General features: G+C 37.9%; 126 protein-coding genes, 1 pseudogene and 1 riboswitch (2 of these 128 cut by a window edge). Of the genes and pseudogenes, 92 read left to right on the forward strand and 35 right to left on the reverse strand.

All coding sequences use genetic code 11. From position 1 onward, the window contains the following. Positions 1-228, reverse strand: partial view of a hypothetical protein gene (locus tag LIS78_RS10480; protein WP_209151548.1) — the 5' portion only. 18 nt of this gene lie to the left of the window's left edge; only the first 228 of its 246 coding nucleotides appear in the window; its start codon is at positions 226-228; the stop codon falls past the left edge of the window. A 103-nt stretch (positions 229-331) separates the two neighbouring features. Between LIS78_RS10480 and LIS78_RS10485 the strand changes: the two genes are divergently transcribed. Continuing rightward, a complete protein-coding gene (locus LIS78_RS10485; RefSeq protein ID WP_209151549.1) occupies positions 332-1,036 on the forward strand; it encodes a hypothetical protein in 705 nt (234 codons plus the stop codon). A gap of 214 nt (positions 1,037-1,250) precedes the next feature. Here LIS78_RS10485 and metA read toward each other — a convergent pair whose 3' ends face one another. Next, entirely contained in the window at positions 1,251-2,162 is a 912-nt protein-coding gene (metA, locus tag LIS78_RS10490) for a homoserine O-acetyltransferase MetA (protein ID WP_013056685.1), read from the reverse strand. A gap of 351 nt (positions 2,163-2,513) precedes the next feature. Between metA and LIS78_RS10495 the strand changes: the two genes are divergently transcribed. The 7 genes from LIS78_RS10495 to LIS78_RS10525 all read left to right on the forward strand — a co-directional run bounded on the left by LIS78_RS10495 (position 2,514) and on the right by LIS78_RS10525 (position 9,518). Continuing rightward, positions 2,514-4,202, forward strand: coding sequence for a formate--tetrahydrofolate ligase (locus tag LIS78_RS10495; RefSeq protein ID WP_195780308.1), 1,689 nt, complete (start codon positions 2,514-2,516; stop codon positions 4,200-4,202). 142 nt (positions 4,203-4,344) lie between these two features. Then, positions 4,345-4,557 (forward strand): hypothetical protein, encoded by a 213-nt coding sequence (locus tag LIS78_RS10500; RefSeq protein ID WP_195780307.1) that lies wholly within the window; start codon positions 4,345-4,347, stop codon positions 4,555-4,557. Positions 4,558-4,616: 59 nt separating this feature from the next. After that, entirely contained in the window at positions 4,617-5,135 is a 519-nt protein-coding gene (locus LIS78_RS10505; RefSeq protein ID WP_195780306.1) for a hypothetical protein, read from the forward strand. 61 nt (positions 5,136-5,196) lie between these two features. Continuing rightward, entirely contained in the window at positions 5,197-5,673 is a 477-nt protein-coding gene (locus tag LIS78_RS10510) for a glutathione peroxidase (protein ID WP_252285135.1), read from the forward strand. Positions 5,674-5,797: 124 nt separating this feature from the next. Then, positions 5,798-6,451 (forward strand): HD domain-containing protein, encoded by a 654-nt coding sequence (locus tag LIS78_RS10515; RefSeq protein ID WP_195780305.1) that lies wholly within the window; start codon positions 5,798-5,800, stop codon positions 6,449-6,451. Then, on the forward strand, positions 6,432-8,330 hold the full coding sequence (locus LIS78_RS10520; protein WP_209151551.1) for an ABC-F family ATP-binding cassette domain-containing protein: 1,899 nt from the start codon (positions 6,432-6,434) through the stop codon (positions 8,328-8,330). Before LIS78_RS10515 ends, LIS78_RS10520 begins: the two co-directional genes overlap by 20 nt. Positions 8,331-8,393: 63 nt before the next feature. Then, on the forward strand, positions 8,394-9,518 hold the full coding sequence (locus LIS78_RS10525) for a conserved virulence factor C family protein (protein ID WP_209151552.1): 1,125 nt from the start codon (positions 8,394-8,396) through the stop codon (positions 9,516-9,518). 30 nt (positions 9,519-9,548) lie between these two features. On the opposite strand, the gene LIS78_RS10530 is transcribed toward LIS78_RS10525, so the two are convergent. After that, entirely contained in the window at positions 9,549-10,433 is an 885-nt protein-coding gene (locus tag LIS78_RS10530; RefSeq protein WP_209151553.1) for a polysaccharide deacetylase family protein, read from the reverse strand. 241 nt (positions 10,434-10,674) lie between these two features. Here LIS78_RS10530 and LIS78_RS10535 point away from each other — a divergent pair, with 241 nt between their 5' ends. The 14 genes from LIS78_RS10535 (at position 10,675) to rarD (ending at position 21,609) form a co-directional block, all read left to right on the forward strand. Continuing rightward, complete coding sequence (locus LIS78_RS10535) at positions 10,675-11,112, forward strand: BrxA/BrxB family bacilliredoxin (RefSeq protein ID WP_013056693.1); 438 nt, start codon at positions 10,675-10,677, stop codon at positions 11,110-11,112. A gap of 134 nt (positions 11,113-11,246) precedes the next feature. Then, on the forward strand, positions 11,247-12,026 hold the full coding sequence (locus LIS78_RS10540) for a class I SAM-dependent methyltransferase (RefSeq protein ID WP_195783277.1): 780 nt from the start codon (positions 11,247-11,249) through the stop codon (positions 12,024-12,026). A 380-nt stretch (positions 12,027-12,406) separates the two neighbouring features. Beyond that, entirely contained in the window at positions 12,407-13,009 is a 603-nt protein-coding gene (locus LIS78_RS10545; RefSeq protein WP_025752035.1) for a YpjP family protein, read from the forward strand. A 188-nt stretch (positions 13,010-13,197) separates the two neighbouring features. After that, complete coding sequence (locus LIS78_RS10550) at positions 13,198-13,512, forward strand: thioredoxin family protein (RefSeq protein ID WP_013056696.1); 315 nt, start codon at positions 13,198-13,200, stop codon at positions 13,510-13,512. A gap of 90 nt (positions 13,513-13,602) precedes the next feature. Next, a riboswitch (cobalamin riboswitch) is annotated at positions 13,603-13,735 on the forward strand. A 259-nt stretch (positions 13,736-13,994) separates the two neighbouring features. Further along, a complete protein-coding gene (locus LIS78_RS10555) occupies positions 13,995-14,954 on the forward strand; it encodes an ABC transporter substrate-binding protein (protein WP_209151554.1) in 960 nt (319 codons plus the stop codon). A 61-nt stretch (positions 14,955-15,015) separates the two neighbouring features. Further along, complete coding sequence (locus LIS78_RS10560) at positions 15,016-15,651, forward strand: adenosylcobinamide amidohydrolase (RefSeq protein WP_491723624.1); 636 nt, start codon at positions 15,016-15,018, stop codon at positions 15,649-15,651. A gap of 4 nt (positions 15,652-15,655) precedes the next feature. Then, positions 15,656-16,642, forward strand: coding sequence for an adenosylcobinamide-phosphate synthase CbiB (gene cbiB / locus LIS78_RS10565; RefSeq protein ID WP_195780299.1), 987 nt, complete (start codon positions 15,656-15,658; stop codon positions 16,640-16,642). Next, a complete protein-coding gene (gene cobD, locus LIS78_RS10570; RefSeq protein ID WP_195780298.1) occupies positions 16,617-17,696 on the forward strand; it encodes a threonine-phosphate decarboxylase CobD in 1,080 nt (359 codons plus the stop codon). Before cbiB ends, cobD begins: the two co-directional genes overlap by 26 nt. Beyond that, positions 17,693-18,253 (forward strand): bifunctional adenosylcobinamide kinase/adenosylcobinamide-phosphate guanylyltransferase, encoded by a 561-nt coding sequence (locus LIS78_RS10575; RefSeq protein ID WP_209151555.1) that lies wholly within the window; start codon positions 17,693-17,695, stop codon positions 18,251-18,253. The genes cobD and LIS78_RS10575 overlap by 4 nt, the downstream gene beginning before the upstream one ends. Then, positions 18,250-19,023, forward strand: coding sequence for an adenosylcobinamide-GDP ribazoletransferase (gene cobS / locus LIS78_RS10580; RefSeq protein WP_209151556.1), 774 nt, complete (start codon positions 18,250-18,252; stop codon positions 19,021-19,023). The genes LIS78_RS10575 and cobS overlap by 4 nt, the downstream gene beginning before the upstream one ends. Then, positions 18,981-19,595 (forward strand): histidine phosphatase family protein, encoded by a 615-nt coding sequence (locus tag LIS78_RS10585; protein ID WP_209151557.1) that lies wholly within the window; start codon positions 18,981-18,983, stop codon positions 19,593-19,595. The genes cobS and LIS78_RS10585 overlap by 43 nt, the downstream gene beginning before the upstream one ends. Further along, complete coding sequence (locus tag LIS78_RS10590) at positions 19,547-19,972, forward strand: bifunctional adenosylcobinamide kinase/adenosylcobinamide-phosphate guanylyltransferase (RefSeq protein WP_209151558.1); 426 nt, start codon at positions 19,547-19,549, stop codon at positions 19,970-19,972. The genes LIS78_RS10585 and LIS78_RS10590 overlap by 49 nt, the downstream gene beginning before the upstream one ends. Beyond that, the gene (locus LIS78_RS10595; protein ID WP_195780293.1) at positions 19,969-20,541 is read left to right on the forward strand and encodes a cob(I)yrinic acid a,c-diamide adenosyltransferase; all 573 of its coding nucleotides are present in this window, start codon (positions 19,969-19,971) and stop codon (positions 20,539-20,541) included. Before LIS78_RS10590 ends, LIS78_RS10595 begins: the two co-directional genes overlap by 4 nt. A gap of 141 nt (positions 20,542-20,682) precedes the next feature. Then, positions 20,683-21,609, forward strand: a complete 927-nt coding sequence (rarD, locus tag LIS78_RS10600) for an EamA family transporter RarD (protein ID WP_209151559.1) — start codon at positions 20,683-20,685, stop codon at positions 21,607-21,609. 91 nt (positions 21,610-21,700) lie between these two features. Here rarD and LIS78_RS10605 read toward each other — a convergent pair whose 3' ends face one another. Beyond that, positions 21,701-22,027 carry a MerR family transcriptional regulator gene (locus LIS78_RS10605; RefSeq protein WP_013082852.1) on the reverse strand — a complete coding sequence of 109 codons (327 nt, stop codon included), beginning with the start codon at positions 22,025-22,027 and terminating at the stop codon, positions 21,701-21,703. Positions 22,028-22,324: 297 nt separating this feature from the next. On the opposite strand from LIS78_RS10605, the gene LIS78_RS10610 reads away from it, so the two are divergent. Next, positions 22,325-22,483 carry a hypothetical protein gene (locus tag LIS78_RS10610; RefSeq protein ID WP_013056708.1) on the forward strand — a complete coding sequence of 53 codons (159 nt, stop codon included), beginning with the start codon at positions 22,325-22,327 and terminating at the stop codon, positions 22,481-22,483. Between the two features lie 32 nt (positions 22,484-22,515). Here the strand turns inward: LIS78_RS10610 and LIS78_RS10615 are convergent, their stop codons facing one another. Then, entirely contained in the window at positions 22,516-23,436 is a 921-nt protein-coding gene (locus LIS78_RS10615) for a CobW family GTP-binding protein (RefSeq protein WP_195780292.1), read from the reverse strand. 252 nt (positions 23,437-23,688) lie between these two features. On the opposite strand from LIS78_RS10615, the gene panE reads away from it, so the two are divergent. Further along, positions 23,689-24,618 carry a 2-dehydropantoate 2-reductase gene (panE, locus tag LIS78_RS10620; protein WP_209151560.1) on the forward strand — a complete coding sequence of 310 codons (930 nt, stop codon included), beginning with the start codon at positions 23,689-23,691 and terminating at the stop codon, positions 24,616-24,618. Continuing rightward, on the forward strand, positions 24,618-25,418 hold the full coding sequence (locus LIS78_RS10625) for a GIY-YIG nuclease family protein (RefSeq protein ID WP_195780290.1): 801 nt from the start codon (positions 24,618-24,620) through the stop codon (positions 25,416-25,418). Before panE ends, LIS78_RS10625 begins: the two co-directional genes overlap by 1 nt. A gap of 50 nt (positions 25,419-25,468) precedes the next feature. Here LIS78_RS10625 and LIS78_RS10630 read toward each other — a convergent pair whose 3' ends face one another. After that, positions 25,469-25,780, reverse strand: coding sequence for a hypothetical protein (locus tag LIS78_RS10630; RefSeq protein WP_016763842.1), 312 nt, complete (start codon positions 25,778-25,780; stop codon positions 25,469-25,471). Between the two features lie 243 nt (positions 25,781-26,023). On the opposite strand from LIS78_RS10630, the gene LIS78_RS10635 reads away from it, so the two are divergent. Genes LIS78_RS10635 through proC form a run of 4 tightly spaced genes read left to right on the forward strand, consistent with a single transcriptional unit; the run spans position 26,024 to position 28,798 of the window. After that, positions 26,024-26,911, forward strand: coding sequence for a 5'-3' exonuclease (locus LIS78_RS10635; RefSeq protein ID WP_195780289.1), 888 nt, complete (start codon positions 26,024-26,026; stop codon positions 26,909-26,911). Between the two features lie 46 nt (positions 26,912-26,957). Beyond that, positions 26,958-27,305, forward strand: coding sequence for a YojF family protein (locus LIS78_RS10640; protein ID WP_013056714.1), 348 nt, complete (start codon positions 26,958-26,960; stop codon positions 27,303-27,305). A gap of 23 nt (positions 27,306-27,328) precedes the next feature. After that, on the forward strand, positions 27,329-27,991 hold the full coding sequence (gene bshB2 / locus LIS78_RS10645; RefSeq protein ID WP_013056715.1) for a bacillithiol biosynthesis deacetylase BshB2: 663 nt from the start codon (positions 27,329-27,331) through the stop codon (positions 27,989-27,991). Positions 27,992-27,994: 3 nt separating this feature from the next. Continuing rightward, entirely contained in the window at positions 27,995-28,798 is an 804-nt protein-coding gene (proC, locus tag LIS78_RS10650) for a pyrroline-5-carboxylate reductase (protein ID WP_195780288.1), read from the forward strand. Positions 28,799-28,958: 160 nt separating this feature from the next. On the opposite strand, the gene LIS78_RS10655 is transcribed toward proC, so the two are convergent. Continuing rightward, complete coding sequence (locus tag LIS78_RS10655) at positions 28,959-29,357, reverse strand: thiol-disulfide oxidoreductase DCC family protein (protein ID WP_121944948.1); 399 nt, start codon at positions 29,355-29,357, stop codon at positions 28,959-28,961. A gap of 133 nt (positions 29,358-29,490) precedes the next feature. Here LIS78_RS10655 and LIS78_RS10660 point away from each other — a divergent pair, with 133 nt between their 5' ends. Next, a complete protein-coding gene (locus LIS78_RS10660; RefSeq protein WP_252285136.1) occupies positions 29,491-29,739 on the forward strand; it encodes an anti-sigma factor in 249 nt (82 codons plus the stop codon). Between the two features lie 42 nt (positions 29,740-29,781). On the opposite strand, the gene LIS78_RS10665 is transcribed toward LIS78_RS10660, so the two are convergent. Next, complete coding sequence (locus LIS78_RS10665; RefSeq protein WP_209151563.1) at positions 29,782-30,216, reverse strand: Hsp20/alpha crystallin family protein; 435 nt, start codon at positions 30,214-30,216, stop codon at positions 29,782-29,784. 229 nt (positions 30,217-30,445) lie between these two features. Here LIS78_RS10665 and LIS78_RS10670 point away from each other — a divergent pair, with 229 nt between their 5' ends. Further along, entirely contained in the window at positions 30,446-30,826 is a 381-nt protein-coding gene (locus LIS78_RS10670; RefSeq protein ID WP_013056721.1) for a replication termination protein, read from the forward strand. Positions 30,827-31,200: 374 nt separating this feature from the next. Beyond that, positions 31,201-31,479 (forward strand): AbrB/MazE/SpoVT family DNA-binding domain-containing protein, encoded by a 279-nt coding sequence (locus LIS78_RS10675; RefSeq protein ID WP_025752053.1) that lies wholly within the window; start codon positions 31,201-31,203, stop codon positions 31,477-31,479. An 86-nt stretch (positions 31,480-31,565) separates the two neighbouring features. On the opposite strand, the gene LIS78_RS10680 is transcribed toward LIS78_RS10675, so the two are convergent. Then, complete coding sequence (locus LIS78_RS10680; protein ID WP_195780286.1) at positions 31,566-32,939, reverse strand: MATE family efflux transporter; 1,374 nt, start codon at positions 32,937-32,939, stop codon at positions 31,566-31,568. Positions 32,940-33,159: 220 nt separating this feature from the next. Between LIS78_RS10680 and LIS78_RS10685 the strand changes: the two genes are divergently transcribed. Next, entirely contained in the window at positions 33,160-33,912 is a 753-nt protein-coding gene (locus LIS78_RS10685; protein WP_195780285.1) for an SDR family NAD(P)-dependent oxidoreductase, read from the forward strand. 31 nt (positions 33,913-33,943) lie between these two features. Here the strand turns inward: LIS78_RS10685 and LIS78_RS10690 are convergent, their stop codons facing one another. After that, positions 33,944-35,455 (reverse strand): phytoene desaturase family protein, encoded by a 1,512-nt coding sequence (locus LIS78_RS10690; RefSeq protein ID WP_195780284.1) that lies wholly within the window; start codon positions 35,453-35,455, stop codon positions 33,944-33,946. Positions 35,456-35,591: 136 nt separating this feature from the next. Here LIS78_RS10690 and LIS78_RS10695 point away from each other — a divergent pair, with 136 nt between their 5' ends. After that, the gene (locus LIS78_RS10695; protein ID WP_195780283.1) at positions 35,592-36,695 is read left to right on the forward strand and encodes a glycosyltransferase family 2 protein; all 1,104 of its coding nucleotides are present in this window, start codon (positions 35,592-35,594) and stop codon (positions 36,693-36,695) included. After that, positions 36,638-37,156 (forward strand): glycosyl-4,4'-diaponeurosporenoate acyltransferase CrtO family protein, encoded by a 519-nt coding sequence (locus LIS78_RS10700; protein ID WP_252285137.1) that lies wholly within the window; start codon positions 36,638-36,640, stop codon positions 37,154-37,156. The genes LIS78_RS10695 and LIS78_RS10700 overlap by 58 nt, the downstream gene beginning before the upstream one ends. Here LIS78_RS10700 and LIS78_RS10705 read toward each other — a convergent pair. Then, complete coding sequence (locus tag LIS78_RS10705) at positions 37,153-37,605, reverse strand: hypothetical protein (protein WP_013056728.1); 453 nt, start codon at positions 37,603-37,605, stop codon at positions 37,153-37,155. The two genes, LIS78_RS10700 and LIS78_RS10705, sit on opposite strands and share 4 nt — an antisense overlap. A gap of 668 nt (positions 37,606-38,273) precedes the next feature. Between LIS78_RS10705 and ltaS the strand changes: the two genes are divergently transcribed. The 3 genes from ltaS (at position 38,274) to LIS78_RS10720 (ending at position 42,192) form a co-directional block, all read left to right on the forward strand. Further along, positions 38,274-40,211, forward strand: coding sequence for a lipoteichoic acid synthase (gene ltaS / locus LIS78_RS10710; RefSeq protein WP_195780282.1), 1,938 nt, complete (start codon positions 38,274-38,276; stop codon positions 40,209-40,211). Between the two features lie 166 nt (positions 40,212-40,377). Further along, the gene (locus LIS78_RS10715; RefSeq protein WP_195780281.1) at positions 40,378-41,022 is read left to right on the forward strand and encodes a 5-bromo-4-chloroindolyl phosphate hydrolysis family protein; all 645 of its coding nucleotides are present in this window, start codon (positions 40,378-40,380) and stop codon (positions 41,020-41,022) included. A gap of 24 nt (positions 41,023-41,046) precedes the next feature. Further along, positions 41,047-42,192 (forward strand): toxic anion resistance protein, encoded by a 1,146-nt coding sequence (locus tag LIS78_RS10720; protein ID WP_195780280.1) that lies wholly within the window; start codon positions 41,047-41,049, stop codon positions 42,190-42,192. Between the two features lie 46 nt (positions 42,193-42,238). Here LIS78_RS10720 and LIS78_RS10725 read toward each other — a convergent pair whose 3' ends face one another. Both LIS78_RS10725 and LIS78_RS10730 read right to left on the reverse strand, forming a co-directional pair. Beyond that, positions 42,239-42,814 carry a DUF8580 domain-containing lipoprotein gene (locus tag LIS78_RS10725; protein ID WP_252285139.1) on the reverse strand — a complete coding sequence of 192 codons (576 nt, stop codon included), beginning with the start codon at positions 42,812-42,814 and terminating at the stop codon, positions 42,239-42,241. 21 nt (positions 42,815-42,835) lie between these two features. Then, positions 42,836-43,345, reverse strand: coding sequence for a hypothetical protein (locus LIS78_RS10730; protein WP_252285140.1), 510 nt, complete (start codon positions 43,343-43,345; stop codon positions 42,836-42,838). Between the two features lie 135 nt (positions 43,346-43,480). Here LIS78_RS10730 and LIS78_RS10735 point away from each other — a divergent pair, with 135 nt between their 5' ends. Together LIS78_RS10735 and LIS78_RS10740 are read left to right on the forward strand one after the other, a co-directional pair. Beyond that, positions 43,481-43,624 (forward strand): hypothetical protein, encoded by a 144-nt coding sequence (locus LIS78_RS10735; RefSeq protein WP_195780277.1) that lies wholly within the window; start codon positions 43,481-43,483, stop codon positions 43,622-43,624. Beyond that, a complete protein-coding gene (locus tag LIS78_RS10740) occupies positions 43,625-44,392 on the forward strand; it encodes a polysaccharide deacetylase family protein (protein WP_252285141.1) in 768 nt (255 codons plus the stop codon). It abuts the gene before it with no gap. Between the two features lie 39 nt (positions 44,393-44,431). On the opposite strand, the gene LIS78_RS10745 is transcribed toward LIS78_RS10740, so the two are convergent. Beyond that, entirely contained in the window at positions 44,432-45,910 is a 1,479-nt protein-coding gene (locus LIS78_RS10745; protein ID WP_195780275.1) for a potassium/proton antiporter, read from the reverse strand. A 163-nt stretch (positions 45,911-46,073) separates the two neighbouring features. Beyond that, on the reverse strand, positions 46,074-47,450 hold the full coding sequence (locus LIS78_RS10750; RefSeq protein WP_209151568.1) for a M28 family peptidase: 1,377 nt from the start codon (positions 47,448-47,450) through the stop codon (positions 46,074-46,076). A gap of 327 nt (positions 47,451-47,777) precedes the next feature. Between LIS78_RS10750 and LIS78_RS10755 the strand changes: the two genes are divergently transcribed. From LIS78_RS10755 to LIS78_RS10785, 7 genes are all read left to right on the forward strand, one after another. Continuing rightward, a complete protein-coding gene (locus LIS78_RS10755; protein WP_229754439.1) occupies positions 47,778-49,058 on the forward strand; it encodes an ATP-binding protein in 1,281 nt (426 codons plus the stop codon). A 104-nt stretch (positions 49,059-49,162) separates the two neighbouring features. Further along, positions 49,163-49,531, forward strand: coding sequence for a hypothetical protein (locus LIS78_RS10760; RefSeq protein WP_252285142.1), 369 nt, complete (start codon positions 49,163-49,165; stop codon positions 49,529-49,531). A gap of 253 nt (positions 49,532-49,784) precedes the next feature. Continuing rightward, entirely contained in the window at positions 49,785-51,179 is a 1,395-nt protein-coding gene (locus LIS78_RS10765; protein ID WP_252285144.1) for an L-cystine transporter, read from the forward strand. 175 nt (positions 51,180-51,354) lie between these two features. Continuing rightward, positions 51,355-54,240 (forward strand): type I pullulanase, encoded by a 2,886-nt coding sequence (gene pulA, locus LIS78_RS10770; protein ID WP_350495075.1) that lies wholly within the window; start codon positions 51,355-51,357, stop codon positions 54,238-54,240. A 128-nt stretch (positions 54,241-54,368) separates the two neighbouring features. Further along, a complete protein-coding gene (locus tag LIS78_RS10775; protein ID WP_195783274.1) occupies positions 54,369-55,862 on the forward strand; it encodes an aldehyde dehydrogenase family protein in 1,494 nt (497 codons plus the stop codon). A gap of 107 nt (positions 55,863-55,969) precedes the next feature. Next, positions 55,970-57,256, forward strand: a complete 1,287-nt coding sequence (locus LIS78_RS10780; RefSeq protein WP_252285337.1) for a cytochrome P450 — start codon at positions 55,970-55,972, stop codon at positions 57,254-57,256. Positions 57,257-57,375: 119 nt separating this feature from the next. Next, a complete protein-coding gene (locus tag LIS78_RS10785) occupies positions 57,376-58,035 on the forward strand; it encodes a serine/threonine-protein kinase (RefSeq protein WP_195780270.1) in 660 nt (219 codons plus the stop codon). 13 nt (positions 58,036-58,048) lie between these two features. Here the strand turns inward: LIS78_RS10785 and LIS78_RS10790 are convergent, their stop codons facing one another. Beyond that, complete coding sequence (locus LIS78_RS10790) at positions 58,049-58,327, reverse strand: hypothetical protein (RefSeq protein WP_014460422.1); 279 nt, start codon at positions 58,325-58,327, stop codon at positions 58,049-58,051. 140 nt (positions 58,328-58,467) lie between these two features. Between LIS78_RS10790 and LIS78_RS10795 the strand changes: the two genes are divergently transcribed. The 3 genes from LIS78_RS10795 (at position 58,468) to motB (ending at position 60,361) form a co-directional block, all read left to right on the forward strand. Then, the gene (locus LIS78_RS10795) at positions 58,468-58,611 is read left to right on the forward strand and encodes a hypothetical protein (protein ID WP_014460421.1); all 144 of its coding nucleotides are present in this window, start codon (positions 58,468-58,470) and stop codon (positions 58,609-58,611) included. Positions 58,612-58,740: 129 nt separating this feature from the next. Continuing rightward, positions 58,741-59,535 carry a flagellar motor stator protein MotA gene (gene motA, locus LIS78_RS10800; protein ID WP_013056745.1) on the forward strand — a complete coding sequence of 265 codons (795 nt, stop codon included), beginning with the start codon at positions 58,741-58,743 and terminating at the stop codon, positions 59,533-59,535. Continuing rightward, complete coding sequence (gene motB / locus LIS78_RS10805) at positions 59,528-60,361, forward strand: flagellar motor protein MotB (protein ID WP_252285145.1); 834 nt, start codon at positions 59,528-59,530, stop codon at positions 60,359-60,361. The genes motA and motB overlap by 8 nt, the downstream gene beginning before the upstream one ends. Positions 60,362-60,395: 34 nt before the next feature. Here motB and LIS78_RS10810 read toward each other — a convergent pair whose 3' ends face one another. Further along, positions 60,396-60,728 (reverse strand): hypothetical protein, encoded by a 333-nt coding sequence (locus LIS78_RS10810; protein ID WP_013056747.1) that lies wholly within the window; start codon positions 60,726-60,728, stop codon positions 60,396-60,398. 200 nt (positions 60,729-60,928) lie between these two features. Here LIS78_RS10810 and LIS78_RS10815 point away from each other — a divergent pair, with 200 nt between their 5' ends. Together LIS78_RS10815 and LIS78_RS10820 are read left to right on the forward strand one after the other, a co-directional pair. Next, on the forward strand, positions 60,929-61,882 hold the full coding sequence (locus LIS78_RS10815; protein WP_195780268.1) for an NAD(P)/FAD-dependent oxidoreductase: 954 nt from the start codon (positions 60,929-60,931) through the stop codon (positions 61,880-61,882). A gap of 19 nt (positions 61,883-61,901) precedes the next feature. Next, entirely contained in the window at positions 61,902-62,597 is a 696-nt protein-coding gene (locus LIS78_RS10820; protein WP_195780267.1) for a YqjF family protein, read from the forward strand. 3 nt (positions 62,598-62,600) lie between these two features. Here the strand turns inward: LIS78_RS10820 and msrA are convergent, their stop codons facing one another. Next, on the reverse strand, positions 62,601-63,506 hold the full coding sequence (msrA, locus tag LIS78_RS10825) for a peptide-methionine (S)-S-oxide reductase MsrA (RefSeq protein ID WP_195780266.1): 906 nt from the start codon (positions 63,504-63,506) through the stop codon (positions 62,601-62,603). 323 nt (positions 63,507-63,829) lie between these two features. Here msrA and nhaC point away from each other — a divergent pair, with 323 nt between their 5' ends. Next, positions 63,830-65,236: a Na+/H+ antiporter NhaC gene (gene nhaC / locus LIS78_RS10830; protein WP_209151569.1), complete on the forward strand. Its 1,407-nt coding sequence runs from the start codon at positions 63,830-63,832 to the stop codon at positions 65,234-65,236. A 154-nt stretch (positions 65,237-65,390) separates the two neighbouring features. Here nhaC and LIS78_RS10835 read toward each other — a convergent pair whose 3' ends face one another. Then, positions 65,391-66,044, reverse strand: coding sequence for a GntR family transcriptional regulator (locus tag LIS78_RS10835; RefSeq protein ID WP_195780264.1), 654 nt, complete (start codon positions 66,042-66,044; stop codon positions 65,391-65,393). A gap of 361 nt (positions 66,045-66,405) precedes the next feature. On the opposite strand from LIS78_RS10835, the gene LIS78_RS10840 reads away from it, so the two are divergent. The 9 genes from LIS78_RS10840 (at position 66,406) to LIS78_RS10880 (ending at position 76,380) form a co-directional block, all read left to right on the forward strand. After that, positions 66,406-67,818 (forward strand): amino acid permease, encoded by a 1,413-nt coding sequence (locus LIS78_RS10840; RefSeq protein ID WP_025752074.1) that lies wholly within the window; start codon positions 66,406-66,408, stop codon positions 67,816-67,818. Between the two features lie 296 nt (positions 67,819-68,114). Then, a complete protein-coding gene (locus tag LIS78_RS10845) occupies positions 68,115-69,116 on the forward strand; it encodes an acyltransferase family protein (RefSeq protein ID WP_195780263.1) in 1,002 nt (333 codons plus the stop codon). A gap of 25 nt (positions 69,117-69,141) precedes the next feature. Beyond that, positions 69,142-70,017, forward strand: coding sequence for a peptidylprolyl isomerase (locus LIS78_RS10850; protein ID WP_251396424.1), 876 nt, complete (start codon positions 69,142-69,144; stop codon positions 70,015-70,017). Between the two features lie 30 nt (positions 70,018-70,047). Next, positions 70,048-70,206 (forward strand): hypothetical protein, encoded by a 159-nt coding sequence (locus tag LIS78_RS10855; protein ID WP_155017217.1) that lies wholly within the window; start codon positions 70,048-70,050, stop codon positions 70,204-70,206. A gap of 178 nt (positions 70,207-70,384) precedes the next feature. After that, complete coding sequence (locus LIS78_RS10860; protein ID WP_252285146.1) at positions 70,385-71,059, forward strand: response regulator transcription factor; 675 nt, start codon at positions 70,385-70,387, stop codon at positions 71,057-71,059. Next, positions 71,049-72,476 carry a sensor histidine kinase gene (locus LIS78_RS10865; protein ID WP_195780261.1) on the forward strand — a complete coding sequence of 476 codons (1,428 nt, stop codon included), beginning with the start codon at positions 71,049-71,051 and terminating at the stop codon, positions 72,474-72,476. Before LIS78_RS10860 ends, LIS78_RS10865 begins: the two co-directional genes overlap by 11 nt. A 130-nt stretch (positions 72,477-72,606) precedes the next feature. After that, the gene (locus LIS78_RS10870; RefSeq protein WP_252285147.1) at positions 72,607-72,780 is read left to right on the forward strand and encodes a hypothetical protein; all 174 of its coding nucleotides are present in this window, start codon (positions 72,607-72,609) and stop codon (positions 72,778-72,780) included. Positions 72,781-72,996: 216 nt separating this feature from the next. Further along, positions 72,997-74,361, forward strand: a complete 1,365-nt coding sequence (locus LIS78_RS10875; protein ID WP_252285148.1) for an allantoinase — start codon at positions 72,997-72,999, stop codon at positions 74,359-74,361. A 528-nt stretch (positions 74,362-74,889) separates the two neighbouring features. Continuing rightward, on the forward strand, positions 74,890-76,380 hold the full coding sequence (locus LIS78_RS10880) for a peptide MFS transporter (protein WP_209151570.1): 1,491 nt from the start codon (positions 74,890-74,892) through the stop codon (positions 76,378-76,380). 27 nt (positions 76,381-76,407) lie between these two features. Here LIS78_RS10880 and LIS78_RS10885 read toward each other — a convergent pair whose 3' ends face one another. Continuing rightward, positions 76,408-76,812, reverse strand: a complete 405-nt coding sequence (locus LIS78_RS10885; protein ID WP_013056760.1) for a hypothetical protein — start codon at positions 76,810-76,812, stop codon at positions 76,408-76,410. Between the two features lie 497 nt (positions 76,813-77,309). On the opposite strand from LIS78_RS10885, the gene LIS78_RS10890 reads away from it, so the two are divergent. Together LIS78_RS10890 and LIS78_RS10895 are read left to right on the forward strand one after the other, a co-directional pair. After that, positions 77,310-79,019 carry an NAD-dependent malic enzyme gene (locus LIS78_RS10890; protein ID WP_195780257.1) on the forward strand — a complete coding sequence of 570 codons (1,710 nt, stop codon included), beginning with the start codon at positions 77,310-77,312 and terminating at the stop codon, positions 79,017-79,019. A gap of 143 nt (positions 79,020-79,162) precedes the next feature. After that, on the forward strand, positions 79,163-80,506 hold the full coding sequence (locus LIS78_RS10895) for a 2-hydroxycarboxylate transporter family protein (protein ID WP_195780256.1): 1,344 nt from the start codon (positions 79,163-79,165) through the stop codon (positions 80,504-80,506). Between the two features lie 48 nt (positions 80,507-80,554). Here LIS78_RS10895 and LIS78_RS10900 read toward each other — a convergent pair whose 3' ends face one another. The 3 genes from LIS78_RS10900 to LIS78_RS10905 form a co-directional block, all read right to left on the reverse strand. Continuing rightward, positions 80,555-81,376, reverse strand: a complete 822-nt coding sequence (locus LIS78_RS10900; protein ID WP_013082899.1) for a Cof-type HAD-IIB family hydrolase — start codon at positions 81,374-81,376, stop codon at positions 80,555-80,557. A 215-nt stretch (positions 81,377-81,591) separates the two neighbouring features. Then, positions 81,592-81,726, reverse strand: a complete 135-nt coding sequence (locus LIS78_RS31340) for a hypothetical protein (protein ID WP_286676954.1) — start codon at positions 81,724-81,726, stop codon at positions 81,592-81,594. Between the two features lie 131 nt (positions 81,727-81,857). After that, the gene (locus tag LIS78_RS10905; protein WP_195780255.1) at positions 81,858-82,883 is read right to left on the reverse strand and encodes an LLM class flavin-dependent oxidoreductase; all 1,026 of its coding nucleotides are present in this window, start codon (positions 82,881-82,883) and stop codon (positions 81,858-81,860) included. Between the two features lie 327 nt (positions 82,884-83,210). Between LIS78_RS10905 and LIS78_RS10910 the strand changes: the two genes are divergently transcribed. From LIS78_RS10910 to LIS78_RS10965, 13 genes are all read left to right on the forward strand, one after another. Further along, positions 83,211-83,741, forward strand: coding sequence for a hypothetical protein (locus LIS78_RS10910; protein ID WP_195780254.1), 531 nt, complete (start codon positions 83,211-83,213; stop codon positions 83,739-83,741). A gap of 10 nt (positions 83,742-83,751) precedes the next feature. After that, a complete protein-coding gene (locus LIS78_RS10915) occupies positions 83,752-84,276 on the forward strand; it encodes a GNAT family N-acetyltransferase (RefSeq protein WP_195780253.1) in 525 nt (174 codons plus the stop codon). 26 nt (positions 84,277-84,302) lie between these two features. Continuing rightward, a complete protein-coding gene (locus tag LIS78_RS10920) occupies positions 84,303-84,569 on the forward strand; it encodes a glutaredoxin family protein (protein WP_043982088.1) in 267 nt (88 codons plus the stop codon). Between the two features lie 69 nt (positions 84,570-84,638). Next, positions 84,639-85,460 carry an amino acid ABC transporter substrate-binding protein gene (locus tag LIS78_RS10925; RefSeq protein ID WP_195780252.1) on the forward strand — a complete coding sequence of 274 codons (822 nt, stop codon included), beginning with the start codon at positions 84,639-84,641 and terminating at the stop codon, positions 85,458-85,460. Positions 85,461-85,534: 74 nt separating this feature from the next. Next, on the forward strand, positions 85,535-86,233 hold the full coding sequence (locus tag LIS78_RS10930; protein ID WP_252285149.1) for an amino acid ABC transporter permease: 699 nt from the start codon (positions 85,535-85,537) through the stop codon (positions 86,231-86,233). Between the two features lie 27 nt (positions 86,234-86,260). Further along, positions 86,261-86,971 (forward strand): amino acid ABC transporter permease, encoded by a 711-nt coding sequence (locus LIS78_RS10935; protein ID WP_195780251.1) that lies wholly within the window; start codon positions 86,261-86,263, stop codon positions 86,969-86,971. Next, a complete protein-coding gene (locus LIS78_RS10940; RefSeq protein ID WP_195780250.1) occupies positions 86,968-87,741 on the forward strand; it encodes an amino acid ABC transporter ATP-binding protein in 774 nt (257 codons plus the stop codon). Before LIS78_RS10935 ends, LIS78_RS10940 begins: the two co-directional genes overlap by 4 nt. Positions 87,742-87,906: 165 nt before the next feature. Beyond that, positions 87,907-88,629 carry a riboflavin kinase gene (locus LIS78_RS10945; protein ID WP_195780249.1) on the forward strand — a complete coding sequence of 241 codons (723 nt, stop codon included), beginning with the start codon at positions 87,907-87,909 and terminating at the stop codon, positions 88,627-88,629. Position 88,630: 1 nt separating this feature from the next. Then, complete coding sequence (locus LIS78_RS10950) at positions 88,631-89,953, forward strand: LLM class flavin-dependent oxidoreductase (RefSeq protein WP_252285150.1); 1,323 nt, start codon at positions 88,631-88,633, stop codon at positions 89,951-89,953. A gap of 136 nt (positions 89,954-90,089) precedes the next feature. Then, positions 90,090-90,221, forward strand: a complete 132-nt coding sequence (locus LIS78_RS31345) for a hypothetical protein (protein WP_286676955.1) — start codon at positions 90,090-90,092, stop codon at positions 90,219-90,221. 177 nt (positions 90,222-90,398) lie between these two features. Continuing rightward, entirely contained in the window at positions 90,399-90,935 is a 537-nt protein-coding gene (locus tag LIS78_RS10955; protein WP_252285151.1) for a hypothetical protein, read from the forward strand. Positions 90,936-91,031: 96 nt separating this feature from the next. Continuing rightward, positions 91,032-92,030, forward strand: a complete 999-nt coding sequence (locus LIS78_RS10960; RefSeq protein ID WP_195780246.1) for an N-acetylmuramoyl-L-alanine amidase family protein — start codon at positions 91,032-91,034, stop codon at positions 92,028-92,030. A 99-nt stretch (positions 92,031-92,129) separates the two neighbouring features. Beyond that, the gene (locus LIS78_RS10965; protein WP_025752091.1) at positions 92,130-92,309 is read left to right on the forward strand and encodes a DUF8096 family protein; all 180 of its coding nucleotides are present in this window, start codon (positions 92,130-92,132) and stop codon (positions 92,307-92,309) included. A gap of 56 nt (positions 92,310-92,365) precedes the next feature. Here LIS78_RS10965 and LIS78_RS10970 read toward each other — a convergent pair whose 3' ends face one another. Together LIS78_RS10970 and LIS78_RS31590 are read right to left on the reverse strand one after the other, a co-directional pair. Then, complete coding sequence (locus LIS78_RS10970; RefSeq protein WP_013056777.1) at positions 92,366-92,746, reverse strand: plasmid mobilization protein; 381 nt, start codon at positions 92,744-92,746, stop codon at positions 92,366-92,368. Positions 92,747-92,894: 148 nt separating this feature from the next. Then, positions 92,895-92,954, reverse strand: a pseudogene (locus LIS78_RS31590) (hypothetical protein); the annotation flags it as partial. Between the two features lie 264 nt (positions 92,955-93,218). Here LIS78_RS31590 and LIS78_RS10975 point away from each other — a divergent pair. Together LIS78_RS10975 and LIS78_RS10980 are read left to right on the forward strand one after the other, a co-directional pair. Beyond that, positions 93,219-95,081 (forward strand): N-acetylmuramoyl-L-alanine amidase, encoded by a 1,863-nt coding sequence (locus LIS78_RS10975; protein WP_252285153.1) that lies wholly within the window; start codon positions 93,219-93,221, stop codon positions 95,079-95,081. 156 nt (positions 95,082-95,237) lie between these two features. Next, the gene (locus LIS78_RS10980; RefSeq protein WP_195780244.1) at positions 95,238-96,140 is read left to right on the forward strand and encodes a GNAT family N-acetyltransferase; all 903 of its coding nucleotides are present in this window, start codon (positions 95,238-95,240) and stop codon (positions 96,138-96,140) included. A gap of 20 nt (positions 96,141-96,160) precedes the next feature. On the opposite strand, the gene LIS78_RS10985 is transcribed toward LIS78_RS10980, so the two are convergent. Then, a complete protein-coding gene (locus LIS78_RS10985) occupies positions 96,161-96,703 on the reverse strand; it encodes a DUF4825 domain-containing protein (RefSeq protein WP_252285154.1) in 543 nt (180 codons plus the stop codon). An 83-nt stretch (positions 96,704-96,786) separates the two neighbouring features. Next, positions 96,787-97,518: a ZIP family metal transporter gene (locus LIS78_RS10990; RefSeq protein ID WP_209151573.1), complete on the reverse strand. Its 732-nt coding sequence runs from the start codon at positions 97,516-97,518 to the stop codon at positions 96,787-96,789. Between the two features lie 284 nt (positions 97,519-97,802). On the opposite strand from LIS78_RS10990, the gene LIS78_RS10995 reads away from it, so the two are divergent. After that, positions 97,803-99,014 carry a cytochrome P450 gene (locus LIS78_RS10995; protein WP_195780241.1) on the forward strand — a complete coding sequence of 404 codons (1,212 nt, stop codon included), beginning with the start codon at positions 97,803-97,805 and terminating at the stop codon, positions 99,012-99,014. A 29-nt stretch (positions 99,015-99,043) separates the two neighbouring features. On the opposite strand, the gene LIS78_RS11000 is transcribed toward LIS78_RS10995, so the two are convergent. Next, positions 99,044-99,622: an LOG family protein gene (locus LIS78_RS11000; RefSeq protein ID WP_057273072.1), complete on the reverse strand. Its 579-nt coding sequence runs from the start codon at positions 99,620-99,622 to the stop codon at positions 99,044-99,046. A gap of 309 nt (positions 99,623-99,931) precedes the next feature. Between LIS78_RS11000 and LIS78_RS11005 the strand changes: the two genes are divergently transcribed. The 3 genes from LIS78_RS11005 (at position 99,932) to LIS78_RS11015 (ending at position 103,263) form a co-directional block, all read left to right on the forward strand. Then, complete coding sequence (locus LIS78_RS11005) at positions 99,932-101,263, forward strand: NAD-dependent malic enzyme (protein ID WP_252285155.1); 1,332 nt, start codon at positions 99,932-99,934, stop codon at positions 101,261-101,263. 142 nt (positions 101,264-101,405) lie between these two features. Next, positions 101,406-101,888 carry a PH domain-containing protein gene (locus LIS78_RS11010; RefSeq protein ID WP_013056785.1) on the forward strand — a complete coding sequence of 161 codons (483 nt, stop codon included), beginning with the start codon at positions 101,406-101,408 and terminating at the stop codon, positions 101,886-101,888. After that, positions 101,881-103,263, forward strand: a complete 1,383-nt coding sequence (locus LIS78_RS11015; RefSeq protein WP_229754437.1) for a PH domain-containing protein — start codon at positions 101,881-101,883, stop codon at positions 103,261-103,263. The genes LIS78_RS11010 and LIS78_RS11015 overlap by 8 nt, the downstream gene beginning before the upstream one ends. A gap of 31 nt (positions 103,264-103,294) precedes the next feature. Here the strand turns inward: LIS78_RS11015 and dsdA are convergent, their stop codons facing one another. Further along, positions 103,295-104,653 carry a D-serine ammonia-lyase gene (dsdA, locus tag LIS78_RS11020; protein ID WP_252285156.1) on the reverse strand — a complete coding sequence of 453 codons (1,359 nt, stop codon included), beginning with the start codon at positions 104,651-104,653 and terminating at the stop codon, positions 103,295-103,297. Between the two features lie 163 nt (positions 104,654-104,816). Between dsdA and LIS78_RS11025 the strand changes: the two genes are divergently transcribed. Continuing rightward, positions 104,817-105,026 carry a cysteine-rich CWC family protein gene (locus LIS78_RS11025; protein ID WP_195780237.1) on the forward strand — a complete coding sequence of 70 codons (210 nt, stop codon included), beginning with the start codon at positions 104,817-104,819 and terminating at the stop codon, positions 105,024-105,026. A 1-nt stretch (position 105,027) separates the two neighbouring features. Beyond that, complete coding sequence (locus LIS78_RS11030; protein WP_252285157.1) at positions 105,028-105,966, forward strand: carbohydrate kinase family protein; 939 nt, start codon at positions 105,028-105,030, stop codon at positions 105,964-105,966. Between the two features lie 24 nt (positions 105,967-105,990). Here LIS78_RS11030 and cyoE read toward each other — a convergent pair whose 3' ends face one another. Beyond that, positions 105,991-106,908, reverse strand: coding sequence for a heme o synthase (gene cyoE, locus LIS78_RS11035; RefSeq protein ID WP_013056789.1), 918 nt, complete (start codon positions 106,906-106,908; stop codon positions 105,991-105,993). Positions 106,909-107,299: 391 nt separating this feature from the next. Between cyoE and LIS78_RS11040 the strand changes: the two genes are divergently transcribed. From LIS78_RS11040 to LIS78_RS11055, 4 genes are all read left to right on the forward strand, one after another. Next, entirely contained in the window at positions 107,300-107,914 is a 615-nt protein-coding gene (locus tag LIS78_RS11040; protein ID WP_229754436.1) for a poly-gamma-glutamate hydrolase family protein, read from the forward strand. A 95-nt stretch (positions 107,915-108,009) separates the two neighbouring features. Beyond that, on the forward strand, positions 108,010-108,186 hold the full coding sequence (locus LIS78_RS11045; protein WP_013056791.1) for a hypothetical protein: 177 nt from the start codon (positions 108,010-108,012) through the stop codon (positions 108,184-108,186). 64 nt (positions 108,187-108,250) lie between these two features. Next, complete coding sequence (locus tag LIS78_RS11050) at positions 108,251-108,859, forward strand: methyltransferase (RefSeq protein ID WP_195780234.1); 609 nt, start codon at positions 108,251-108,253, stop codon at positions 108,857-108,859. A gap of 524 nt (positions 108,860-109,383) precedes the next feature. After that, positions 109,384-109,818 (forward strand): MerR family transcriptional regulator, encoded by a 435-nt coding sequence (locus LIS78_RS11055; RefSeq protein ID WP_195780233.1) that lies wholly within the window; start codon positions 109,384-109,386, stop codon positions 109,816-109,818. 60 nt (positions 109,819-109,878) lie between these two features. Here the strand turns inward: LIS78_RS11055 and LIS78_RS11060 are convergent, their stop codons facing one another. The 3 genes from LIS78_RS11060 to LIS78_RS11070 all read right to left on the reverse strand — a co-directional run bounded on the left by LIS78_RS11060 (position 109,879) and on the right by LIS78_RS11070 (position 110,817). Beyond that, positions 109,879-110,091: a hypothetical protein gene (locus tag LIS78_RS11060; protein WP_013056795.1), complete on the reverse strand. Its 213-nt coding sequence runs from the start codon at positions 110,089-110,091 to the stop codon at positions 109,879-109,881. Positions 110,092-110,220: 129 nt separating this feature from the next. After that, positions 110,221-110,367, reverse strand: a complete 147-nt coding sequence (locus LIS78_RS11065) for a hypothetical protein (protein WP_013056796.1) — start codon at positions 110,365-110,367, stop codon at positions 110,221-110,223. Positions 110,368-110,508: 141 nt separating this feature from the next. Next, entirely contained in the window at positions 110,509-110,817 is a 309-nt protein-coding gene (locus LIS78_RS11070) for a flagellar hook-associated protein FlgK (protein ID WP_013056797.1), read from the reverse strand. A gap of 220 nt (positions 110,818-111,037) precedes the next feature. Between LIS78_RS11070 and LIS78_RS11075 the strand changes: the two genes are divergently transcribed. Further along, positions 111,038-111,397: a hypothetical protein gene (locus LIS78_RS11075; protein ID WP_057243992.1), complete on the forward strand. Its 360-nt coding sequence runs from the start codon at positions 111,038-111,040 to the stop codon at positions 111,395-111,397. Between the two features lie 77 nt (positions 111,398-111,474). Further along, positions 111,475-111,654, forward strand: a complete 180-nt coding sequence (locus LIS78_RS11080) for an H-type small acid-soluble spore protein (RefSeq protein ID WP_013056799.1) — start codon at positions 111,475-111,477, stop codon at positions 111,652-111,654. A 71-nt stretch (positions 111,655-111,725) separates the two neighbouring features. On the opposite strand, the gene LIS78_RS11085 is transcribed toward LIS78_RS11080, so the two are convergent. Both LIS78_RS11085 and gltC read right to left on the reverse strand, forming a co-directional pair. Further along, positions 111,726-112,796: a DUF3900 domain-containing protein gene (locus LIS78_RS11085; protein ID WP_252285158.1), complete on the reverse strand. Its 1,071-nt coding sequence runs from the start codon at positions 112,794-112,796 to the stop codon at positions 111,726-111,728. 160 nt (positions 112,797-112,956) lie between these two features. Then, complete coding sequence (gene gltC, locus LIS78_RS11090) at positions 112,957-113,859, reverse strand: glutamate biosynthesis transcriptional regulator GltC (protein WP_195780231.1); 903 nt, start codon at positions 113,857-113,859, stop codon at positions 112,957-112,959. Positions 113,860-113,993: 134 nt separating this feature from the next. Between gltC and gltB the strand changes: the two genes are divergently transcribed. Then, positions 113,994-115,343 carry the 5' portion of a glutamate synthase large subunit gene (gene gltB, locus LIS78_RS11095; protein ID WP_252285159.1) on the forward strand. The gene runs 3,204 nt beyond the window's last position, so only the first 1,350 of its 4,554 coding nucleotides appear in the window; the start codon lies at positions 113,994-113,996; the stop codon falls past the right edge of the window.

The following is a 115,343-nucleotide window of genomic DNA, read 5'->3' on the forward strand; positions in this document are numbered from 1 at the left end:
CTGCTCAAAAGAATCATTTACATCATCTTCACCAAGAACAAGGTGTGTGTTATAGGATATTTGATTATCATCTCCCGAAACTGTGCCGAAACCTGAATTACAGCTGCTGATTGTAGTTTCCCAATTTTGTTGAACATTTTTTCCTATAAAAACTCCCGCGTTGTTTTTAACCGCATTTACGGTGAGATCATCAAAAATGATTTGAGGAGAACTGAGATCTATTTTCATAATTCCTCCCTATACATATGAGACATTAATAAAAATTATCTAATACACTATTATATGTTGTAGATGGGCTAAAAGTGTTAAATCAAATAAGGGGTCAAACTCTATGGATGAAAAGGTGCTGAATATACTCCAAAATATTGAAAAAAGGCTCACAAGTTTAGAAAAAAACGTAAATGAACTTTCCGATAAAACAGTACATTCTCTGCATTTAGATATAAGGAACGTTCAAACACTAAACTTGGACGAACTATCTTATTATTTAGAACATATTGATGTAAAGGAACTCAGTGGAACGTTGAATATTGGTAATACTTTTCCTTCGCAAACGAATCAATATCAAGAGCCGAGAAAGAAAGGAAAAACAACAACAAATGGCTCTAAGGGCAATCAAAAATCGGGTAGCCAAAATAATAAAGCAAAAGATAAAGAAAAGGGTCCTTCTGAAATTTCAGTTAAAATTAATGAAAGAAGCGTTCCTTACAGACTAATCCATACGGAAGAAATGAGGGAGCCTAATCAAGCTCTACAGTCAACTTTTAGCATAGGGGACATTCATATTGGCACAATTGAAGATGCTTCAGCTGTGAATTTTGGAAATAACTTTCCGACCAATTTCAGAAGTCATAAAAAAGTGAATCAAGGGTTTGGAAATATCTTAGGTAATCAAAATGATATTCACGACATCTTATCCTCTTTGGAGGAAAAAGATTCCTCAGAAATATACAATGAAAGCAAAGATGAAAAGCCGCCTGAATGGCTGGACACGATGATAGAAGAACAAAAGAAAGAAGATAAAAAGGGAGAATAAGCAATAATCTAAAAATGTTCGATTTCAAAAGCAATATGGTTGATGCTAAATTTCTAAAAGAAAGCTTTCCTTACGGATTAAAGAAGAGTGAACAATAGAAAACCTGCTGCTCTAAACGAGCAGCAGGTTTTCTATTTTATTTCTCGGCTGCTGCAGTTTCAACATGAAAAAGAGCATGCGTAATTTAATTTAAAACTGGGACAGATCGGTTCTTTCATTCCCATAGATATGGAGTCTCTTGGTAAACATAATAGTTTAACCAATTCATAAACAGCAGGTTGGCATGAGAACGCCAAGTTTTTAAAGGGTTTTTGTCAGGATCATTGTTTGGGAAATAGTGTTCCGGAAGCTTTGGTTCTAGCCCTTTTTCTGTATCTCGAAGAAATTCTTCTTGCAGTGTTTGAACGTCGTACTCTGGGTGACCTGTAACGAAAACAAACTTTTCGTCTTTAGACATAGCCATATAAACACCAGCTTCTTCAGAGTAGGAAAGAAGCTCAAGGTCAGGATGATTTTTTACTTCATTCATGTCTACATCAGTGTGACGGGAATGAGGGGAATAAAAGACATCATCAAATCCTCGCAGCAGCTTAATTGGTTCTTCACTGGATACAACATGCGTAAATACACCGGTGCATTTATCTGAAAGAGGTCGCTTGTCAATGCCGAAGTGGTGATAAAGTCCGGCTTGGGCTCCCCAACAGATATGAAGAGTTGATGTTACATTTGTTTTGCACCAATCCATAATTTCTTGAAGCTCTTTCCAGTAGTTTACTTCTTCAAAGGGTATATGTTCGACAGGTGCTCCTGTAATAATCATTCCATCATATTTCCGCTCTTTAATTTGTTCAAACGTTTTATAAAACTGATCTAGGTGATTTTTACTCGTCGTTTTTGCTTTATGGCTTGCCGTGTACAGAAGTGTAATATGCACTTGCAGCGGTGAGTTCCCGAGTAAACGTAATAATTGAGTTTCAGCTTTTTCTTTTTCCGGCATTAAGTTTAGGATAACAATATTAAGCGGGCGAATCTCTTGGTTAACCGCGCGCACGTCGTCCATGATAAAAATTCTCTCTTTTTCTAAAATTTCTTTTGCCGGAAGATCACGTGGAATATTAATAGGCAATAAAATTCCTCCTATTCGATTTCGAAGTAATGACGCGTATAAATGTTCTTTCTCACGTGAAGATGAGGTTCAACATTTATGTACAATATACTATTATAGGAATATACAGAATATTAAGCAATTGAATTTTGAAAAAAAAGAGCATTAATATGCGTAATGGCCAAAGTGAAATGGTACAATAAGGTTGAACTGGAGCGTTGCTATGCTTTTTTAGCTTGAATGAAACTCAGTAAAATTTATAGCGCAGTCGTTCCTGTATTTATTAAACTTCATATCTCCCCCAGAAAATGGATTTTATCTTTTTTTGATGAAGTGTTTAAAAAGAATTCTCACCAGAAAAGGGGTTTTTATATGACAACTAAGAAGCAAATAAAAAGTGATTTGCAAATTGCACAAGAAGCAACCATTAAACCGATTAAAGAGATTGCCGAACAGCTAGATATTTTAGAAACCGAGCTAGAGCCGTACGGACACTATAAAGCCAAGCTTTCTTTGTCCGTTATGGAACGTTTACACACAAAAAAAGATGGAAAAGTGATTTTAGTTACGGCTATTAATCCAACTCCAGCGGGAGAAGGAAAGTCGACAGTGACGGTTGGCTTAGCTCAGGCATTACATAGATTAGGTAAAAAAGCGATTGTCGCCATGCGCGAACCATCTCTTGGTCCAGTAATGGGAATTAAAGGAGGTGCCGCTGGAGGCGGCTATGCTCAGGTGCTTCCGATGGAGGATATTAATTTACACTTTACTGGAGACCTGCATGCCATCACAACAGCTAACAACGCGCTGGCAGCTATTTTAGACAACCATATACATCAAGGCAATGAACTGCGCATTGATACACGTAAAATCACGTGGAAACGAGTGGTTGATTTAAACGACCGCGCGTTGCGTCAAGTTGTCATTGGATTAGGTGGTCCAATGCAAAGTGTTCCTCGAGAAGATGGATTTGATATTACGGTTGCATCAGAAATTATGGCTATTTTCTGCTTAGCGTCAGATTTACAAGACTTAAAGCGTCGCTTAGCTTCTATTGTTGTAGCTTACAATATGGACAATGAGCCTGTAACGGTTGCGGACTTAGGTGCACAAGGAGCGCTTACTCTTCTTTTAAAAGATGCGATTAAGCCAAACCTTGTACAGACGTTGGAGCATACTCCAGCCCTCATTCACGGAGGTCCTTTTGCTAATATCGCCCACGGCTGCAATAGTGTTATTGCAACAAAAATGGCCGCAAAACTAGGCGACTATGTAGTGACAGAAGCCGGATTCGGAGCAGATTTAGGAGCAGAAAAATTCCTAAATATTAAAGCTCGTATGGCAGATATTAAACCAGAAACGGTGGTTATTGTTGCTACAATTCGCGCTTTGAAAATGCATGGAGGCGTTCCTAAAGAGCGGTTAAATGAGGAAAACATTGAGGCCTTAGAAGCAGGAATTGAAAATCTTGAAAAACATATTGAAACGATTCAAGCATTCGGCGTTCCTTATGTTGTAGCCGTGAACCGTTTTGTAACGGACTCAAAAGGTGAAGTAGAAGCGCTTATGAATTGGTGTGCTTCAAAGAATGTTCCAGTTGCTTTAACAGAAGTATGGGAAAAAGGTGGAGAAGGGGGCGTCATGCTTGCAGAAAAAATTCTTGAAGTCATGAACGAGACAGAAAGTCAGTTTTCTCCTCTTTACGATGTGTCAGCTTCGATTCCAGAAAAAGTAGAAGCTATTGCTAAAACCGTATACGGAGCACAAGGCGTAGATTTTGCTCCAAAAGCGTTAAAGCAAATACAGCAATTTGAAGCAAACGGTTGGGATCACCTGCCGATCTGTATGGCCAAAACGCAGTATTCGTTAAGTGATGATCAGACGAAGCTTGGGCGACCAACTGATTTTAAGATTACGGTAAGGGAATTCCGTCCTTCACTCGGCGCTGGTTTTCTCGTTGCGCTAACAGGTTCAATTATGACAATGCCTGGACTTCCAAAAAAACCTGCTGCGCTCAATATGGATATTGACAAGAATGGACATGCACTAGGGATTTTTTAAGAGAAGAGGCTAGGGTAAGAGTATTTTAGTTGAAGGAAAATCCGAACGATGAAGCAAGATTCTTGATGAAGAATCAAACTCGTTCGGATTTTTTCATAGTTATGGTAAAAATAAGTTTCATGGGTGTAGTGGCTTCTAGCTGTTGATTGAAGGGCAAGGCGAAGACTCCTGCGAGAAAAGGCTCACCGACCGCCCGCGGAAAGCGAAGTCTTGCACGGAAATCAACAGCGGTGCCACAAGCAATCCATACTCGATCATTTATCCCATTTGTTCGTCTGTAGATTGGATGGACTTAGTTGTGTCTCAATCTCTTTCTTGCCATATAAAACAAAATAACAGGTATGTTATGAATTAATTTGGCAAGAAAGAAGAAGAGCTGACTGTTCGTATTTTATAAAAAAGGAAGTAGTTGAAATGTTTGATCCAATTGTATTTGATAATTTAAAAGTTGTTGTAGAAGGAGAGATCTATGATCTTGACTTATCTGGGCAAGTATCTGTTACGAACCGCGAAGATTTTGTAGACTTAGCTCAGTTTACTCGAACGTACCGCATTTCTTTTCAACAGCATTTTTGCTGTACCGCGTCGCTAACTTTATCAACCGACTTAGACAACATTCATGCCGAATTAATGCCTTCCCGTGTAGAAAAACCAGGGTGTACAGTTTATATTCATTTTCAGCTAAAAAAACAAAAACCGTTTGAAGAAGCTGAGTTTCAAAACATACAGGAAATGTGTGAGAGGATCTGGGGAACAACAAGAGTTGTTAAGCAGCGTATTACTCATGAAGTCGGAGGAAGCGAATATGAAAACAATATTGAGGTAACCTTTAACCGATTTATTTACGAAGACCAAGTAGGAGATTTAATCGAGATGATTGATTACATGCTGCAAACGACTGATCAGCTAAAGGTTCTTTACGACAAATCATAAGAGCGTTTCAGTTGTACTTCCGAAATAAAGTGAATTACAATAGGGAAAAGGAGGCGTTTTGATGAGCGTGTATGAATACTCTGCAAAAACAATTAAAGACGAAGACGTATCGCTATCTAACTATCAAGGTGACGTGCTGTTGATTGTGAATACAGCTAGCAAATGCGGCTTCACCCCTCAATATAAAGATTTGCAGGCGCTGTACGAAGAAGAAAAAGAAAACGGCCTAACGGTTCTAGGTTTTCCTTGTAATCAGTTCGGTGGTCAAGAGCCAGGAAGTTCAAATGATATTGAACAATTTTGCGAGTTAAACTATGGCGTTTCGTTTCCGATGTTTGCAAAAGTAGATGTAAAAGGGGAGCATGCACACCCGTTATTTACATACTTAACAGAACAAGCACCGGGTCTACTAGGTTCCAAAGGGATAAAGTGGAATTTCACAAAGTTTTTAGTGAATCGTCAAGGTGAAGTCGTGAAGCGATATGCACCTCAAACTGCACCAAAAGATACTCAAAAAGATATAAAAGAATTGCTGTAAAAGCAGGTGGATCTCCATCTGTTTTTTATTTTTCAGCGAGGGTTTTCAAAGGGTGATCAGCTGTCAGTGAGACGAGCGCCTTACTTTGTGCTAAAATAATGGTGGATATAATTGAGGTGAGCAAATGAATAAAATAGTGGAAACGGAAAAGTGGGTTCAAGCAAAGCTTGCGCATGACACGACTGGTCATGACTGGCAGCATATCGATCGCGTGCGTCGAAATGCAGTGCTTCTATATAAAAAAGAAGGCGGCAATCGGGAAGTTATCGAACTAGCCGCGCTTTTACACGATGTTGTAGATGATAAGCTAGTGGAAGATGTTGAAAAGGCGTACGAAGAAGTGTGGGAGTGGCTGAAGAGTCAGCAGGTAGAAGAAGAGAACTGCAAGCATATTGTTCACATTTTACAAACGATGTCATTTAAAGGCGGAAACCGTCCGGCTATGGCTACGCTTGAAGGTCAAGTTGTTCAAGATGCAGATCGTTTAGATGCGATCGGTGCAATTGGTATCGCACGTACGTTTATGTATGCAGGTGCTAAAGGCACGGCTTTGTATGATGAAAACATTGCTGTACGAAGTGAGATGACGGAAGAAGAATACAGACACGGGAAATCAACGGCTATTGCACATTTTTATGAAAAGTTATTAAAGCTCACTGCGTTAATGAATACTCAAACAGCACGGTCTCTAGCGCAAGAGCGACATACATATATGAAAGAATTTTTAGTTCAATTTAAGAAAGAGTGGAATTATCATTATGAAAATGCTGACTGTTGAAAACTTAACAAAAACATATGGAGAAAAAGAGCTGTTTCATCAACTAACATTTACCATTACAGAAAATGAGCGAATCGGCTTAATCGGTGTAAATGGAACAGGGAAATCAACGCTTCTTAAAATTATCGCAGGTTTAGAGCTCGGAGACGAAGGCGATATTGTTCATGCTAAAGACTACAGCGTGACATATTTACCGCAGCATCCGGATTTTGATGAAGACTTAACAGTTTTGGAGCAAGTTTTCAGCGGAGATACGCCTCTTCTTAACTTATTAAAAAACTATGAGCTAGCTCTGTATGCGTTAGAGCAAGACTCTGCAAACGAAAAAAAACAGCAAACATTGTATGATTTACAGCAGAAAATGGATGCGATGAACGCGTGGGAAGCCAATTCTAACGCACAGTCGATTCTAACGAAGCTGGGGATTTCAAATATGAGTGCAAAAATCGGTGAGCTTTCAGGTGGACAGAAAAAGCGCGTCTCCATTGCGCAAAGCCTAATTCAAACACCTGATTTATTGATCTTAGATGAGCCGACTAACCACTTAGATTATGAGACCGTTAAATGGCTCGAAGAATATTTATCCAAATATCAAGGAGCCGTGCTGCTTGTTACTCATGATCGCTATTTCTTGGATGCTGTTACAAACCGAATTTTTGAATTAGACGGTGGGAATTTATATAGCTATAAAGGAAACTATGCTGCTTTTCTAGAAGGAAAAGCGATTCGAGAAGAGCAGGAAAAAGCAACTCAAGCAAAATTAAGCAACTTATATCGCAATGAATTGGCTTGGATTCGCAGAGGAGCAAAAGCGCGTACGACTAAGCAAAAAGCGCGTATTCAGCGATTTGATGAATTAGAGGGGAAAATCGATTCCTCTGAAAAAGAATCACTGGATTTAAGTTTAGCAGGCAGCCGCCTTGGGAAAAAAGTGTTTGAATTAAAAGATGTGTCTAAGACGTATGAAAATAAAATCATTCTTTCAGACTTTACGCACATCGTGAAAAAACAAGATCGAATTGGAATTGTCGGAAAAAACGGAAGCGGAAAGTCTACACTTCTGAATATGATTGCAGGACGCATTGAGCCGGATAGCGGTGAAATTGACAGAGGACAAACGGTTAAAGTTGCTTACTATACCCAAGAAAGCGATGATATGGACTTGAATCAACGCATGCTTGATTATATTAAAGAATCCGCAGAAGTTGTGCATACGACGGATGGAAAAATGATCTCTGCATCGCAAATGCTTGAGAGATTTCTATTTCCTTCACATACGCACGGAACACCGATTCAAAAGTTGTCCGGAGGAGAGCGCCGTCGTTTATACTTGTTAAAATTATTGATGACATCGCCGAATGTATTGCTTCTAGATGAGCCGACTAATGACTTGGATACTCAAACGCTAACGGTGCTTGAAGACTATCTCGAAGAATTTCCAGGTGTTGTTATCACCGTATCGCATGATCGCTATTTCTTGGATAAAGTAGCAGATTACTTACTAGTCTTTGAAGGAGAAGGAAACATTTCGATTTATTTTGGCGCTTATACAGATCAATTGGAAGAAGCGATGAAGAAGAAGCAGGCAATGGCTCAGCAGGCTAAAGTGAAAGAAGAAAAGCCAAAACAGCCGGAGAAAATAAAAAAGCGTCGCTTAACGTATAAAGAACAAAAAGAATGGGAAGAAATCGAAGATAATATTGCAGCAAAAGAAGAAGAAATTGAACGGTTAACAAGTGAAATTGAACAGGTGGGCAGCGATTATACAAAAGCGCATAACCTATCGTTAGAACAAGAAAAAGCAAATGAAGAATTAAGTGCACTGCTTGATCGCTGGGCAGAGCTTTCAGAGCTGATTGAAGAAATTGAAAACGCGTAAACAAGTCGTTAGACGGAGTATAAGCCACATGCTACAATTTTAATGAGAGGAGTACGATACGACATGAACATTAAATCAATTGAGCCAACGCCAAGTCCGAATACAATGAAAATTAATTTAGACGAAGTGTTATCAGGCGGAAAAAGCAATAACTATACGGAAAAAAATGCTGAAGCAGCCCCTGAAGTTGTTCAAGACATCTTGAAAGTAGAAGGGGTAAAAGGAGTCTACCACGTAGCGGACTTCTTAGCAGTAGAACGAAATGCCAAATATGACTGGAAGCAAATTTTGCCGCAAGTTCGTGCAGCGTTTGGTGAAGATTTGCAAAGCAACAGTGAACAGCACAAAATGAATGAGCATTTTGGTGAGGTCAATGTGTCAGTTCAAATGTTCAAAAATGTACCGATGCAAGTCAAGCTAACGGACGGAAATGAAGAAAAGCGCTTTGGTCTGCCCGAACGATTCGTAAAAGCGGTAGCAGAACTTCAACGTTTTTCAGATAATGTGGTATTAGAACGGAAATGGAAAGAACAAGGCGTTCGTTATGGAGAGTTAGCGGCTATCGGAGACGAAGTTGTAGAAGAGTTAGCAGCGGCATATCCACAAGAAAGATTAACTCGCCTTGTGGCTAATGCACAAGAAGAAAAAGAAGGCGGAAAAGTTGTACAGCCGCGTAAAACCTATAAAGTTACAGAAGAAATGCTAGAAGACAAAGATTGGTCAGTGCGCTATGCCCATTTAGAACAAATGGATCCAACAGAAGCAGATTTAGACGTTTTAAATAAAGCGCTTGATGATGAAAAAGCATCTATTCGCCGCTTAGCTACGGTCTACTTAGGAATGATTGAATCAAAGGCGGTACTGCCTTATTTATACAAAGCATTAAAAGATAAATCAGTCACTGTGCGCCGTACTGCTGGAGACTGCATGTCAGATTTAGGTTTTGAAGAAGGTATTCCGGCAATGTGTGAAGCTCTTGGTGATAAAAACAAGCTTGTGCGCTGGCGTGCAGCTATGTATTTATACGAAGTAGGGGACGAGACGGCTCTTCCTGCATTAAAAGCAGCAGAGAATGATAAAGAATTTGAGGTAGATTTACAAATCAAGCTAGCAATTGAACGTATCGAAGGCGGAGAAGAAGCAAAAGGTTCTGTTTGGAAACAAATGACAGAAAGCAGAAAAGCATAAAAAAAAGATCATTCACTTGAATGATCTTTTTTACGACTGTTTTGCAGCGGGAGTGGGAAACTGCATAGGCTGCATGGTGTTATCAATTTTAATAGGCTGATAGCCCGACTGCTTTAAGTAAGTCAAAATAGCAGGAAGGGATTGTGCCGTAAAGGATTTATCATGAAATAAAATGACTGGTGTTCTTCCATTGGAGTTAACCCCTTGAATATGAGGTTCAAGGCCCTGAATAATTCTAGGTGCAGAACGAAGTGCCCAGTCTTCACTGTCTACATTCCAGTCCCATAATTTAAAGTGGCTTAGCAACTCTGTACGGTGGGGCTCTTTTAAATAAGGAACGCTGCCGTAAGGAACGCGGATTAACTTACTGTCAACACCGGTTACTTTTTTAACTGTAGCTTGACACTCCTGCATTTCTTTTAACGCGGCGCCGTCTTCACTATACATGACATGAATATCATGAGAGACGCCGTGACAGCCGATGGCATGTCCTTCCTGTGCTACTTTTTTAGCAATTTCAGGGTGAGCGTCAATTTGATACTTTAACATAAAGAAAGTTGCTTTTACGTTATATTGACGCAAAGCATCTAAAATATGGAGAGTATCAGGCGTTGGGCCATCGTCAAACGTAAGGTAAACAGGCTGTGTAAGAGCTTGATTTTGATCGTTTAACGTATTCGCTACATACATATTATGGTGAAGTGTATTAAGCAGCTTCTCAGGTTGTGCTGAAGATGCAGCTTCTTTCAGCGGCAATGCAGTAGATGCTAAGATTTGCTGAGATGCAGCGGATTCACTTCCTTTGGCTTCTGTAATAAAAAACAAAGAAGCGACGATCACTAACACTAAAGACAAAAATGCATAAAATCGTTTGTTTGGCTTAAATCGTTGGTTCGGTTTAAATCGCTGGTTCAATTTGAAAATCCTTTCTACTAAACTACTATTTACTACTATAGTACAAAAAATGGAATATTAATAGTAAAAATCGACATTTTTATGGAAAAAAATTAGATGATATGACCCGGTTTTAATCTTTTTTTGTCAAATGGAAAAGGAGAATGGGACAACGATAAGGATTTGAAAGGTGAGTAGCTAGATTTTTCCTGGCTTTTATAGTATGCTTTTAGCGTGAATGATTGTTAGGAGGAATGTTAATATGTCAATGGCATATGAAGAATATATGCGTCAGTTAGTTAAACCAATGCGTCAAGAATTAACTCAAGCTGGTTATGAAGAATTAACAACAGAGGAAGCCGTAGTTGATTTTATGGAAAACGTAGAAGGAACAACTTTTGTTGTCGTTAATTCAGTTTGTGGATGCGCTGCTGGTTTAGCACGTCCTGCAGCAACGCAAGCGTACTTACAGTCTGAGCAAAAACCAGATCAAGTGGTAACTGTTTTTGCCGGTCAAGATAAGGAAGCAACAGCTAAAATGCGTGAATATTTTGGGGACATTGAGCCTTCATCACCGTCTATGGCGCTTTTAAAAGGAAAAGAAGTCGTTCATTTTATTCCTCGACATGAAATTGAAGGTCAGCCGTTAGAGGTTATTTTTGAAAACATTTTAAATGGCTTTAAGCAGCACTGTTCATAAAATGTCCTGCTTTTGTCACATCTAGTATATAGATTTTTAGAGAAAAATCGCATATACTTTATAAGAAAAAGGATGTCTATCGGCATCCTTTTTCTTTATGTAAATAGCCAAACAGTGTAGGGGGAGTTATGAAAGTGATTGTTACGACTGCTGGTCGAACAAATGAACAGATGATTGTAAAAGCCAAACAAGTAGCCGCTGATTTAAGTATACCTTTTGTAGTAAGAGAGAAGAAATCCGTTGCAGATCTTCAGAATCTTCAAGCTGCAGACGTGCTGGTTGTCGGTAAGAATAGAGTAGAGTTGCACGTTCAAAACGAAGAGGAACCTATTTTTTTTCATCCAAATTCCGCTATGTTTAGAGTGAAGAGATGGCTGCGTGGAGAACGTGATCCGTTTATTGAAGCTGCTAGTTTGGAAAAAGGAATGAGCGTGCTTGACTGTACACTTGGTCTTGCATCGGATAGTATGATGGCGAGCGCAGCGGTAGGGAAAAGCGGAAAAGTTGTCGGACTAGAAGGCAACCGCTATGTAGCTTATTTAGTCAAACAAGGACTTTTAAATTGGGAAAGTGACGTACAAGAGTTGAACGATGCAATGAAGCGTATAAACGTGGTTCATCAAAATTTTGAATCGTTTTTGGCGTGTTGTGAAGATAATTCTTTTGATGTTGTCTACTTTGATCCTATGTTTCAAGAGCAAATTGATGAATCGAATGGAATTAACGGTATTAAAGCAATAGCACTGTATACTACGCTGACGCCAATGGCTATACAAGAAGCAAAAAGAGTAGCCAAACAAAAGATCGTGCTAAAAGATCATTGGAAAAGCAGTCGTTTTGAAGAACATGGATTTACCGTACAAAAACGAAAAACATCAAAATTTCATTACGGTACAATTGATATACAAAAATAAACAAAAAAGTAAAACGAATCATGATCATTGAAAAGACTTCCAAAACCTTTTAGGAATTAAAAAGTTTTGGAAGTTTTTTTTATGAATTTCATCTAAAGTTCATAAAAGTATGATATATTTTTGAACATAAAAATACTTTTGTGTTTAAGCATCCAGCGAAAAAGGAATATCTTGTATAGGTTTCCGCTCGGTGTGATAACCTCAAACAGAAGGAGGAAGGTGCTAACTAAAAAGTCTTCGAATGCCCGTAGACAGCATAAATGAATAAGCAAATATAGGTAAAAAATTAATAAGTATGTTACAATACCTAGTGAGTTAGGATAATGAATTTTACGATATGAAAAGACCATATGGGAAAAGATGAGAAAGGAAAGATACGAATGCCTAGATGGATAAAAAGAATGCTAGTTGTATTTATTACAGTATTTACATTTGGGCTTGTCACTCCACCAGAATATTTATACGTTGATGATGCAAAAGCGGACAAGCAACATAAAGCAGGGTATGTAAGAGAAACAACTCCTGTCACAGCTGTTATAGAAGATATTCATTTGCCATATGAAGAACCAAAATATGAAGACGTTTCATCATTTGTTACGTATGCAATGGAATCAGCTGAAAAACAGTCAGTGGAAAAATTCGGAACGAAAATTGGGCCTGTCATTGAAGATGAATTTCGTCAAGCAGTGTTACCTAAAATTGAAGAAGTGCTGACCGACATTGGCACTGAACGTGAACAGTCAATTCAGAATCTCGAGATAAGCGAGCACCCTGCTGCTGGCTACGGTGAAAAGATTTTCCATGTATATGACCGGGAAACCGGTCAGGACTTAATACGGTTTCATGTACGGCGTGAAAATCCTCCAAAAGATGGATACTGGTTTAATTTTCACTATCATGCGGCTGCAGATAATTTTCAAAAGCATTATGATTTAGGGAAAATTTATTGGAACCGAAACATGCCGCCTAAATGGTTTAGCTGATAATAGACACAACATTCTACGATTTCGAAATGTTAGCTTTTTTAAGCTAGCATTTTTTTACGTCTAAAACCGTTATGGTCTAAATAAGCTGAAACATTAGCACAATGATAAAAAAATCGTTTATAATGAAGTCAGACTTCTTACCGTAGAATAGTGAGAAGGAACGAATAGATGCTGGAGGTAACACAATGAAACAATTTACGGAAGAAAAACAATTTCGCGAACAAATTAAGAACGAAACACTAAGCGTTGGGATTTTTACGACAACGTGGTGTCCTGATTGCAAACGTTTGGATATGTTCATTGATGAAATCGTTGACGAAAATACAGATAAAGCATGGTTTAAAATTGACAAGGATGAGTTTGAAGAACTTTCTGCTGAAAACAATGTAATGGGCATTCCTTCTCTTCTTGTATATAAAAACGGTGAAAAAATTGCACACCTGCACAGCGCAAATGCTAAAACGCCTGAAGCGGTCCGTGAATTTTTAGCAACTCTTTAATTCCCTAAGCTGCGAGAGCATTCTCGCAGCTTTTTTTGTGAGAATGGCTATTTCCATTTTTCGATGAGTGGGGTATACTAGGACAAGTGAATAATCGTAAAGCAATAAGGTCTCAATTTAAAGATTGAGTGAAAAGGGAAGTCTGGTGAAAAACCAGCGCGGTCCCGCCACTGTAAGCGCTTTGTGCGTAAGTCAGGAGACCTGCCTTATTGTTAGCTGTGAAACCTTCGAGGAAGGGTGAAGCAGGGTAATGAACATACATATCAAGTATAGTGAACGGATTCTTTTCCTGCTTATCTTGACGTTACCTGCTTTGCTTTCAATTGAAAGTAAAGCTTTTTTATTTTGAAGCTGCCGGCGAGCAGTATACATAGTCAAAGCGAAAAAAACGGGATAGCGCTGCTTTTTGCATGATCATTTGCTTTTTCTTTAACGTGGAGGTTTCGTATTCACAATGAACAATATATAGGGGGAGTATTTAGATGAAAAAATGGCTTTCGTATTCCATTATTGCACTGTTGGTCATCGTACTTGCTGCATGCGGTGCAGGCAGCCAAAGCAACAGTGATAAAAAAACGAAGCAAGATACAGCACAAACGTCACAAGCTGCATTTCCAGTCAAGGTAAAAGACGCGCGTGATAAAGAAATTACGTTGAAAAAACAGCCTAAGAAAATTGTTTCATTAATGCCAAGTAATACGGAGATTGTATATGCCCTTGGCCTTGAAAAAGAATTAGTCGGTGTCACGAGCAACGATGATTATCCTAAAAGCGTAAAGAAAAAAGCGCAGGTGGGAGATATGAACGTTAATGCAGAAAAAGTTATTGCTTTAAATCCTGATTTAGTGTTGGCACACGCTTCAAGTATGGGCGTTTCGGATGAAGTATTTAAACAAATTGAAAGTGCGGGTATTCCGGTATTTGTTGTAAAAGATTCAACAACGTTTGATACGGTTTATGATTCTATTACGCAAATCGGTAAATTAACGGGTAAAACAAAAGAAGCTAATCAAACAATTAAAGACATGAAAGAAAAAGTAGCTTCAATTGAGAAAAAAGCAAACACGATTTCAAAAGAAGATCGTAAAAAAGTATGGATAGAAGTATCAGGAGCTCCTGAGATTTATACAACAGGGAAAGGTACGTTCATGAACGAAATGCTTACTATGATCGGTGCTGATAACGTAGCGGCTAATGAAAAGGGTTGGGTTAAGTTTTCTGAAGAGCAAGTTGTTAAGTTAAACCCTGACGTTATTATCGCAACGTATGATGCAGACAAAAATGAGATTATGAAGCGTCCCGCTTGGAGCAGCATGACTGCTGTAAAAGAGGGTAACATCGAGAAGGTTGATCAAAACAAAATCAACCGCTTAGGACCTCGTATTGTAGATGGCTTAGAGGACTTAGCAAAAGCAGTATACCCTGAGGTGTACAATAAATAAAAAGAGGGACCATATTCCAGTTCGAATTGAAAAGGGGATTGGTCCCTTTTCACATCTTAAAATTGAAGAACGGCCTGAGCTTTTAATCATGAAAACCGAGACTTCTTATAAAACATACAGCTCAGGGGTTTTAGGAACAGGCATTACGGAAACGGACACCTTTTACAATCGATTTGTTCACAAAGACTATTATTCAGATACTCCTTCTTTGGAGTATGAGCAATATTTGATGAAAGAAAATGTGCGCCATGAGCAAATCGTAGGGTTAATGACAGCCGTTTGGTTAAAAGAAAGAGCGGTTTACTGTTATGAAGGCTACGGAGTAAGAGTAGCTTCCGTGATAACGGCTGGAGTAGGAAACGCAGTAGATATTACAGCTGACGAAGCTGTCCCGTTCTATTCCTCTCCCGGTACAATTAATATGTTTTTTTTCGTGGAAGGTACGCTTACGGATGCTGCGTTTTTACAGCTTTTTATTGCGGCCACAGAAGCCAAAACAAAAACGCTGTCACAGCTGGGTGTCATAGATCCAGCTACAAAGACGATTGCTACGGGAACATCTACGGACAGCATCTCAGTTGCAGCGTCTCAGCAAGGACCATTATATGAATATGCAGGCTCTATGACCGCTTTAGGTCAAGCGGTAGCCAAGCTGGTGAAAATAAGCTTAGAGCAGGGACTTAAGGGAAAGAGGTGAAGAAATGAGTATTACACAAGCGATAATTGCACACATGACGGCCATGACGATTGCTTTACTAATTGACCGAATCATAGGCGACCCTGAAAATTGGCCGCATCCCGTTCGCTGGTTTGGAAAGTGGATTTATTGGATGGATTCTAGATTAAATAAAGGTGCAGGAAAACGATTCAAAGGATTGCTTCTTGTGATAAGTATGGTTGTGCTCGCAGGAGTTGTTCCTTTCTTATTCCTCCATGCTTTGTACGGAGTTCATTTTATAGCAGGTGTTTTAGTAGAGGGCGTAATGATTGCGACTACTATATCCACTCGTTCTTTAAGCGAAGCTGCTTATAAGGTGCAAAAGCCGCTTCAGCTAGGAGATATGGAGAAAGCTAGATATGAAGTAAGCATGATTGTGGGACGAGATACAGATCGTTTGTCAGAAGGAGAAATTGCCAGGGCGACGGTAGAGACCGTGGCTGAAAATACAAGTGATGGTATTACAGCTCCGCTTTTTTATGCATTTATAGGAGGAGGAGCCCTAGCCTTTTTTTACCGAGCTATTAACACATGTGATTCAATGGTTGGGTACAAAAATGACCGCTACTTTCTGTTCGGCTACTTTAGTGCAAAAACCGATGACGTATTAAACTATATTCCAAGTCGGTTAACTGCAGTAGTAATGACGGCTGTTAATGTAGCAAAAAGCCAGTATTCTTTTTGGCATGTAACGAGTTTGATTAAGCGTGATGCTAAGAAGCATCCAAGTCCAAATAGCGGATACGGGGAAAGCGCAGTGGCTGCTCTTTTAGGTATTCAACTCGGCGGGCTTAATACATATAAAGGCATAGAATCTAATCGTGCAAAAATGGGCGAACCACTCATTCCCCTGCAAGCCGGTCATATTGAACAAGCTGTTTTCATTATGAAAAGGACGGTCTATGCTACGTGGTTATTATATCTTTTGTTAGGAGGAGTTATTAGTGCTATTACCTACACATGGAGCTAATCCTAATGTCTTTTTAAAAGCAATAGGGGCCGAAAATTTGTCGCATATAAAAGACTTTAGCGTGAACACAAATCCTTTAGGGGCTCCCCTTGTGCTCCACGAAAAGTGGAACGAATTCAAGGATGCAGCGTTTAGTTATCCTGATCCTCAAGTAACAGAACTGAAAAATAAACTTGCAGCTCATCATCATGTTTCAGCTGCTCAAGTGCTGCCTACAAATGGCGCCGCTGAAGCGTTTTTCCTTATTGCTTCGTTATTTTCAGGAGAGAAAGCAGGGATTGTACAGCCGACTTTCGTTGAATATGAACAGGCAAGTAAAGCTTATGGATGTGAAGTGACATACGTTCCTTTAGCTGAAGAAAATGGCTGGAGCTGGGATATAGAGTTGATTATGAGCATTCTTCCGAACATAAAAGTACTTTGGATTTGCCACCCAAATAATCCAACGGGCGTTATGTATAGTCATGAGGAATGGATGAAAGTAGTAAAAGCTGCTGCTCATCATGGTACATACTTAATGATTGATGAGGCATTTATTGATTTTGTCGAACATCAGCCTTCATTTGATTCTCTTATTCTGGATTATGAGCATATCATTGTTGTGCGTTCTATGACAAAGATGTTTAATATTGCCGGACTTCGTCTTGGCTATATTTTGGCAAATGAAAAAATCATTAGCAAGATGTCTAAAAAGCAGCCTCCTTGGAGTGTAAATGGATTGTCGCAGCAAGTAGGAATGATATGTGTGGATGAAAAAGATTTTGTAAAAAAAACCGTATATTATATTAAACAAGAACGGGAACGGATCTTGAGTCAACTAAAGGAATGGGGGCTTTTGGTTTCTCCTTCTCAAACAAACTATTATCTTTGCAGCGTTCCGTCTTCTATTAAAACGCGCGAATGGCTTGTCTATTTAGCAAGCCATGGCGTGGTAGCTCGTCATACTGAAAACTTCCCATTTTTAAATGGACGCTATATCCGTTTGGCTGTGAAAACGAAAGAAGAAAATGACTATTTACTTAAAGTAATCAAACAAGGACTCGATGAAATATGATCATCTTTATTAGCGGAGGCGTTCGAAGCGGAAAATCACGTGCAGCGGAGAACATGGTTCAAACTTTTTGTACAAAGCGCGCTGTTTATATTGCCACAAGCCGGCAAACAGATAAGGAAATGCGAAAACGCATCCAGCTTCATCAAAAAGAGCGCCAAGCAGCGAACACGCCTTGGGTAACGATCGAACAGTCTGTAGATTTACAACAAATTCTTCCAAATCTTCAAAGTGATGATGCTATACTTTTGGATTGTGTCACGAACTGGCTTGCCAATGAGCTTTTTTTAACAGAAAAAAGGTGGCAAACAAAAGAAGGCAAACAAGAGGTTTTTCGTCATATGATAAAAGCGCTCGATAAGCTGTTTGCGCAGTCTCAGACGGTCGTGCTAGTATCTAATGAACTGTTTGAAGCGGGGGTATTAGAGGAGCCCACATATAGCTATATGAAGATGTTAGGAAAATTACATCAGTATATTGTAGAAAAAGCAGATGTGGCTATTTGTGTAGAAGCGGGAATTTATCGTTTTAATAAAGGAAAGGAATGTGTAGATATATGAAAGAATGGATAGCCATACTACGAATTTCTCTCCAGTTTTTTACGATCTTACCACTGGCTAAAACCGTTCAATGGACTGAAAGAAGAACGGCACGCTCACTTTTTGTGCTGCCTTGGATTGGTATGTTACTAGGCTTGATGTTTTATAGCTTTTTACAGCTGCTTCAATCTTCACCTATCACTACGATTGTTGATAGTATTTTAGTTTTGCTTTTATCGCTTGTCTTAACGGGTGGCCTTCATTTAGACGGCTGGATGGACGTAAGTGATGCCTATTTTTCTCATCAGTCAAAGGAAAAAAAACTGCAGATTTTAAGTGATCCGCACGTTGGGTCTTTTGCTATTCTTTCTCTTATGGTTCTGCTGCTGCTGCGTTTTAGTGCGATCTATGAATTAGCGTCTCTTTCTTCTTTATCAATTTGGGCATGTTTAATTGTTTTTACGCTTCCAAGAATTGGAGCAGCCTTTTTATTGATGAGAGATAAGCCCGCTAAAGATACGGGTCTTGCTGCTTATTTTCAAAAAGGAGTCACCAAACGGTCTATTTATGGATTTATCATCATGAGCCTATTCTTAGTTGCTATTTTCGCTGTTTTTATGGACAATAAATTCATTATCCTTTTCTTTGCCGGTTTTTTATGGCTCTGGATACGATTTTATCGTTCGCAGTTTGGTGGCGTAACAGGAGATGTTATAGGGGCAACCATTGAAGGAGGAGAAACGTTTCTATGGATAATTCTTTGGTTATCACATGTATTCGTCACGGCATGACGCTTGAAAATCAACAGAAAAAATATATAGGGTGGAGTGATCCGCCTTTAAGTATAGAAGGGAAAAATGAATTAAAAGAGCTTTTTCTAGAACCTCAGCTTGTTATTTCCAGTGACTTAAAAAGAGCGCTAGAAACAAGCTCAATTGTTTTTCCTAAATCTAAGGTGGTTAAAAGTGAGAATTGGCGTGAGCTGCATTTTGGAGATTGGGAAGAGAAGACGTATGAAGATTTAAAAAACATACGGGCGTATAGAAAATGGATTGACCACTGGACAGAACACACGCCTCCGAATGGTGAAAGCTTCTCAAGCTTTTCAAACCGAGTTTGGGAAGCGTGGGAAGAAGCAATCGATTTGGCGGCCAGTCAGCAATTGCGTCACATTGCTATTGTTTCACACGGCGGACCACTGCGTTTAATTGCATCCCATTTTAAACAGACAGCGTCGCTTTGGGATGTTTCTTTTTCTTATGGAGAAGGTTTCTCAGTAACGTGTACATATAAACAGGCAAAGGAGAGAAGAGCATGCATTTCGTATTCGGCGGTGCATTTACCGGCAAAAGAAAATGGGTGAAGCAGCATTATGCCAGTGAGTCGGTAAAATGGTATTGTTTGTATGAAGACCCTGTTTTACCAGCGTTTGAGTTCGAAGAAAGTTACATTGTGCTAGAAGGATTTGAGCACTATGTTAAGGAATTAATACATAGCGAGCTGGAGTCTCCGCACCTTGTTATTAAAAAGTTAATACAGAAGTGGAGAGACAGCGGTGTATGGGAACAGTTAATAGTGATTGGAACTGAAGTCGGCAAAGGGATTGTTCCTTTAGATCCAATAGAGCGGCAGTGGAGAGATGAATGCGGGTATGCGTATCAGCATTTAGCGGCACATGCCCAGAAAGTAGATCATATTTGGTACGGAATTGCTAATCGATTGAAGGAGGAAATACAATGAACATTTACACAAAAACAGGGGACAAAGGGCAGACAAGCTTAATTGGAGGAAGAGTAAATAAAGATGATATTCGAGTGGAAGCATACGGTACGATTGATGAGCTAAATGGCTTTGTAGGTCAAGCGATTTATCAGCTGAATGAAACAACATTAAAAGATGTAAAAGAAGAGCTAATTACGATTCAACATGAGCTTTTTGACTGTGGAAGTGATTTAGCATTTGCAAAAGATGATCATCCGTACAAAGTAACAAATGACATGATATCAGTACTTGAAAAGCGCATTGATGTCTATATGTCAGAGGCGCCGGCCATTGAGCGTTTTATTTTACCTGGAGGCACACCTGCAGCGACAACGCTTCATATTTGCCGCACGATTACACGCCGCGCAGAACGGCTTGTTGTTGGCGTGCAGCGTGAGTATAAAATTAATGTGGCGGTGCTTCAGTATTTAAATCGTTTATCCGATTATTTTTTTGCTGCGGCTCGAATCGCTAACGCGCGAGAAAATGTACAAGATGTAGAGTATATTCGCAGTGCCAAAGTATTTAAACAGCCTAAAAAATCCTAAAAAATAAGGTATAAAAAACGGTCGAGCTAAAAGCGATCGTTTTTTTATGAGCTATTTCGATAGGCAAAATAAAGCTATAAAAAAGAGGCAAATGCATCTATAATGATAAGAGACAGAGAGATAAAGAAAAGAGGTTGAGAAATGAGTCAAGATTCTAAACGAGCAGGTATTGTTTATACAGCCAGCGCTTACGTTATGTGGGGGCTTTTTCCGCTTTACTGGAAGCTTCTTGGCGAGGTGAATGCGAATGAAATACTCGCTCACCGTGTCATATGGTCATTTGTTTTTATGCTTTTACTTTTGCTTGTGACAAAGCAAATGAGTTCTTTAAAGAAGACGCTTGGTTTATTATTTCGTAATACGAAACAAGCGGTCATTTTATTTGTGGCTTCAGTGCTGATCAGCATCAACTGGTTCGTTTACATTTGGGCGGTTAACCATAATCATATTATTGAAACAAGTTTAGGTTACTACATCAATCCGCTCGTTAGTATTTTGCTTGGTATAGTCGTTTTAAAAGAGAAGCTTAATTTTTGGCAGGGTGCTTCTGTTGGATTGGCTGCTATAGGTGTTATCGTTATGACAGTTACATACGGGCATATCCCATGGGTATCATTAAGCTTAGCGTTTAGCTTTGGTTTGTACGGTCTTGTAAAAAAGACTATTCAATTAGAAGCAAAAGTAGGATTAACGATTGAAACGATGATGGTTGCACCTATTGCAGTTATTTATTTTATTTTTCTTTTAGTGAAAGGATCTTCAAGTTTTTCCCTTCAGTCGCTTGATCTGAGTGCTCTTTTAATTGGAGGCGGTGTTGCTACGGCTATGCCACTATTGTATTTCGCTAAAGGAGCCCCGCTTATTCCGCTGTCGATGGTCGGTTTTTTACAGTACATTGCTCCTACCATGACGCTTTTATTAGGGGTATTCGTGTATCACGAACCGTTTTCTAGCGTGGAGATGATTGCCTTTTTGTTCATTTGGGGCGGATCGGTTATGTTCATTTTATCTAAAACTAAGTTCATGAGTTCTCATCAGCCGAAATTCTTTAAAGGGCGCTCAGCTTAACGAACAAAAAAGCGGATATCTTTAGATATGCGCTTTTTTGTCTGCCGTAAAGAAATAAAAACGGAGACGGGAAAGTCACCGTATGTATACTCTATAGCTTCCGCTTGAAATGAGCGTTCAACTGACCTTGAAGCATTTGGTTTTTTACTTCTTTCATTTTTCTCGCTTCATCTTTTTTAGCCAGTTCTGTGCGTATTTCACTCGTTTGAACTCCTTCTTCTATGCGATCGGCAATATCCATTAATCGTTCGACGTCTGAAAACGAATATTTCCGGATACCCGTATTGGTTCGGTCCGGAAAGAGCAGGCTTCTTTTCTCATAGTAGCGAATTTGCCTTTCTGATAAACCGGTTAATTCTTTTACAATCCCAATAGACATGACTTTTTTATCTCGATATGACGCTTCATTCGTAGACAATCTCCCTCACCCCTGAGTACGTAGTAGTATGTTATTATTATAAAGGAAAAAAATACAAAAAATTATAACATGTAATACATTCTAACATATATATGTTATATTTTTGAATTTATATGTGAGAAAAAGTGACATAAATAATGAAATAGGGAAAAGAGTCCTATAAACTAATGATTAACTCGATCCCAAGTGGTTAACCATACAGGATAAAGCCTTGTGGTTAATCACTTGCTTTCAAAATGATGAATAGAAAATAAATGTGAGAATATACATAAATTCTAAAAGGGAAGGGCGTTTTACATGGCTGTGCAACAATTGAAAAAAGAAGAGATTATTGAGCTGGCAAAAGAAATTATTGAACTCGATTTGAAAAGAGATGAAAAATTTGAAGAATTGACAGAGTTAGCCGGAAATCGTGCATATGAAATTTTGCGCAGAGTACAAAATGCCTGTTTATAAGTAATAAAAAAATCCCGCCTAGAGCGGGGTTTTTAATTGGATTGCTGTTCAAGATTAAATAATTCTTGTTTCATCTTAGCGTGGTCGAGGTTTTCCCCTATAAAGACAAGAGTAGTGGGCAGCTTCATCATTTCTTTCATATATAGAGGCATGCCGTATGAATATTGAAACGAATACGTATCATTCGAATGAGTAAAGCGTATATAGCCTTTAATGCGATAAATGGTATCTGGCATTTGGCGCAGCCAATTTTCAAATAATTCAAGATCCACTTTTTTTGTAAACTCATATACAAATGTTTTCAAATGAAGATGATCTTCAACATGAGCCTTATGGTGCGGCTGTTTTTGAGACAGCTGAGCTTTTTGAATCACGTCAAGCTTCACGCGGGAAAATGTCGTTAATAATGTTATTGCCCTAGCGTTAATTGATTGAACCTCAAAAAGCAGGGAAGACTTTTCTGACTCAGACAGCATGTCCGTTTTGTTTAATAAAATTACATCCCCATGTTTTACTTGTTCTTGAAGAAGTTTTTGAAGTTGAATGCTTAAGGACCCACGTTCTTTCCACCTTGTTGCATCGAGTGTGGTGATAATACTTTTAATCGTGACTTGATGCGCAAAAAGAGGAGACATACAGGCATCCAACACTTCAATTGGATGTGCAACTCCGGTTGTTTCTATATAGATAGCATCCAATGTGTTCTCCTGTAGAAGTGAATGAAGCTGAGTTTCAAATTGACCTTGAATAGTACAGCACACGCAGCCGTTTAGCAATTCTTTTAACGGCGTGTCTTTTTCTACTTCATTTGAGTCAATCGAAACTTGGCCAAGCTCATTCATCACAACAGCAATGTTGCGATTACGATCTTTTTCTTGCTGAAGCAGCTGTTTAAGTAAAGTTGTTTTTCCGCTGCCTAAAAATCCAGATAAAATGTAGATTTCTGTTTTCATTTCAGTCTCTCCTATGTAAATAACATTGTTTAAATCGAAGCTTTTCCGATTACGGATTGGTAAATAGTGTATCCAAGAGGGGGGAAATGTCTAAGCGTAAGTTCTTATGCTTTTTTGTATTCATTATAACAACTTTAAAAGCGCTATGGCTATCTTTTGTAAAAAACTCAAAATACAATGAAATAAGAATATTATAAAATTTCAAACTAGCTGTGCTACAATAAAAGAAAAAGAAAAGGGGGAGCAAAAGTTATGCGAATATTAGTTTTAGGCGCAGGCGGCGTTGGAGGTTACTTTGGAGGCAGGCTTGTGGAAAAAGGAGAAGATGTGACTTTTCTTGTCAGAGAACGCAGAAAAAAAGAGCTGGAACAAAATGGACTTGTTATCAAGAGCATACACGGTGACTTCACTTCACCTGTACAAGCTATTACAAAATCTGAGATGAAAGAGCCTTATGATGTTATTTTGTTCACAACTAAGGCTTATCATCTTAAACAAGCAATTGAGGATGTGCGTCCTTTTGTAGGAAATCAGACAGTTGTCGTACCTTTGTTAAACGGTATGGCTCACGTCGTTCCTTTACAAGAAGCTTTTGGGGAAGAAAAAGTCATTGGGGGACTGTGCTTTATTGAAACAACTTTAAACAAAGATGGAGATGTCGTCCATACGAGTCCTGCTCACAGACTTGTATTTGGTGAATTTAAGCAGAAGGAAACAGAAAGATTACAACTGATTGAGCAAGCGTTCAGTGGTACAAAAGCTTCGTTTGTAAAAAGTTCATATATTGAACAGGATATGTGGCATAAGTATTTATTTATTACGGTTATGTCAGGCATGACCACTCTTATGCGCGCACCTGTTGGCCCAGTGCTAGCGGCAAAAGGAGGGCGTCAATTTGTACAAGAGCTTTTTAAAGAAGTTGAAAATATTATGATGGCATACGATGCACCATTAGCTGAAGGGATTATTGAACAGCATATGAATACGATGGACAAAATGACGTATGACATGAAGTCATCGATGCAGCGTGATATGGAAAAAAGTTCTCAAATTGAAGGAGACCACCTTCAAGGATATTTGCTGACATTAGCTGAAAAATCGTCTATACACGTACCGCTTCTCCAAACTGTGTATACGCATCTAAAAGTGTATGAAGAAATGTTAAAAGGTTATCAAAAATAATGACAGCAAAAATTGATTTAGCAGTCATGCAGGTACTGCAGAAGCTGCTAAGTACAGCAGAAATGGGACAATTGCCTTCCGCTCCTGGCATTTATTTTTTCTTTGATAAACCCGGCAGGCTTTTGTATATCGGAACAACGACGGGCTCTCTATCAGAAAGAGTAAGAGCTCACGTTGCAGGAAAAGGCGTTAGCAACACAAAAAAATTCCACAAAGAAATTTATGCTGTTGGATATATTGAAGTTCATGGATTAAAAAAAGAATTAGATATGCTGAGAACGATGCTTGTAAATGGTTATTTTCCAAAATACAATAAACAAGATGTAAAAAGAGAAAATGAATACGACATTTACACCGTTCACGGCAGAGTCCTCAGGGATACAGGAGTTGATAAGAAAAAAGTCTCCAAGCGAAAAACGGTGCTAAAACCAACGTTAAAAGAGATAGAGATTCGTCAAGAAAACAGCGATATTACATATGCACGAGTCGCAAATATGAATGCTGAAGATCGAGTGAAAAAATTGTGGTCTTGTCAAGAAGCAGGAGCGCAGCTACATCTTCCGGAGTCGAAAGTGTTAGCAATAAGTGACCGGCTCTTAAAAGAGCAGTATACATTTCAGCGAGATATGAAAAAAAATATGATGTTTACGATGCGGGATTTAGTTGTTATTCAAGTGTTGTTAAATTTAAATCCGACTCATGATTTGAAAAAGAGAGAAATAAAGGAAGCCATCAGTTTAGTGCGTAAATTTGGCATAGAAGAAGCTCTTCGTATCTCTGAAAAATTACTCAAAACGTAATAAAATCCATGATCATTGTGATCATGGATTTTATCATTTATCATTCACACTTAAGCTAATTCGTCAATAACTTTTGGTAAGGCCATAATGGAAATAACGCAAAGTGAACTGACAACTTGATGCATTTCAAAAATGGCAATGATGAATAACATCAGTGATATATATAATTGAAGGCCTTTTAATCCCCACGGCTTGCGATCGAAAAAAAAGTCGCTAAGTACAAATACAAAGAAAATGAGCGAACTGAACAAAATAATCATGGATGTAGACATGGAACGATCATAAGCAATGATAAATAACAAAGCGAGCAGCGACACAACAGATATAACTTTTAATGTTTTAATCATCGTGTTTTTATTCACTTTTTTCACCTTCATTTGTAGGATTGATCTTTCATCCTCATTTTATAGGATAGTCAAAAGTTCTAAAAGCCAAACGAATAAATCATAACAACAATTTAACATCTTTATACTACATTTACATTGAGAGAAAAAAATGGGCGGGTTTTGAGCTTTGTGCACTTCATTGACGCGTGCAAAGAACAAGTGCTATAGTATGTTTGCTCTAAAAGCTAAAGGAGCAAAGTTTTCAAAGGACGTGACTATGTGAACGAAACACTATTAGTAATTGATGGATTTAATTTATTAAGCCGCTGTTATTTTGCTACTTCTTATGGCAGAGATGAAGCAGCGTTGACAAGAAACAGTAAGGGCCAATTTACGAATGCCCTGAGAGTAACGATTCAAAAAATGCATGCATTGATTCACCAATATGAGCCAAGCCATATTTTCGTCGCTTGGGATGTTAAGCGCGAGGATACAAAACGTAAAGATACATACGCCCTATATAAGCAAACAAGAGCAGAGCTGCCTGAGCCGCTGATTCAGCAGTACGAAACGTTAAAGCAATTTTTTGACACAGTAGGCATTTATCAAATGTCATTGTCTTCTTACGAAGCAGATGATTTAATTGGAGCACTTGCAAGCAAGTGGAGTAAGGAAAAGCAAAGTCCAGGGTACATCTATAGCAATGACCGAGACTTGCTTCAGCTCCTAGATCAACATATTTCGCAAATTATTGCCAAAAAGCAGGTTGGCGATCTTGTCTATGGCTTTAAGCACTTTCAAGAAGAATACAATATTCATCCTCGTCAATGGGTGGACGTAAAAGCATTGCTTGGTGACAAATCTGACAATATTCCGGGCGTTCCAGGTGTAGGAGAAAAAGCCGCACTGCCTCTTATTCAACAATATGGCTCTATCCATGAAATTTATGCACAAATTGAACAATTAGATCCAGCTTTTAATCGTTATAAAAAAAAGCTGGCCGAAGGAAAAGAACTAGGTATGCTTAGTCGTGAACTCGCTGAGATTATTATAGACATTCAAGAAATCAGTATGTTGACTTGGGGAGAATTAACATTTATGTATGATTATGAACGATGGAATAAAGAAATTCAAAGTCTAGAACTAAACATTAGGATTCGCTCATGATTTTTAGTACAATACAATTTATGAACATGAGAAAGGAGTAACAAGCGTGCAACCAATTCATAAAGAAACAGTCCAAAAAAAAATACAAACATTTTTAAATAAAGACGTATATGTACACCTTGAAACGACAAACGGTGCATATGCTTCACACGTAAATGAAAAAGTAATGACAGTTGGAGCTTTTATTCGCAATGGTAAAGTCACTATTTCAAACGGAAAGATAACTGGAGAAGGTCCTTATCGTGTAGGTCTTCAAATTGATTTAGGATGGATTTATGCAGAGGGATTAACAGATTGGGAAATTGATGAAGAAGGCCGACTTCTTCTAGCTGGGCATGACTTTGAAGGTCGTTTAGCAGTTGCCCTTCAATTAAGTGAACACCCGTTTTCATAACAGAAAAGAGAGGAGAATAGAATATGGAAGAAAGATTATTAATTGTATTTCCGCATCCTGACGATGAAGCATATGGAGCAGCAGGAATGATCACGCAAGCTAGACAAAAAGGAACGCCCGTTACATATGCCTGTGTTACGCTAGGTGAAATGGGACGAAATATGGGTAGACCGCTGTTTGCTAACCGTGAAACTTTACCTCAGATCCGAAAAAAAGAACTTTTAGATTTAGCGAACGTTTTAGATATTCAAGACTTGCGTATGCTAGGGCTTCGTGATAAAACGCTGGAATTTCTTGATATTGATGTTTTTGCAGATAAAATTGAAGAAATCATTAACGATGTAAAGCCGACTCACATTTTAACGCATTACCCTGGCTTTGCGGTACACCCTGATCATAATGCTACGGGAGCAGCTACCATTCAAGCGGTAAAACGTATGCCAAAAGAAAAGCGTCCGGTTGTTTGGTGTCATGCGTTTTCAAAAGATCGTATTGAACATATTGGAGAACCAGATGTTATTTTTGATGTAACAGCGATGAAAGATAAAAAAATTGAAGCGTTAAAAGCCCATCGTTCTCAAACAGAAGGAATGATGAACGCAATTGACTTCGACCGCTTATCTGACTATCCGCAAATGGAACGTTTGTTAACTAGAGAAGAATTCTGGACATATAACTGGGAGTAACAGATGAAAAAACAGCGAATTTTATTTATTGGAGCAGGACGAATGGCTGAAGCTGTAGCGGCTGGTTTGGTTACGAGCAGCGCTGACAGTATTGAGGCAGTGGTGATGTCAAACAACGGAGATATTGAGCGGTTACAGCGTGTTGAAAAAACGTACGGCGTACAAACGACGCAAAATTGGCGCCAAGAAGTTGACAATTCGGATGTTATTATTTTAGCGATGCCTCCCGAGGCCCATCCTTCCGTGCTCAAGGAACTTTCGACGCATTTAAATCAACAATTTGTCGTAACGTTAGCGGCAGGAATTGGTCCGAGTTACTTGGAAAATCATCTTCCGCAGGATACGCCTGTCGCTTGGATTATGCCAAATACAGCTGCTATGATTGGACAATCGATGTCTCTGTATACACTTGGAACTTTTGCCACAAAAGAGCATAAAGAAGTGCTTCAAATGATTTTAAAAGGAATTGGTGAAGCGCATGAGTGTTCAGAGAAAGAAGTACATGAGCTAACGGCTGTAACTGGCAGTGCACCTGCGTTTTTATATTATTTTGCAGAATCGTTAATTGATGCAACTACTGCTTACGGTGTGGACGAAAAAACAGCCAAAGATTTAGTTATTCAAATGATGTATGGCTCTGTACAAATGCTGCATGAAACCAAAGATCCTGCGTCTTTAAGAGAGCAAGTAACAACTCCAGGCGGCGCTACTGCCGAAGGGTTAAAAGTGATGAAAGAACAAGACTTTTCCTTAATAATGAAGCAGGCAATTGAAGCAACGAATAAAAAAGCAATGGGTGGAAGCTAAAAAAGCTCGCACAACCATATGTTAGCTGAAAAATCCGAACTATAGTTCAGCATTCTTTCATTAGAATGTTGAATCAGTTCGGATTTTTTAATGAATAGACTTTCTTGACATAAAAATATTCCTCTTTGGAACTGTTTTTTTCTCTATGTCCCAAGCTTTTTTAGTCATCGACAAACCGCTTTTTCGTATCAGAAGTTGGGAGCATGCAGTGCTGCTGTTTGCCAAACCACTTGTATCGGTTGCGAGCGATCCAGTTGTATACTATATCTCGAATAGGCGCAGGAATGATAATGAAAGCATATAAAAATTTAACGGGTCCATCTAAGCGCTTGGCGATTTTTAAAGCAGCCGTTGATTTTACATATCTTTGTTTTCCATGAATATATACAATGCTGTCTAATTGCTCAGGAAGTAAGCCGTGAGAGGCTAGCTGCTGCTTTCCGAAATCTGATTGAAGAGAAGCGAAAGAAAACAAAGCTTGTTCATCATGTTTAATAATATATTGAACACTGCTATTACATAAATTACATATGCCATCAAAAAGAATCAAATGTTTCATTGGACGATTTCGCTCCTATTCCATAAAAAAAGTATAATTACTTGTCATTTTTGAAAAATAAAGGTACGTTTAAAAGATGTGAAAGTGATCCGAATTCAAAGGTAATTCGATTATATAATAAGGACTCTTAAATGTGGTCATTCAAGCGAATAACTTGAAAAACGTAAAGGGGAATGAAGTCTATCAGGTGTGGCTCATAAAAGGTGATAAGCCTCATCCGGCAGGTGCTTTTATAACAGATAAAAAAGGAAACGGGACAGTGGTCTATACGATGAGCCAAAAAGAACAGACTGAAAAGTGGGATGTTATGGCGATTACTTTAGAACCGAATGCGAATAATAAGACGCCAAAAGGAAACATTGTGTTAAGTTCAGCGCTCTGACAAAAACCCTTCTGCTAACAGAAGGGTTTTTGTTACGTGCAGTTAATCATCTTCAAATTGTATAGCAATGGTTTGATCATTTTCTATCTTATTCAGTCGAATTTCCAATAATCCATTTTTGTACTTAGCGCGAACTGGTTCGTCTGTGTAGTGAAAAGGAAGTTTGACCGTGCGAGAAAATACGCCTGTGTGGCGTTCGTTCAGCTTTAACTTTTGTTTAGATGCTTCATAAGCATAAGGAACGTTCCCTTCAACTGTTAATATATTTGCGTCCAACTTGATTTGAATGTCGTTAGTTGAATGCAGTCCAGGAACCTCAACGACGATAATGCCTTCTTTATCGGTTTCATATAAGTCGACGTTTGGAAATCGCTTTGGCAAGATGTGATTTAAATCGCTCCAAAAGTGATTTCCAAGCATATCTTCTACCTTATGCTGAATCGAACCCCAATCAATCTCATCATATTTTTTACTCAAAGGAACCCCTCCTTATATTCACGTAAATTCCTTCTATATATATGAAAAAAAGAAAATTCAATGCCTGCTTACAAAGAATGAGAAAAACACGTAAATAAGTGAAAAAATGTGAGAAAAAAAAGAGATTTTGAGTGAAAAAGAAGGATTATGTAGAATAAAAAAAGTATAATTACGTATAGAGCTTTCTATTATCCTGAATGAAAGCAAGTATGTGAAGGAGGAAGTTGAGATGAGAGAAAAGCGTACATCCAGTGGTTTTCTATTAAAACAACGTGCTTTCTTAAAATTATATATGATTACGATGACAGAACAAGAGCGTCTGTATGGCCTTCGGTTATTAGATGTGTTGAGGGATGAATTTCGACCTTTTGGGTTCAAACCTAATCATTCTGAAGTATACAAAGCTCTTCATGACTTGATTGAAGACGGTGTCCTCAAACAGGTGAAGCGTAAAAAAGAAGGAATGAAGCTTCAAGAAGTGGTTTATTATACATTTACAAATGAGGGAGAAGAGAAAGCTAAATTATATAAAAAACAATTAAAAGTAGAGCTGGAGCGGTGTGAAGCTATGATTCAAAAAGCTATTCGTGACAACTTCGGGTCCAAATGAACGTGTCTTTAGTTAGAAAAGGCACGTTTTTTCTATAGCTGATTTTGTCGTCTTATGTCGGAATAAAAGTTATAAAATGGGTACAAAGTAGTGTAAAAGATGGATATATAGTTATATTATGGATAAAATACACACTTTTAACATATATGGATGAATTCGATTTTAAAGATTATGCACTATTCATAAATAGTGTACGAATTGATATGATACAAAGTGTATATAAATCTATTTAATGCGTTATTTGCCATATTTTAAGAACTTATAAACCGTTATCAGACCATCATTGAAGCATTTTGGTTTTAGCAACTCTGACGAATTTGACTAGATTTGTATCGAGAAGATATTATTTGTTTACTATGAAAGGAATGGATTTTATGAAGTCTACAGGAATTGTAAGAAAAGTAGATGAATTGGGTCGCGTAGTAATTCCTATTGAATTGCGCCGTATTTTAAATATCAACACAGGTGATCCAGTAGAAATATATGTTGATGAAGATATTATTATTTTACAAAAGTATAGCCCGTATGGTGCTTGCTTAGTAACTGGGGAAATTACGCGTGAAAACTTAACCTTTGGGAATGGAAACGTTGTGTTAAGTAAAAAAGGTGCGGAACAGCTTTTACAAGAGTTAGAGCGTACCTTAAATAAATAAGAAGTTTTAAGTCTTAGTATAAGGAAGAGTATCAATCCATCTTTAAACCAAAAAAGAACGTTCTTTTGAGAACGTTCTTTTTTTGATTAAGCCGTTCGAGAAGATTTATTCTCCTCTAGCAGCTGCTTTTTTTGTATTTTTATCAAACGATACGCAAGTCCTGTTGCTCCTGCAGCAAGCCCCGCAATTAGTCCAATCCAATAGCCAAACGCCTGCAAATCGGTGTATTTTGCTAAAGCAATGCCTAAAGGTAGACCAATTACCCAATAAGATACCAAGGACATTAAAAAGGTAACATTTACATCCTTATATCCTCGCAGAGCGCCTTGAATAGGAGCTTGAAGAGCATCAGAAAGCTGAAAGAAAATTGCATAAATCAAAAAATGAGAAGTTAATGCAAGTACATCTGCATCTTTTGTATACAAAGAAGCTACTGATTCTCGAAGAGTAAATAAAAGACCTGCGCAAACAAAAGCCATGCCAACAGCGATAGTTACACCGATCCTGCTATAGCTTCGTGCATCTTGATGACGCTTAGCACCCGCTTCAAATCCCACAACAATCGTTAAAGCCATAGAAATACTCAGCGGAATCATATAGAGAAATGAGGCAAAATTAATAGCTGCTTGGTGAGAAGCGATTGTAATGGTATTGTACGAGCTCATAAACAGCGTGACAGCTGAAAAAATACTTGTTTCGAAAAATACGGAAAAACCGATAGGTAAACCAATTTTTAATATTTCTTTCCAAGCAGAAAAAGAGATACGGTGAAATCTTTTAAATAAATCGAAGTTAGAAAAAGGTTCTTTTTTATGAATAATTACAATGGATACAATGAGTATGCACCAATACGTAACGGCAGTTGCATAACCAGAGCCTACTCCACCCAAGTGGGGGAAGCCCAGCTTACCGAAGATTAATACATAGTTTAAAGCTACATTAACCGGAAGCCCTAAAATGGTGATAAGCATAGACGTACGAGTTTGCCCTAAAGCATCAATAAAGTTTCGTAAAACCGTATAAATAAAAAGCGGAACAATACCAAAAGATAAAGCAATTAAATACTGTTTGGCAATGCGCATTACGTTTGCTTCTAAATTCATCCCTTTTAAAATAGGATCAACAACAAAAAAGCCGATTAAAATAATAACAACGGCCATTAAAATGGAGACATAAAGCCCTTGAATGACGGAGAACGGAACTTTTTTCTTTTGATTAGCTCCGACAAGCTGTGCAACAATTGGTGTAATAGACATTAAAATCCCGCTTAGTCCTGTAAAAACAGGCACCCATAAGCTTGAACCAATTGCTACCCCTGCCAAGTCATCTGCACTTACCCTTCCTGACATCATCGTATCAAAAAAAGTCATTGAAAACATTCCAAACTGGGTGACCAATATCGGAAATAAAATAAAAACGAACTGCTTAACTTTTTGAGACGTTGAAAACGTTTGTTGCATTAAAAAACCCCCAATTTGAAAACATTTACACCAAAAAGCATTATATCACGCCGTGGCTTGTTTTTGCTAAGAGTTCTGACAATAAATTCAAAGAATGTATCCATAAAACGCAGCGATTTAAAAGGAGTAAAAAGGTAAAACAGTATATGATTTTAATTTTGACATGCAGTGAGCTATGATAGAAAGTATAGTAATTATCATTTAACGTGGAGGGATACGTGTGGATTTACAGTTGCAAAGTAAAAATGTACTCATTACCGGCGGATCAAAAGGAATCGGGAAGGCTATTGCTGCTTTGTTTATTCAAGAAGGAGCAAACGTTGGGATTGCTGCAAGAGGAGAGGCAGCATTACAGCATGCACAGTCAGAATTAGAAAACGTACGTACATATACAGCAGACCTAACAAACGAATCAGACAGAGTTGCATTAATTGAGAAGTTCATTAAAGACTTCGGAAGCATTGATATTTTAATTAATAACGCTGGAGGAAGTAATGGAAGCACCGCGATGGAAACAGATTTATCCCTTTTCAAAGAAGCGATGGAGCTTAACTACTTTTCAGCTGTCCACTTGAGCAAGCTAGCAGCGGCGCATATGACAAAAGATGCGGCAATCATTAACGTTACGTCTATTTTCGGAAGGGAAAGTGGAGGGAAAGTCACATACAATAATGCAAAAGCAGCGCTTATCAGCTTCACGAAGTCTTTTGCAGATGAAATGATTTCTAAAGGAATTCGTGTAAATGGAGTTGCGCCGGGCAGCATTTTGCATGAGACGGGTAATTGGAAAAAGAGAATGGAGGAAAATCCAGATAAGATTAAGCAGTTTGTTGAAAATGAAATACCAGCGGGCCGCTTTGGAAAGCCGGAAGAAGTGGCGAACGCAGTTGCTTTTTTAGCATCTTCTCAAGCTTCGTGGATAGTAGGTGCGACGTTAAACGTAGACGGTGGACAGTCAAAAATGAACTTTTAAAAAAAGTGCAGGAATTTCCTGCACTTTTTCATTATCCAATATCTTTTTGAATACGCGGAAGATGAAAATCTTCATTAATAGCATCCGCTGTAAGCTGACCTGATAATGTCACCATTGGCACGCCGCCTCCAGGGTGTGTAGAGCCCCCTACAAAATAAAGGTTAGAAAGAAGCTGACTTCTTGCTGGAATTTTAAACCCTCCATTTTTCTTGCGGTCAGTTGCTACGCCATAAATGGACCCGCCGTTAGCACCGTAAAGCTCCTGGATATCATTAGGGGTAAACGTATATTCAAACTCAATGCTTGAACGTAAGTCTTCTAATCCCATTGCCTCAAGCTTTTTCAATACAATATCACGGTAGCGGTCTTTTAATACAGCCCAGTCGTCTCCTTCTTTTAAAGGAGGTACATGAGTAAGAACGAACAGGTTCTCTTTTCCTTCAGGAGCTTGCGTAGGGTCTGATTTAGATGATACGCCAATGTAAATTGTCGGATCCATTGCTACTTGACCTTTATTAAAGATTGTATCAAACTCTTCTTTCTGGTTCTTTGAGAAGAAGAAATTATGATGTTGAAGCTGCTTATACTGTTTGTTAACTCCTAATAAAAGAACAAGGCCAGAAACAGTAGGTTCAAATTTTGCAAGCTGCTGAGTTTGCTTAGCTGCTTGCTCATGATTTTTTAATAAATAGCGGTAAGTTGGAATTGCTTCTAAATTAGATACTACAATATCCGCTGATAGGCTTTCACCGTTTTCCAGTGTAATTCCAGTTGCTTTTTCTCGGCTTGTCGTAATTTCTTTTACTGGCGTATTTAGATGCACAGTGACGTCAAGTTCTTGAAGGAGCTTATCCATCGCTTCAGCAATTTTGTACATTCCGCCTTTTACGTAATAAATACCTAATCCTAGCTGAACGTGAGCAAGCTGTGTTAATACAGCCGGTGCATGATAAGGAGAAGAACCGATGTACATAATTAAAAAATTAAACAATTGACGCAAATGTTGATTTGAAAAATATTTGCGTGTAGTAGCGTCCATAGATCTCATTGGATCCATTTGAAGAAGTTCTTTTACCGTGTGCATCGTTCGTAAATCATGCAGTCCAGATAAACTTTTTTTATAAAAACTTTTTAAGTTCGATTCGTACATTTTATTTGCATAAGATAAATAGTCAAAAAAACCTTCAATGTCTTCTGGAGCAAGTTCTTGAAGCTGCTGAAGCATGCGGGGAAGGTCACTGGTCAAATCAATTTGTGTTCCATCTTGGAAAAAAGTTCTCCACTGAGGCTCAATTCGTTCTATTGTTAAGTAGTCGTGGATATTGCGGCCTGCACTTTCAAACAGCTGCTCTAGCACCCACGGCATTGTTAAAATAGAAGGTCCCGTATCGAAAGAAAATCCTTTGCCGCTGCGAATATTTAACTTACCGCCAATTCGCTCGCTTTTTTCAACGACTGTTACATCATATCCATCAGCTGAAAGACGAATAGCAGCTGACAGACCACCTAAACCTGCGCCTACAACAATTACTTTCTTTTTCATCTTTTTCCTCCTTATAAAACAAAAGCGAGTTGTCAACAATGTGTATAAAATGACTTCACGCAAAATAAAAATAGGTCTACAACTTTTTATTTTGTCCAGTTCGCTAATTTTCATACGTGAAGGAAAGGAGAAAGGGATGTCTTTTTTACTGGTTGCTCTTGTCTTGACAGGTACGCTTGTCATCACTATCCCTACATTTAAACGTGTAAAAATAGTAAGAAACAATATGTCATGTTTGTCCATTATTATTCCAGCTAGAAATGAAGAAAGAAACCTTACCTTTTTATTGCAGTCACTCCAGTTACGGAACGCTGACTTTGAAGTGATCGTTGTAGATGACAACTCAACAGATAACACTGAGAGGGTAGCCAAAGCATTTGGCGTAAAAGTAGTGCACCCGGGGGCACTTCCAGCTGGGTGGCTAGGAAAGTCATGGGCATGCTGGAATGGAGCAAGAGAAGCAAAAGGCTCGGTGCTTTTGTTTTTAGATGCTGATATTACAGTAGAGAAAGACGGAATTGAAAAAGTATTTTTCTACTATCAACAGCAAGGGGGTGTGCTGTCGATTCATCCTTATCATCTTGTTAAGAGGCCTTATGAAATGTTTTCTGCTTTATTTCACTATGTTACGTTTGCATCGATTGGCGCTTTTCACCCCTTTAAAAATTGGAAAAGTCCTTCTCTCGGTTTCGGGCAGTGCTTGCTTTGCAGCGCAGCCTCCTACTTTCAAAGCGGAGGCCACGAAGGGATAAAAAAAGAAGTGGTTGAAAATATGGCGCTGGTTGAGAAAATGAACAAACAAGGTGAATTTATTACGTGTATGAGTGGACAGGGAGCTCTTTCCATGCGCATGTATCCAAATGGTATGAAAAGTCTTATAAGAGGTTGGAGTAAAAGTTTTGCTTCAGGTGCGGGGAAAACGGAAGCCATTTATTTATTTCTAGTAAGTTTGTGGCTTACTAGCATGATTAATTATGTCCTTTTTTTACCTACTCTATGGAATCAACATGCAGGCTTGGCAATTAGCAGTTATGTTTGCTATGTAAGTCTCTTATTTAATAGCTTAAGAAAAATAGGTTCGTTTACTTTTTTTTCTTTGTGCTTATTTCCTATTCATGTGCTGTTTTTTCTGGGTCTATTCGTATGGTCTTTCATCCAAACAGCGGTGAGAAAGCAAGTTAAATGGAAAGAACGCAGCATATCTATAGAAGAAGAAAAAAAGAAGAAAGTGATAAAATGACAGGTGCTCAGCTCTTAATTAATATCATGGCATGGTTTGTGATTCACATGTTCATCGCCTACAGATGCACAAAAGTTTCTGCCTTTTACTTAAAAAAGGACCTTGCCCTGTTTAAGATTCAAAGCTGGGAAACAGTTGGGATATATAAAAAATTCGGGGTACACCGATGGAAAACGTGGCTTCCTGATGCAGGAAAGCTATTTAAACGAGGATTTTATAAAAAGAAATGGGAGAGTAGAACGAAGGAATATGCACAGCTTTTTTTAATTGAAACAAATCGAGCAGAGTTAACTCACTGGATCAGCATACTTCCTTCTATTCTTTTTTTTATATGGAACTCTCCTTCTATAGGTGTTTGCATGGTTATTTATGCCATTATTGCAAACGTACCGTTTATTTTGGTTCAACGATATAATCGAATACGGATTCATCAAGTCGTTTTAAAACTCAAACGAAATTAATTAACGTGCCTTTGGCTCCGAGTAGGGGCCTCGGTTTTTATTTTTTTCTCCTTATTCGAAGACAATAACTTCTTGGATAAAAGAAAAAAAGAAGCAAAGGCGATATAAATACTAAAAAAGACTAAAAACCCCCATAAACCTGCTATGGCATCATCAAATTCCATATTGCCTCGAGTGGTAATTCCTTGCTGAATTTCAATGGCAAAAACTAAGACAAGCATAACGGTAAGGGTATAGATAAAAGAAATAGCTGTAATACTAAATTTCCATTTTGACAATAATTTAAAGATCATATAAACGCTTAAAAACGTGAGCAGTCCAATAATGCCAATAATCCAGAAGTGAAGTTCTTTATCTGAAAGAGAAAATCCTAGTAAATAAAAAATATAAATTAATCCGTCGTGCAATACATTAATAATATTTGTAATGAAAACAATACATTCTTTCATTTTTTCTCCTTTATAAAAATGTAAGACGTTTAAACTTCTAGGTATACAAGCATGCATAGCCCGTACTCATTCCAATTTTATATAAAAAATGCACTTTCTAGATCAGACGTTAAAGAGATCTGAAATTTCAAATAATATTTATAATTTATATTATAAACAAAAAGGTAAAAAAATAAAAATTTTCGATGCAAACTGACACATTTTTTTCATAATTAAAGAAAGAAATAACTCAAAATATGTGGTTTACTGTAGAAAGAAAAAAAATAAGAGGTATTGATATAACAAATATTCACAAGTGCTTTTATGCATTCTCTTGTAAAGTAGAAGGAAAACTAAGGCAAGTGTTAAATTTATATGTATAGTGGACAAAATAAAAAATAAATATAAAATAGTGAAACCTAAAAAGAAGCTGTCCGTATTAAAGAGTGAGAAGAAAAAAGCGCAGGATACATTTGTGTTTGAAAGCCGATAGAGCTGGGAATAAGAAAGTAGTTATTTTCTCACGTTTGGTGAAAATTATACGTAGCGGTGTTGACAATTTTTTTAAAAGAGTTAAAATGTGAAAGAACAGATTAGCTCTCTTACATTTTTTGTAAGAGAGATTTCTTTTTACATTTACTATAAAAATAAAAGTGAGCTTAAATTTCAATAGAGACAGAGGTGGGAATATGAAACAGCTCATGACAAACGGTAAAAATATTTTTTCGAAACAGCTGCCGTTATTTCTAATTGCAGTTTTGTTGTTTTGGATTAAAACGTATACCGTTTATCGTATCGAATTTAACTTAGGGCTAGATAATTTTATGCAAAAGTTCTTACTTTTCATAAACCCAATTGGTTCGGCAATTTTCTTTTTTGCCATTGCATTACTATTTAAAGGGCGCGGAAAAGTACGAGCATTGCTTGGAATGAATTTTTTACTTTCATTCATCCTGTACGCAAATGTAGTATACTATCGCTTCTTTAATGATTTTATTACTGTTCCTGTATTGACTCAGTCAAACAACTTTGGTCAATTAGGCGGCAGTGCCATGGCTTTAATTAGCCCAACTGATATTTTATACTTCACAGATTTCTTTATTCTTTTAGTTTTAGTACTATGGAAAAAAGTTGACTTACCAGCAACAATTAGTCGACGTACTGTGACAGGTGTATTTTTATCAGGGATTTTATTCTTAAGTGCCAACATCGCACTAGCGGAAATGGATCGTCCTCAACTATTAACGAGAACATTTGACCGCAACTATTTAGTAAAATATTTAGGAACGTATAACTATACGATCTATGACATCATCCAGAGCTCGAAATCTTCAGCACAGCGCGCGCTAGCAGATAGCAGTGATGTGGCTGAGGTAGAGAACTATGCAAAAGCAACATATGCTGAGCCGAACAAAGAATATTTCGGTCAAGCAAAAGGCAAAAACGTTATCTATATTTCATTAGAGTCACTTCAGTCATTTATGATTGGTTATAAGTTAAATGGTGAAGAAGTAACGCCATTCTTAAATTCACTATTAAAAGATCAGAACACAATGTATTTCGATAACTTCTTCCATCAAACAGGGCAAGGTAAAACGTCAGATGCTGAATTCATGATGGAGAACTCATTATTCGGCTTACCTCAAGGTTCTGTATTTACAACAAAAGCAAATAACACCTATCAGTCGCTATCTGGTATTCTAGATCAGCAAGGCTATACAACATCTGTGTTCCACGGAAATGGAAAATCGTTCTGGAACCGTGATGAAATGTATAAATCAATGGGTGTAGAAAAATTCTTTGATTCAGCTTATTACAATATGTCAGAAGAAGATACGCTGAACTATGGTTTAAAAGATAAACCATTCTTTAAAGAATCAATGCCGTACCTAAAAGGCTTAAAGCAGCCATTTAGCGCGAAGTTCATTACGTTATCAAACCACTTCCCTTATCCGCTAGATAAGGAAGACCAAACGATTGGACCTCACAATACGGGAGATAAGTCAGTTGACCAATACTTCCAAACGGCTCGTTATTTAGATGAATCAATCAAGCAATTCTTTGAGGACTTACAGGCCTCTGGTTTAGCAGACAATACGATGGTCGTGATGTACGGTGACCACTACGGTATTTCTGAAAACCATAAGCGTGCAATGGGCGAAGTAATGGGTAAAAACATCAATGATTTTGAACAAGCTCAGCTGCAGCGCGTACCATTATTTATTACTTCACCAGGCCTTAAAGGCGGCGTAAATCATACGTATGGTGGAGATGTAGATGTTCGTCCAACAGTGATGCATTTATTAGGTCTTGATACAAAAGACTATATTGACTTTGGTACAGACTTATTATCAAAAGAACATCAGCAAGTTGTACCTTTCCGTAACGGTGACTTTGTTACACCGAAGGTAACAAAAGTTGATCAGAAAGTGTATGACAATGCAACGGGCAAGCAGCTTTCGGATAAGGAAGCGAAACAGTATGATAAGTATGATGAACTAGTTAAGAAAAAGCTAGAACTATCAGATAAACTTGTTTACGGAGATTTACTCCGCTTTCATACACCAGAAGGGTTCAAACCAATTGAACGCTCGAAGTATGATTACAACAAGCGCGAAGATCAATAAAAAACAGGCAGCTTTTAATAGCTGCCTGTTTTTTTGTTTTGTGAAACCTTTGAAGGTTTTATCCGTATATAAATTATAACAGTAATCGTTTTAAGAGACGGGAAGACAATGGTATAATATGTATACGTTTAAAAGTTCGGTCACATTTGAGATAGGAGTGAAAGCGATGAAAGTCGTTCGAATCATAAAAAAGATTCTTGCCATTTGGGTAACAGGAGCAGTAGCCGTTCCGGTCAGCTATTTTGGATTTAGTACCACGATGATTCAATCCTTTGGCATTAGTATAGGAGTAATGGTCGTGATGAGCCTGTTTTTTATTATGAGCAGTGCTCGACGTCATTATCAAAATCCGTATAGAGAAGAAATTGCATACGTTCGTCATCAAGTAAAAGAGGCAAGAAAGCAATTAAGAACCATTGGAAGCTATCGTTTTAAAATTCGGTCTGTTCATATGTGGACAGAACTTTCTAAACTATACAAAGTAGGCAAAATCATCATTGAAATGGTAGAAAAAGAGCCCGCACGATATAAAGATGTTCAGCCCTTTTTTACGAACTACTTGCAATCAACGGTTACCGTCATTGAAAGGTATATGTTTTTATTATCAAAACCAACGAAAAGCATAGAAGTAAAAGAAAGTCTTCATGAAGCGGAAGATATGCTGCGCGGGTTATCAGGGAAGTATGAGCATTTATTAACAAATGCTCTTTCACAAGATAAGCTGACATTAGATGTAGAGCTTAAGGTGCTAAAACAAGCATTTGAAGAGGAGCAGCCGTATATACCGACAGCTACTAATCGCACAAAGTAACGTAAATGCAAAGGATGGGATTTTATGATGAAAGAATATGATCAAAATCAATCGTTAGATGCGCTGCTTGATGATCCTTTTGCGTCGCCTACCCCGCAGGTACAATCGGACTCTCGCGCTGCAAAAAGAAACACATACGATGATTTGACACCGGAATATCAGGAAAAAGCACAGAAAATCGCAAATCAAATTGATTATAAAAATCAGCAGGCTATCTTACAGTACGGGGTAGCAGCTCAGTCAGAACTATCTCAGTTTTCTCAATCTGTACTACAGCATGTTCAAACGAAAGATACGGGACCAGTAGGAGACGTTATAGGAGATTTGATGAGTAAGATTCGCCAAGTGAATCCCGATGATTTTTCTGCAAAGAAAAAAGGAGTCATCGGTCGATTGTTTTCAGGAGTCTCTAGGCCTATTCAAAATTTATTAACAAAATATCAAAGCATTAATGTTGAAATTGATAAAATTGCAGATAAGTTAGAGCGCTCAAAACAAATGCTGTATCGAGACATTACAATGTTAGATAGCTTATATGATAAAAATAAACAGTTTTACGAGGCGCTTAACGTCTACATTGCAGCGGCAGAATACAAGTTAGTGGCGCTGCAGAATGAAACGCTGCCCCAGCTTCAGCAAACAGCATCTCAAAAAAATGACTACCTGATGGCTCAGGAGGTCAATGATTTAAATCAATTTATCAATAGGCTAGAAAAACGAGTGCATGATTTAAAACTGAGCCGTCAAATTGCCATTCAAAGTGCACCGCAGATTCGATTAATTCAAGAAGTCAATCAGACCCTTGTTGAAAAAATTCAAAGCTCTATTTTAACAGCTATTCCACTTTGGAAAAATCAAGTAGTAATCGCAACCACTTTATTACGCCAAAAGAAAGCAATGGAAGCCCAAAAGCAAGTATCTAAGACAACAAACGACTTGCTTACTAAAAATTCAGAGCTGCTCAAGCAGAATACGATTGAAGTAGCTCGTGAAAACGAGGCGGGGATTGTCGATATCGAAACATTGAAAAAAACGCAGTCCGATTTGATTACCACGTTAGAAGAAGTACTAAAGATACAAGAAGAAGGACGTACGAAGCGTACCGAGGCAGAATCAGAGCTGTATCAAATGGAAAAAGATTTAAAAACTAAACTATTAGATATGAAATAAAGAAAAAGTCGGTTTACACACTTTGTAAACCGACTTTTTCTCTGTTTTATGCATTTTGAAGCGTTCTCGCCATTTCTAAAAACGGAGTTAAATCCCTTTTGGATTTAGGAGCAAAGATCGTTAACCGGAAAGTAGGGTGTTGATTTTGCTTTCGAACGAGAAAACCGTATGCGTTACTTTTATCATCTGATGCTTTGTACGCAGCTTCTATCTCTAAGTTATGGTGAATGAGGTGCGTATCAAGGGAAGTCACTTCCGAAAAGCCAGCTCTTAAAATTTTTTTTGTTTCTTTATTGAGCTCCTCTACACTTTTATTTGAGGGAAACACTTCAATCCGCATCCACAAAGCATCGTTTTTTTTGTTGTAAATGACATCTTTTCGGGGCTCTTCTTCTGTAAACTCGTATCCTTCTAGTACGTAAAGAGTATAGTTTTGATTGGTGCTCCTTTTAAGATAACCCACATCTGTTCTGCTGCTTCCTTTGTAAGGATAGGTGAATTTTTGCTGTGGCAAGCGTTCTCTTGGAGTTTCTTCTTGTGTGTTGATAAGCTCTTCACGAAAAGCAGTTGAGCAGCCATTCATTAAACATATAAAGCAAACAAGAAATATCTTTTTTTTCATAGCTGGCTTCCTTATCTATTTTCATTCATGCGTTTTTACTGAGTTAACAATTGAAATTAACTTTTTTTCATCATCAGAATTTTTAGCCGTAACCATCGTGATTTTTAAAGCAGGGTGCCCCTTTGTTTCTCTTAGTACATATAGCTTTGCTGTTTCTTTTTTACTCCCGGATCTAGATGCAAGCACAACGGGTTGAATAAATAGGGATGTAGAAGAAATCTTTAACGATTTTCCAAACTGGTCATCAAACAATTCTTTTGAACGATCTAGATATGATTTGCTTGTACTTTCTTTCCCGGAAAGGACTTCAATTCGCATCCACGTATAGGGAGTCTTAGTTGAAAAAAGAATATCTTTTCCATCTTCTTCTTTTTGAAGCGTATATTCATTGGGCAATGAAAGAGAATATCCTTGTTCGCTTACGGTGAGCTGCTGATGTTTCTCATTGCTTTCACTGACTGCTTTAACAGAAGGCAGTATAACCATGGTTCCGCTTATCATTAACAGAAAAGCTAAATAAAATTTTCGCATGTATATATCTCCTATTCAAAACGCTAGACAGCGTGTAATTACTATATAAAAATGTTTTCGCCATGTTAGAGTAGGTTTATTTTTGACTTTTTGGTAAAGCTAAAAACACAATCAATTAGTAATGGAGAGAAGACTATGAAAAACCGTAAATCAACTTCTGCAGCTAATCGCCGTCAACAGCGCATGTGTTTGGGTGATGAACGATTATTTGCAGTTGGTATTAAAGCGTTTATTGACAATACGCATGAATCACACCTAGATAAAAAAGGAGGTCATTGAGTGAAATGGTGCTTGTCAATTATCATTATTGTTTCCATTAATTTCTATGGTATTCAGGCGGATGCTGCAAAGAAGAGCAGATTTTATTATGAAAAAAAAGGAGATATCGTGTGGGAAGTTCCCATGAAAGATGAGAAGTTAATTGCGCTTACATTTGATGATGGACCAGATCCTAAATATACGCCGACCATTTTAAATTTATTGCAAAAGTACGGTGCCAAAGCAACTTTTTTTGTAGTCGGCGATCGAATAACGTCTTTTCCCAAGCTTGCTCAAAGAGAAGTTCGTGAAGGTCATGAACTTGCTAATCATACATATAGCCATTTGAAAGTAAGGGACCAGAAAGTAGAGAGAATTGAACAAGAAATTGAAAAAGCGGATGAACGTATACAAGCTATTACAGGAATAAAACCTTACCTGTTTCGTCCACCTACTGGCTATTATGACGATCGGGTAGTAAAAGCTGCTAAAAATCAGCAGTATACTATTATTCTTTGGTCTTGGCATCAAGATACATTTGATTGGAGAAATCCAGGCGTAGGTAAAATTGTAAGTCAAGTGCTTAACCATGCCAGGTCAGGAGATATTGTATTATTTCACGATACGGGAGGCGATCGAACTCAAACCATTGAAGCATTAAAACAAATTTTGCCGAAGTTAAAGGAAGAAGGGTATAAATTTGTGACCGTCTCGGAACTTTTAAAACATCACCCCAATTATAAATCTCTTTACTTGATGCAGCAGCAAAAACAGCACTCCGTTCAATAAGCGGGTGCTGTTTTTCTATGAAAAGCTTTCGCCATTTTCTTAGCTGGTTTTTCCTTCTTTTTCGTTCACATCAGCCGTGTTTCTTTGGAAAAATGCTTTTACTTTATCTCGTTTTTTCTTTGAAATAAGAATATATAATGTATCACCTGCAAAAATTTGTGTATTTCCTCTAGGTGTAAGTAATTTATCCTCTCGAATAACAGCGGTCACTAAAATATCTTCAGGCAGATGAAGTTCTTCAAGCGATTTTCCTGATATATCTGCATGTTCCACCAGCTTCAACTCAATCATTTCATTTTTTGTTTTGCCCATCGAAACAAGCTCGAGACTGTGAGGAACCGTCTCTTTTTCACCTTGAGAAAGGTTTAGAAATTTAGCTAAAGGAGCGATTGTTGCTCCTTGAAGAAGAGCGGAAGTTAAGACGACAAAGAAAACGACGTTAAAGATGAGCGTGCTGTTCTCCAAACCTGCCATCATAGGATAAGTAGCCAATACAATTGGAACAGCTCCTTTTAAACCGGCCCAAGAAATAAACAGCTTTTCTTTGGATGAGTATTTAGCAAACATCATCGAAAGAAATACGCCGAGTGGGCGAGCGACAAACATAAGTAAAAGAGATAGCAGTATACCCTGCCAAATGATATCTAGCAGTTGATTAGGAAAGACAAGAAGGCCGAGTAAAATAAACATTAAAATTTGCATCATCCATGCAAAACCTTCGTTAAAGCGGACAATTGTATGACGATAAGTTAGATCTGCATTCCCTACCACTACAGCCATTACATATACAGCAAGTAGGCCGCTTGCTTCTGCAAATGTGGAAATTCCATAGGTTAGAGCAGCCAATGACAATGTAAGCACAGGGTAAAGTCCTGAAGAGTCCAAATTAATTCGATTAATAATCCAAACGGATGCTTTTCCCAGGACTAAACCAAGTAGCAGTCCAATTCCCATTTGCCAAAAGAAAGTAAGGATTAATGAAAGGATAGGAGAGTCCGGATGTTGAATTAATTCGATAATAGAGACGGTTAAGAAGATAGCCATCGGATCATTGGAACCAGATTCTGCTTCTAGCGTGGAGTTTAGTTTTTGTCGAATATTTTGTGTCCCTAGTACAGAGAACACGGCTGCAGCATCTGTGGAACCGACGATTGCCCCAAATAAAAAGCCTTCAAGCCAAGTGACACCTAAAATATATTTGGCGAGTACACCAGTTAAAACTGTGGTAATGAGGACCCCGAAAGTAGCTAATGAAACGGAAGGGCGAACAACGCGTTTGACATCTTTCCATTTGGTTTGAACGCCACCATCAAAAAGAATAACGATAAGCGCTAATATTCCGAATCCTTGTGTCAAAAGAGCATTGTCAAAATAGATGTAATGGCTAACAACCATTCCTACAATAATAAAGAGTACAAGCGAAGGGACCCCAAGGCGAGTAGAGAATTTTGCAGTAAGTACGCCTATGACAAGGAGAATAGATAATAAAAGAATTGAATGGTCTACCGTAAAATCCAAAAAATACACCTCTTTTGTTCAAAATTTTTATGTAAGCAATAAATGAGGTTCCTCTATAATAATTGTAGCATAGTGAATTTAAAACCTTGAGAAATCTGCTTAACAAAAAAAGAGATGCAGAAACATCTCTTTTTGGTCATGTATAAATAACAGTGATAGATTATTATTTGACATCTTGCTCGTGATAAAGATGAGGAGCTTTAAATGTTGCCCTCTTGTTAACTGAAGAACCTTGATGATCAGGACGAGCACGATCGTAAATAGCTGTTCCCACAATCTCAGCCACATCTTGAAGTTTTTCTTTGCTTATTTTATCAAGGGTATCTTCAGGCGTATGATACCAAGGTTCAGACGGGCTGTGAATAAATAGAGCAGACGGTATTCCTGCCTCTGCAAACGGAACGTGATCACTGCGGCCGCCAGCTTGGAATGGCGTAGGTGATCCATTTAATCTTGTACTTGAAGCTTGAGCTAATTCTGTGACAAGATTTGGTGTTCCATCAGCTGTATTCATCACCAAATCTCCCGCATCTCGACTTCCTACCATGTCTAAATTAAACATTCCAACAATACGATTTTTCTCATCTTCAGATAGCTCACTAACATAATGCTCGGATCCTAGTAAGCCTACTTCTTCAGCTCCGAATGTAACAAATCGCAGTTCTGTATCAGTAGGAAGGGTTTTAAATACGCGCGCTAATTCAAGCACCATTGCTGTTCCAGAAGCATCGTCATTTGCCCCAGGTGCTCCGGCTACAGAGTCGTGATGAGCACCTACTACAATAATATCATTTGTTCCTTTTTTCTTAAAAGTAGAAGGTTTAGTAGCGGTTACATTATAAGATGTTCGCTCACTTACAACAGCCCCTTCAATCTTTACTGTACCTGAAGGCTTTTCGCCTTTTTGAATAGAAGTAAGAATTTTTTCACCTTCCTCTTTAGTAACAGCAAGAGACGGGATGTAGTTATCATTAGCGCCGCCAAGCGTTCCGTTTAGCTCACCGTCTGTATTATTAAAAATAATGACGGCTGCAGCACCTTTTTCAGCAGCATTTAATACTTTTTCACCAAAAGTAATAGAGCCTCGCTGAACTAATACAATTTTATCTTTCACATCTTTGTTTGCTAAATTATCTTTTGTACCAAGCCCTCCATCTACAATTTCAGCCGTAACATTTCCGTTGGTACTGTAAGTAAAAGTTGTTGGAGAGTAGCTTGTCCCGTTTACGCTTAGTGAAAAACTAGCTGCTGGTGTGTAACCGGTGAATGTAAAAGGTTCTACTGCGCTTTGATAGCCTAGTTTAGACAAACGCTTTTGAACAAACGCAGCAGCTTCGCGTTCAGATTCAGTTCCTGCCACACGAGGTTTTTTTGAGAGATACGCAATGTCTTGATAAATTTTCTCAGCATTGACTTTTTTTAATACTTTTTGTTCAGAACTTTGATTGTGAGAAGCAGTTGCAGAAGTAGAAGCTTGTACACTTGTAAAAGATAGAGTCAAACTTGTTGCTATAGCCAAAGAAATCACGGTCTTTTTCATTAAAATCCCCCTAAATTTATCGATGTAGTTGGTACTACTCGAATTTACAATATTAAGAAAATACAAAAAAGAGTAGTATTACCTAAATGTTCCAGATTATTCCGTATCTAATTTCCTATTTTGATAGAGAAAATAATTCAATTAAAATGAAAATATGAAAACAATGAAGGAGATAAAGGAAACTGTGTCAAAAGTAATAAAAAAAGGTATTAGATAAGAATAAAAAAATGAGGTAAACTAGTTTAAAAGTAAGAAGAATTTTCAGAACTTAATTGAGGAGATATAGAGAGTATTAATGTAGAAAACAAAGGCTGGTGGGAAATATTGATGAAAAATAGGGAGGGTGTACGAAAAGCAGCGGCAATAGCGGGTCTTCTGCTTTTAGGGGTGTACATCGTCTTTCAAACTATGGCATTTTTTGAAGGAGCATACGCTCTTGGCAGTTTAATAAAAGATATTTTACTAGTAGGCGTAACAGCCGGCACGGTTTATTTACTTCATAAGCGTTCGGTTCATACACAGGTGTCTGATGAACAGTATCAGCTTGCGACATTAATAAACTCAATGCCGGATTTTATTTGTTTTAAAGATGGAGATGGCAAATGGGTGGCGGTGAACGATTTTGGAAGGGAACTTTATCATTTAAAAGGTATTGATTACAGGGGTAAAACAGATGCAGAGCTTGGAGAGCTTGTGCCTTTCTTTCAAGCCGCTTTCTTGCACTGTATTTCGTCAGATGAAGAAGCTTGGATAAAAAAGGAAAAGGTGCGCACGGAAGAAGCATTTGAGATACCAAACGGCGACGTCAAAACATTTGATGTTATTAAAGTACCTGTGTTTTTTGAGGATGGCTCAAGAAAAGCTCTTATCACGATTGGACGAGATATTACTCAGCAAAAGCTTGCAGAAGAACTTCTGATAAAAAAGGAAAAGCTTTCTGTAGTAGGCGAATTAGCTGCTGGAATTGCCCATGAAATTCGAAATCCACTTACAAGTATTAAAGGGTTTGTTCAGCTCATGAAAGAAACTGACCGATCCGCGATAGGGTACGCTAATATCATGCTTGATGAGCTGGAGCGAATCAATGGTATTGTCAGTGAAATGCTCCTTTTGTCAAAGCCTGAAAGTGAACATTTTCGCGTATTTTCTCTTATAGAAGCGGTTAAGTATGTAATGAGTTTAACCTCTCATGAAGCTTTATTGAAAAACATTGACTTCCTCTACGATGAACAAACACATAGCGCTAGTGTGTACGGAAATAAAAATCATCTTATTCAAGTGTTACTTAATGTTTTTAAAAACGCAATCGAAGCCATGAATAAACCCGGAAATATTTATATTACAATTAAAGCAGCGCATGATGACCAAATTTGTATAGAAGTGAGAGATGAAGGAGTTGGAATTTCTAAAGACCGCTTAGAACATATAGGAGAACCGTTTTTTACTTTAAAAGAAAAAGGAATGGGGCTTGGACTAACAATCAGCTCTAAAATCATTCATGATCATCACGGTACCCTGCAGATTGAGAGTGAACAGGAAAAAGGAACGATTGTAAAAATTGGACTGCCTCTGTATCTTAAAGGTACGGCTGTTTTCGCAAGCAAATGAAATGTTGTAAACGAAAAGTAATGAAAACGTCATCCATTTCTTATTGCTAAACGCAGCCGTACATGATGTAATAAAAGAAACGAACATGTCAGGAAGGTAGCAAAATGAGACGTGCAGATCAAAAAATTATATTACCGTATACACCGGAAAATTTAAGAATGCTATTGCTTCAAGTATGTGACGGAGAAAATCCGTTTTCCCATCAAGACCTTGCTTATTGGTGTGATAAATACACTCTTCATTATTACGAGTACGAAGCGGATGAAACGCAGTGGATGAATGATATGCAGCAGGTAGACAATAGACAAGATCTAGCTAAATCCTATGCCATTGCTAAAGATATTGGCTGGCAGTGGTACTTTTATATGGCTAGAGGAACAACTTTATCTGATATTCAATATGTCGAGCTTCACGAATTAGAATTACCTAGACATTTGTTTGTAAAATGGCTAAATGAACTATATGAAATGTAAGTGTATATATAAATGTAGTACATCCGATGTGACAAAAGAAAGACCATCTCTGATAACGGAGCAAAAGACCACTGGAGTACATACAAGAGTAAAATAGAAAGCTAAGGAAAACCCTTAGCTTTTTTGTTTTGTTAAGATTATTCAAAAAAAACTGTCTTTGGAAAAAGGTATAAAACCTAGTTGACTTATTGGTATTGTTGTATTATAAGTAATAGAGACATAATTTATGGAAAAAATTATAGGGGGAACATCTATGAATAACTTATTAGTCATTCTAAACATCCTTATTATGCTGGCGTTGCTTGCTGGGTTGTTTATGATGCAGAAAAAACACGTGTCATTTTCAAAGCGTGTGTTTACGGCGCTCGGACTAGGGATTATCTTTGGTTTTGCTCTTCAGTGGATCTATGGTCCGACTCATGAAGTAACGATAACAACGGCCGATTGGTTTAGCATTGTAGGAAGCGGATATGTTAAGTTTCTTCAAATGATTGTTATGCCGCTTGTATTTGTATCGATTGTAGCAGCATTCACTCGCTTAAAATTAACCAGCAATATTGGAAAGATTAGTAGTTTAATTATCGGAATTTTGCTTGTAACAACAGCGATAGCAGCTGCCATTGGTATTTTTACAACGACGAGCTTCAATTTAGAATCTGTCCAAATCACAAAAGGGGAAGCCGAACTTCAGCGCGGAGAGGACTTAGAAAACAATTTATCTAGTTTAGAAGCAAAAACAATCCCGCAGCAAGTAGTAGAATTATTACCGGCTAACCCGTTTCTTGATTTAACAGGCGCACGTTCAACTTCCACGATTGGCGTTGTCATCTTTGCAGCATTTGTTGGAATTGCGTATTTAGGAGTGAAGCGTAAAAAGCCAGAGGAAGCGGCGTTATTTTCAAAAATTATTGATACGCTGTATGCAATTGTGATGCGTGTAGTGACGCTAATTCTTCGTTTAACTCCTTATGGGGTACTTGCAATTATGACAAAAACAGTGGCCACGAGTGATATTGATGCGATTGTTAAACTTGGAAAATTTGTTGTAGCATCGTATGTCGCATTAGCAGCTATGTTTATTGTTCACTTGCTCATTCTAACGATCATAGGTGTAAATCCAATCACTTACGTGAAGAAAGTATTTCCTGTATTGGCGTTTGCCTTTACTTCCCGTACAAGTGCTGGAGCGTTGCCTTTGAACGTTAATACACAAACGAGACAGTTAGGAGTTCCAGAAGGAATTGCGAATTTTGCAGGTTCATTTGGTCTGACAATTGGTCAAAATGGATGTGCTGGAATATATCCAGCTATGTTAGCCGTTATGATTGCACCAACGGTAGGGATTGATCCCTTAACACCTTTATTTATTTTCACGTTAATTGCCATTGTAGCAATTAGTTCGTTTGGGGTAGCAGGTGTTGGTGGAGGAGCTACATTTGCGGCTTTACTTGTATTATCTTCTATGAATTTGCCCGTAGCGCTAGCGGGATTATTAATTTCAGTAGAACCATTGATTGATATGGGGCGTACGGCGCTTAATGTAAGTGGAAGTATGACAGCGGGAGTTGTCACTAGTAAACTAACAAAAGAGCTAGATACAAACGTATACAACGATCAAACCATCTCACCTGAAACAGCAGAAGTGTAAAAGAGATGCGTAATCCATAGTTAACAATGTTAACTATGGATTTTTTTTCTTTATTCACATAAAATAGGAAAAAATACTTATGATAACGCTTTCAAAAAAGGTTATAGTGAAAAATGTGTACGTACTTTATTTTACGGGAGGGTTTTAATTGAAACGTAGTTGGACTCAATATGTAATGGTAGTGGCGGCTTTACTCTTACTAGTAAGCTCTTTTTTTAGCCCATTTATGCAATCGTTTGCATCTGCCGCAGAAACGACAAAAATTACAATTCACTATCAGCCTGCTTCAAACGATACAAAAGAATGGGGATTATGGGTTTTTCCTGAAGGTAGAGAAGGGAAAGCTTACGCGTTTACAGGAGAAGATCAGTTTGGAAAAGTAGCGGAAGTTGAACTACCTGGTACTTATGACAAAATAGGTTTTATTGTACGAACAGAGTCATGGGAAAAAGATGGAGGAGACCGCTTCGTTTCAGTGGAGAACGGTGAAGGAGAAGTATGGGTAAAAAGTGGAGATGAACATACATATACGTCTCCTCCTGACGGTGAATACCGAGATTTACCGAAGTTTGATAAAGTAAACGTTACCTTAAATTATCATCGGTATGACGGAGATTACAGCGGATGGAATATTTGGACATGGCCAGGTGATGAAAAAGAAGGCAAGCAAATTAAATTTACGGAAGACACGAGTTTTGGGAAGAGAGCAATTTACACACTTAACAGTGAAACTGGTAATTTATTTGACAAAATAGGTTTTATCGTACGCCACTCTACTAGTGATAGCGATTGGGAAAAGAAAGACGGAGGAGACCGCTTTATTACCAAAATTGGTAAAGACGGGAATGTAGAAGTATGGATTGTTCAAGGACAAGATCGAATTTATTATGATCGAGCTGGAGCAGATATCACTCGGAAAATCACGAAAGCGACTATGGATACATTTAATCAAATTACTTTAGAAACAAACGTACCGTTTGACTCTTCTAAGAGCTTAAGAGACATTGAAATCGAAGCAGCTCAAATTGAGAAAGTAATACCTTATAAAGATGGAGGAGACTCCGTTACTACTAAAGTTAAAATTATAACAAAACAGCCTTTGGACGTTACAAAAACGTATAGAATTAAGCAAAAAGGATACGGATCAGCTGATGTAGTCAATGGAAATGTCGTTCGAACAAAAGAATTTGATGAAAAGTATGCGTACAGCGGAAATGACTTAGGAAACACATATTCTAAGAAACAAACAAACTTTCGCGTCTGGGCTCCAACCGCAAGCGAAGCAAAGCTAGTGACTTATTCGTCATGGAACTCGAAAGCTGTAAAAGAAATTTCTATGACTAAAAGTGAAAAAGGAACGTGGAAAGCGGAGTTAAAAGGAAATCAAGACGAACTAATTTATACGTACAAAGTAAAAATTGGAAGCGTGTGGAACGAAGCGGTTGATCCATATGTACGAGCAACAACAGTGAATGGAGATCGCGGAGTTGTTGTAGATTTGACTAAGACAAATCCGGGAAAGTGGAGTACGAATAAACCCAAATTCAAAAATCCAGAAGATGCGATTATCTATGAACTGCACGTACGAGATTTATCGTCTCAAAAAGAGAGCGGTATCAAAAATAAAGGGAAATATTTAGGCGTAGCAGAGTGGAATACGAAAGGACCAAATGGCGTAAAAACAGGACTCAGTCATATTAAAGACTTAGGTGTAACGCATGTTCAGTTTCTGCCTATTTACGATTATCGTACGGTGGATGAAACCAAATTAAACGAGCCGCAGTTTAACTGGGGATATGATCCAAAAAATTATAACGTACCAGAAGGTTCCTATTCAACAAACCCATATAATCCTAAGACTAGAATTATTGAGCTTAAACAAATGATTCAAACGCTTCATGACAAGCAGCTTCGTATGGTAATGGACGTTGTCTATAATCATGTGTATACAGTGAGTGAGCATAGTTTTGATAAACTAGTTCCAGGCTACTACTTCCGCTATAAAGAAGATGGAACTCTATCCAACGGAACAGGTGTTGGAAACGACGCGGCTTCTGAACGGAAAATGGTTCGGAAGTTTATTGTAGATTCTGTGGCTTATTGGGCAAAAGAGTACCATATTGACGGGTTTCGATTTGATTTAATGGGGATTCACGATACAAAGACAATGAATGAAGTGAGAAAGAAGTTAGATGAAATTGATCCTTCCATTATCGTACTAGGAGAGGGCTGGGATCTAGGAACCGAGCTTGATGCTAAGCTAAAAGCTAACCAGAAAAACGCTCAGGATATGAAGCGCATAGCTCACTTTAATGACGGTATGCGAGATGGCCTTAAAGGCAGCGTGTTTTTTGATCATGACAACGGATTTGTTAATGGAAAGCAAGGACAAGAAAAGCTCATACAGCAAAGTATAGCAGCTGGAATAGATTATGATCGTTCAACTGCCACGTATGAAGATCCAGATCAAGTTGTCACGTATGTAGAAGCGCACGATAACCATACGTTATGGGATAAGCTTCAGCTGACGAACCCTGCTGACACGGAGCAAACGAGAAAGCAGATGCATAAGCTTGCTTCTTCCATTATTTTAACATCTCAAGGAATTAACTTTATACATGCAGGTCAAGAGTTTATGAGAACAAAAGGCGGAGATCATAATAGCTATCAGTCACCCGATTCTGTCAATCAGTTAGATTGGAAGCGCCGAGCAGCTTTCAGCCAAGAAGTAGATTATATGAAGGGGCTTATTGCGCTTCGAAAGCAATATTCGTCATTTAGAATGACGAGTGCACAGGCCATTCATCAAAATCTACGTTTTGTAGATGCACCAGCAAACGTAGTAGGTTATACGTTAAATGCTAAAGCCAATAAAGATAAAGCAAACGAAATAATGGTGATTCATAATGCAAATAAACAAGCCCAAACGGTTCATCTACCTTCTAACAGAACGTGGAGATTACTTGTTGACGGCGAGCAGGCAGGAACAAAAACGCTCCGTACGGTGAAAGGAAATATAGTAAACGTTGCGCCTCTTTCGACATTTGTACTAGTAAGATAAGTTTTAGATAACTAGAATACATGTAGAAAAATTCAGAATATTGTACGCAAAATTGTTGATTTTACTAGATAACATGGTAAAATATTGATTGTTAGCGTTTTCAAAATTTGTGGGGAGGTATGTATTTGATGCAAAATCTTGGAGCGAAAAAAGTTGAAATGAGTCCGAAAGTAGTGGAATTTTTAAAAGGAGTTAAACAGCTATACATTAACGGTGAGTGGGTAGACTCTGTTTCAGGAAAAACGTTTGAAACAGTAAATCCAGCAACGGGTGAAAAGTTGGCAGATGTAGCTGAAGCAAATCCAGAGGATATTGATCGTGCCGTGAGAGCGGCTAGAGAAGCATTTGATCATGGACCCTGGACAAGGATGTCAGCAGCTGAAAGAAGCCGACTCATATATAAATTAGCTGATTTAATGGAAACACATCAATTGGAACTTGCGCAGCTTGAAACGCTTGATAACGGAAAACCAATTCGTGAAACATCAAATGCAGACATTCCATTAGCAATTGAACATTTCCGCTACTTTGCAGGGTGGTCAACTAAAATGGTTGGACAAACTATTCCTGTGCAAGGAGCGTATTTTAACTATACAAGATATGAACCAGTAGGAGTTGTTGGCCAAATCATTCCGTGGAACTTCCCTCTTCTAATGGCCGCTTGGAAGCTCGGAGCCGCTTTGGCGACTGGATGTACAATCGTGCTCAAACCAGCAGAGCAAACGCCGCTTTCTGCACTTTACTTGGCTAGACTAGCAGATGAAGCAGGGTTCCCAAAAGGCGTATTAAATATTGTGCCCGGCTACGGGAAAACAGCAGGTGAGCCGCTCGTTCATCATGATCTCGTAGATAAAATTGCTTTTACGGGATCTACTGCTGTCGGAAAAGCAATTATGAAACAAGCTAGCGACTCTTTAAAGCGTGTGACGTTAGAGCTTGGAGGTAAATCACCAAACATTATCCTGCCGGATGCAGACTTAACAAAAGCAGTTCCTGGTGCGCTTTCAGGTATTATGTTTAATCAGGGACAAGTATGTTGTGCTGGAAGTCGTCTGTATGTCCAAAAAAGCTTATATGATAATGTCGTAGCTGATTTAGTTTCTCAAACGAAATCTATTAAACAAGGAAATGGATTAGCAGATGAGACAACAATGGGTCCACTTGTATCTGCGCAGCAGCAAAAACGAGTAAAAACCTATATTGATAAAGGAATTGAAGAAGGAGCGGAAGTACTCGCAGGAGGAAACATTCCATTTGATCAAGGCTATTTCGTAGAACCGACTATCTTTGCAGATGTCGATCATTCGATGACGATTGCTCGTGAAGAAATCTTCGGTCCGGTTGTAGCTGCTATGCCGTTTGATGATCTTGATGATTTGATTGCCAAAGCAAATGATACAGCGTATGGTCTAGCAGCAGGCGTCTGGACACAGGATTTAAAGAAAGCACACTATATTGCTCATGGTATTAAAGCGGGTACAGTTTGGGTGAACTGTTACAACGTATTTGATGCAGCAAGCCCGTTTGGAGGTTATAAACAGTCGGGAATTGGTCGTGAAATGGGAAGCTATGCGCTTGATAATTACACTGAAGTGAAAAGCGTATGGATCAATATGGAATAATAAGTAAGGTTTTTTGTGAAAATCTATAGCATATCTTTGTGTGAAAAAGAGTAGTCTTTAGTGGACTACTCTTTTATTTGTTTAAGTCCCGTATTTTTAGAAAAGGAGTGATAACATTGCCGGTTATACAGGGCCCCTCGTCGTATAAGCTTACCGGTCACCTGCAAAAGTTTAGAGAGAACCCACTGGGTTTTTTGGAAAACTTGACTCAGTATGGAGAAATTGCAACATTTAGAGTTGCGCACAAACGCTTTTATGTAACGAGAGACCCTCAACTTATTAAAGATGTAGTCATTACAAACAGCAAGGCGTTTCAAAAAATTAAACTAACGCATATGTTTAAAACGCTGATAGGTGAAGAAATGTTATGGACAGATGAAGCATTATACATGAGCCCCATTCAACCCTCACAACTTAAACAACATCTAATTTATAATAAGGAAGCAATAGCAAAAATAATTGAAAAGCATACAGAAACGTGGGAAGAAGGGCAGCTTCGAACGATAGTAAAAGACATAAGACAGATAGTCGTAGCTGTACTCCTTCAACTTGTATTTGGCATTTCGATTGAGGATAAAGATAAAATTCACTATGTTCAAGCGCTTATGAGAAAAAAAGAAAAGTTAGGAAAAATTTATATTCGTCTACCTTTGCACCAGCCTGACTCAGATGAGCAGCTAGAACAACTCCTTTTTGAACGTGTTCAAATGCGTGTTCAAAACAAAACCGAAGGAAATGATTTACTGCAGTATATATTGATTTCTTGCGGAGAAGACATCGATGAAAGAGAAATATACGAACAGCTAAATTCTATATTCCTTTCGATGTATGAAATGATTACGCACGTATGCAGCTGGTCTATTCATTTACTGTCTCAAAATACTAGGGAGCACCTTCAGCTGCATAAAGAAATTCAAGCCTATGCTAGCGGTGAATCACTTTCAACCAAAAATCTGATCTATATGCGCAAAATAATTGCTGAAAGCATGAGGTTATATCCGCCTCTTTGGCTATTTGGGCGTCAAGCACGTGAAGATATACAAATAGATGGTTACAGTATTAAAAAAGGGGAGATTATGTTAATTAGCCCTTATATGATGCATCGCCATGAAGATTATTTTTTAGAGCCAAGTGAATTTTTACCTGACCGTTTTGAAAAAGGAGGGTCCATTGATGTCCCAAGCTATATGTATATGCCGCTTGGGATTGAGCATCAAGCAGAAAGGGGCATGGACTATATCACTGAAATAGTAACCATTTTTCTGTCAGAAATGACAAAGCGCTTTTTATTTCAGCTGACTAAGCCCGAGTCTATTGCTCCAATGGCGGGCGTAATGCTGAATATGAAAGAAGAACTGAATGTGAATGTTCACAAAGTTCACACGCAGTCTTGAATGAACGGGAATACTTTCCCTCTTTATATCAGGCTGTCAATTTATTGACACATCCTGCATTGAGATTTATCATAGGGTAATATTTGATAGAGATTACTGAAGGATTTTTAGAGGGGACTATGGATAAAACAATTAAACAGTTAGTGTCGCTAGTTGAAACATCATTACTAACGCAAGTTACGATTCAAAGTGAAAGTGACTATGATCCAGTTGAAGTTACGAACAAAACAAAAGAGTGGGTACTTATTGGTAAAGGAAACTATGCCGGTGTGTTTACGCACGAAAATTATCCTGAATTTGTCGTGAAAGTATACGGAAGAGAAATTTATGGTGTAAAAAAAGAAGCGCAAGTGTATAGAAAGCTGGGCGTTCACCCAGCTTATTCTCAACTTTTTCATGAGGGAAAGACGTACTTGATTCTAAAAAGACTTACAGGCGTTACTTTGTATGATGCCGTACAGCGGGGAATAAAGATTCCAGAACAAGTCATAAAAGATGTGAACAAAGCTTTGGACTATGCAAGAAGCCAGGGTTTAAACCCGTATGATGTGCATGGCAAAAATGTCATGATGAAAGATGGAAGAGGGTATGTGGTGGATATTTCTGACTTTTATAAGAAAGGTATTGATAAAAAATGGACAGACCTTGTAAAAGCTTATTACACCTTTTATCCGTTTATTGATAAGTATCATATCCGCTTGCCGTACCCGCTTTTAAACGTTATCAGAAAAGCATATCGTCTATATCGTAGAATCAAATCAAAAAGGAGTTTCCGCTAAAGGGAACTCCTTTTTAAGATGAGATACAGCGCAGTACATGCTGCTGCTCAAAAGTTGGTTTTAATTTGAATAGAATGGTTTGTAGTATTTCAGATTGATAGACAAATTTTAGCGTATGTTTAAGGGAAAGAGGATGTAAGAAAGAACGTATTCTTTTTTCAGCATAACGTATCACCTGTTCTTCATAAAATAAAGTACGTGCGGAGATTTTAGCGTGAATGTCTTTTGTTAGTTCGATGGTAAACTGGATAATCATTAAATCAGTGTCTTTACAGTATTTTTCTAGTAGCATGATATCACCTCCATTTTGTCAACTCATTTACATAATCTTAATATAAAATTTACAAATGTCAATAAAACACGGAAAAATAAATGGTAAGACTGTTCTTTTTATATGTTGAATAAACAAGAACGTTACAGAGGTGAATAAAGTTGAACATTAACGTCGGGTTTGCAATTTTAGCTGATATTGATAATAAGATGACGGCTGCTATTTATGTGGAAAATCAAATTGTAGCGATTATAGCTGGACCTTCAGATATTCTGTATGAAAAGTTGAAAAAAGTGTTTTTATAATAGAGAAAAGCTGTAATTGTAAATATGATTCATAAAAAGCTTAAAGATTCTATGAAATAGTCGAAATAAAAGATGAGGATAAAATACACAAAAAGAAAGAACAGGAAGTTTAGGATAGGAGAATTACATATGGATAAAACATCTTTTATTGGACTGATTTTAGGAATAGCCTCTCTTATTGTAGGTATGTTTTTCAAAGGGGTTAATCCATCTGTGTTAGGAAATCCGGCTGCTATTTTAATTATTATTGTCGGAACCGTCGGAGCAGTAGTGATTGCATTTCCTTCAAATGAAATCAAGAGAGTCCCAAAACTGTTTGGTGTCCTGTTTAAAGAACAAAAAATGCTGCAGCCCGTTGATTTAGTATCCATGTTTTCTGAATGGGGACAAGTTGTTCGAAAAGAAGGGTTACTATCACTTGAAGCCCAAATTATTGATGTAGATGACCCTTTCTTAAAAAATGGTTTGAATTTAGCTATTGATGGTCAAAGTGCGGATTATATACGAGACGTGTTGTCTGAAGAAATTGATGCTATGGAAGAAAGACATCAAACGGGTGCAAGTATTTTCGCTTTAGCAGGTACATATGCTCCAACTCTGGGTGTACTTGGAGCTGTTATAGGGTTAATTGCTGCGCTTGGGAACATGGAAGATACAGATACGCTAGGACATGCGATCAGCGCGGCGTTTGTTGCTACGCTTCTTGGTATTTTTACTGGGTATGTACTATGGCATCCGTTTGCAAATAAACTAAAGCGTAAATCGAAACATGAGGTAAAGGTAAAGTATATGATGATCGAAGGAGTGCTTTCACTCTTAGAAGGAGAAACACCAAAAGTAATTGAGCAAAAGCTGGCTTCTTATTTGCCAACAGCGGAACGTAAAAAGCTTCTTCAAGAAAGTGAAGTGGGCATAAATGAGTAGACGCAGAAAACGAAAGCACGAGGAGGACCATGTTGACGAAAGCTGGCTGCTTCCTTACTCAGATTTGCTTACACTTTTACTTGCTTTATTCATTGTATTGTTTGCAATGAGCTCAGTGGATGCGCAAAAATTTAAGAACCTTTCTCGCGCATTTAATGAAGCGTTCGTTGGAGGAACGGGCGTGATGGAATTTCAATCTCTGCAGGAATCTGAAGAAGTGGTTCAGCCTTCAAATACTCCTGCAGCTAAAAGTACGGAAAAAACAAATGAAGTGGAGACAGCTCTCAATCAGTCTCCTGCTTCTTCACAATCGTTAACGAGCGAACAAAAGGAGCAAACCATTCGAGAAGCTGATCAAGAAGAGCTTCAGCAAATTCAATCTAAAATTAATGCGTATATTCAAAAGAAAAACTTAACAAATCAATTACAGACTTCGCTAACCGAGGAAGGTCTCTTAATTTCCATTCGAGACAATGTATTGTTTGATTCGGGAAGAGCACAAGTTCGGAGTGAAGATACAAAAATCGCAAATGATATTTCAGAGCTTTTGGTGATTGATCCTCCTCGTAATATTATTATTAGCGGTCACACCGATAACGTACCTATTCGCAACGCTGGTTTTGAATCCAACTGGGAGTTAAGCGTGATGAGAGCAGTTAACTTTATGAAAGTTATCTTAAAAAATGATAAGCTTAATCCAAGCATGTTCAGTGCAAAAGGATTTGGAGAGTTCAAACCGGTGACATCTAACAATACAGCAGAGGGGCAAGCGAAAAATAGAAGGGTTGAAATATTGATTACTCCTCGTACAATTAAACAGCCGTAAAAGCAGTCCTGCTTTTACGGCTGTTTTCTATGTGTTATAAAGCTAAGAGTCTTCTCTTTTCAAAGTTTCCTCGTACTAACTTGAGATCCATTCCATCTAAAATCAAGTCAATGAGAGCGCCTTTAAAGACATCCGCTGTTTTTTTCTTATCATTGGACTGCAAATATTGCACGCGATACCACTTGTCTTCAACTTGAAAGTACATAAAACGTCCGTGCGTAAAGTCAATCCAAAACTTTGTAGGTTGTCCATTGAGATTTTTATAAACATATCCCCAGCTTCGTCCTTGGTGAGCGTCCTTCATTTTAGGGCGAGCTGTATTAAATACTTCGTAATATACTTTGTGCTTAATATCATAGAGCATCATGTGACAGTCCTCCTATCTATAGACGTGCTAGCAGGTAAAGATTATATTTGTATACAACAAGTATACTCAGCTGAAAGGAATCGTAGACTATTTTTTTGAGACAAGCAGGAGCAAAGGTGAATGAAAAAGACAGTTTAAATTAGCTCAATCATTCCGCTTTTTTTATACTGTAAGTAAATGAGTTAAATAAGGAGGAAAAAATGAGACGAGTAGGAATAGTAGGTGCTGGAATGACGGGTCTTACAGCAGCGGCTGAATTACAAAAAGAAGGAATAGAGGTCTTTCTTCTTGATAAGGGTAAAAGTGTAGGGGGACGAATGGCTACCCGAAGAGTAGGGGATGGAAAAGCAGATCACGGAGCTCAATTTTTTACAGTGAGATCCGATGAATTTCAACAAGACGTAAATAAATGGATAGCTGATAGAAAGGTTAAGAAGTGGTTTGGTGACCATCACCCTCGGTATCAAAGTATGAATGGCATGAATGCGCTAGCTAAATATTTAGCTGAAGATCTACGCGTATACGTGAATCGAAAAGTTCAAACCATTGATTTTCAAAACGGAAGGTATCAGCTGTATACAGAAGAAAATGAGGTTTTTGAAGCGACTGATATCATTCTTACACCTCCGTCTCCTCAGGTTATTGAGGTACTTAATAATAGTAAGCTGCAAGCGGACCAATCTGTTCTTAAAACACTGAAATTTAGCCCCTGCTTGGTTGCTATCGTGGAGCTTTACACAGAGATGCTGTATGGTGATCATGGTCAACTCACGAATCCATCTAGCACAATCCAAAGAATCGTTAATCATCAGCAAAAAGGAATATCAAAGACGCCCGTTCTTAGCATATATATGAATAAAGACTGGTCAGAAAAACATTTTGATGAACATGAACATGAGTTGCTGCGGGCGATAAAAAATGAAATAAAAGAATGGATAGGTGCAAATCATATTAAAAGCATTCAGTTAAAGAAATGGCGCTATGCAGAGGTTGAACAAGTTCTTCATCAGCCCTTTGCTGAAATTATGCCGTCGCTACTGGTGGCAGGAGATGCTTTTTTAAGAAGGGAAGACGAGACGAATCACTCACGGTTAGAGAGCGCATATTTGTCAGGGAAATCGGCAGCCGCTGAATTAATGGGAAAGAACATCTAGAAAAAGGAGGGACCAAGAAGTGAAAAATAATTGGATAATGAAACAAACCTGGAAAGATTTACTGTTTATTCATTGGCCTGTAGATCCGGCATTTTTGGCTTCTTTATTGCCTAGTCAGTTAGAGCCTGACACCTATGATGGTCAAGGATGGATTGCACTTGTGCCTTTTACGATGACAGACATTCGATTCAAAGGAACGCCCGCAGTTCCCATCTTTTCACGGCTATATGAGCTAAATGTGCGTACATATGTTACATATAAAGGGGAAAAAGGCGTTTATTTTTTTAGTTTAGACGCAAGCAATCCACTAGGGGTATGGATTGCACGTCAGTTTTTTCATTTGCCTTATTACCACGCTGCTATGACATTCAACAAAACTCAGAACCATATTTCTTTTCAGTCAGTTCGAACACACAGAGACTCAAAAAAAGAGCGAGTAAAGCTTACATATAGAGGTACTTCTCCGTCCTATCGGAGTAGAAAAGGAGAATTAGCTCATTGGCTTACAGAGCGCTACTGCTTATTTACCACTCATCAAGGAAATGTCTACAGAGGAGATCTTTATCATGATCCTTGGGAGCTGCAAAAAGGGGAGTGTGAAATAAGAGATGATTCTATTACTCAGCCTTTTTTGCGCCCGACGGACAGTCACGATTTAATTGTTCACTACGCAAATCAAGTCAAGGCTTATTTTTATCCTTTTAAAAAAGTATAAGTATCAAAACAAAATTAAAAAGTCTTCATACCCTTCTTCTTTAAGCTTCTCTTTTGGAATGAAGCGCAAAGCCGCGGAATTTACTTGATAGTATTCGCTGTTTTCTTCGGTTAATAGTAAACCCAAATAGTTATTTCCTTCTTTGCTTTTTAGTGCTGTTTCATGCTGCATCGGAACTTTTTTTATATTTCCGTATAAAATAGGGCGTTTAAAAACCGGCCACCCTGTATGGGAAGGGAGCTGATCTGACGTTTTAAACAGTGCTTCTCCCGTTAGAAGATCAACGTAAATTCCTTGTTTTTTGTTATTCCAATATAAATTTGTAAAAGGAGGTTCGGTTCCGCTTTCCTGCGTAACAAAGTATTGCATAGGCGTTAGGACCTTTTTGATGTAAGAGCGGTCCTTTGGCCAATGCTGCGTCAGAAAATCAGTTCGCCCCGAGCCTTCTTTGTATAATTTATAGTGAAATGCGTTTTTTCGATAATAATCCTGCTGCTGCTCTTCTGCTTCGTAAAAAGAAGAAAAAGGTAAAATAGGTGTGACGATAGGACGCTTAAAGCGCCCGCTTTGGGCTAGCTTTCTTTTAGAGTCGAAAGCCGCTTCTTTTTGTTTTTCGTTATGATAAAAAATAATGGCTCGATACGACGGTCCGCGGTCTGAAAACTGTCCGCCGGAATCCGTAGGGTCAATTTGCTGCCAATACAGGTTAAGCAGCTCTTCAAACTTAATTTGAGAAGGATCCCATACAATTTGTACTGCTTCTACGTATTCGCTTTCCTGTTTAGTTTCAGAAGTAATTTGTTCATCTTTAGCGTAGCCCGAGCGGATACTGCTGATTCCTGTAAGCTGATCAAAAGGAGCGACCATGCACCAAAAGCATCCTCCCGCAAACGTTGCATATTCTTTCATGTTACTTTCCTCTTTTCGTTGAATAAAATAAATGAAAATATATTTATATATTAAAATGTATAAACAAACAGAAAGCGCTTTATAACTAGTCTTGTAAGAAAGCACACTCTTGTGGTATTATGACCACTGGATAAAAGAAAAATGGCATATTGTTTACGCGAGTATCCTTATTTTATGTTCTTAAAAAGATGCAGTTTATTGTTTAAGTACTCATAGAAATACATACGTTGGAGCAGTAAAAGGAACAATTAAAAAATAAGGACGTTTTGCTCTTAAACGATACCACATTCCAGAATCTACATACCAGTTTAGGAGGAGCTAGTTTGAACACAACCCGTTTACCATCTATGTGGGAAATAATGATTGTGCTTGCTTTATTTTTAGCTGTTGTTATTTCATTTGCAACTGTTTTTGATTTACCTATTCAGCTCGCTTTATTTATTTCATGGTTTATTGTTATGGCATTAGGAGTACGACTTGGGTATACGTATAATCAGCTGCAAGGGGCCATTACAAGAGGAATATCAAACGGCTTAGAAGCTATTTTAATTTTATTAGCCGTCGGTACGTTAATTGGAACATGGATTGCCGGAGGAGTTGTTCCTTCTCTTATTTATTTTGGATTAGAGTTTATTAATCCAACATTCTTTTTACTTGCTACACTTATCATTTGCTCTATTACCTCGATTTCAACAGGAACATCTTGGGGAACGGTTGGCACAGCTGGAATTGCGATGATGGGAATTGGACAGGGGCTAGGTATGCCGCTTCCTTTAGTAGCAGGAGCCGTGATTTCAGGAGCTTATTTTGGAGACAAACTTTCTCCTCTTTCTGACAGTACCATTTTATCTGCGTCAATGGCTCGAGTGAATGTTATTGATCACGTAAAAGCAATGTTAGTTTTAGATATTCCTGCTTACCTCATTACGGCAGTACTATTTACCGTAACAGGATTTATGTATGGAGGTAAAGATTTTGATGCTGGACGTGTAGAAGAATTAAAGTCTTCGCTGTTGGATACATTCCATATCAGCGGGTGGATGCTGATTCCTGCTTTGGCTGTCATTGTCCTTTTAGCATTAAAGAAACCTTCTCTTCCAGCAATTGCAATTGGTTCATTGTTAGGAATTATATGGGCAGTTGTCTTTCAACATATGGATGTGGCGAGCGCATTTAATACCGCTTATGAAGGATTTAAAATTAATACCGATAATACATTTTTAAGTGAGCTGTTAAACCGAGGCGGGATTTTAAGCATGGTTGACTCTATTATTGTGATTATTTTCGGTCTAGGATTTGGCGGTTTATTAGATGAGCTGGGCGTCTTAGAAGTCCTGCTATCTAAATTTGAAAAAATTCTTGTCAATTCAGGAAACGTTACGGCTTCTACTATTTTCGTTGGGTTATTAGGAAATATATTTGGTTGTGCGATGTATGTTTCATTGATTTTAACACCGAAAATTATGGAGAAAAGTTATGACAAGTTAAGAATACAGCGTCTGGTGCTTGCCCGTAACTCAGAAGTAGGGGGAACCTTAACTTCAGGGATGGTTCCGTGGACGGACAACGGTGTATTTCTAGCTACAACGCTTGGGATTTCTACATTCGCTTATCTGCCGTTTATGTGGCTCAGCTTTGTCTCTATTATTTTGGCGATTATTTACGGATATACAGGGAAATTCATTTGGTACGTAACCGAAGAAAAACAACGTTCTTCTATAGCGAAATAAAAGAGGCTGGAACAAGAGTATTTTAGTTGAAGGAAAATCCGAACGATGAATTGAGATTCTTGATGGAGAATCAACTTCGTTCGGATTTTTTTATTGGTACAATTTGATCGCCTTTAGATTGAATTGATTTAGTTATGTCTCGAGCTCTTTTTGATCAAATCATTTCTGGATATTCGATTTTCCAGTGAACATTTTGAAGGTAAAGCTGAACATCCGTCTTTTTTTTCTGCTTCAGAAGTTTCAGAATATGTCGGTGATGTTCATTCATCACATGTAAAATGGCGTATAGCTCTTTATTGTCATCGCTAAAGTACGTTTGTCTGATGAATCCGTCTTGTAAAGACATAAGCTGTTCTTTTAAGGTCACATTATCGCATCGGTTCAAATATACTCGATGAAAATACGTTTGATATTTTTGATAATCCTGATAATTTTCTAATTCAATCGAAACATCGATTTTTTTAATAAGCTCATCCATCTTCGTAAAATCTTCTTCAGTTAAGTGATCAATCGACAGGGCAGCTGCCAGACCATCTAAAGCACCGACGATTTCAAATACTTCTAGTTTTTTTGGTGTATCAATTTCCTTTACAGTAAACCCTCTGCGCGGTCTGTATTCTAATAGGTTGTCTGAAGCCAATTTAATAAGCGCTTCTCTTACAGGCGTTCGGCTGACATTCAGCTGAGAACAAATACTGGCTTCATTTATTTTGTCGTTAGGCAGCAGTGTACCGTCTTGAATTTGACTTGCTATGTAGTTATATACATGATCTTTTAATGAATGATAAATCATAGGCCCCTTGTTCATTGTTTCCCCCTAAAATAAATATCGCATCAGCTGTTCTTTCTCTTCATGTCATGGTGATGAAAGAGTATAAAAATAGCAAGAAAGAACGTACAGGTATAAAAATAATCATATCATATCACTTCATTTAATCTTAGTTAGAATATAAAAAATAGAATTATTGAAATATTTTTTACTATTCATTGTTGTAAAAAATCTGAAAAATGATATAATCGTAAAAAGATTTAAGAAGTGTATATTGTATACAATATACAAAATTTATACATATCGAAGAAATAGAGCCTACTCCTGCAGAGAAGAGACTATAAAGAATATGTAAATAAACCGAGTTTTTAGATAGGTTTACTATAAAAGGAGGAACACAATGGGGGAGAATACAACATCTATGAATCAGTTACAAAGAAAAATGAAAAGCCGTCATTTATTTATGATTTCCCTTGGCGGTGTTATCGGTACGGGGTTGTTTCTTAACTCAGGCTACACAATTAATGCAGCAGGTCCTGGGGGAACACTCCTTGCTTATTTAATCGGTGGATTAATTATGTATTTAGTCATGATATGTCTAGGGGAACTAAGCGTAGCAATGCCTGTGTCAGGATCATTTCAAGTATACGCTACAAAGTTTATAGGGCCGGGAACTGGTTTTGCGGTTGGCTGGCTCTACTGGCTGACTTGGGTGGTATCTGTCGGATCGGAGTTTACAGCGTCTGGGTTGCTTATGCAAAGATGGTTTCCTGACGTTTCGGTTTGGATATGGAGCGCGCTGTTTGCCCTTTTATTATTTGGTTTAAATGCAACATCTGTACGTTTTTTCGGCGAAACAGAATTTTGGTTTTCAAGTATTAAAGTATTAACGATTATTGTATTTATTATTTTAGGCGCAGCAGCGATGTTTGGATTCATTCCTCTTAGCGGTCATGAAAAAGCGCCGATGCTTTCTCATTTTACAGGAGAAGGCGGTTTATTTCCAAATGGACTTATGCCTGTATTAATTACGATGGTTTCCGTTAGCTTTGCTTTTTCGGGAACAGAATTAATTGGTATTACGGCGGGGGAAACAGAGGATCCGGAAAAGAACATACCTCGAGCAATTAAAAATATCATTTGGCGTACGTTCTTCTTCTTTATTGGCGCCATGTTTGTCCTATCTGGGTTGATTTCATGGAAACAAGCAGGAGTGTTAGAAAGTCCTTTTGTGACGGTATTTGATCAAATAGGTATTCCTTACGCAGCAGATATTATGAACTTGGTTATTTTAACAGCTTTATTATCAAACGCTAATGCAGGATTATATGCATGTTCGAGAATGCTATGGTCATTATCTGATCAAAAAATGGTCAGCACTTGGTTAGGGAAAGTAACGTCTAAAGGAGTTCCATTTAATTCGTTACTTATCAGCATGGGAGTGGCATGTCTGTCCTTGCTGTCAAGCGTAGTTGCACCAACAACTGTTTACTTAGTATTAGTTTCTATTTCTGGATTTGCGGTTGTAGCTGTATGGATGGCTATTGCGGCTTCTCACTTTATGTTCAGAAGACGCTATATTAAAGAAGGGAATGATGTATCGAAGCTTGTTTACAAAGCTCCTTTATATCCTATTGTACCTATCTTAGCGTTTGTTTTATGCTTTGCTGCTTGTGTAGGACTGGCTTTTGATGAGAGTCAGCGTATCGCATTATACTGCGGTATCCCATTTGTCCTTTTTTGTTACTTGTTTTATTATTTGAAAAATAAAAAAGGAAACAGAAAAAACGAAAGTCAGCCTATAGCAAAATAAAAAGCAGAAGACCTAGGTCTTCTGCTTTTTTTGCATACAAAAACACCCTATCCATCCGTACTGGTTAAGTGTCCCGCAACAAGCGAAATTGAATTGGATAGGGTGCGTATCTATATAGTAGAGAAAGAGGCGCCATTTGTCAAACTTATTTAGCGTCGCCCTACTTAAAAATAGAAAAACGAAAGGTTTTCACTGTTTTTTCATTTTCACTATGTATAGTAAGGAATGTAAAGAAAAGATATTCGCAGCAGCACGTCGTACAAATCCATAGAACGCAAAAGAAAGGAGGAAGTCAAATGGCTAAGCGGGATGCGTATTTTGATAACGTAAAATTCATCTTAATTGTATTAGTAGTGTTTGGCCATTTGTTAACTCCCTTCATCAATGATGAACAGTGGTTACGAACGCTCTACATATTTATTTACACTTTTCATATGCCAGCGTTTATTTTAATAAGCGGATATTTTGCAAAGGGATACCGAAAGAAAGGATATATGTGGAAGATGGCGAAGAAAGTATTGTTTCCCTATATTATCTTTCAACTTATCTATGCGGTATATGATTATAAACTGTATGATGAATCGTCATTCGAAGTTTCAGTGTTTCAGCCAGCTTGGTCACTGTGGTTTTTACTAAGTTTATTTTGTTGGAATGCAATGCTGTTCATTTTTACAAAGATCAAATATCCTTTAGCCGTCGCGGCAGTTTTAGGAATTATGATTGGCTTATGTGAGCCGCTGGAAACAACGTTAAGTCTTTCTAGAACATTTGTATTCTTTCCCTTCTTCTTAGCAGGGTTTTATATGAAAAAAGAACATTTTAAAAAGTTGACGTCTGTTTCTTGTAAGAAAGTAGCTGGAGGCACATTGCTGATTATTGCTCTGTGGATCCAGTATATAGCACCGGATTTTGAGAAGGAGTGGCTATTTGGTTCAAAATCTTATGCCTCCTTAGGTGTAAATCAAGTAGAGGGAATGATCATTCGTACACTATTTTATAGCATCAGCTTAGCAATGACGGTTTCCTTTCTAGCTTTGATCCCTACACAGACGATGTCTTTTACATCTCGAGGTGCTCAAACCTTTTATGTGTATTTGCTACATGGATTTCTAATTAAATATATTCGCTTATCTTCTTTTGGAGACTGGATAGAAAGTGTACAAGGATACAGCATTCTTCTGATTGGAGCTTGTGGAGTGGCGTGGTTGTTGTCGAGTAAATACGTATCTACGATTGCAAGGCCTTTAATTGAGCTTAAACCGTTACCAACGCGCAAAAGTTTAAGTTTAGGTAAGTAATGAGAAATGGAAAAGGAGTTTAATGATGTCTAAAAACAAAATAATTATGATTATTGCAGCTGTTGTCATTATTGCTGCAGTAGCTATTGGTGCCGTAGCAATGAATAAATCAAAGGTGGTTGCTACCGTTGGTGATGAAAAAATCACAAAAGATCAACTGTACGAAGCTCTTCTTGCCCAAGGAGGATCAAGCGTCCTTGATTCACTGATTGAACAAAAAGTCATTTCAAAAGAAGCAGCTAAACAAAATATTAAAGTAACCGATAAAGAAATTAATGCTGAATTGGAAAACCTTAAAAGTCAGTATGGGGGAGAAGATGCATTAAATCAAGCATTAACATCCAGCGGTGTAAAATTGTCAGAGCTGAAAAAAGACTTAAAGACAAATATCGAAGCAAAAAAAATGGTCGAGTCGACTATTAATATTAAAGATAGTGAAATCAAATCGTACTTTAATGAAAATAAAGATTCACTAGCTACAGAAGCACAGGTAAAAGCTAGTCATATCTTAGTAGCAGACGAAAAAACAGCGAAAGAAGTAAAGGCAAAGCTTGATAAAGGAGAAGATTTTGCGAAGCTAGCAAAAGAGTATTCAACAGATACAGCTTCTAAATCAGATGGCGGAAATCTTGGATACTTCAAAAAAGGCGATATGGTCGAAGCATTTGCCAACAAAGCATTTTCAATGAAAGTAAATGAAGTGAGTGATCCTGTTAAAACAGAATACGGTTATCACATTATTAAAGTAACGGGCAAAAAAGAAGCGCAAAAAGCAACATATGAAAACAGCAAAGCAAAAATTAAGCAAACGCTGCTTGATCAAAAATACCAAACAGAGTATCCAACATGGTTACAAAAGCTAAAGAAAAAGTACGATATTACAAACAAACTTGATTCATAAATAATACCTTAACGAAATGAGGGGATGGATATGAAACAAACAGCGTCTTATAGCAAATTAGAAAAAATCGTCGAACAATTGAAGCACAGAGGTGTACGAGCTGAGATATGCCGGCGTGTTGTAAAGGTCACAGAAACTGTTAATGGATCAAATCCTTCATATTCAAATCAAATCGTTAGTCATTCATAAAAGTACAAAAGAAGCGAACTGCTGAACAGCAGTTCGCGCCCATTCTTAATACAGGTAGGGAAAATTAAAATGAAGAGAGATCAGTAGAGGCAGCTTGTTTCTGCTGATTCTTTTTGTATAATAAAGTAAACAAAAGGATGCAGGGAAATGTATCGGGTGAAGGAAGGAGTTACGCAGAATGAATGTACTGCTAGCAGAAGATGATTTGCAGCTAGGTGAATTAGTTAGTTATATGCTGAAGAAAAAAGGAGGCTATAACGTCGAATGGGTGACAGAAGGGAATGATGCATATGATTATGCATCTGAAGCGCACTATGATGTGTTAATTCTTGACTGGATGATGCCCAATGGAGACGGAATCGATGTATGTAAACGTCTAAGAAAAGAAGGATACGCCGGAGCTATTCTTATGTTAACAGCAAAAGATGCAGTTCAAGATCGTATACAAGGCTTAGATGCGGGAGCGGATGATTACGTTATTAAGCCATTTGAAATTGACGAGCTGCTTGCAAGGCTTCGCGCTTTGTCTCGCCGTAATTATGCGCCAATTTTAGAAGAAGAAGTAGAGATTGCCAGCATGATATTAAAAAGAGCAAGTCAAACCGTGCAGTTTGACAAGGAGTTTATTCAATTAAGTCCTCGTGAATTTCAACTGCTAGATTTTTTAGTGAAAAACAAAGGACAAGTTCTTTCTCGAGATATTATTTTAGACCGGGTATGGGGATATGAATCAGATGTTTCGATTAAAACGATTGATGCGACGGTTAAACTTTTGCGAAAAAAACTAGAGAAATTCAACAAACAGGATCTTATTCAAAGCATTCGCGGAGTAGGCTACAAAATTGAAAGCTAAACTTCTTACGAGGGCTAAACAGAAAGTAAAACAAAAAGTAAAGCAAGATTTATTCAGCCAGACGCAAAATCGTTTAACATTCCGATACAGCGCATTACTAATGCTGTTTCTGCTTTTATTCGTATTTATTGTTTATGCATTGGTATATGTGGTTGTATCCAACAGTCAGCAGCAAAACTTAAATAGCATGTTAAAACAAGAGTCTCGAATTGTCCAAAGCATCTTAATTAAACAAGCGATAAACAGCTCGGATCAACAGTCAAAAGAAGAGTACAAAAACATTGTCGTAGCCGGTGAAGATCAGTTTTTTTATTATGTAATCAGTCCTGAAGGGGACCTTATTATGGGAAACGAAGCGAGCGAGCGGCTTCGCTCTAACTTATTAGATTTAATTGATGGGTGGATCCCTATTGAAAATGAAGTGAGGAAAGAACGAATAAAAGCCCCGCGTCCTAGCTTTGAACACATTGAAGGAGTAAAAGGGCAAAACGGGGAAGGCAAAATAGATATTGATTTGATGATGGCGGGTGAACCTATTTTTTATAAAGGTCAATTTTTAGGGATGCTTTATATTGGAAAAGACGTTTCATTTCTTTATCAGCTGTTAAAGTGGCTCCTTATTATTATGCTGAGCCTTACCGTACTGTTTGTAGGAGTAGCCATTTATATCAGCCGCTTAATGTCAAAACGTGCCATGGTCCCAATTGAAACAGCTTTCCAAAAGCAAAAAGAGTTTGTGGCGGATGCATCCCATGAGTTAAGAACGCCGCTTAGCGTTATGCTTTCTTCTATCAACGCTTTAGAAATGCAGGAGGAAGTAACAGAAGATCCTTTTTCTAAAAAATTAATCAATAATATGAAAGCTGAAGTGAAGCGGATGACGAGTCTCGTCAGTGATTTGCTTACGCTTGCACGCTCAGACTCTAATAAAGTAGAAAAAGCAATGATGCCCTTTGATATTACAGATGCGGTGCAAAAGGTAATGGAATCCGTTGAAACCCTAGCGATTTCTAAACATATTGATTTGCAGCTGGATACGCCGGAAAAATTAGTGGTAACTGGAGATCAAGAGCGTCTAACTCAGCTGATTTACATTTTGTTAGACAATGCTATTAAATATACGACTCCTCATGGAAGTGTAAACATTCAAGTGGTTCAGCATGGGAGTGAATGTATATTAAAAGTACGTGATACAGGGGTTGGAATTCATCCCGACGAAAAGGATCGAATCTTTGACCGCTTTTATCGTGCTGATAAATCCCGATCCCGTCAAATGGGAGGTCATGGGCTTGGCCTAGCAATCGCTAAATGGATTGTAGAAACACATAAAGGAAAAATTGACGTAGAAAGTGAACAAGAAAAAGGAAGTACATTTACAGTAAGGTTGCCAATGTCACAAAAAGTGAAAAAGAGTTAAAAGAGGCTGTGACAAAATTAGTTGAAGGAAGATCCGAACGAGTTTGATTCTTGATGGGGAATCAAACTCGTTCGGATTTTTTTATGGTTAGGGTGAACGTAGGTTTCACGTATGTAGTTGCTTCTAGCTGTTGATTGGAGGGCAAGGAGAAGACTCTTGCGGGAAAAGCGAAATAGGTGAGACCCCGCAGAAAGCGAAGGCTTGCACGGAAATCAACAGCAGTGTCACAAGCGATCTATACTTGCCCATTTATCCAATTTGTTCGTCCATTGATTTGGTTATGTCTCAATCTCTTTTTAGTTAGTGAAAGTGACCAAATGAAAAAGAAAAGTTTAGACAAAATGGCGAGTGTGAAAATCAGATAATTCAGTTATATTTACTAGCGTAATAACCAGTCTATGTGGCAGGTTTCTTTACAAGGATAAAGACTTTTTAAAGGAAACAGTGCATGATAGAACAATAGCAGACTACTTCGTTTAATAAAAAGATGAAGTAATTAAGTAAAGGAGAGTTTGATAACATGTACGATTTAATTATTCGGGATGGTTCGGTCGTATTAGAAGACGAAATAGTAAAAGCGGATATAGGTATTAAAAAAGGAAAGATTGCAGAAATAGCGCAAGGTGTTAGCATACCAGCAAAAAAATACGTAGATGCTAAAGGCAAATATGTTCTGCCTGGAATGATTGATATTCACGTGCATTTTGATGAACCGAGCCGAGGCCATTGGGAAGGGTTTGATTACGGTTCAGCATCTATGGCCGCAGGAGGCTGCACTACGTATTTTGATATGCCTTTAAACGGCGTTCCTCCTACCGTAACAGAAGCAGCGCTGTGGGAAAAGAAAAAGCTGGCTGATCAAAAGTCAGTAGTAGATTATGGTCTATGGGGAGGGTTGGTTCCTGGTAATAAAGAAGAATTAGCCAAAATGGCTCATTCGGGTGTAATAGGTTTTAAAGCATTTATGTCAGAAGCCGGTTCTGAATTTGATTTCTCAGATGACCTCACATTATACGAAGGAATGAAAGAGATTGCAAAACTAAATAAAGTGCTTGCCCTGCATGCTGAAAGAAATGACTTAATACAGCAGCTTGAAGAGGCTAAACAGAAGCAAAAGCAAACTGCTATTAAAGATTATTTGGAAACGCGACCTGTTGTAGCAGAAGTAAACGCAGTAAAGCAAGCGCTTGAGTACGGTGAAGAAACGGGATGTCCGCTTCACTTTGTACACATTAGCAGCTATGAAGCAGTGCAGCTTATTACGGAAGCAAAGAAGAATGGAATGAACGTTACGCTGGAAACTTGTCCGCATTATTTACTTTTTACAGAGGAAGACTTTGAAGAAATTGGCGTAACGGCTAAGTGTGCACCTCCTCTTCGCAGCAGGAGTCAAAAAGAAAAATTATGGGCTTGTATTCAATCAGAGGAAGTAGATATGATTTCTTCGGATCATTCTCCTTGCCCGATTGAGTTAAAAACAGCTCATCAGAATGATTTATTTAAAGTTTGGGGTGGAATATCAGGCGGTCAATACTCTTTGCAAGCAATGATTAGTGAGGGAGCCATCACTAGAGGGATTTCTCTTTCTCACATTTCAAAGCTTGTATCAACCAATCCTGCTAAACGATTCGGTTTATATCCTAAAAAAGGGAGCATTTTGCTAGGATCCGATGCGGATTTGGTTATCGTTGATCTGGATCAAACTGAAAAAGTGACAAAAGAAGGAATGGTTTTCAAACATAAGCACAGTATATATGAAGGAACGGTATTTAATAGCGTTATTTTAACTACCATTAATAGAGGAACGATTGTATACAATAAAGAAGAAGGTGTGTTTCCTCTTCACAAAGGACAAATGGTAAACGGTGAATACGTAAAGTTGTAAGTACAGTGCAAAAAGAGGTAAAAAATAAACCTTTTATCTCTTTTTTTACATAAAAAAATGAGGATGACTTATATTAAAGGTGCTACATAGACGAAAAAAGAGTATCTACTATAACAAAAGAGACATTTTTAAAGAAGCTTTTATTATTCTGAAAAAGTATATTTTCGGTTGAGGGAAGCATAATGAAAAAATAATAAAATTTCTTTTTTAATATAGAGAAAAAATTCCCAAAAAGAAAAATATTATCTGATTGTATGAAAAGTAGATAATCAGATGCTTTGTAATCAAGGGTTTTGTATAAAAAAATTCCCAAAAAGATATTTTAAGAAAAGAAATCTTGATTTAAAGCTTTTTATAGGTGCAATTTTATAATGGAAAACCGTATTTTATGCACTCATTGTAAAATTCTGATATTGACAGAATCATTTTATAAGAATAAAATTTTCTTGTTTCTATTTTTTTATATCATCATAATTTTTTGACAGTTTTGTCTATGGTGGTTTACGGTTGAAAGAGAGGTTAAGGAATATGTCGGTAGAGAGAGAAAAAGTGTATGAAACAGTTCCTCAAAAAGGATTCTTCGGACATCCTAAAGGGTTATTTACCTTGTTCTTTACAGAATTCTGGGAGCGTTTTTCATACTATGGAATGCGTGCGCTACTTGTATTGTACATGTACGATACAATTGCAAACGGTGGATTAGGAATGGAACAAGGAACCGCTTTAGCGATCTTTTCTATTTATGGTTCCCTTGTTTATATGTCTGGAATTATTGGCGGTTGGATTGCAGACCGCATTTTAGGTACGTCTAATACGGTGTTTTACGGTGGTATATTTATTATGCTGGGGCATTTAGTGCTTGCGTTGCCAGCAGGTGTAACAGCGCTGTTTATTTCGATGTTCCTGATTATCATTGGAACAGGTTTATTAAAACCAAACGTTTCAAGCGTTGTTGGTGATATGTACAGTCCTACGGATAACCGTCGAGATGCTGGATTTAGTATCTTCTATATGGGTGTAAATGCAGGAGCATTTATCGCACCGCTAGTTGTTTCAACAGTAGGTGAAAAATATAATTATCACTTAGGTTTTGGAATCGCGGCAGTAGGAATGCTTTTAGGTCTAATTGTATTTATGGCTACACGAGGCAAAACTCTAGGTCGTGCAGGTAGACAAGTACCAAATCCTTTAAAACCAGAAGAACGCAAAAAAGTATTTGGTACTATTGCACTTGTTGCAGTTGTACTTGCAATCTTTATTGTACTGACTTCTTTAGCGGGCATTTTAACAGTTGAAGGCGTTATTTTATTTGTAAGTATTTTAGCGATTGTTATTCCTATTATTTACTTTGTGGTTATGTATAAGAGTCCCAAGACAACAGCTGATGAGCGTTCACGCGTATTAGCTTATATCCCTCTTTTTATTTCTGGAGTAATGTTCTGGGCAATTCAAGAGCAGGGGTCAACAATTTTAGCAACGTATGCAAAAGATCATACACAGCTAACGTATGGCGGCTTTAAAATTCCAGTTGGCTGGTTCCAATCGTTAAATCCGTTATTCATTATTATATTTGCACCAGTTTTTGCAGCACTTTGGGTGAAATTAGGAAACAGACAGCCTTCTACACCAAAGAAGTTTTCATTAGGACTATTATTTGCAGGGCTTTCTTTCCTTGTCATGGTTATTCCAGCTAGTATTCATGGAAATGAAACGTTAGCGAGCCCGCTTTGGTTAGTGTTAAGCTTCTTCTTAGTTGTAGTTGGAGAGCTTTGTTTATCACCAGTAGGGTTATCAACTACAACAAAACTAGCACCTGCAGCGTTTTCTGCTCAAACGATGAGTTTATGGTTCTTAACAAGCGCAGCGGCGCAGGCAATCAATGCTCAGCTTGTTCAATACTATGAAAACATTTCGCAAGTTGTTTATTTTGCTGCATTGGGCGGAGTGTCGGTCATTTTAGGTGTAATTGTGCTAATGATTTCGCCAAAAATTCAGCGTTTAATGAAAGGTGTTCAATAAGAAAAACCGTCCTTAAGGACGGTTTTTTTATGATTTATTTGAAAAAATATTCATGAAGGAGGCGTAGGTCTGATCGTCCTCACCCTCATAGAACGCAAGATTTAAAAGTCTGTTAAGTTCGTTTGTTGATTTTTCAGTTTCTGCAATAATTTGATGCATATGAGCAATCTTAGACATGGATCCGTTGCCATGAGCATTTTTGATTTGATTTAATGTTAAATGAAGCGATAAGACCTCTCGGCGAAGAGCTTGTCTTAATTCAGAGGAAGCAGGGATAAAAAAGCGTTTATAAAAATAACTGGCTTCTTCAAATACCAATTCTCCATTTTCTAGCTCTTTAGCCGCAATTTCTTTAATCTCTTGATCGTCTAATCGACTGGCCGCTTCTTCGATAAGAAATCCAAAAATAATAGCTGTATCTGGTTTTAACATACAATAACCTCCATTATTATAAAAAAGAACTATGTAGTTTATATGTATAGATAGAAAGGAAAAAATATTCATAGTAATTCACTAATCAGCATAGACAAAAAAATAAAAAATATTCTTTTATAGGTAAACTAAAATTATTTCAAAATAAATTTTTTATAATTAAACATTTTTTCCATATTAAAGGATTATTTTGGCTTTCAAAAAGAGATGAATAGAATAAAGAGGGTTCTTAGTCCTATATAAAAAGAAAATTGATAAAAGATATTAAATTCAGAAATTTCTACCTCTTTATAACTAAAAAATTGCTCTATTAAAATAGTTGACAGCAGAAATAGATAGGCATAAAATATACTATTGTCAAATGAATTAGCAAGCTATTCATAAAAAGTTAACGGACATTTGAATAATATGAGTAATATCCATATAAGGTATTAATTACTTAAATCTAACCAACTTGTATGCTTGTCATACAAGTCTACAGAAAGGAAGATAGTCGTATGCGCAACGTATTTTTTGCAGATAATGAAACAATTGAAACGACTTTACGTGGGAAAGAAATTTTAGGAGCTCCAATGTTAAACAAAGGAGTAGCTTTTACAAAAGAAGAGCGTAAAACGTTAGGATTAGAAGGTTTACTTCCTCCAATGACTTTAACTTTAGATGAGCAGGCAAAACGTGCATATGAGCAATTTTTAGCTCAGGCAGATAACCTTGGTAAGAATGTGTATTTAAACGATTTACAGAACCGTAATGCTGTATTATTCTATCGTTTATTGCAAGATCACTTAAAAGAAATGCTTCCAGTTGTTTATACACCAACAGTTGGACAAGCAATCCAAGAATACAGCCATGAATATCGCCGTCCGGGTGGCGTATACTTGTCAATCGATAATGTAGAAGGCATTGAAGAAGCTCTTAAAAATATCGATGCAAATAGTGAAGACATTGATTTAATGGTTATTACAGATTCAGAAAGTATTTTAGGAATTGGTGACTGGGGCGTTGGTGGTATTAATATTGCTATCGGTAAATTAGCCGTATACACAGCTGCAGCAGGAATCGATCCAAGCAGAGTACTTCCAGTTGTTCTTGATGTAGGAACAAACAACGAAAAATTATTAAATGATCCTCTATATATAGGAAACCGCCATGAACGTATCCGTGGTGAGCGCTATGATAATTTCGTAGATCAATTCATTTCAAAATCTCTTGAAATATTCCCTAATGCACTGTTACACTGGGAAGATTTCGGTAATGTAAATGCTCGTAACATTATTAACAAGTACGGAAAAGAAATTCTAACGTTTAATGATGATATCCAAGGAACAGGTGCTGTAACGCTTGCCGCTATTTTCTCAGCAGTTCAAGTGTCTAAAATGCCACTTCGTGACCACCGCGTTTTAATCTTTGGACCGGGTACAGCAGGTATCGGTATTGCAGATCAAGTTCGTGACGCAATGGTATTAGACGGTATTACAGAAGAAGAAGCATACAAAAACTTCTGGGCAGTTGATTTCCGAGGCCTTTTAACAGATGACATGGACGACTTATTAGGTTTCCAAACTCCTTATGCACGAAAAGCAGAAGAAGTAAAAGACTGGAACCGTGAAGAAGACAAAATTTCTCTTTTAGAAGTTGTCAGACAAGTTAAGCCGACAATCTTAATTGGTACTTCTGGCGTAGCAGGCGCATTCTCAGAAGAAATCGTAAAAGAAATGGCTAAGCATGTAGAACGCCCAGCTATTTTACCGATGTCAAATCCAACTCCGCTTGCGGAAGCTACTCCTGAAAACCTATTAAATTGGACAGAAGGAAAAGCGCTTGTAGCGACTGGAAGTCCGTTTGAACCAGTTAACTACGATGGTGTGGAATATGAAATTGGTCAATCTAATAATGCTTTTGTTTTCCCAGGTCTTGGTCTTGGATCAATCGTGGTAAAAGCAGAAGTTATTACAGACAGCATGTTTGCAGCATGTGCACACGCTGTAGCCCAAATGGTAGACAGCAGCAAACCAGGTGCTTCATTGCTACCACGCGTAGAAGAATTACGTGAAGTATCATATAACGTTGCTTTAGCGGTTGCTAACGCAGCAATTAAAGATGGCGTTGCAAAAGAAGTTCCAACAGATGTTAAAGCGGCAGTAAAAGCAGCAATGTGGGAACCAACATACAAAGAAATTAAAGCTTTAGAAACAGTAAATGCTTAATTTTTAGATAGAAAAAGCACAGCTTCTGAAAAAAGAAGCTGTGCTTTTTTTAGTTACAAAAAGAATTCTTAAGTTACATAACGTATATAGTTTTTTAAAACTTGTGTATGATTCTCTATATTAGAACCACAGGGGGTTATGAGATGAATACAGCACGTAAATTGGAAACGTTTACTCAAGATTCACAGCCTGAAAATAAGGGTTTTTGGAACCGAATCAACAATATTAAAGTGGGAGTTATTCCTCTGCCGCTATACATTTTACTTGCATTAATTGTATATGGCGCGGCCGTTTACAACGAGCTTCCTCCAGATATGATTGGCGGATTTGCGATTATTATGGTGATGGGAATGCTGCTTGGTGATTTAGGATTAAAAATTCCGATTTTAAAAGATATTGGCGGACCAGCTATTTTATCACTGCTTGTACCTTCCGTATTAGTTTTTTATAATGTTTTAAATCCCGCATCTATGGAAGCGGTAACAACTTTGATGAAGACATCAAACTTTTTATACCTTTATATTTCTTGTTTAGTAGCCGGAAGTATCCTTGGTATGAACCGCAAAGTTTTAATTCAAGGCTTTACACGTATGTTCGTACCGCTTGTATTAGGTACGCTAGCCGCTGTAGCTGCAGGCGTAGCTGTTGGGATGTTATTTGGTTACGGAGCAAAACATACATTTTTCTATATTGTTGTACCAATTATTGGAGGAGGGATTGGTGAAGGTATTTTACCGCTTTCACTTGCTTATTCTCAAATTTTAGGTAGTTCAGCAGAATCTTTTGTGTCGCAAATGATTCCAGCTGCTGTTATTGGAAACATCGTTGCTATCGTATGTGCTGGCTTAATGAAACGTCTAGGAGAGAAAAAGCCAGAATTAACAGGTAATGGAGTTCTTGTGAAGACAAAAGGCGGAGATGGCATCTCAGAAGATACAAATATCAAGAAACCAGTGGATTTCTCGTTAATGGGCGCAGGTCTTTTAATTGCATGTAGTTTCTTTATTTTCGGAGGCTTAGCACATAAGTTTTTAGGAATTCCAGGTCCAGTTTTAATGATCGTAGCGGCAACGCTAGTAAAATGTTTACAAGTAATGCCTGCTAAAATGGAGCAAGGTGCTTATCATATGTACAAATTCATTTCTACGAGCTTAACATGGCCGTTAATGGTAGGGCTAGGGATTTTGTATATTCCTCTTGAAGATGTAGTGAAAATTGTTACACCAGGTTATGTAGTCGTATGTGCAGCAGTTGTTATTGCTATGGTAGCAACGGGTTATTTTGTAGGTAAAATGATGAAAATGCATCCAGTGGATGCTGCAATTGTAACCGGCTGTCACAGCGGTTTAGGAGGTACGGGAGACGTAGCGATTTTATCAGCTTCCAATCGTATGTCACTTATGCCATTTGCTCAAGTAGCAACAAGACTTGGAGGCGCTTCCACTGTTATTTTAGCTACGCTTCTTATGAAACTTTTAGGAGTATAAAATCAAAACAAAAAAGCAGCTCGGTTCGTACGAGCTGCTTTTTTTGTCTTATGAAACGCTAACAGGTTTTAAGATAAATTCTTCCACAACTTTTGCCACACCGTCGTTCATGTTTGTATCTGTTACGTGGTTGGCTTTTTCTTTAATATCTTCAGGAGCATTTCCCATTGCTACGCCAAGTCCAGCAAATTCAATCATGGCAAGATCATTATAACTGTCGCCAATGGCAATCACTTCATCGCGTGTAATGCCAAGCTGTTGAATTAATAAGTGGAGACTTGTCCCTTTTGTGACGCCTTCTTCTGTAAATTCAAGGAAGTATGGTTTAGAGCGCATTACGCTTAGCTCTCCTTGAAGCTGCTTTTGAAGTTTCTTTTCAACGTGAACCAGCATTTCCGGTTCTGCAAGCATGAGTACTTTTACAACAGGTTCTGTAACGGCATCAGTAAAAGATGAAACAACACGGATCGGCAGACCTGTAATGTCACTTTCAATATCCGTAAATTTATTTTCTACTTCGGTTATAATTTCATCTCCAACGTACGTATGAATTAAAACGCCTTCTTCGCGGCTAATATCGTCGAGACGTGCAACGGTTCTCGGAGATAATGTGCTGCTAAATAGCTCTTCATTTGTTAAGCAATTAATAATTTTCGCTCCGTTAAACGATAAAATAAAGCTTCCGTACTTTTCTAATTCTAGTTCTTTGGCGATGTGAACCATTCCGTAAGTTGGTCGGCCAGAAGCAAGTACAACTTTTACTCCCGATTCTTGCGCCTTCATTAATGCTTCTTTTGTGCGCGGAGAAATAGTGTGATCATCGCATAATAGTGTATCATCCAAATCTAAAACAATCATTTTGTAAGGCATATTTGTAAATTCCCTTCTTCTACTAGACTCATATCTTCATATGGTACTATAAAAAAACGTTTGATTCAATTTAATGATTTTTTGAAAAAAAGAAGCATGCGTATACTTTGTTTGAACTCCTTGTAAGTAGATGAAACAAAGAAATTGAGACATAACTAAATCACTCGAATCTATAGACGAACAAATGGGATAAATGATCTAGTATGGATGACTTGTTACACCGCTGTTGATTTCCGTGCAAGACTTCGCTTTCCGCGGGCGACCGATGAGCCTCCTCGTCGCATACGCTCCTGCGGGGTCTCATCTGTTCCGCTTTTCCCGCAGGAGACTTCGCCTTGCTCTCCAATCACCAGCTAGAAGCAACTAAACACATGAAAGCTACGTTCATTTTAACAATAAAAAACACGAACTAATAATCGAAAATTTTGATTGTTAGTTCGTATTTTACTTCGACTAAAATTCTTTTGTCCCAGCTTCTGGATTAGTAAGCAGCTAGAGTGTGATTAGTTTTCTGGGCATCTCCTTCACTGAATGCTTCTTTTAAGAGCGTGTAAGATCGCTTTTTTTGTTCGAAATTTTGAATAGCAGTAAGTATGATAAATTCATCAATAGAAAACGCCTGTTTCAAAGCTTGGAGCTTTTGACGAACGGTTTCTTTTGTACCGTATATAACGTTTGCTTCTTTCTCTTCAATTCGATAGCTTTCTTTGGACTGTTGACCAAATTCTTCAGCTTTTTCTTTGGAGCCTAATGTAACGGACTTACCATTTTGTAAGTATACTTTAAATATTTTTGTGCTGGATGCTAATGTTTTTGCTTCTTCTACGGTATCCGCTACGATGACGGAAAGCGCAACGACAAGCGAGCGAGCGTGAGATGAAACGTGCTGATTATAGGCAGAAATCGCTTCTTCTAGTACTTTTTGCTCCCCATTAATGAATTGAGCAAATACATATGGAAGGTTTAATGAAGCCGCAACTTCTGCGCTTGAAGCACTTGCTCCCAGTAAAAACATATCTGCTGATTTTTCCGGTTTTGGATAGGCTTTTAAACCGTAAAGAGGGTGATCTTCCGGCAGCGTATCGTTTAAGTATTGTTTAAGTTCTATCAGTTTGTCTGTTAAGGACTTAGTGGTCTGAGAGTTTTGTTGTAAGGCTTGAGTAGAATGAGGTAGTCCTCCTGGTGCTCTACCGATTCCAAGATCGATGCGATTTGGAGATAATGAGGCTAAAACGTTAAAATTTTCTGCTACTTTATAAGGGCTGTAGTGCTGAAGCATAACACCTCCTGAACCAATACGGATATGATGCGTTTTAGCGAGCAGGTGAGAAATTAACACTTCAGGTGATGATCCTACAACATGTTCAGAGTCATGATGCTCCGCTACCCAAAAGCGATGGTAGCCAAGTTCTTCTGCTAGCTGAGCTAATTGAATAGTATGCTGAAATGCATCTTCAGCACGCTCACCTTCATAACGCGGGCTTTGATCTAAAATACTTAATTTCACTGAAAACACTCCTTAAAGTTGATAAAAAAGGTAAGAATAATTGGGATTAATTTTAGCAAAGGATTTTCCAGATGAAAAGAGTTTTTTTAAAGAAAAATATTTTTTGAAAAATAAGTTGACTTTGCCATTTTGAGGCTATATAGTTGAATCATCAAATAGAAAAGCCGATAAAACAACTTGGATAAATAAGAATTAAGTGAGTATGTTTCAAAGACACTTCACTTCATTCTCCGGTTTTATCAAAGAAACAGTTAAAGCTGATTGGTCTACCAAAGGCTCCTGAGTAAACTCCAGGAGCCTTTTTGCTGTAAAAAGGAGGGGGAAAAAGTGAGCGATGTATGTATTTTATATAACGGAAGCTCCCATAATTATCAACAAATAGCCTCAGTGAAAGGTGAGCTAGAAGCTTGCTTAACCTCAAAAGGAGTGCGGGCAGAAGCTATCTCGTATCATGATGTACACGCTTTAACAGAGAAAGCGCAGAAAGAAGTAAAGGCATTTAGTTCAAAAGTGAACCAAGCCAAAAGTATTGTCGTTCTGTTATCTGGCGTGAATGAAACATACGTACAGTCTTTTGACCAGCTGACAAAAATATTGCCAGAAGATTTATTGCATAAAAAAATACTTCTGCCAATTCTTATTGGTGAAAATGTGAATTCTTTACTAAAAGCTAAATATGACTTAAAGCTTTTAGCATCTTTTTTAGGTAGACCTTATTGGCTCAGCAGTCTTTTTCTGCTGCATGAATACGTCTCTTTTGCAGGAATCAACAATGCGAATGCCAAAAGTCGTTTAAAGGAAGCTGTGGATGAGCTGATTTATAGAGCCGATCTATCCCTTCAAACATTTATAAAATGAGGTGAAGAAAATGAGTGAATTATTTCGATTAGCAACCGTAGAAGATGCTGAAGAACTGTTAGATTTAACACTTCGAGCATACGAGCCGATTCGAAAGCTAGGAATTAAGTTTCCCGCTGCAACGGCAACGATTGAACTTGTAACAGAAAACATTCAAAACAGCCGCTGCTACGTGCTGGAAAGTGATAAAAAAATCGTAGCTACGATTACAGCAAGAACGTATAAAGAAATAACGAACTGGCCTTTCTTATGGTGGTTTGCGGTAGATCCTTTGGTTAAAAAGAAAGGAGTAGGTTCTAAACTCTTAACATGGGTTGAAGAAACAATTATTCGGGATCAATTGGGGGAACCTGCCGTTACATTGGCTACTTCTAATCGACATCCGTGGTTGATTCCTATGTATGAAAGGAAAGGGTATGAACGGTTTTTTGAAGTCGATCAAGGAGAAGAAGGAAAAGGCGTATTCTTAAGGAAAATCTTACATCCTGAAAGATATGAGTTAGAAAAACACAAGGAGTTACAAAAAGCTAATTAATAATTTAAAAGAAAAGAGGAGAAACCATGTCAGCAAAGATTTTATTATGGAATCGAAAAGGTTGTCATCATTGCGAGGAACTAAAAGCATATTTTCATGAGAAAGGATATCAATATGAAAGTATCGACGTAGAGGGAAAAGATTATTTGCGGGATTTACTTGAAATTAAATACGGTATTCGCCATGTACCGGTCGTTGAAATTGGAGACGAGGGGCAGTTTAAAGGAGTAATTGAAAAAGATTATGAACAAATAGAAAAATTGATTGAAGACTATTCACCAATAGTTAAATAGCTGGGACATCCATTTTATTAATTCATTAAAACAATAAATTATTTTGAGACATAGTGAGGGACAAAACACATGAAAAAACTAAAGCTGACAGCTATCTTTTTATCACTTCTTTTATTATTAGCCGCTTGCGGAACACCCAATAAAGAAACAGCAGCTAACGCAAGCAAAGACAAAGTGCAAAAAATTATAGTAGGAACGGGTACGCAATTTCCGAACATTTGCTTTCTTGACGATAAAGGAAATCTAACAGGGTATGACGTAGAACTTGTTAAAGAAATAGACAAACGTCTTCCAAACTATAAGTTTGAATTTAAGACAATGGATTTTTCTAATTTACTTTTGAGCTTAGAATCGAACAAAATTGATTTAGTAGCCCATCAGATGGAAGTGAATGAAGAGAGAAAACAAAAGTTCCTTTTTAATAAAGAACCTTATAATATTTTTCCGCTACATGTAGTTGTAAACGAAAAAAATACGTCAATTAAATCAATTAAAGATTTGAGTGGTAAAAAGGTAATTGTAGGAGCAACAAGTAATTCTGCTAACTTAATCGATAAGTATAACAAAGAACATGGAAATAAAATTAATATCGTCTATTCAGGCCAAGGATCTGATGATACAAAAACGCAGCTGAAAACAGGGCGTGCGGATGCCACGATTAGTACGCCGTTTGCAGTTGACTTTGTCAATAAGCAAGCGGACGCAGAGCAAAAAGTTGTAGGGCCTGCTATTTCAAATTCAAAAGTATATTTTATGCTTCGCAAAAATGAAACAGGTTTACAAAAAGATGTTGATAAAGCGTTAAAAGAAATAAAAGAAGACGGAACATTGACAAAATTAAGTAAAAAATGGCTGGGAGAAGATTATACAAAAGCAGCTGGAAATAACTAAAGCACTTACTGTGACCCAAGCCTTAAACTTGGGTCCTTTCGCTACCTGTAGAGGGAAACAAAGGAGAGAAAAAGATGGGAAAAGCATTTGATATAGAGCTGATTTTCACCTCTATTCCTCAATTATTATCTTATTTGCATATTACAATTTGGATTTTGGTTGCTTCACTTGTGATTGGCAGTACCTTGGGATTGTTTATTGCCCTGCCTCGTATTTATAAAGTACCTGTGTTAAGTCAAATAGCAGCAGTTTATATTTCTTTTATGAGGGGGACGCCTATTTTAATTCAATTATTTTTAGTTTTTTACGGGATACCTGCCCTTTTACAATTGATTCATATTGACGTTTCTAGAATGGCTCCGCTCGTATTTGTTATTATCACGTATTCACTGAGCACGGCGGCGTCTTTTTCTGAAATGATGCGCGGTGCCATTAATAGTGTAGATAAAGGGCAAACTGAAGCAGCTTATAGTATAGGAATGACCGGAAAACAAACGTTCACTCGAATTGTGCTGCCGCAAGCTCTCGTTGTAGCCTTTCCTAACTTTGGAAATCTTGTGATTGGGTCCTTAAAAGATACGTCTTTAGCCTTTACCATTGGTGTGATGGATATGATGGGAAGAGGAGATACCATTATCGCTGCAACGGCTCATGCAGTGGAGGTATATATTGCACTTGCCATTATTTATTATTTTGTGGCGATGATATTAGAGAAATTTTTTGTGAAATCAGAACAGAAGCTGCAAAAACATGATCAGCCTGTTCATGTATAAAACGAGCTTACTAAAAGAGGTGTAAACATGATTATTGACGTACCGTTTATATGGACAGCATTTGTAGAAATTTTAAAGGCATTACCTTTAACGCTCCTTATTACCATCGGTCCGTTACTAGGCGGGTTGCTTATTGGTATTGCTGTTGCGGCTGTGAGAATCAATTCAGTGAAAATAATAACGCCAATTGCCAACGTATACGTATCATTTTTCCGAGGAACGCCTGCTATTCTTCATATTATGGTTATTTACCTAGGGTTCCCGCTATTTATTAATAAACTATCGAGTTACTATGGATGGGGCTTCAATGCAAACAGCATTCCTATTGTCGTATTTGTATTAATCGCTTTGTCTTTTACAGCGGGAGCTTATATGTCAGAGATTATTCGCTCTGGTTTGTTAGCTGTAGAAAAAGGACAAATTGAGGCTGCGTATTCCATTGGAATGAATCGTTTTCAATCGATGAAACGAATTGTTTTTCCACAGGCGTTTGCTTTGTCTTTACCGAATTTATGTAATATCTTCATCGGCTTTTTGCATACGTCTTCTATCGCATTCATCGTATCGCAAAAAGAGCTAAACGGTGCTGCTAATATCGTAGCTTCGAATAACCTCAAGTTTTTAGAAGCTTATATTGCTGCTGCTCTTATTTATTGGATGCTGACGATGTTAATAGAAGGAATAACAGCGCTGCTTGAACGAAAATTAACTGTTTATAATCGAGGAGGGGTTGTATGATTACACTAACAAATATAAAAAAAACATTTGGTCATAATACAGTATTGGACGGTATTGATTTAATTGTTAAAAAAGGCGATGTTGTGACCATTTTAGGACCGAGTGGTTCTGGAAAGACTACGTTTTTACGCTGCATTAATTTCTTAGAAAAAGCAGATGAAGGAGAAGTTTCGATTGATCAATTTACGATTCAGTGCCAAAAGCCAAACCGCAAAGACATTTTAACTCTTCGACAAAAAACAACGATGGTTTTTCAGCAATACAATTTGTTCAAACACAAAACCGTTATTGAAAATATTATGGAGGGGCTAGTTATTGTTCAAAAGCTGCCAAAGGAAGAAGCGAAACAACGCAGTTTAGACGTCCTTGAAAAAGTTGGGCTTGCTGAAAAAGCAAATGCTTATCCAAGTCAGTTATCAGGAGGTCAACAGCAGCGAGTGGGCATTGCTAGAGCGCTTGCTTTAAATCCTGAAGTCATTTTATTTGATGAGCCGACGTCTGCTTTGGACCCTGAACTGGTGGGTGAAGTACTGTCTGTTATTCGTAAAATTGCTGAAGAAGGAATTACGATGATTATTGTTACGCACGAAATGAGTTTCGCCCGTGAAGTCTCTAATCACGTTGTATTTATGGACGGAGGAAAGATTGTCGAACAAGGTCATCCTGAAGACATATTTTCAAATCCAAAAGAAGAACGAACAAAGCAATTTCTCAAGCGTATTAACCCAACGCATTCTCCTTACTCTTATATTTATGAAAAAACAATCTAATACTTTAATCTAAAACCCACTTGACTCATAGGAATAATAAGTATATGATAAAATCATCAAATTAAACAAACCGACTAGATCACTAGAGGTTCTTTGCACAATGCGTGACATTGTGTAAAGAACCTTTTATTTTTTACTAGACTTAAGGGAAGAAGGGTGAACGTAGTGAATAGAGGAGCATTAAAAGCTAAAACAAGCAAAAACCTTTTTATAAAAGGTCAGGTTGTACCTGGAAGGCAGCAAGGAAGACATTTGGGATTTCCAACAGCTAATATAGATACTCAGCATGAGGAATTAAAAAATGGCGTGTATGGTGTCCTCGTTCATCTGCGGGGACTTGAACATATAGGAGTTATGAATGTAGGGGTTAAACCGACATTTGGATCGGAACTATCTAAAACATTTGAGGTTCATATTTTAGATTTTAACGACGTTATTTATGGAGAGACAGTTCAATGCGACGTAATCTTTCGGGTGCGAGGGGAAAAAAAGTTCCCTTCTATTGAGTTTTTAAAACATCAAATTAAAGCCGATACGCTACAAGTTAAGCAAAGATTTCAACATATGGGCTATGTATCTAGTGAACATACAGCTTCAAAGCTAGGGCAAGCGCGGTATTTAAATCTTCCTGATCTACAGTTTTTTAATTGGTGCCACAGTCAATTCAGAGTCAATAAAGGGATTTACAATACAATTGATCAATGGTTTTATGACGAAGGAATTGTAAATATTCACCCTAGAAGAGTTCACATTATCGCTTTTTTGCAATTTGCACAGGAAGGAAATGAAAGAAAGACAGAAAAAAAAGGAGTCCTTCGCTTTGGAGCAGGCGGTTTGACTAATCAATTACGAGAATTTATGAATGGATATGAAAAAGGAGAATGGTAATATGACACATCAAAGACAATTAAAGCTAGGGGCTATTATTCATGGAGTAGGAGGAAACATGGGGGCATGGAGACACCCTGAAATTTTGTCAGATGCCAGCGTTAATTTCGGTTTTTACAAGCAGCAGGCTCAAAAAGCGGAAGAAGGAAAATTTGATTTAGTGTTCATTGCCGATGGATTATATATCAATGAAAAATCGCTTCCGCATTTTTTGAATCGTTTTGAACCTCTTACTATTCTATCAGCACTTGCTTCTGTCACTTCTCATATTGGTTTAGTCGGCACTCTATCGACTTCGTATAGCGAGCCGTTTACGGTGGCTAGACAATTTGCTTCACTTGATCATATTAGCAGCGGCCGAGCGGGATGGAATGTTGTAACATCTCCATTAGAAGGATCTGCGCTTAACTATGGAAAAGAGCACCCCACCCATGATAAACGCTATAGAATAGCTGAAGAGTTTCTAGAAGTAACAAAGGGATTATGGGATTCTTGGGAAGATGATGCATTTATTCGAAATAAAGAAACCGGACAATTTTTTGAGGAGAAAAAGCTGCACCGCTTGCATCACAAAGGGGAATTTTTTTCTGTAGAAGGCCCGTTAAACATTGGCCGCTCAGTTCAGGGTCAGCCCGTAGTGTTTCAAGCAGGCTCTTCTGAAAGCGGCAAAGATTTAGCAGCGAAAACGGCTGACGCAGTGTTTACGGGACAAGACAATTTAGAAGAAGCAAAAGCTTTTTACCAAGATGTAAAATCAAGAGCCGTAGCGCAAGGACGCAATGAAAACGAACTTTTAATTTTCCCGGGAATTGGTCCTATCATTGGTAGTACAAATGAAGAAGCCGAAAGAAAATATGAAGAACTTTCTCAATTGGTGACAATTGAACATGCGCTAAACTACTTAGGACGCTTTTTCGATCATTTTGATTTTTCACAGTTTCCGTTAGATGATCCATTTCCTGACTTAGGAGATATAGGAAGTAATAGTTTCCGCAGTACAACCGACAAAATTAAAGAAAACGCCAAAAAATATAAGTGGACACTGCGAGAAGCAGCGCTGCGAATTGCTACACCTAAAACACAATTTATTGGGACGCCAGAGCATATCGCTAATTTGATGGAACAGTGGTTCGAAGAAAAAGGAGCTGACGGCTTTATTATTCATTCAAGCGTTCCGCATGGCTTAGATGACTTTGTTGAACACGTCGTACCGATACTGCAAGAAAGAGGCTTGTATCGTACAGAATACGAAGGGAATACATTAAGAAGTCACTTGGATTTGAATGTTCCGAAAAATCGCCACACACAGGTGAAAGTTAACTGAAGTAGATTCAAAGATACCGGGAAAAAAGTATTTTAGCTGAAGTGAAAAACGAACTATTAATCGAAATCTTTTGATTAATAGTTCGTTTTTTTGTTATGGTAAACGCAGGTTTCATCTGTTTAGTTCCCTTTAGCAGTTGATTGGAGGGCAAGGCGAAGACTCCTGGAAAAGCGGAACAGATGAGACCCCGCAGGAGCAAAAGCGACGAGGAGGCTCATCGGCCGCCCGCGGAAAGCGAAGTCTTGCATGGAAATCAACGGCCGTGTAACAAGCCATCCATATGAGCTCATGTATCCCATTTGCTCGTCTTTAGATTGAATTAATTTAGTTATGTCTCGACCTTTTTTAATATTTTTAATATTAAAATATGGTAAAATTCTTTTTGTAGGTTATTCGTTTCAGTTCATAAGGCCTAAAGGGTTTTGAATACCCGGAAAGGAGTCAAATGGAAAAAAGACATAAAAGTAAGAAGAAGCGTATGATCATTTCGATATCTTTATCCGTTATTTTAGTCGGGGGAGGAGCGACAGGATGGATATTGTACCAAAACGGAAAAATTCCTTTTTTATCACAGCAAAGTATAAAGGCAAGTGCCATTAAAGTGAATCAACAAAAAGTTGATAAGCTGGAAAGCAGCGATCAGCAGGCAAAAGATTTTATAGCTGAACATCATGACGTACTAAATGATTTGACGGGGTGGAGTGCCATTGAGCACCCAGACTGGCCTGCCGTACAAGAAGAAGCAGCAGCCATTAAAAATACGATTGGCACGATTAAAGTAAAAGATTCTGTTTTAAAGAAAGACTTTCAGCATATGGAGAAGCTCGCTGGACAGCTAGAGCAGACTAAAGATCAAGCACTGTTAAAAGAACTTCATCGTTATTTTCATGACTTAGATGTTGTGATCAATGAAGACGATGGATCAAATACATATTTTGATGTTACCAGCTATGGTAAATCAGTTGTAAAGACTTCTAAATGAGCCATAGCAAAAAGCTTTATACATAAAAGTAGTTTTGTATAACAAACATCTTCGCTTATTCATGCATATGCTACGGATAAGGAGGAGACAGGTTATATGAAAAAAATTTATTTAGATGCAGGTCACGGAGGAGCAGATCTAGGGGCTGTAGCCAGCGGGTTATATGAAAAAGACTTAGTGTTAGCTGTTCAACAGTACATCATCTCTTTTCTTTCTACTCACTATCAAGGATTTTCTCTTTGTACAACGCGTACAACCGATGTGTTTTTGTCATTAAATGAACGGGTCAACAAAGCCAATGCGTGGGGTGCTGATGTATACTTATCTATTCATATAAATTCAGGCGGCGAAACGGGATATGAAGATTTTATTTATAGCAAAAATATAAATAACCAAACCATTGTGTTACGAAACGATATTCACGATCATGTGAAATTTGTTCTCACTAAATACAATCACTCTAACCGAGGCAGGAAATTGGCTAATCATAGTGTGTTAAGGCGTTCATATATGCCATCTGTACTAACTGAAATGGGGTTTATTGATACAGAACACGATGCAAAGCTCTTAAAAAATCCTCAATTTCTAAAAGATATGGGGGTGGCATACGCAAAAGGGATTGCGCAGTTTTTAAACTTGGAGCCTAAATCTACAAATCCTGCGGGAGATTCTGACGAGGAAAGTTTTCCGAAGCCTACTTTTTTATATAAACCTTTATGGATAAAAACAACCGAGGATACGGAGACGTATAAGTATGCAAATATGTCAGAGAGAACAGGTTATTTAAAAAAGAATACCCTCTTTCAAGTTTATGGTGAAACGCGTGCAGCCTGGGTGATTGATGGACAACATTTTATTGGAAAAAAAGATACAATCATTGAAGGAGAAACCATCACAACTGAGGAATTAACAAAAGAGAATATGAAAACATTAAAAGTGTTTGTGACAAAAGAAAAATTAGAAACAGCCGTAACCTTTTCCAAAGAAGGAGCTGCGGTAGCCATCATTACACTTCACGATAAAAAAATACTGAATGTAAAAGCATTTTTAGATAGAGAAAAATGGTGGTACAAAGCTGAACGGATAAAAAAATAGTGAAAAAACCTGCTTGTTTTTTGAAGCTTTCACCCTAGTAATTTTACTTATTTTTGATAGAATATAAAGAGCTGAATCGTAAAGATGCATAAAGGTGTGATGGAAATGGAAGAGCAACAAGAAGCGATTGATTTAACAAAAGTATATGTATATGAGGAGTTTCCGGATAAAGTTGCAGGCAGATGCGATAACTGTGGACATGTGAAATTTAAAAGCTTAGTAAAAGACTTTATTTTTATCCGTACATGCGCAAAGTGCGGCATGAAAAAAAGCATTTAAATCCCTACTTCTTTATAAAAAACGCTCTTTTCTGAAATGAAAAGAGCGTTTTTTCTCTATTTAACGTATAAATGATCGCTAAGCTGCTCTGAAATAGTCTCTACATCTTCTTGTACATGTTTTTGTTTTTTCATCATTTCTAATAGGATTTCTTCAAGATTCTGTGAATGGTTTTGCTTATCTTTTGGTTTATGTAAGTACTTTGCAATTTGATGCATATTATTGCTTAGCCGGCTTAGTTCAGACTCAATTTTCCGCAGGTTAACCAATAGTTCCACACCTGCTTCTTTGCCGATTAAAGGCGGTTTAACTTTTCCATCCATAATAAATTTTCGAATGAGAGACGTTCGTTTTAGATTATAGTGTTCAATAAGTTCCTCTAATTTTTCTTTTTCTTCTTCATTCAACTTAATTGCTGGAATGCTGTGTCCTCTCATAAGGTATCTCCTTTCAAGAGCAGTTCTTGCTGCGTTCAATCATATGTAAACATTCTCTTGTCTTTAATAATAGCAACCTTTTCCATGGTTAACTATGGTGAAAAGTTACTAAAATGTCGAACGTACAGTCTGTTAAAAAACTGGTAAATTAAGAAATTTGGTTTAGTAATAGTTGAATTATAGAAGGAATGTAATTATCTACAATATTGCTGCTTTAATAAAAAGGCAGTAAAAGGGATGAATGTACCGCCGTTGTACTCAACCATTTTTGAGAGCGCAGCTTTAAAGAAGAGGGATGATTTTTATCATTTTTTCCTCGTACCACATCTTTCCTCCTAGTAACTCTGTCGAATCTTCTAGACTATTGTCTCAAGGGAATAGAAAGAAAGAAGACGAAATGGTTGAGAACGAGGTAAAGTCATATTATGTCTTTATTGACCTCATTTACATACTTTACGGGGGAGGAATACGTTTGAAACTAAAAAAACGATTAAAACTAAATAAGGTAGGGGTAGCCATGCTTGCGGCCGGGGTTATGTGTACAGCTTATACGTCTATTCATACGCTAGAAGCGCCTGTAGTCGCTTTGGCTGCAGAGAATCAGTCGGATTCTTTGGAGCTAGCATTTGCACAAGCATCTAAAGAATTTGATGTGCCAGCTTCGCTTTTAAAAGCAATTTCCTACAACAAGTCGCGCTGGGAAAGTCATAATGGAAAACCTAGTGCAGCCGGGGGATACGGTCTTATGCATTTAACAGACACCCCGTTTGTAGAAGATGGAAAAGGAAACGGAACTGCACCTTCAAAACCAGCAGCATATGACAAACAGCAAACGCTCTCCTTAGCTGCTAAGCTGCTTAAGTCAGATAAAGAAAGATTAAAAAAAGATCCTGTGCAAAATATTCGCGGTGGCGCTGCTGTACTAGCTTTTATCGCAAAAGACAAAAATGGAAACGTACCGTCCACTGAGAAGAAATGGTACGATGCAGTCGCCGCTTACAGTTCTTCTCAGGATAAAGAAAATGCTCAAATATTTGCCGATGATGTATATGAAACGTTGGAAAAAGGAGCAGAGCATACAACATCAGACGGACAGCATCTTAAAATTCCCCCTCAAAATATAGATATGTCGATTCCTCGTGCTGAAAATTCCAATACGAATAAAGCGGATTGTCCGGCATCTTTAAAATGTGAATACATCCCTGCTTTTTACGGGAAATTTAGCGAAAGTCCTTCAGATTACGGAAACTATGATATTGCAAATCGTCAAAAATCAGATGTTCGTTATATTGTTATTCATGATACAGAAGTAAGTTATGATGGAACGATTGATTTGTTTGCTAACCCTAATAGAGCAGCTGCAAACTATGTAATCCGTTCAAGTGATGGCCACATCGCACAGATGATTGATAACAAAGATGTAGCATGGCATGCAGGAAACTGGTATTTTAATACGCACAGTATCGGAATCGAGCATGAAGGGTTTGCGCTTGAAGGATCCACGTGGTTTACAGAAGAAATGTACCGTTCTTCGGCAAGACTCGTACGCCACCTTGCCAAAGAATATAATATTCCGTTAGATCGAGCTCATATTATTGGTCATGATGAGGTGCCGGGCTTGTCTCCTAAGGCTCAATCAGGTATGCATTCAGATCCAGGGCCGTTTTGGGATTGGGGGCACTATATGGATTTAGTAGGAAGCCCAGTCGAGAGCCAGCATACAAACAAACTAGCCGTTACAATTAATCCCGTCTTTAAAAACAATCAGCCAGAAGTATCAGATGCACCAAAGCAGCCGGCCAACTTTGTGTATTTGCATCAAGCTCCTCGCCATGATTCACCGCTACTGAATGAGCCTGCAGCTTCAGGACCAGGAACGAAACAAACGTTAGACTGGGGAAGCAAAGCTGTAACTGGACAAACGTATGCAGTGGCTGAGACGAAAGGAGAATGGACAGCGATTTGGTACGGAGGACAAAAAGCGTGGTTTTATAATCCCCATAATAAAAATACAAGTAAAGGTACAGGCATATTATTAACGCCAAAAGCAGGAAAAGAAAGCATTCAAGTGTACGGAGGAGCTTTTCCGGAAGCTTCAGCCTATCCTTCTGATATACCGGTTAAAGATATGATCCCACTTCAGTATACAATCTCTCCGGAGCAGGTGTACGTGGGGGTAGAAAAAGTAAGGAGTGACTATTACTATGCACCCACTTTTACAACAAATCCAAACGATCACAAAATGATTGTTGGAAATGACGAATATTATCAAATTTATTTTAATCACCGCTATGCGTTTGTGAAAGCTTCGGATGTAGAGGTTAAAAGACAATAGAATAGAGTGTTAAAAGAAAAGGAAGAGGCAGGATGATTAAAGGATATGTCTCTTTCTTTTCTTTTAAAAACCACAAAAATTCAGAATGTTATTGATGATGTTTTCTTATAATGATTTTTTAGCTTATTATATTTTTAAAAAAGGAAGGAATGTCCCGTGATTATAATTAAGCCTCTAAGCCAGTGTTCTTTTTCTGATGCACTACAAGCATTCAATAAGGGTTTTGAAGATTATTATCTTCCGATTGAGCTGTCACTAGATCAATTCACTTATAGGTTTGGTTTGGATCAGCTGTCTGTGGACCATTCTTTTGTCGCTTTTTATAATGAAGCACCAGCTGGAATTATGTTAAATGGAATAAAAAAGTTCAAAGGAAAAAAACATGCTTGGAATGGAGGTACAAGCGTAGCATTCCCTTACCGAAAAATGGGGATTGGTGAAGCTTTGCTAAAAGCCACACTGGAGAGATATCAACAGCAAGGAGTAGCGGAAGCCAGTCTGGAAGCATTTAAAGTGAATGAAAAAGCCATTCACCTTTATCAGAAATACGGATATGAGATTGTAGATACGCTTTTATTTCTAAAGCATAGAGGTAGTTTTCACGCTCCTTTATCTAAAAAGAAGAATCCGTTTACGTATTTGCTAAAGCGAAAGGCTGCAAAAGATATTCAGAACCTATCTTTTTATACATATGATGTTCCGTGGAAAAATCAATTTGACTGTATTCAAGATGGAGAATCGTTTATTGCGTTAAATGAAAGAAACGAAGAAGTTGGCTATCTATTGTTTCAAAAGAATTTTTCTTCCATAGGCATCGTAAATTCCGTTACTTTTTATCAAGGAGGCGTTAAGGAACATATCTCAAATCAAGAGGAAGTTCTGAACTTTTTATTGATATCCATTTTTAATATGTATGGACCAATTGCTTACAATACATATAATATACCTGCAAAAAGGAATAGCTTACTTGTGAAAATATTAAAATCATTTGGCTTTCAAGATTTATATACAGCTGAAGGAATCAAACTTGAGCAGGTGTTTATGAAAAAATACCTTTAAAAAGCGGCCACGGGCCGCTTTTATTGCATTTCTGTAATAGGATGTACATCAAAAAACTGATCAATTTTTTCTTGTTGCCCTTCGTATTTTGTTTTCCATACTTGATTCACGTCACTATAATTCCGCAGATCTATTCCGTAGAAGTCGGTTAACTCTTTTCGAGTAATCGTGATGGTCTGAGGAACGGTCGTATTAATAGTAAAGTGAACGCTGTCAATACTTTGTACGGCAGAAAGTAAAATGGTTGCGTTATGTAAAAGTGTGCGTTTGGTTTTAACAGACGTCCAGCTTTTTTCAAACGTATGCTGATTATTTGTTGCAGCGTAGTTAATTGCTAAGTAGTAAGGTTTTTGCGCATTTTGAAAGGTTATACCTTTCAAATAAACATGTCCCGGAAGTTTATTTGTAATTTTCTCTATTGAAGTCTCATGTTTTAAAGAAGTATGGTGAATAGAAGAAGCAGAGACTCTTTCAGCAGAAAGATTATTATGAGGCGCATAGGCACATCCTGATAGGCAAGTGAGTACAGAGCAAATTGTAAGAGAAGCATATATTTTTTTCATCATTGTAACTCCTTTTATTTATATCTATTTGTAAAGACGAAAGACCTATATTTTTTGTTTCATAAAAAATATAAGTTTATTCATTAAAAAGACATATAATCCAAAATAATAGAAGTTAATAACCCTAATGAAGCAATAAAACCGATCACAGGACCACCTTCTTCAAAAGCTTCCGGCAACATCGTAGAAGCCGCCATTGCAATAATTCCTCCACCGGCGAATGAGGCAATAAAACCCATCATGTTTGGGGTAGCGTCTTGAAGAAATAGGTATCCAATCCAAGAGCAAAGAGCTGATATAAAAAAAACGGAAAGCCATAATGAAAAAATTTTCTTTTGGTTGTATTGACTTTTTAGTAGTCCGCTTGTCCCGGAGATTCCTTCGGGTATATTGCTTATAAAAATAGATACAACAAGCAGCCAGCTAACGTGGTGCTGTTCAATCAGACTTGCGCCAATCATAAGTGACTCAGGTATAGCATCCATAATGGTACCTATAAAGATGGCTAGTCCCGAGCTAGCGGGAGCAAGGTGGTTAGAACGTTTTCTTTTGTGAGCGCCTTTTTTAGCTAAGGACATGTCAAGAATAGTAAAAAGTCCTGCGCCAGTTAAGAAGCCTGAAGAAGCAGCAATAATCCCCGCTTCTTTTACCGAATCTTGAATAAGCTCATAGGCAGCAGCTCCTAACAAAACGCCTGTGCCAAAAGCCATAATATAAGCAGTCAACTGTTTTTTTAAAGGTACAAAGGTAGCTATAATAGCGCCGATTAATACAGCTGAGCCTGAGACACCACCCCACATAAGGGCATCTATCACATGAGATCCCTACTTTCTTACGTACTTACTTGTAGTGTAACCATCTCTATGATTATTATGAAACAAGATAAATGAACTAAAAAAATGGGAAAAAATCACTTATTTAGACCTTGAATAAAATAAGTCTTCGGTATAATTGACAAAATTTTCTGTCTATGTCCGTTGAAAGTGCAAAACCCTTGTGATAGGCTTATCAAAAGATAAAAGATGGAAAAAAATTCTTTTATCTATAGTCGATTAAAACCTTACCGAGTTTTACTTTTAAACGAAAGAAGGAAGACGAAATGAACCCAAAAGCAGTGAAAAGAGAAAATCGTTATGCTAACTTAATTCCTATGCAAGAAATTAAATCCGTTGAACAGCAGCTTTACCCATTTGATATTTATAACAGTCTGCGTCAGGAGGCACCTATTCGTTACGATGAAAGCCGAAACTGCTGGGATGTATTTGATTATGAAACAGTAAAGTATATTTTAAAAAACCCGTCGCTTTTTTCATCCAAACGAGCAATGGAAGAACGTCAAGAAAGTATCTTAATGATGGATCCTCCAAAACACACAAAATTACGAAACTTAGTGAATAAAGCTTTTACGCCAAGAGCTATTCAGCACTTGGAGGGTCATATTGAAGAGATTGCAGATTATTTATTAGATGAAGTAAGCAGCAAAAAAAAGTTTGATATAGTAGAAGACTTGGCTGGACCACTGCCGATTATTGTAATAGCAGAGCTACTGGGAGTACCAATACAAGACCGAGCACTGTTTAAAAAGTACTCCGATGACTTAGTGAGCGGTGCTGAAAATAATTCAGACGAAGCTTTTGCGAAAATGATGCAAAAGCGTAATGAAGGCGTGATTTTTTTGCAAGGGTATTTTAAAGAAATTATCGCCGAGCGTCAGAAAAATAAACAAGAAGATCTTATTTCGCTGCTTTTAGAAGCAGAAATTGACGGTGAGCAATTAACAGAAGAGGAAGTACTGGGGTTTTGTATTTTATTGCTAGTAGCAGGCAATGAAACAACAACAAACTTAATTACGAACGGAGTCCGGTATATGACAGAAGACGTAGACGTGCAGAATGAAGTTCGTCAAGACATATCGCTAGTGCCGAACCTGGTGGAAGAAACGCTTCGCTATTATCCTCCTATTCAAGCGATTGGACGCATAGCTGCTGAAGATGTAGAACTTGGAGAGTGTAAGATTAAAAAAGGGCAGCAGGTAATTAGCTGGGCAGCAAGTGCAAATAGAGATTCAGCTAAGTTTGAACGCCCTAACACTTTTGTAGTGCATCGTAAAACGAATCCTCACGTAAGCTTTGGATTTGGCATCCATTTTTGCTTAGGAGCACCGCTAGCAAGAATGGAAGGGAAAATTGCTTTTGCTAAATTACTAAAAAAAGGGGAATTTCGTAAAGTTCAGAATCAGTCTTTAAAGCCAATAGATAGCCCTTTTGTTTTTGGCGTAAAAAAATATGAAATTGCTTTTAATAACGCTTGAAAAGCGAGCGCAAATTATGCGCTTGCTTTTTAGCGTTCAGTGTTCCATTTTTGGCCCTCTGAAGGGGACGTGTAGGTGTCCATTGAAGAGATAAGCTGTTCGGGAGTATCAGAAATGTTGATTAGACGAATAGCAGAATCCGTAGAAAACCCTTCATCTACGGCATGCTGAACCATTTGCATAAGCGGGTTGTAGTAGCCGTTCACATTTAATAACCCTACTGGTTTTTTATGTATACCAATTTGAGCCCAGCAAAGAGCTTCAAACAATTCTTCAAATGTCCCGAAACCTCCAGGAAGTGCAATATAACCATCAGCTAGCTCGTGCATAGTTGCTTTTCGCTCATGCATGCTCTCTACTTCGATGAGTTCTGTCAGCGCGGTATGAACAATTTCACCGCTAAACAAACCGCGGGGCATAATACCGATGACTTCGCCTCCATGCTGAAGCATTTCATTTGCGACTTCTCCCATCAGACCCATTCGTGAGCCTCCGTAAATCAGCCGGTAGTTTTTCTGGGCCATGTAGCGTCCTAGCGAGACGGCGGCCTCTTTATATTCTGTTTTTATTCCAGCGCTTGATCCTGCAAACACACAAATTGATTTCAATTGCTTCACTCCTTTGTTTCTTCTCTATATAAGTCTTTTCTGTTTATGAAGAACAAATTCCTTCTTAATAATTTATGAATTTTCACAATGTCATCGCTTGATTATTCTAAAAACTTTGCTTATAATCAAAGCGAAACGTCTGTTTGAAAGCGTTATCTATTGCTTTTCTTTTGATGGAAAAGAGAGTAGGTATAGATCTACTTGTAAGATAAGTAGATAACATGGACTTATGAGAAATTTGACTGTTTTAAACGCTTCATTTAGTAAGCATACGTACTTGCAGGATTAGGACAAGGGGGATATGGGGATATGCTGAATAATTTAATACGCACATTAATGGTACAAACGCCGACCGTACCGGGAAACTTAGGAAGAGTAGCAACAGCTATCGGAAATGTTGGAGGAGACATTGGCGAGGTTGAAACCGTTAAAGTAGGACATAACTACACCATGAGAAGCATTACGGTTCAAGTAGAAAGTGAAGACCAGCTTGAGGAATTGCTTGAAGCGGTTCGCAGTTTAGAAGGTATTACTTTACATACAGTATCAGATGAAGTTCTTCACGCGCATGAAGGCGGTAAAATTCAAATGAAAAGCAAAATGAAAATTGAGTCGATTGCTGACTTAAGAAGAGTGTATACACCAGGTGTAGCAAACGTTTGCCGTGCTATTCAAGAACAGCCCGACAAAGCTAAAATTTATACGAGCATTGGAAACACGGTTGCGATTGTAACGGATGGTACCGCTATACTAGGATTAGGAAATATTGGTCCAGTTGCAGGAATGCCCGTTATGGAAGGAAAAGCTGCGTTATTTGATCAACTTGCCAATGTAAACGCTATCCCCATTTTGTTGAATGTAAATGAGCCGGAAGAAATCATTCAAACGGTTAAAAATATTTCACCGGGATTTGGCGGTATTTTACTAGAAGATATAGGGTCGCCTCACTGCTTTGAAATTGAAGAACGTTTAAAAGAAGAGCTCGATATTCCAGTTATGCATGATGATCAACACGGAACAGCAGTTGTGACGCTAGCAGCAGCTATCTCAGCTTGTCGCAGCACAGGTGTGAATTTGAAAGAAGCAAAAGTAGGGCAGATTGGCTTAGGAGCAGCCGGTATCGCTACTTGCAGAATGTTCATGGCTTACGGTGTCAAACAGGTGATAGGAGCTGATAAGTCTCCTGAAGCGAATGAGCGCTTAGTCAGCTACGGTGGAAAAGTAGCGGATTCGTTAGAAGAGCTTATGGAGAACTGTGATATTGTTATTGCGACAACAGGTGTACCTGGCCTAATACAAAAAGAATGGATCCGAAAAGGGCAAATCATTCTAGCACTTTCTAATCCAAAGCCAGAAATTGAACCTGAAGATGCTCTTGAAGCAGGAGCTATTTACGCTACTGACGGAAGGTCAGTGAATAATGTACTTGGCTTCCCAGGTATTTTCAGAGGAGTGTTAAATGCGGGGGTGCGCGATATTACGCATACGATGCTTTTAGCTGCAGCTGAAGCCATTGCGAATTCAACGCGTCCAGGCGATTTAGTTCCTCACCCTCTTAATCTAGCTGTACATGAAGCAGTATCTGAAGCAGTTGAAAGAGCGGCTGTTGTACACGGAGAGAAAGACGGCGTTTATCGATAACAAACAAGGCTGCCTCGAAATAGGCAGCCTTGTTTGTTTTTTATCAAAAAATAATAAGAAAATAGCAAACTATGAAACTTTTTTCCTTTTTTAACGTAATATAGTAATAGAGATAGCAAAAAAGGTAGAGAAAGGAGTTTTTATGGAGTTTGAACATTTAAAGGGCAAATTGCCCCTCGAGGCTAAAAAAGCGATGCGCTGGCAATCCATTTTTACGCATAGCCTGTGGCTTCTTGCAACAGCGGGTTATTTTCTACTCGTTCATTTTTTTGATTGGTGGTCAATTATTGGATGGATATCAGCTGGACTATTAGTCGTGAGCTTTATCATATATACAATTATAGCTCCAAATGTATATATGAATGTATATTCATATGAAGTAACAGATACTCAAATTGATGTACAAAGAGGGCTATTCATCTGGTATCATACGAAAATTCCGCTTGTGAAAGTGCAGCACGTTGAAACTTTGACAGGGCCGATTTTTCGAAAATTTGACTTGGCATCTGTTAAAATCATCACAGCAGCCGGAAGCGTCGAAATTCCTGCACTTGTACAAAGAGATGCTGAAGCACTGCGAGAGTATATTGCTAGACTAGCAGAGGTAGATGATGAAGATGAGTAAGCGGCTGCATCCGCTATATATTGCAATAGCATTTATTGAACATATAAAAAATAATATCCTGCCTTTTGTGTTTGTATTTATTGTCAATCGGCACCTGTTGTTTACATATTGGTGGGCAACGCTATTAGCGGGAGGCGTAGTCGCTTTATTTGCTTTTTTTACTTGGAGGGAATTTCGTTATGAAGTAACGGAAACGGAAGTGCGTCTGTATAAAGGGATTTTAAAAAAAGAAAAACGATTTATTCAACGAAATCGCATTCAATCGATTCAGTTAGATCAGCCGTTTGTTTTTAGAATTCTTCGCTTAGCCCGGCTTCGTATTGACACGGCCAGCAGTGGTACGGATGCTGAAATTGATTTATCTGGTATTTCACTAAAAGAAGCGCACCATCTTAAAGATACGTTAAAGCTGTCAGGAAGTCAGCCGGAAATAAGGGAAAAAAGTCCTGAACGTACGATGAAAGTTTCGGTGAAACAGCTGGCGTTAGCTGCTGCGTTTTCCGGGAATTTTGGCTATATATTTGCTGCTCTTGGTTTTCTCTATCAGTATATTGATACGTATATCAACCGCTGGGTGAAGACAGCTTACGAAGAAGTGATTCACCAATCGATGCTTGGTTTAGTTGTATTAGTGGCTGTAATTGTGGTGTTTGCTTATTTGCTGTCTATCGTTTTATATGTGATACGATTTGGCGGTTTTACAGTGGAACGCTACGATCATTATCTACATATTAAATACGGACTGTTAAATAAGAAATCCCTTACGATTCCTTTTCATAAAATACAGGCTGTTACGATAGAGGAAGGGTTGGTTCGACGCTTATTTGGATGGTCTGCCGTTTCGTTAAACGTCGTAACCTCTGATTTAAAAGAAAAAGTTTATTTGCACCCGTTTATCCAGCAAAAAGAGATTTCAGCATTAATGAACGTATATGTGCCGCACTATGAATATATAAAGTGTCCAAGAAATACAGCTATTCAATATGCATGGTACCCATTACTAGTACCGCTCTTGTTATTTGCAGCGGCAGGGATTGGCATCAGTTTTTGGAAATCACTGTTTGTGTGGGTTATTGCCATGCTATGCCTCGCATACGTACTTATTCACTGGTTGGGCTATCGCCAAGGCGGCTTGATGATGAACGATGTATTTGTCAGTATTCGATCGCAGTTTTTAACACGAAAAACAACGATTATTAGAAGAAAGAAAGTGGAAGAAATTGAGGTGTTTGCAGGCACCTTTTTATGGAAAAAAGGATACCGGAAAGTGAAAATTTCAACTATGGGTACAAGCGGCAGCTATAAGTCGGGATATTTTCCATTTGAGATTTGGCATCCTATCTTTCTGCGAGCTGCTTCGTCTAAAAAGGCATGAAGAACATCATTGTTCTCCATGCCTTTTGACGTTATTTATTCTTTAACTTTTTTCCTTGCTCGTAATAACGATTCATCACATCAGCAGGCACCATACTTCCTCCAGTTGACCATACAAGGTGAGTAGCTTTTGACATATCGTTTTCTAGTCCTTGCGCTTGTATATAGGAAGATCCGCTTTCCATCAGGTGAAGAGGCCCTTGTAAACCAGCCGCTGCTGAAGGTTCTATATACATATTTTCACGATTGGCTAGCTCATAAATAAATCGGAAAAGCTGATCATCTTCTACGGTATAAATTCCACTAATAAGCGATTTTATCGTTTCGCCCACAAAGCTAGATGGCCTTCCTACAGCTAGTCCATCGGCAGCTGTTACGTTATCAAGTCCAATATCCGTAACGGAAATGCCATCATGCAGCTCGGTCATTAAGCCAAGCAGCATGCAAGGAGAGTGAGTAGGTTCAGCAAAAAAGCAGTGAACGTGATCACCGTATATTGCTTTTAATCCAAACGTAATACCGCCAGGACCCCCGCCTACTCCGCAAGGTAAATAGACAAATAAAGGGTGTTCGGCGTCTACTTGAATCCGCAGCTCGGCTAGCTGCTTTTCCAAATGTAAAGCAGCCACGGAATAACCAAGAAATAAATCTCTAGACTGCTCATCGTCAATAAAATGACAGGTAGGGTCTGCTTCGGCTTGCTTTCGTCCTTCTTCCACGGCTTTTCCGTAGTCAGACTGATATTCAATAACGGTTACACCTTTAGAACGAAGCAGATCTTTTTTCCATTTTTTAGCGTCCGCTGACATATGGACAGTGACATTAAAGCCGAGAGTGGCGCTCATAATACCAATGCTTAAACCTAAATTACCGGTAGATCCTACTGCAATAGAATAAGAAGAAAATAACTTTTTACATCGTTCTTCCGTTAGAAGAGCGTAGCTGTCTTCCTCCGTAAGCAGTCCTTCTTTGATAGCAAGACTTTCAGCAAATTTTAATACTTCATAAATGCCGCCTCTTGCTTTAATAGAACCTGATATGGGAAGGTCATGATCGCATTTCATCAGTAATTTTCCTTGCAACTTGTTATTCATTTGTTGATTTAAATAGTCTTTCATATATGTAATTTCTTGAAGAGGTGATTCAATTATTCCTTGTGATGCTTTCAGCTCCGGAAAAGCGATTTGAAGAAAAGAAGAAAAGCGAGAAAGTCGCTCTTTTGCATCTTTTATATCTTTGGTATGTAAAGAAAGAGACGAAAGTGCTTTTTGAGCAGGTTTTATATAAGGATTTATCCAAAGTATTTCCTGTTTATTGATTAAAGGTGTTAATAAAGGATATTCACGCATCCATGTAGCAAGGGGTTTTTGGTGAAATAAATGTGTTGTCATAAAGGCTCCTTTCGCAATATGTTATTTCCTTTATACGTATAGTATCAAGAATAGGAGAAGTTGAAAATGAAAATATCAAAAAGCAGAAAGCACATTTTAACCACCTCTTGTATACTAATAAAGATAATCTATACAACTGCATAGAAAAAAAGGAGAGGAATTCATGGCATTTTCAGGAGATGATAGCAGATGTCCTATCTGCGGAGAAAAAAATAACTGTGCTTCTATACAAGGCAGAGAAATAGAAAAGTGTTGGTGCATGCAGAAAGTTTTTACTCCTGATCTGTTTAAACAAATTCCTTTAGAAAGCAGAGGAAAAGCATGTGTATGTGTCAAATGCGTTGGGAGACAGAAGAAAGAAGGTGAGGATTAACTTGAAAAAAGGAATTATTTCATACGGTGAGGCATTTATTGATTTTATCGCGAAAAACGAATCTAACACTAGCTTTGACCCTTTTTTAGGAGGCACAACCGTTAATGTAGCAGTCGGAGTTCAGAAGTTAGGAGCAAAAGCATATTATATCTGCAAGTTAGGCAGTGATGAAACAAGTGATTTTGTAAGAAAGAAACTTTTAAGTGAAGGAGTAAATCAAAGCGGCTGTGTAATATCGGAGACTAAAAAAGTTTGTGAAGTGTATGTACATAAAAGTAAAGAAGGAGATCGTTACTTCCATTCCTACATAGATTCTACACCTCATGAGCAAGTGTATAAACATGAGCTGCGGGAATCTTTATTTGAGGAGGCAGCGATTTTTTATTTTGGATCAGGTACGTTGTTTCAGCCGATTTCTCAGGAAACTACAAAAGAAGCTGTGAAGCTCGCAAAAAAACATCGTATGCTTGTAGCTTTTGATCCAAATCTTCGAATGAAAAGATGGAAAAGTGAAGAAGCATGTAGAAATATCGTGACACCGTTTTTGTACGAAACAGACATTTTGAAAATCTCTCAAGATGAGCTTCTATTTTTGATGAATTCAGCAGACCTGACAGAAAGTCTAGAAAAACTGAGAGCGTATCATGTTCCGTACGTATGGGTCACTCAAGGAGAAAACGGCGCAGTAGTCGTTACTGCAAATCAAACGCTGCATGTGAGTGCAAAAGAAGTGCAGGCGATAGACACGACGGGAGCGGGTGATGCATTTATGGCAGGCATTTTATGGTGTGTTCACATAAAAGGGTTACCTGAAAGTGAGGAGTCACGGAAGCAGTACACAATGTTTACTAATGCGTTAGGTGGAGCAGTTTCGGCAAGGTACGGAGGAATGATTTCGCTTAAAGCAAAAGATGTATCTAGTATAAAAGCAGGTAGCTGATAGCTACCTGCTTTTGAAAGTTTATTATTTGAAAAATGACAGTATAATCATAAGGGCAAAAATAATCGTAAGGTGGTTCAATGAGAACACAAACATTAAAGTGGCCCATTTTGTATCTTCTAATTTTTTAAATCCAACAATCCCAAGAAGCATCCACACTAGTGTTAAACCGAACATTGTAAATGCGATAATTTTACTAAACGATAAAAATAAGAAAGATGCCGCTAGTAAAATAACTAGGTATACAAGGGTTTGGACTTTGGAACGACGGATACCTTTTACTACAGGAAGCATTGGTACACCTGCGGCTTTATATTCCTCAAGTCTTCTAATCGCAATAGCGTAGAAGTGAGGAGGCTGCCATAAAAACATAAATACAAACAATCCAATTGCTACCGGATGAAATAAGTCTGGTGAAATAGCGGCCCAGCCAATGATTGGAGGCATAGCTCCAGAAATACTTCCGACTTCGGTATTATAAATGGTTGTACGTTTTGTAAGCATAGTATAAGGCACTACATAAAAGAAAAATCCTAAAATACCCATGATCGCGGCCATGTTAGAAACTAAAAATAAAATACCTACACCGATAACAAATAAAGCCAGTCCTAACCATAGAGCAAATTTAGGGTTGACCGCTCCTGTTACCGTCGGTCTGTCTTTCGTACGTTTCATGATCGCATCAATATCACGGTCATAGAAGTTATTAACTGCCCCAGCTCCTCCTACGACAAAGGATGTCCCAATTAAAGCCAAAATAATGATAGGAATTTGTGTCACAAAGCTTAAGTCATTAACAGCAATTGCGAGACAAAGCCCGGCAACCATTCCTAGTGAGTTCGATTTAATAATCCCAGTTTTTATAATAGCACTGATTACTTCCCGGGAAAAATACTGATTGATAGGAAGTGATTCCTTTGTGATAACTTCGGTATTTTTCACAGCAATTCTCCTTTTTGAGCTTATTCTTGCATGAATAAACCTAATCTTTATTAATCAACTAAACTATTTTAACAAAAAAATATCGTAATTACATCAAGGTTGCTCGTAAAATTTGTTAACATTCCTTGAACTTTTTAAAAAAACAAAGAATAATGTCGAATTACCAATTAAAAATAAGTACATCCTTTATTATAAGATAAAAATGGAATGCTTAAAAATGAAAATTTTGACTATCTGGTGAACTTTTAACGAGCAAGAAACTCGAACTTAATCGTACCATATTTATTGGTAATTGCAATCACATAGTATGTGATGAAAGAAAAGATGTGGTACATTAAAGAAAGGACTAATAAGTTTATTTACTATGTCTTATTCACAAGGAGGATATATGATGCCAGATAAATATGCTAGCTTCTCTGAACTTGCCTCTTATGAAGTATACAACCAAGACTACAAAATTCAGTTTGAAATCAGACCTTCTAACATTATTATGCTTGCGATACACGGCGGAGGTATCGAAACTGGAACATCCGAACTTGCTGTTGGCCTAGCAGGAAACGAATACTCGTACTATATATTTGAAGGGTTAAAGAAATCAGGAAATGCCGACCTTCATATCACATCCACTCATTTTGATGAACCTCATGCGCTAACTATTATATCGAAAGAAGACTATGCAGTATCTTTTCATGGATACAATGATAAAAGTGAAAAACACACTAAAATCGGCGGTGCTGACAAAACGTTAAGGTCCAAAATACATGAAGCGCTTGTTTCCAAAGGTTTTAGTACAGAAATTTTATCAGATCAAGACCCTTTTTCCGGTACAAGCCCTAGAAATATAACCAATAAAACAGCTAGGCGGATGGGTGTGCAAATTGAGATAAGTAAAGCGCAAAGAGAAGCTTTTTTTGCAACTAACACGAGAAATGAACGTAAAAATTCTAAAACCCAGGAATTTTTTGAGTATATATCAGCTATTAGAAGTGCATTTCCTCTTAGATAAATCAGATACGTTTAGTATTTATTAAACAGGTTAGATTTATTACGGACATGTTTGTGGTATACATATAGTAACTACATATACTGGAGGAGATAATCATGAAAACATTTGACCAAGAAGATACCCTAGAACGTCTCAAAGCCTCTTATCGATATTTAAAAAGCGTAGACGTACGGGGAATCAGCACATTAGATGATCAAAAACGAGCAGAAGCTGTGCAGTTAATCGAAGAGATTGGTCTTAAAATATCAGAAATGCGTGTGAAAGTAGAGTGAGAAAAAAGAGAAGGACATCTGTCCTTCTTTCTCTTTTTCAACAACTATAAACAGGAGATTGACCATGAATGAGCAATATTATGACGCTTTATTAAATATAAAAACAACGGGAGAACAAAAGGGATTTAATGATTCATTTCATTACCATCGTTATGAACCCACGCCTTATAGTGCATTAGAAACACTTTTCACTCAGTATGAGCTAACAAGCAGCGATAGAATTGTTGACTTCGGGTGTGGAAAAGGAAGGCTGAATTTTTATGTGAACTACCTATGCAATGCCACCGCTGTAGGGGTAGAAATGAACGAGCACTTTTATGAGCAGGCCATAGATAATCAGAGGCGCTATTTAAAAAAAGCCAAGGGCCGCAAACATCATATTCATTTTCAGTGTTGTTTAGCCCAGAAATATAAGATTCATCCACTAGACAACTGCTTTTATTTTTTTAATCCTTTTTCAGTTCAAATTTTTATCCAAGTAGTGAACAATATTTTGCTTTCGTGGGAAGAGAATAAGCGCGAGATTGATTTGATTTTATATTATAGTTCGGAGGATTATCTTCATCATCTCGAAAAACACCCTTCTTTCATTTTAAAAGAAGAAGTAATGCTGCCAGAGTTGGATCGTAAAAACCCATATGAACGGTTTTTGATTTATAAAGTAGCTTATTAAGACGACTTATTTACTATTTGATAAAGCTGTATCGTGCTGGTTCTATTTAACAAATCAGCAGGGGCTGAAAAAAGACCTGCTGATTTTATTTATAACTTTTTAGAAATTAAAGCATAACACTTTATTATGTAAGCGCTTTCTGTTATAATAAAACTAGGTTGGATAGCATGCGTGGCTATCGGTGTACTCAGCGCAGGCGGGGCTAGTACAGAAGGAGAAGGCTACATACAAGTTAATAAACATTTAGTGGATAGAAATAAGAAGTCTCAAAAACAAATTTATTAATTTGTATGCTAAATCGTAAATTAACAAAAACGGCATTTATGATAAGGTTTTAGAGAAAAGAACTCAGCATATACTGTAAAAGCAATTTTTTTACTCTAAACAAGGGTGAAGAAATTGCTTATTTATTTTTAAATAAGTGCACAGCTTTTCAGATTTGTTTTGAGATATCTAGCGTTAGTGTATAATAGTAACAAGTACGAAAAAGTTGACATTGTTAATTGATTAAAGGGGATTTAAAAATGAGTGAACTAAAAATAGATGATGTAGCGAAGCAAAGCGGTTTAACAAAACGCACGATTCGTTATTATGAACAAATTGGACTGATGCCAGCACCTCCAAGAAGTGAAGGTGGATTTCGTCTGTACACCGAAGAACATGTAGAATTTTTAAAGAAAATTACCAATGCCAAAGAAGTCATGGGTTTTTCACTTCAAGAATTACAGGAATTTCTTGCTTTAAGTGATACTCTTGAAATACAAAAGATGGATTATAGGCAAGTGAAAGGAACAAATCAACAAAAAGAAAAGTTAGAGCAAGTGTTACATACGGTAGAAGAGCAGCTCAAGCTGATTGAACAGAAAAAGAAAAATATCTTAAAAGTAGAGTCTGACCTTCTGTCACTGAGAGATCGTGCTAAGGCTGCAATTGTAAAATTTGAGCAGGAAGAATCATAAAAAGCAGGCGCATTCACCAGAAGAGTGCGTCTGCTTTTACGGTTTTTATAGGGCATTCATTTATGATTGTGAAGTGTTTTCTTCTAGCTGTACCCCTAAAAGAAGTAGAATAGCCTGTATCCCATCGGCTTTTCCACTGTGAAAGCTTCTTGTTTCAGCATCCAAAGCTTCATTTACAGATTCCATCATATTTGATTCGTACAAGTCTAAAATTAATTGTTTTCCTTCGGGACTCAAATGCAGCTGCCCGCGTTCCTTCATTTTAAACTTCAACTTCTTCAACTCCCTTTCCCATAATACTATCAGTATACAAAATTAATAACATTTACGTAAACGTTAATTTTTGTATGTGGACAGAAGAACGTATTGAGTATAGGTACTAAGTGAGGTGAGAGATACTGATTATCCTTTGCTTGTTTTAATGTTTGTCAGCTTATAGCCGCAAGCTGAGCATGTATAGATAACGTTTTGATTGGACTGAGCAGTTAAAACGGTAGCAAGCTCTTTTTGAGAATGACAGTTAGGACAAATAACAACAGGGGATTTCATGTGATTTTCTCCTTTTCTTTTTCATAGTCAAATTTTATTTTATGTAAAGTTTAATCAAATATCCTTCGTGCTATCAAAAACGACGGAAGACATGTAAAAAAGCATTCTCGCTCAAAAGAAACGGGAATGCTTAAGGTGAGTTTAAAATCCGTCCTGGCTTGCTGTAAATGGAATGTTAAGTCTTCTTTCTACATTGCGTAAGCGCTGATTTAATCTGTTTATACGGTCAGTATGTCGCTCCACAACTCGATTTAAACGAGTAATTTCTCTGACTTGCTCCTCATTTTGTCTCTCAAGGGCACGAATTCTTCGTTCAAATCCTCCAAGATTTTGAAGCTGCTGTCTTTCATCGTATTCTTCATGCTGTGGTACGTAAGGGGGATAGTATTGTTGAACTGAGTAATCAACTTGCTGAGGAATGTATCCAGGGTTGAAATAATAAGGGTTCATTAGGGCATCGCTCCTTTTAAATAGTAATTTCAAATCAAACACGATATAACGTATGCGAAGATAAGAAAAATGCTATAGGCACATACCTAAAGACATTCTGTATTTAAAAAAGGGAAGTATTTTTAAAAGTCAAAAGGAGATAGGCGGTCCTTTCTTGAATATGCAAAATAGAAAAGCTTCTTTTTTAGACACTTTATTTAAGAAAGAGGGAAAGTGACCGATGGCTCAAGGAAAACAAAAACCAGCACCTAAAATAGAAGAATCAAAAGCTCCGCCTGCAAAGAAACAAAAGTCGAAGAGCCGAAGCACCAAAAAAGCGCAGCCTCCTACATCACCCTGGGTAAAAGCTGCTTCCGTTTTATCTAACATTGATTTCATTCGTTTGTTTCGAGTGCTGTTTCTTGCTTTAGTGGTTGCTTTTATTGTGTATCAATATATTTTACTCACAAAGGGAATCTTCATCAAAACATACGCGGCCCTTTGGCATCATCACAAAATGCTCTTGCTGGCTGGAGCTGCTTTTATTACCTATACTTCTTTCGTTTTTTACCTTGGTTACCGCACCGCTAAAAAACGGTAGAACTGCTCTAGGGGACGAATAGCATCTATTCTTTAAGCAAACCTTATATGTATATCAGCATAGAGGGGGGAAGAAACGTGGACAAGCAGCGAGCAAAACAAATTGCTGATTCACCCGTTATGGCTAACGTTACGTATAACGATACGGCCGTTTATATTCAACATGTAAGCGAAGAAAATGATACGGTAAGAATTTATCCGCTAGGTCAGCCGGAGAATGAACAAAATGTTTCCGTGAGCCAATTAGTAGAGAATTAAGGTGGATAAATAGAGCTGCTTTTTCAGTTAAATAAAAGCCAGAGAGCTATGTTGTACTCTCTGGCTTTTATTTATTCTTCCCATTTCTTACTGCTGATCTTTTCAATAATCCCGTGCAAATCATCCGGCTTATGAAACTCAATCGGAGACGCGCCTTTTTCAAACAGAATCGATTCTGCTTCAATTAAAGCCACGTAGCGTCCGTTCACTTTTGCTAAGTGAATATTTTCACCAAAATCAGCTAACAGTCCTTTAATCTCTGTTTCGCCAAGCTTCATTTTAAGCTCTGCATCAGGCGTATGCTCGACGATATGTGCAGCAGCTTCCATGACTTGATGCGTATCTAAACGTTCTTGAAGCTCACGCTTTTCACTTGTTGCCCACAATTCTATGTCCGACTCAAACTGTTCGAGTTCTACGCTTTCTGCTTCAAACGTTTCGCTGACATGTTCACGCACCATATCCATCACTTGTGTTTTCATAATCTCAGGCATCGGCTCGTTGTAGTCAATGAATTTTAAAAAGTCTTCAAAGTAACGGGCGTGAGATGCTTGGTGGATGACAAGCTCGCTTTCTTCGACCATGCCTTCTTCAGGCATGTAGGGGTATTGAATAGATTTCATGTTTTTAGTAGTAATCGCCATTTCTACGTGGCGAATAAGGGTTGATTCATCTGAAATTGAAGCCACTTTTGGTTCAAAGTCACATTTTAAAATAAACACAAAAGCATGATCAAAATATTTTCTTGGAACAGCAGATACAACTAAAAATGCTCCTCCTCGAACGGCTGCAGTATCAAGGTACGCATTGATAAACTGTTCGCTGTTTTCTTCAAATTCTTCTTTGGTTGTGGCAAAACGAGTGCGGTGAAATAAATTATAATTAGGGTTTGAGTCGAGAGCGTGTCCTGGTTCAACTATAAAATACCCGAGCTTTGTAGGCACTTGTTCTGCTTTGGGGTGTCGCTCTACTTTGCGCTTTACAATTTTTTTAAATTCACCGTCTAAAAAATCTTTAATGGAACTTTCTTCATATTCTTCCGTATCAAGCGTTTGAAAATGCTTATATTGTTTAGAAGCCTGTTCTTCTTTTCCTTCTACTTGTATCACGTAAAATGATAAAAAATTAATTTTAAAATCCATAGCAGTCACCTTGTTTCTTTTTAGTCAGTTACTTCAGTATAAGAAAGAGTCCGGTAAGCGTCAATGCCTGTTAGCTTTAGGGACAGAAGATCTATTTATACGATTGATCAGCTGAGAAATAGTGTGTAAAGCAAAGAATAAGAGAGGCAGGGGGCCTCTCTTATTTATACTGCTCCAACCGTTCAAAAAAGGTTTTGACAAACTTATAAAAAATTTTATCAGAAGGTGCTAAATCACGATTTCTAGGAATAATCATCCCGACTGTACGCTGAAGCTGCGGCGTATGAATAGGAAGTTTAGTCGTAAAACGAGGAGTCGTTTCAGACACTGTGCTTTCAGGAAGAAGCGTGACGCCGATTCCTGCGGATACAAGACCTTTAATCGCATCTAAATCTTCTCCTTCAGATGAAATATTGGGCATGAACCCTGCTTGTTTGCAAGCGTCAAAGGCCATTTTATGTAAAATGAATCCCTTTGGAAATAGCACAAAATCTTCATTTCTTAAATCCCGCAGCCGGATGTTATCCCGTTCAGCGAGCGGATGATGAGAAGGAACAAGGGCTAAAAGATTTTCAGTGAATAGAATATGCCCTTCTATACTCTGGTCCTCTACAGGTACAGGGCCTAAAAAAGCGATATTAATATCTCTTTTTTTAACCGATTCAATTAAAAATTTGTACGAACCTTGTCTAAGATGAAAAGCAACATTTGGGTGTTCTTCTTTAAAGGCTGATATGATAGTAGGAAGAAGGTGACTAGCAAGGCTTGTTGGAAATCCGATTTTAATCGTTCCTCTTTCGGGATCCAGGTATTCATCAATTTGTTCTTTCGCATAGTCAATAGCTTTCATAGCCGTCTCCGTATGCTCAAGAAAGACTTTTCCTATTGTTGTTAACTTGACATTTCTTCCTTCGCGTTTGAATAAACTAACACCTAGCTCAGACTCCAGGTTCGCGATTTGACGGCTGATCGCTGATTGAGCTACATGCAGATATTCTGCTGCCTCAGATACGTGTTCTCTTTTTGCAACTTCCATAAAATAGCGTAATTGACGCAGTTCCATAGGCATCCTCCATCTATATATATCAAAATTAGATTAGTTTTATCTAAATTATATATTGTTTATATTGATTTGAAAACTTACAATGTAAACAGGTGATCTTAAAAAGATAAAGAAAACGAACGGGGGAGAAGAAGATGACATACAATCAAATGCCAAAAGCTCAAGGTCTCTACCGTCCTGAATTTGAGCACGATGCATGTGGAATCGGATTATACGCTCAATTGAAAGGCGTAGCGTCACATGATATCGTTAAAAAAGGACTAAATATGCTTTGTCAGCTTGACCATCGAGGCGGACAGGGAAGCGATCCGCTAACAGGAGATGGAGCTGGATTAATGGTGCAAATTCCACACGCGTTCTTTAAAAAGACATGCGTTGAATTGAACTTGCCAGAAAAAGGTCGTTATGGAGTTGGAATGATCTTTTTCTCAAATAACGAAGACGAGCGTCGAGAAATCGAAGCTTATATTAATAAATTAATTGAAGAAGAGGGACAAACGTTACTAGGTTGGAGAACTGTACCTGTAAATGCCGGAAAAATCGGAAAAGTTGCAAAAGAAAGCTGTCCGTACGTACGACAAGTATTTATTGGGGCAAATGACAGTATTCAAGATGACTTAGCGTTTGAACGCAAGCTATATGTTATTCGTAAGCAAGCGGAAAATTGGGCGCAGGCGCGTCAAAATCGTTTTTATTTTACGAGTCTTTCAAGCAGAACAATTGTGTACAAAGGGTTATTAACGCCTGAGCAAGTTGATGCTTTTTATCTTGACCTACAAGATGAAGACTTTACTTCAGCGTTTGCTTTAGTGCATTCTCGCTTTAGCACAAACACGTTCCCAAGCTGGGAAAGAGCACATCCAAACCGTTATTTAATTCACAATGGTGAAATTAATACGCTTCGCGGTAATCAAAACTGGATGAGAGCGCGTGAACAGCAGTTTGTTTCGGACGCATTTGGTAAGGATTTGCCGAAGGTTCTTCCAATTTTAGATGCTGAAGGAAGCGACTCATCCATGCTAGATAATGCGCTAGAGTTCTTTGTATTGGCCGGCCGCAAGCCAGCACATGCAGCGATGATGCTTATTCCAGAGCCTTGGTCTGAGAATCCGCACATGTCAAAAGAAAAACGTGCTTTCTATGAGTATCATAGCGCATTAATGGAGCCATGGGATGGTCCGACTGCTATTTCGTTTACGGATGGAAAGCAAATCGGTGCTATTTTAGACCGTAACGGTTTACGTCCAGCTCGCTATTATGTTACAAAAGATGATTACATCATACTTTCATCAGAAGTAGGCGTCATTGATGTTGAAGATGAAAATGTATTATATAAAGATCGTTTAAGCCCAGGTAAAATGCTTCTAATCGATTTAGAGGAGGGCCGAATTATTTCAGACGAAGAAATTAAATCTGAAATGGCACAGGCTGAGCCTTATCAAGAGTGGTTAGATGAACAGCTGGTAACGTTGCCAGAAGTGCAG

It is taken from the genome of Priestia megaterium (assembly GCF_023824195.1).
Classification (GTDB): Bacteria; Bacillota; Bacilli; order Bacillales; family Bacillaceae_H; genus Priestia; species Priestia megaterium_D.

What these genes read in the sequence shown, in the direction of transcription:
- LIS78_RS10485 (WP_209151549.1), top strand. Translation starts at nt 332, where the DNA reads ATGGATGAAAAGGTGCTGAATATACTCCAAAATATTGAAAAAAGGCTC.
- LIS78_RS10495 (WP_195780308.1), top strand. Translation starts at nt 2,514, where the DNA reads ATGACAACTAAGAAGCAAATAAAAAGTGATTTGCAAATTGCACAAGAA.
- LIS78_RS10505 (WP_195780306.1), top strand. Translation starts at nt 4,617, where the DNA reads ATGTTTGATCCAATTGTATTTGATAATTTAAAAGTTGTTGTAGAAGGA.
- LIS78_RS10510 (WP_252285135.1), top strand. Translation starts at nt 5,197, where the DNA reads ATGAGCGTGTATGAATACTCTGCAAAAACAATTAAAGACGAAGACGTA.
- LIS78_RS10515 (WP_195780305.1), top strand. Translation starts at nt 5,798, where the DNA reads ATGAATAAAATAGTGGAAACGGAAAAGTGGGTTCAAGCAAAGCTTGCG.
- LIS78_RS10520 (WP_209151551.1), top strand. Translation starts at nt 6,432, where the DNA reads ATGAAAATGCTGACTGTTGAAAACTTAACAAAAACATATGGAGAAAAA.
- LIS78_RS10525 (WP_209151552.1), top strand. Translation starts at nt 8,394, where the DNA reads ATGAACATTAAATCAATTGAGCCAACGCCAAGTCCGAATACAATGAAA.
- LIS78_RS10535 (WP_013056693.1), top strand. Translation starts at nt 10,675, where the DNA reads ATGTCAATGGCATATGAAGAATATATGCGTCAGTTAGTTAAACCAATG.
- LIS78_RS10545 (WP_025752035.1), top strand. Translation starts at nt 12,407, where the DNA reads ATGCCTAGATGGATAAAAAGAATGCTAGTTGTATTTATTACAGTATTT.
- LIS78_RS10550 (WP_013056696.1), top strand. Translation starts at nt 13,198, where the DNA reads ATGAAACAATTTACGGAAGAAAAACAATTTCGCGAACAAATTAAGAAC.
- LIS78_RS10555 (WP_209151554.1), top strand. Translation starts at nt 13,995, where the DNA reads ATGAAAAAATGGCTTTCGTATTCCATTATTGCACTGTTGGTCATCGTA.
- cbiB (WP_195780299.1), top strand. Translation starts at nt 15,656, where the DNA reads ATGAGTATTACACAAGCGATAATTGCACACATGACGGCCATGACGATT.
- LIS78_RS10575 (WP_209151555.1), top strand. Translation starts at nt 17,693, where the DNA reads ATGATCATCTTTATTAGCGGAGGCGTTCGAAGCGGAAAATCACGTGCA.
- cobS (WP_209151556.1), top strand. Translation starts at nt 18,250, where the DNA reads ATGAAAGAATGGATAGCCATACTACGAATTTCTCTCCAGTTTTTTACG.
- LIS78_RS10585 (WP_209151557.1), top strand. Translation starts at nt 18,981, where the DNA reads ATGGATAATTCTTTGGTTATCACATGTATTCGTCACGGCATGACGCTT.
- LIS78_RS10590 (WP_209151558.1), top strand. Translation starts at nt 19,547, where the DNA reads ATGCATTTCGTATTCGGCGGTGCATTTACCGGCAAAAGAAAATGGGTG.
- LIS78_RS10595 (WP_195780293.1), top strand. Translation starts at nt 19,969, where the DNA reads ATGAACATTTACACAAAAACAGGGGACAAAGGGCAGACAAGCTTAATT.
- rarD (WP_209151559.1), top strand. Translation starts at nt 20,683, where the DNA reads ATGAGTCAAGATTCTAAACGAGCAGGTATTGTTTATACAGCCAGCGCT.
- LIS78_RS10610 (WP_013056708.1), top strand. Translation starts at nt 22,325, where the DNA reads ATGGCTGTGCAACAATTGAAAAAAGAAGAGATTATTGAGCTGGCAAAA.
- LIS78_RS10615 (WP_195780292.1), bottom strand. Translation starts at nt 23,436, where the DNA reads ATGAAAACAGAAATCTACATTTTATCTGGATTTTTAGGCAGCGGAAAA.
- panE (WP_209151560.1), top strand. Translation starts at nt 23,689, where the DNA reads ATGCGAATATTAGTTTTAGGCGCAGGCGGCGTTGGAGGTTACTTTGGA.
- LIS78_RS10625 (WP_195780290.1), top strand. Translation starts at nt 24,618, where the DNA reads ATGACAGCAAAAATTGATTTAGCAGTCATGCAGGTACTGCAGAAGCTG.
- bshB2 (WP_013056715.1), top strand. Translation starts at nt 27,329, where the DNA reads ATGGAAGAAAGATTATTAATTGTATTTCCGCATCCTGACGATGAAGCA.
- proC (WP_195780288.1), top strand. Translation starts at nt 27,995, where the DNA reads ATGAAAAAACAGCGAATTTTATTTATTGGAGCAGGACGAATGGCTGAA.
- LIS78_RS10655 (WP_121944948.1), bottom strand. Translation starts at nt 29,357, where the DNA reads ATGAAACATTTGATTCTTTTTGATGGCATATGTAATTTATGTAATAGC.
- LIS78_RS10670 (WP_013056721.1), top strand. Translation starts at nt 30,446, where the DNA reads ATGAGAGAAAAGCGTACATCCAGTGGTTTTCTATTAAAACAACGTGCT.
- LIS78_RS10675 (WP_025752053.1), top strand. Translation starts at nt 31,201, where the DNA reads ATGAAGTCTACAGGAATTGTAAGAAAAGTAGATGAATTGGGTCGCGTA.
- LIS78_RS10680 (WP_195780286.1), bottom strand. Translation starts at nt 32,939, where the DNA reads ATGCAACAAACGTTTTCAACGTCTCAAAAAGTTAAGCAGTTCGTTTTT.
- LIS78_RS10690 (WP_195780284.1), bottom strand. Translation starts at nt 35,455, where the DNA reads ATGAAAAAGAAAGTAATTGTTGTAGGCGCAGGTTTAGGTGGTCTGTCA.
- LIS78_RS10695 (WP_195780283.1), top strand. Translation starts at nt 35,592, where the DNA reads ATGTCTTTTTTACTGGTTGCTCTTGTCTTGACAGGTACGCTTGTCATC.
- LIS78_RS10700 (WP_252285137.1), top strand. Translation starts at nt 36,638, where the DNA reads ATGGAAAGAACGCAGCATATCTATAGAAGAAGAAAAAAAGAAGAAAGT.
- LIS78_RS10705 (WP_013056728.1), bottom strand. Translation starts at nt 37,605, where the DNA reads ATGAAAGAATGTATTGTTTTCATTACAAATATTATTAATGTATTGCAC.
- ltaS (WP_195780282.1), top strand. Translation starts at nt 38,274, where the DNA reads ATGAAACAGCTCATGACAAACGGTAAAAATATTTTTTCGAAACAGCTG.
- LIS78_RS10715 (WP_195780281.1), top strand. Translation starts at nt 40,378, where the DNA reads ATGAAAGTCGTTCGAATCATAAAAAAGATTCTTGCCATTTGGGTAACA.
- LIS78_RS10720 (WP_195780280.1), top strand. Translation starts at nt 41,047, where the DNA reads ATGATGAAAGAATATGATCAAAATCAATCGTTAGATGCGCTGCTTGAT.
- LIS78_RS10725 (WP_252285139.1), bottom strand. Translation starts at nt 42,814, where the DNA reads ATGAAAAAAAAGATATTTCTTGTTTGCTTTATATGTTTAATGAATGGC.
- LIS78_RS10730 (WP_252285140.1), bottom strand. Translation starts at nt 43,345, where the DNA reads ATGCGAAAATTTTATTTAGCTTTTCTGTTAATGATAAGCGGAACCATG.
- LIS78_RS10735 (WP_195780277.1), top strand. Translation starts at nt 43,481, where the DNA reads ATGAAAAACCGTAAATCAACTTCTGCAGCTAATCGCCGTCAACAGCGC.
- LIS78_RS10750 (WP_209151568.1), bottom strand. Translation starts at nt 47,450, where the DNA reads ATGAAAAAGACCGTGATTTCTTTGGCTATAGCAACAAGTTTGACTCTA.
- LIS78_RS10755 (WP_229754439.1), top strand. Translation starts at nt 47,778, where the DNA reads ATGAAAAATAGGGAGGGTGTACGAAAAGCAGCGGCAATAGCGGGTCTT.
- LIS78_RS10760 (WP_252285142.1), top strand. Translation starts at nt 49,163, where the DNA reads ATGAGACGTGCAGATCAAAAAATTATATTACCGTATACACCGGAAAAT.
- LIS78_RS10765 (WP_252285144.1), top strand. Translation starts at nt 49,785, where the DNA reads ATGAATAACTTATTAGTCATTCTAAACATCCTTATTATGCTGGCGTTG.
- pulA (WP_350495075.1), top strand. Translation starts at nt 51,355, where the DNA reads ATGGTAGTGGCGGCTTTACTCTTACTAGTAAGCTCTTTTTTTAGCCCA.
- LIS78_RS10775 (WP_195783274.1), top strand. Translation starts at nt 54,369, where the DNA reads ATGCAAAATCTTGGAGCGAAAAAAGTTGAAATGAGTCCGAAAGTAGTG.
- LIS78_RS10785 (WP_195780270.1), top strand. Translation starts at nt 57,376, where the DNA reads ATGGATAAAACAATTAAACAGTTAGTGTCGCTAGTTGAAACATCATTA.
- LIS78_RS10790 (WP_014460422.1), bottom strand. Translation starts at nt 58,327, where the DNA reads ATGCTACTAGAAAAATACTGTAAAGACACTGATTTAATGATTATCCAG.
- motA (WP_013056745.1), top strand. Translation starts at nt 58,741, where the DNA reads ATGGATAAAACATCTTTTATTGGACTGATTTTAGGAATAGCCTCTCTT.
- motB (WP_252285145.1), top strand. Translation starts at nt 59,528, where the DNA reads ATGAGTAGACGCAGAAAACGAAAGCACGAGGAGGACCATGTTGACGAA.
- LIS78_RS10810 (WP_013056747.1), bottom strand. Translation starts at nt 60,728, where the DNA reads ATGATGCTCTATGATATTAAGCACAAAGTATATTACGAAGTATTTAAT.
- LIS78_RS10815 (WP_195780268.1), top strand. Translation starts at nt 60,929, where the DNA reads ATGAGACGAGTAGGAATAGTAGGTGCTGGAATGACGGGTCTTACAGCA.
- msrA (WP_195780266.1), bottom strand. Translation starts at nt 63,506, where the DNA reads ATGAAAGAATATGCAACGTTTGCGGGAGGATGCTTTTGGTGCATGGTC.
- LIS78_RS10835 (WP_195780264.1), bottom strand. Translation starts at nt 66,044, where the DNA reads ATGAACAAGGGGCCTATGATTTATCATTCATTAAAAGATCATGTATAT.
- LIS78_RS10840 (WP_025752074.1), top strand. Translation starts at nt 66,406, where the DNA reads ATGGGGGAGAATACAACATCTATGAATCAGTTACAAAGAAAAATGAAA.
- LIS78_RS10845 (WP_195780263.1), top strand. Translation starts at nt 68,115, where the DNA reads ATGGCTAAGCGGGATGCGTATTTTGATAACGTAAAATTCATCTTAATT.
- LIS78_RS10850 (WP_251396424.1), top strand. Translation starts at nt 69,142, where the DNA reads ATGTCTAAAAACAAAATAATTATGATTATTGCAGCTGTTGTCATTATT.
- LIS78_RS10855 (WP_155017217.1), top strand. Translation starts at nt 70,048, where the DNA reads ATGAAACAAACAGCGTCTTATAGCAAATTAGAAAAAATCGTCGAACAA.
- LIS78_RS10860 (WP_252285146.1), top strand. Translation starts at nt 70,385, where the DNA reads ATGAATGTACTGCTAGCAGAAGATGATTTGCAGCTAGGTGAATTAGTT.
- LIS78_RS10875 (WP_252285148.1), top strand. Translation starts at nt 72,997, where the DNA reads ATGTACGATTTAATTATTCGGGATGGTTCGGTCGTATTAGAAGACGAA.
- LIS78_RS10880 (WP_209151570.1), top strand. Translation starts at nt 74,890, where the DNA reads ATGTCGGTAGAGAGAGAAAAAGTGTATGAAACAGTTCCTCAAAAAGGA.
- LIS78_RS10885 (WP_013056760.1), bottom strand. Translation starts at nt 76,812, where the DNA reads ATGTTAAAACCAGATACAGCTATTATTTTTGGATTTCTTATCGAAGAA.
- LIS78_RS10890 (WP_195780257.1), top strand. Translation starts at nt 77,310, where the DNA reads ATGCGCAACGTATTTTTTGCAGATAATGAAACAATTGAAACGACTTTA.
- LIS78_RS10895 (WP_195780256.1), top strand. Translation starts at nt 79,163, where the DNA reads ATGAATACAGCACGTAAATTGGAAACGTTTACTCAAGATTCACAGCCT.
- LIS78_RS10900 (WP_013082899.1), bottom strand. Translation starts at nt 81,376, where the DNA reads ATGCCTTACAAAATGATTGTTTTAGATTTGGATGATACACTATTATGC.
- LIS78_RS10915 (WP_195780253.1), top strand. Translation starts at nt 83,752, where the DNA reads ATGAGTGAATTATTTCGATTAGCAACCGTAGAAGATGCTGAAGAACTG.
- LIS78_RS10920 (WP_043982088.1), top strand. Translation starts at nt 84,303, where the DNA reads ATGTCAGCAAAGATTTTATTATGGAATCGAAAAGGTTGTCATCATTGC.
- LIS78_RS10925 (WP_195780252.1), top strand. Translation starts at nt 84,639, where the DNA reads ATGAAAAAACTAAAGCTGACAGCTATCTTTTTATCACTTCTTTTATTA.
- LIS78_RS10930 (WP_252285149.1), top strand. Translation starts at nt 85,535, where the DNA reads ATGGGAAAAGCATTTGATATAGAGCTGATTTTCACCTCTATTCCTCAA.
- LIS78_RS10935 (WP_195780251.1), top strand. Translation starts at nt 86,261, where the DNA reads ATGATTATTGACGTACCGTTTATATGGACAGCATTTGTAGAAATTTTA.
- LIS78_RS10940 (WP_195780250.1), top strand. Translation starts at nt 86,968, where the DNA reads ATGATTACACTAACAAATATAAAAAAAACATTTGGTCATAATACAGTA.
- LIS78_RS10950 (WP_252285150.1), top strand. Translation starts at nt 88,631, where the DNA reads ATGACACATCAAAGACAATTAAAGCTAGGGGCTATTATTCATGGAGTA.
- LIS78_RS10955 (WP_252285151.1), top strand. Translation starts at nt 90,399, where the DNA reads ATGGAAAAAAGACATAAAAGTAAGAAGAAGCGTATGATCATTTCGATA.
- LIS78_RS10960 (WP_195780246.1), top strand. Translation starts at nt 91,032, where the DNA reads ATGAAAAAAATTTATTTAGATGCAGGTCACGGAGGAGCAGATCTAGGG.
- LIS78_RS10965 (WP_025752091.1), top strand. Translation starts at nt 92,130, where the DNA reads ATGGAAATGGAAGAGCAACAAGAAGCGATTGATTTAACAAAAGTATAT.
- LIS78_RS10970 (WP_013056777.1), bottom strand. Translation starts at nt 92,746, where the DNA reads ATGAGAGGACACAGCATTCCAGCAATTAAGTTGAATGAAGAAGAAAAA.
- LIS78_RS10985 (WP_252285154.1), bottom strand. Translation starts at nt 96,703, where the DNA reads ATGAAAAAAATATATGCTTCTCTTACAATTTGCTCTGTACTCACTTGC.
- LIS78_RS10995 (WP_195780241.1), top strand. Translation starts at nt 97,803, where the DNA reads ATGAACCCAAAAGCAGTGAAAAGAGAAAATCGTTATGCTAACTTAATT.
- LIS78_RS11005 (WP_252285155.1), top strand. Translation starts at nt 99,932, where the DNA reads ATGCTGAATAATTTAATACGCACATTAATGGTACAAACGCCGACCGTA.
- LIS78_RS11010 (WP_013056785.1), top strand. Translation starts at nt 101,406, where the DNA reads ATGGAGTTTGAACATTTAAAGGGCAAATTGCCCCTCGAGGCTAAAAAA.
- LIS78_RS11015 (WP_229754437.1), top strand. Translation starts at nt 101,881, where the DNA reads ATGAGTAAGCGGCTGCATCCGCTATATATTGCAATAGCATTTATTGAA.
- dsdA (WP_252285156.1), bottom strand. Translation starts at nt 104,653, where the DNA reads ATGACAACACATTTATTTCACCAAAAACCCCTTGCTACATGGATGCGT.
- LIS78_RS11025 (WP_195780237.1), top strand. Translation starts at nt 104,817, where the DNA reads ATGGCATTTTCAGGAGATGATAGCAGATGTCCTATCTGCGGAGAAAAA.
- LIS78_RS11040 (WP_229754436.1), top strand. Translation starts at nt 107,300, where the DNA reads ATGCCAGATAAATATGCTAGCTTCTCTGAACTTGCCTCTTATGAAGTA.
- LIS78_RS11045 (WP_013056791.1), top strand. Translation starts at nt 108,010, where the DNA reads ATGAAAACATTTGACCAAGAAGATACCCTAGAACGTCTCAAAGCCTCT.
- LIS78_RS11050 (WP_195780234.1), top strand. Translation starts at nt 108,251, where the DNA reads ATGAATGAGCAATATTATGACGCTTTATTAAATATAAAAACAACGGGA.
- LIS78_RS11055 (WP_195780233.1), top strand. Translation starts at nt 109,384, where the DNA reads ATGAGTGAACTAAAAATAGATGATGTAGCGAAGCAAAGCGGTTTAACA.
- LIS78_RS11065 (WP_013056796.1), bottom strand. Translation starts at nt 110,367, where the DNA reads ATGAAATCCCCTGTTGTTATTTGTCCTAACTGTCATTCTCAAAAAGAG.
- LIS78_RS11070 (WP_013056797.1), bottom strand. Translation starts at nt 110,817, where the DNA reads ATGAACCCTTATTATTTCAACCCTGGATACATTCCTCAGCAAGTTGAT.
- LIS78_RS11075 (WP_057243992.1), top strand. Translation starts at nt 111,038, where the DNA reads ATGGCTCAAGGAAAACAAAAACCAGCACCTAAAATAGAAGAATCAAAA.
- LIS78_RS11085 (WP_252285158.1), bottom strand. Translation starts at nt 112,796, where the DNA reads ATGGATTTTAAAATTAATTTTTTATCATTTTACGTGATACAAGTAGAA.
- gltC (WP_195780231.1), bottom strand. Translation starts at nt 113,859, where the DNA reads ATGGAACTGCGTCAATTACGCTATTTTATGGAAGTTGCAAAAAGAGAA.